This window comes from Taklimakanibacter deserti, assembly GCA_003574785.1.
In genome coordinates this window covers 1-90,331 of the sequence record QORU01000023.1, presented here as the reverse complement: position 1 = coordinate 90,331, position 90,331 = coordinate 1, and the positions used below count along the sequence as shown (strand labels likewise).

Genomic DNA, 90,331 nt, shown 5'->3' with positions numbered 1-90,331 from the left:
CTCTGTGCACCTCCACCAAACAGAAGGAGTAAAATGTGGGAAAAAGTGACCTTGACAAAAAGCCCCATACAAGGTGGCCGAAGGCCGGATGAGGGTGTCCTTTGTGCCGACGCTTCGACACATCCCTATGACGCTTGCTGTTGATTAGATAGGAAGGACCGTCACATGTTGAACCAACACCCTCATCCGCCCTGTCGGGCACCTTCTCCCGCAAGCGGGAGAAGGGAAATGATGGAGAGTTGATCCGATTGAGACGGCTCTTTCACAAGATCTATCTCACCATCATCGCGAGCCTGTTCATGGTGGCGCTCGTGGCGGGTGCCGGCTGGCATTTTGGACCGAATGGCTCGCCCGCCAACCAGGCCTTCGAGCTCGCGGGCAAGCTCGCTTCCGCCGCCTTGCCGCCGGCCGACTCTGCTGTTGAAGTCCAGCAGGACTCCGTCCGGCAGCTGGCCGAGCGGCTCGATGCCGATCTTGCTCTCTTCGATGAGGCGGGGATCCAGGTCGCCGCCGCCGGAAACCCGGTCCCCTCGCCCGGCCCATGGCGCAGTCATGAAAAAGGCGGCTGGGTTCGCGGCGCGGGCGGTCCGGCCTGGAGCCTCCTTCTGCCCGACCGGCGCTGGCTGGTCGTGCGCCCGCTGGCGCGGCACCGGCCTTCGGCCTTCGGCCTGATCCTGTTTCTTGGCAGCATCGCCCTGCTGGTGGCGCTCTGCGCCTATCCTTTCGTGCGCGGCCTGACCCGAAGGCTCGAACGGCTGCAGGCGGGCGTCGAAACGCTGGGCGCCGGCAATCTCAGCAGCCGCGTCAAGGTCGAAGGCCGCGACGAGGTGGCGCGCCTCGCCGCAAGCTTCAACCAGGCGGCGGCGCGCATCGAGAACCTGGTGGGCGCCCATCGCCTGCTGCTCGCCAATGCCTCGCACGAGCTCCGCACACCCTTGTCGCGCATCCGGATGGGGATCGAGCTCTATCGCGAAACGGGCGATCCCAGGCACAAGACGGATCTCGAGCGCGACATCGCCGAGCTCGATCTCCTGATCGATGAGATCCTGCTCGCCAGCCGTCTCGAGACCGTGGGCGCGCTGCAACGGCCCGAGGAGGTCGACCTCTTGGCGCTCGCCGCCGAAGAGGCCGCGCGCACCGATGACTGCGCGGCCGAGGGCGAGCCCGTCATCATCCGCGGCGAGGCCTATCTCTTGCGCCGCCTGATCCGCAACCTGCTCGAGAACGCCAGCCGTCACGGCAAGCCGCCGATCCGGGTGGAGGTGCGCCGGCAAGGCGCCAGCGCCATTCTGGAGGTGGTGGATCAGGGCCAAGGCATCGCCGAAGCCGAGCGCGAAGGCATCTTCCTGCCCTTCCATCGCCTGAAGTCGGATGCCAAGGGCACAGGTCTCGGGCTTTCGCTCGTGCGCCAGATCGCCCGCCTGCATGGCGGCGACGCCGTTGTGGCGCCACGGCCCGGGGAACCGAGCTGCTTCAAGGTGACGTTGCCGGTCTAAAGCGGGATGAGATCAGAAGGAGTCGCTTCACTCAAAACACCCTCATGCTGAGGTGCGAGCGAAGCGAGCCTCGAAGCATGATCCAGGAACAACGGTCGTGCCACTTGCCACCCTTCGAGGGCCGCTTCGCGGCCACCTCAGGGTGAGGGTTATGGGTTGGACTAATCGGTAAAATCTGCGCCGCCCTGCGGACTTGCGCAACGTCATGGCGCAGGGTCGCCCGCCCTATTCTCGCCGCCATCGTGATTCAGAAAACCCTACAGGGACGCATCCTGCCGCGGACAGTGTTCCCGAGGGTCCCAACATGATCGTCCGACATTCGCTGCACCACGATTCTATTGCGTCCCGCCGCGCGTTTCTGCGTGGGCTTGCGTCCGCGGCCGGCGCGCTGGCGCTCGGCGGATGCGCGGGGCTGGGTGCCACGGGCGCGCGCTTCGATGCTTCGTCGCTCTCGGCAGATCCGACATTGCTCGTCACGACCACACGCAAGCCGGTGAATGGCGGGCGCGCGGAGCCCTGGTTCGGGCCGGAGCGGGCTTCCACGATGACCGTCGCCCGGGCGAAGCTGGTGCCGCCGGGCGACGGCCGTTTCTCTCTCGCCGCGGCCGGGCTTGACGATTGGCGTCTGGGTGAGATCGAGCCGGTGTCGGCAGATGTCGGCGATCTTCTCGCTGAGGCCGGCGGACCGAACCTCCTGATCTATGTGCACGGCTTCAATCAGACGTTCGAGGCAGCAGCACTCGATGCCGTGCACCTCTCGGATGGCATCATGTTCCGCGGCCAGACCATGCTATTCTCCTGGCCGTCCAAGGCGGGACTGTTCGACTATGCCTATGACCGCGACAGCGCGATGTGGTCGCGCGACGAGTTCGAACGCGTGCTTCAATCCATCATGGCGAACCCGGGCGCCGTGGGCCGCATCTACATCGTCGCGCACAGCATGGGAACCATGCTGACGCTCGAAAGCCTGCGCCAGCTCTATGCACGATATGGCGACGCCGTCACGAGCAGGATCGGCGCCGTGGTGTTCGCGGCGCCCGACATCGACATGGACGTGTTCTCGTCGGCGATCAAACGCATCGGTCCTCTCGCCGGCAAGATCACCGTCATCGCCGCGACGAACGATCGCGCGCTGGCGCTGTCGGGGCAAATCGCCGGCGGGATGACGCGAGTCGGCGCCGCCGAGAAGGCCGCCCTCGAGCAGCTCGGCGTGCGCGTGATCGATGCTTCCGAGGCCGGCTGGGGCATCATCAACCACGACGTGTTCATATCGAATGCGGAGGTGCGGCGGGCGATCCGCCGCTCGATCGATACCGCGGCCGGGTGAACCCGGCTTTGCGCAAACGATTGCCCAGGAAGGATGCCTGCCGTGCAGGTTTCCCCTTCTCCCGCTTGCGGGAGAAGGTGGCCGAAGGCCGGATGAGGGTGTTCTCACCACATGCCCAGTGTCCTTCGTGAGGCCCAATTAAGTGCAATGACGCTTGTTCCTGGCCATTTCTGAGAAGCTGTCGCAAGCTTGACCAACACCCTCATCCGCCCTATCGGGCACCTTCTCCCGCAAGCGGGAGAAGGGGAATGGCGGAGGGTGATCCCGCTGCGCCCATCGCCTGCTGCTCGCCAATGCCTCGCACGAGTTCATATTCATGTGCCCAGGGTGCCCTGCACCTTGGCATCGCCCGATAAACCCTTGCGTAGAATAGTCGCGGGCACCGTGCTGCTTCATCCTCCTCGCATCGCCCCGCTTTCGTCTTCCTGGCGCGCGGCGACGCCGAACCGAAAAGGAGATGAAGATGAGACATGAAGTGCCAAGCAAGGCGTTGGAGTGGACCAGCCTGATCCTGGGCGCGGGCCTGGCCTGCACGGGACTTGTGGCCGCGAGCCTCGCCTGCGTGGGGATCGTGTGCGACGACACGTCGGCCGCGACCTGGAATGCGGGTCTCGTGGGCACGCTCATCGCGTGCTGCTCCGCCGCCCTCCTCTATCGCTATGAGACCTGGGCCGAATGGTCCAACCTCGCCTTCGGAAGCTGGACGATGGTGGCACCCTTCCTGCTGGGCTTCGGAGCGGAATCGCCGATGTGGATCCATGTCGTGGTCGGGATCTGTGTCACGACCATCGCCGCCTGGCAGCTTCTGGCCGGCAGCAAGGCGTGGACAGGCTCGCGCACGAGATCCGCCGCGCATAGATGATATGGGATCGGGCCCTTGCCGTCGGCCAGGTTTCCCCTTCTCCCGCCTGCGGGAGAAGGTGGCCGAAGGCCGGATGAGGGTGTTCTTTCCGCGTATCCGGTGTTCTTCGTGAGGCCCAATACATGCAATGACGCTTGTTCCTAGAGAAGCTGTCGCAGGCTGCACCAACACCCTCATCCGCCCTATCGGGCACCTTCTCCCGCAAGCGGGAGAAGGGGAAAACTTGGAGAGGCTTTCTCTAACGCCATATGCCGGGCGGGATGTGCCTGTCAGATGTCGACCGCTCAGCGCCAGAGATTGGTGCGGGCGAGATCGATGACCTCGTCGGCAAGTCCGTTGAAGACGGCTTTCACCATATAGAGCGAGAAGCCTTTGGCCATCTCCGCCGTGATGGCAGGCGGCATGGCAAGCTCGCTGCGGTTGACCACGGCATCGATGACCACGGGCCCGTCATGCGCGAGGGCTTCGGCAATGCCGTCCCTGACATCGGCCGGATCCTCGAGCCTGACGCCGCGGATGCCCATGGCCTCGGCAATCCTTGCGAAATTCGGGTTCTTCAATTCCGTGCCGAAATTGAGAAAGCCGGTCGATTTCTGCTCGAGCTCGATGAAGCCGAGCGCGCCGTTGTTGAAGACGACGACCTTCACCGGCAGGTCGAGCTGCGTCAGGCTGATGAGATCGCCCATCAGCATGGTGAAGCCGCCATCGCCCGAGAGCGAGACGACCTGGCGGCCTCTATGGCTCGCCTGGACGCCGATCGCCTGCGCCATGGCATTGGCCATCGAGCCATGCCAGAAGGACCCGAGCAGCCGCCGCTTGCCGTTCATCGCCAGATAACGCGCCGCCCAGACCGTCGGCAGGCCGACGTCGCAGGTGAAGACGGCATCGCCTTGGGCGAGATCGCTCAGCGCCTTGGCCACCTGCTGCGGATGGATCAGGCCGCTTCCGGGCTTGCCTTCGGCGAGACGATCGAGCTCCTGGCGCGCTTTCGCATAATGCTGCTGCGCCTCGGCGAGGCGCCGGTCGGAACCGCTCTCGCGCAACAGCGGCAGCAGTGCGGCAATGGTCTGGCGCACATCGCCGACGACGCCGAGATCCACCGCCACGCGCCGCCCGATATTCTCCGCCCTGAGGTCGACCTGGGCGATCCGGGTCTTCGCCTTTTCCGGATAGAACTGCCGGTACGGGAAATCGGTGCCGAGCATTACGAGCAGGTCGCAATCGTGCATGGCGTAAAAGCCGGACGAGAAGCCGATCAGCCCGGTCATGCCGACATCGCACGGATTGTCCCACTCGACATGCTCCTTGCCGCGCATCGTATGGACGATGGGCGCCTTGAGGCGCTGGCCCAGCGCGATGAGCTCCGTGTGGGCGCCGGCGCAGCCCCCGCCGCAGAGCAGCGTCACCCGCCCGGCGTCGTTGAGCAGTCCCGCCAAAGCCTCGATCGCGCCCTGGGGCGGCATGATCACCGGCGGCGCGGGAAGCAGCGCCGCGGCCGTAGGTGCTGGCGCCGGCTCCGCGTCCTTCAGCGCAATGTCGCCCGGGATCACCACCACCGAGACGCCGCGTTTCGCCACGGCCTCACGGATCGCGACCTCGAGGACACGCGGCATCTGGCGCGGATCGGCAACGAGCTCGCAATAATGGCTGCATTCGCGGAACAGGCTTTCGGGATGCGTCTCCTGGAAATAGCCCGAGCCGATCTCGGGCGAAGGAATATGCGCCGCGATCGCCAGCACCGGCACGCGCGAGCGGTGACAATCGAACAGGCCGTTGATGAGGTGGAGGTTGCCCGGCCCGCAGCTTCCGGCGCAGACGGCAAGCGTGCCCGTCACATGGGCTTCGGCGCCGGCGGCAAAGGCCGCGACCTCTTCATGCCGCACATGCAGCCATTCGATCTTTCCTTGGCGGCGGATGGCATCGGTCAGGCCGTTGAGGCTGTCGCCGACAATCCCGTATATGCGCTTGACGCCTGCCGCGGCGAGAGTTTCCGCGAACTGGTCGGCAACGGTCTTGGCCATGTGTCCGCTCCCTGTGTTCGATGTGAGAATGAGATGAGCCCATGCTTTCTGGGGCATATTCGGCCGGCAGGCAATGCCGGCGATCATCGCGGGCCGCGGCGGTGTCGATCTCAATCGGGTTCGAGCCGGCGATGTGCCATGCGGATTTCCATACGGCACATCGCACGCCCGCGCTGTTTCAAAACCCGAACCTGGCGATACTCAGCCGGGAATACGGGCGATGACCTTGATCTCGAAGTCGAACCCCGCGAGCCAGTTGACGCCGATCGCCGTCCAATTCGGATAAGGCGCTTGCGGGAAGACCTCACTTTTGACGGTCATGATCGTGCCGAACTGATTTTCGGGATCGGTATGAAAGGTCGTCACGTCGACGATATCGTCAAGCCCGCATCCGCCCGCTTGCAGGGTCGCCTCGAGATTGGCGAAGGCCAGGCGGACCTGAGCTTCGAAGTCCGGCTCGGGCGAGCCATCGCTGCGACTGCCGACCTGGCCGGACACGAACAGGAGATCATCTGATCTGATCGCTGCGGAATAGGTCTGTGACGTGTAGAGGTCTTGCCGACCGGCGGGGAAAACGGCGTCACGCTGGGCCATACGGTATTCTCCTGGTGTGGGTCGCTGCAAAGCGGTGCGATGAATCAATGTCCGTCGTGCAGTCTATGTCAAATGATATACGTCGCGCGCCAGGACGCTCACGGATTCCTCTAGTATCATGATCGCGCCTTGATGCTATCATCGAGGCCTGAGGCAACGCAGGGGAAGGGTGGCTGATCATGAATCTGAACAGGGTGGCCGGAGCCATAATAGTCGTCGCGAGCCTGTTGGTTCTGTCCGGAACGAGCGTGGCGCAAAATGCGAGCAAGAAGACGATCGGCATGCCCGGCACCCGGACCGTGCCGTCGCTGATCGTGATGAATGCCGCCGGCGCAAAGCTCGAGGGCAACACGCTGACGCTCACCGGCATCGCCCGCAACGCGATCATGTTCGCCGATCGCCCGGTGCGCTCGGCGGGCCATGCTCCGACCGTGCATCTCCTCGATGAATGGGCGCCGGGACGTGGCAGCTTTGCCAAAGACCCGCCGAATGCCACCGTGTCGGTGTTGAACAAGGAAGGGGCTCGTGTCGAAGACGCCGTCGTCGTGCTCAAGGAGCCTAAACTCAGCGGCGATACGCTGACCTTCAAGGTCGAGGTTCTGGAGAGCAACCTCGCCAAGGCCGACGGACCCGCCTCGATATTCATCGATACCACGGACTGGTCATTCACGCCGGACTCGGCCCAGCGCACGGCCCAGCACAGCGCCTGGTACCAGAGCTCCGCGCCGCCGATAGACTGCGGTCCGCCATGGAACCCGTGCTTCTGAGGCAAAACGCGCGTCACTTCGACCGCTGAACAAAACGGCATCGTTCCAGCGCAAGCGCACACCGGTCGCCTGGGTGGTCAGATCGATCTCTGGGACTAGTCGCGGTGTGTGGGCATTCCCTTGAGCTGATCCTTTGTCCAGGTCGTGACGGCATGGACGTCTCCGTCCTCGTCGCGCATGAAATCCAACTGGCTCGCAGGAACGGCTACTGGCTTGGCGCCGATGCCGAGGAAACCGCCGACGTCGACGACAACCTGGCCGCTATGGAGATGGTCGACAGAGCCGATTTTCTCGTCCTTGGGTCCGTAGATCGTAGCACCCTCGAGGATTTCCGGAGTGAGTTCGGCGTTTGTCAGGCGAATGTGATTTACCTAACCCATTGACCTCATAGGAAGATCGCCGCTACACATCGTATTCGGGCGTGATCACTGTAGGCGGGGTTAATCTTGTTCGTACCGTTTGAAGCCTGGACCGGCGGCAGGTCTATCTCGTCCATTGGAACGAATGCCGGCGCTCCAGATATTCCGTTTCAGAACTGGCGACGCTTTAAGGAAGCGTTCCCACCAGAATTCGTTGCTCATGCAATCAGCCAATGTCCGCGCCCTGTAAAGCGGTGCCTCGATCCATTTGGGGGCTCGGGTACTACGGCCCTCGCTTGCCAATTCCTCGGTGTTCATCCAACGACAATAGAGGTCAATCCCTTTCTCGCTGACCTCATAGAGTCAAAGCTTGTGAGGTACGACGCAACGGATGTCGCACGTTCCTTCGCCGATTTAGTTAGGCTCGCAAATCGTACGCGCGTCAATCCTTCAAAGCTGTATACAAGTGGTCCCGAGACACTAATCGAACCAGGTGTCAACGGGAGATGGATATTTGATTGGGAGATTGCAGCAAGACTAGCTGCTTATGTAAGCGCGCTGCCAAAGATCACTAACCGAAATCACCGTCGTCTTTTCCGTGTGATTTTAGGAGGAGTGATCGTAGATGTGAGCAACGTGATAGTGAGCGGCAAAGGGAGAAGGTATCGCAGGAATTGGATCAACACGCGCAAAGATGGCAGTGCACTCGACACTGCATTCTGTTCGGCCATGGAATCCGCGATCGGTGACATCGTTCGCTTCACTCCAAGGCGCGTTCATAGTTTCTCCGTCCTGCATGGAAATGCGTTACAACTTATTCCCTCTGCGGGACCCGTCGACATCTCGATTTTCTCGCCGCCTTCCTGCTGAGCAATCGCAAACTCCGTCGCATCTTCGATTGGCAGAAGAAGGACACGAAGGATTTGCCGCTGCGCGGTAGCGTCCCAAACTAGCGACCTGCGATCTTCTTGCATGAATGTCAGAAACGTTAGGATCACCAGCACGTCGAAGAACGCGCCAACGCCAATCAACTCGGAAAGTTTTTCTTGAAATGCTTTTTCGTCGCTAATGACTACTTGAGTACGCCCCCGTCGGTCCTTTAGGTCGAGATGCATTGCGACAAGTGACAGGTCACTAAGTTTCCTCGTCACAACGACACTAGCATCGCCGAGAGCGAATTTGAGCGTTGCGGTGGCCGTTGCAGCACCGTCCGCGACGCGATTGCTAAACAATCTAGCCTCGCCGCTCGTCATTGGCACAGCACGGGGACGAACCTGACCAAGTTCGCCTGATGATGTGGCAGTCGGAAGATTGGATGGACCCGTTAGACAACGGAAGCAGATATTAATCAGCGTACTCTTTCCGCTGCCATTAATGCCAATGACGGCAGTGCCGCCGGGCTGAAAAGTGGCGGTGAATGGAATTTGCGCCGACGAAGGATAGAGAGCGTATTTCTCAATCGTCAGGGATTCCAGTATGGGTAAGCAAATCATCGCAGGCCAGAGGTTAGAGATGCCTGATGTCGCCGGAATGGGTATTATGGACTATATTGCTGAGCGGTCAATTTATTCTGCGAATGATAGGATGTCGATCCGAAATTCCTCAACCTTTTCCATGGCCTGGTCCTGCGCATTGACACCTATTTCATAAATCTCAGCCTAGGTTCTTTTATAGGAAAAGAGCAATGGTCAAAGTTCCAGACACATCGCCCGCACAGCTTAAACTGTTCGTAGGCTATTCCAGGTTCGAGTGCGCGCTGAAGGAATGCGGCTACGTAGTTCCCAAGGCGGGTATTGCGCATGCAGACTGGAAACGCTTTGCAGGGGAGGAGTGTCTCAAGGATGTAATGGAAATAGCGTCGGACGACGCGGATGTAAAAGAAATGATTGCCGACCCGCCCGCGACCCAGGTTACGGACGGTGACGGGACTTGGCGTTGGGCGGCACAAATCGAGGCGCCAATCGACGCGCTCGGGCAGTTCTTTGAAGCCGTAAAACAAGTGCGCGACAATCTGTTCCATGGCGGCAAACACGGAGAAAACCGCGAACGCGATGACACATTGTGCCGCGCAGCTTGGGTCGTCTTAGAGTTATGCGCAGAGCGACACCCTGAAGTGGGAAGCATATTCGAATACAAGTACTGACGCATGGTCGGTCTCGTCTACGAATAACTGTAAGCGTTGGCAGCAGCCATCGGGTTATGGCTTCCGCGTTCTTAGAGCTACGCGAACCAACGCATGCTGATTTGTTTCACGCAGAAACGCCTGAAAGCCTCCTGACCATATAGCAGATGTTCCATCGGCAGAGACCAGCCAATCATCGACTCTTGTAGGTGCCGGTGCGTCTCCCCCGATGTTTATCCGCAATGCATGCAACATCTCTATGCTTTTGCGATCGGGCGTCTCCATATCCAGGTCGAACCCACCATCCCACCAGTCGACAAATAGCATCGGGGCCGGATCCGGCCTTGATCTCGCCTCAGCAAGCAACATGTTCAAATGGAGATCACCCAAGCCTGCCCCGATTACATAGATAATATCGGCTTCCATCATATCGCGAGTCAGTGCAGCGTAGAAGTAAGGCAATGGCCGCTGCTGCAGCCTGGAAAGCTTCTCCAGTCCAGTAACAATTGGACTGCGCAGGACCTCCGTACCATCCATTTTTCGCAATCCACTTCCATTGAAGGTCGCCGATTTTCGCGCTTCATTCGCGTCATCAAACCAAACAAGATCAGCAAACCTACCTTGACCGAGTTGGTGCGAATAACTCATGTGTACTGAACCATGTAGAAAGAAAAGACTTGGCTCGTTCCATCGCTGCCAGAATCCCTCGATGTCGAAGATCGTCTCCTTCGCGCCCTTCCTGTCATAGCCAGTGTAGAGGTCGGGCTTCGCCTGGAGCGCAAAGTCATCGTAGTTCGTTGTGTAGATACGCGGAATGCTTGTCACTTCGAGTGCGGTGAGGAATTCACCGAAGGACGCCACTGAATGGGCGGGGGTCGCGCATCGTGCGATGACTTCGTTATAGATCACCTCAACCACTTTCTTGACGAGCGCTCTTAGGCCTTCCTTCGTTGTCTTCGAGGTATCCCTCAGAAAGGGAACCAAGATTGGACGATACTCGTCGACTATTCCTTTGCTGGGCTTTGAGAAATGGATCAGCTCATGCGCGCAGTGATAGATTTGCTCAAAGTGCACTATCCCTGGATCGTGCAAATAACGCTTCAAGCGCCGCTTTATTGTCCGATAGGCTTCGTCGCCCTTTTGGTTTTGGACCCATCGATCTCCCAATATCGCAGTTTCGATGATGTCGGTGAATTTTTGAGTGGCTGGAATGCCATACTCAATCGACGCGCCGGCGCCTAGTATTACGAGGACACGCCGTTTGGATTTCACTACTCCCATTCAATCGTCCCTGGTGGCTTGGACGTGATGTCATAGACTACACAGTTGATCTCCCTCACCTCGTTGATGATGCGGGTGGTGGTGCGGGACAGGAATTGTGGTCGAAGTGATGGTAATCGCGGCTCATGCCGTCGGTCAATGTAAGGGCATTCAGAGCGCAGATTAACCCTCCTATCCGCCCGGATGCAGCCCCGGCGCCTCCTGGCCGGTTCGTGCCACATATTCGGTGTAGCCGCCGCCATACTGATGGACGCCCTCGGGCGTCAGCTCCAGCACGCGGTTCGAGAGCGCGGCCAGGAAGTGGCGGTCATGCGACACGAACAGCATGGTGCCCTCGAATTCCTTGAGCGCGCCCACCAGCATCTCCTTCGTCGCCATGTCCAGATGGTTCGTCGGCTCGTCGAGAACCAGGAAGTTGGGCGGGTCGTACAGCATCTTGGCCATGACGAGCCGCGCCTTCTCGCCGCCGGACAGCACCCGGCAGGGCTTCTCGACATCATCGCCCGAGAAGCCGAAGCAACCGGCGAGCGTCCGCAGCACCCCTTGCCCCGCCTGCGGAAACGACGCGTCCAGCGATTCAAACACCGTGTCGTCGCCGTCCAAGAGGTCCATGGCGTGCTGCGCGAAATAGCCCATCCTGACATTGCTGCCGACGCTGACCGTGCCCTGGTCCGGCCCGGTCGCACCCGCCACCAGCTTCAGCAAAGTGGATTTGCCCGCGCCATTGGCGCCCAGAACGCACCAGCGTTCCTTGCGGCGCAGCTGGAAATCGAGCCCCGCATAGACCGCCTGGCTGCCATAGAACTTATGGACATTCTTCAAGCTCGCCACGTCGTCACCCGAGCGCGGCGGGCTGCGGAATTCGAACTGGACGGTCTGGCGGCGCCGCGGCGGCTCGACGCGCTCGATCTTCTCCAGCTTCTTCACCCGGCTCTGGACTTGGGCAGCGTGCGAGGCCCGCGCCTTGAAGCGCTCGATGAACTTGATCTCCTTGGCGAGCATCGCCTGCTGGCGCTCGAACTGCGCCTGACGCTGCTTCTCGCTCAAGGCCCGCTGCTGGTCGTAGAAATCGAGATCGCCCGAATAGCTGGTGAGCGCGCCGCCGTCGATCTCCACGACCTTGCCGATGATGCGGTTCATGAAGGCGCGGTCATGCGAGGTCATCAGCAGTGCGCCCTCATAGTTTTTCAGGAATTCCTCCAGCCAGATCAGGCTTTCGAGGTCGAGATGGTTGCTCGGCTCGTCCAGCAGCATGCCATCGGGCCGCATCAGCAGGATGCGGGCGAGCGCCACGCGCATCTTCCAGCCGCCGGAGAGCAGGCCGACATCGCCATCCATGCGCTCCTGGCTGAAGCTCAGGCCGGCGAGCACTTCCCTCGCCCGGGCATCCAGCGCATAGCCATCGAGTTCCTCGAAGCGGTGCTGCACCTCGCCATAGCGCTCGACGATGGTCTCCATGTCCAGGGCCTGGTCCGGATCGACCATATCGGCCTCAAGCTTCGCCATTTCGGCGATGAGCGCGCTCACCGGTCCGACCCCATCCATCACCGCCCTGACGGCACTCTGGCCCGACATCTCGCCGACATCCTGGCTGAAATAGCCGATCGTCATGCCGGGATCGATCGACACAAGGCCATCGTCGGGCCGGTCCTCGCCGGTGATCATCCGGAACAGCGTCGTCTTGCCGGCGCCGTTGGGCCCGACGAGCCCCACCTTCTCCCCCTTCTGGATGCCCATCGAGGCGTCGATGAACAGGATCTGATGGCCGTGCTGCTTGCTGATGTTGTCGAGGCGAATCATAGGGTCCGTGCTGGCGAGAAGAGAGTGAAGCGACCCTGGTGGATCGCCCGCGTGGTTCAGGAGCTTTTGCGTGAGTGGACGGCGGAAAACCGGCCGACGCGGCCCTATAGCCTCAACTCCCCTCGATGATCAATGGCCCGGCCGGGATTCGCGGCCTTGACCCTTGCATATCGCCCATCCCTGTACTAGATACTGAACCATATGGTTCAGTATTCCGCCGCCCGCTTCGATGCCTCCTTCGCCGCGCTCTCTGACGCCACAAGGCGGGGCGTCCTGGAGCAGCTCGGGCGTTCGGACGCGTCGATCACGGAGCTGGCGCAAAAATTCCACATGACGCTCACCGGCATGAAGAAGCATGTCGGTGTCCTGGAACAGGCCGGGCTCGTCACCACTGAGAAGATCGGGCGCGTGCGCACCTGCCGGCTGGGCCAGCGCCCCCTGGAGGAAGAGGCGGCATGGATCGAGAGATACCGCCGGCTCTGGGCCCAGCGCTTCGATGAGCTGGACAAGATTGTCGAGGAACTGACTGATAAGGAGAAAGCCGATGGGCGAAAGAAGAGATAGCGGGCAGGCGCCCCTGACCAACCCGACGACGGTGGAACGGAAGTCCGACCGCGAGCTCGTCGTCACGCGCAGTTTTGACGGCCCGGCGCGCATCGTGTTCGAGGCATGGACCACGCCTTCGCTCTTCAAGCGCTGGTGGGTGCCGAAATCATTGGGCATGTCCCTCCTCTCCTGCGAGATGGATGTTCGCACCGGCGGCAGCTACCGCCTCGAATTCGCCAACGAGGGCTCAGAGCCCATGGCGTTCTTCGGCAGGTATCTCGAAGTGACGCCGCCCTCGCGCCTCGTCTGGACGAATGAGGAAAGCGAAGCCGGCGCCGTGACCACGGTCACTTTCGAGGAAAAAGACGGCAAGACGCTGCTGGTCCTGCGCGAGCTCTATCCCTCGAAGGAAGCTCTCGACGCGGCCGGCACCGGGGCGGCGGATGCGATGGTCGAGACGTTCGGGCAACTGGACGAGCTTCTCGTCACTTTGGGTGCGAGCGGGGGATGGTCATGAAGTCGCCGATCTCGCGTCGGCAATGCACCTAATTGCCTGCAACCTCGGCCAGTGTCGGCTGGTCAGTCTGGTGCACTGTCACGCGATTGCCGGGAGATCGCCCGCACGCCACGAAAGTCAATCGGATCGCCTTCTCATATGATGGCGAATCAGGAGGGGCGCAAGAAGACACACCACAGCACCCAGGATGCACAGTCCGGTCGAGATCAATATGGTCTCGATACCTGGCCATGGCGTTGAAGGTTGACGAACCACGAAATAGTCGAACGCGGTCACGCCGAACCCAATCAGCGGAAGAGCTGCGCCAACTGCCGCGTGCAGATTCGCCGAGGCGGCAGACCGGTAGCCGCCTCGGATGACGATTGCCACGGTCACGGCAAGATTGAGCGCGACCCACGGTATGACAAACAAAAAGGCGTAGATGCCGGAGAATGTCCCCGTTGGATCGGATGCGAGAGCCGGTGACGAGTTCAGAACGACGGCGACAATCGCGCAGAACGCCGCGACCAATCGCACAGGGTGCACGCTGCGAAGAGGCGGCGTCAAATCTGCGACGGCGAGAGTGACTGCTCGCGCGCAAAGCGTGCCGGCGGCAATCCGACATGGCGGGTGAAGGCGACGCTGAACGCGCTGGCCGACCTGTAGCCGACGCGTTGTGCAATTTCGGCGATGCCGCTCTCGTTCTGGCGGAGCATGTTCTTGGCCAGTGCCATGCGCCAGGCGAGCAGATACTCCATCGGCGCGACGCCCACCGCGCGGCTGAAACGCGCGAAGAACGCCGAACGCGAAAGTGCTGCCTCCTTGGCCAGTTGCGCCACGGTCCATTCCCGCGTCGGGCTTTCGTGCATCCGCCGCAACGCACCGGCAAGGCGCTCGTCGGCCAATCCGCGGACGAGACCCGGCGGTGCTCCGGTTCCCGCCGTCGAGCGCAGGGCTTCGATCATCAGCACCTCGAGCAAGTGAGAGAGGATGACCTCGCGCGCCGGACGCTGTTCGCGGAACTCGTCGCGCACGAGTTGCACGATGGTGGCGAGCCGCGGAACGCCCCGCACATGGACGAGCCGGGGAAGCAGCGACACCAGCAGACGTGCGTCGGGGGAATCGAAGCTGCTATTGCCCGCCAGCATCCGCAGGTCGGTCGGGCCAGCCTGGTCGCCGATCCTGAACTCGCCGCTGCCCAGCGCCACGGGCAGCGTCTCGGGCGTACCGCGCTCGGGCGGCTTCAGGCTCGACATGGCGATGTCGGATGCAGCGGGAATGAGAACGAAATCGCCCGAGCGGAGCTCGATTGCATCCTCGCCGTCGACGCTCAGGCGGCAGGCGCCATCGAGCACGAGGCAATAGAAGGGCTGTCCCACATCCGAGCGGCTGATGTGCCACGGCCCTGCTCCGATGACGGCCTTGGAGAACAGGGCGCGCGGCTTCAGGAGCGTGACCACTTCGGCAAGGGGATCAGTCATATTTGGACTTCTGCGAATGATTTCTGGATTTTTGATTATAGAAGGTCTGGCATCGGCAATCTATCTCCTCAGGTGTCAACACCAAGGAGCCTTCATGAAAACCGTCCTCATCACCGGCTGCTCGTCCGGCTTCGGCCTTGCCACCGCCAAGTACTTTCTCGACCGCGACTGGGCGGTCGTTGCCACCATGCGCACGCCGCGCGAGGACCTTTTGCCGCGTTCGCCGAATCTGCGCGTGCTGGCCCTCGACGTCACCGATCGGCAGAGCATCCATCGTGCCGTCGAAGCCGCGGGGCCGATCGATGCCCTGGTCAACAATGCGGGCTTTGGCGCAGCATCACCCGCCGAGGCCATGCCGATGTCGACCGTGCGTGAGCTCTTCGACACCAATACCTTCGGCACAATTGCCGTGACGCAGGCGGTGCTGCCGCAATTCCGGCAGCGCAAGGCCGGCGTCGTCGTCAACGTTACGTCGAGCGTGACCTTGCGATCGATCCCCCTCGTCGCCGCCTACACGGCGAGCAAGGTGGCGGTGAACGCCTTCACCGAAGTGCTCGCGCTGGAGCTCCAGCCGTTCAATGTTCGCGCGTGCCTGGTGCTGCCCGGCCGTTCGCCCGAGACCCGTTTCAGCGACAGCGCACGTTCGCATGCGCAGGGTCTCGACCACGAGGCCTATGCCGAGCAGGTGAAGTCCCTCTTCGCGCGCTTCGCCGAGCCGGGACCGGTCACCACCGCGCAGGATGTGGCCGAAGCAGTATGGCGCGCGGTCAACGATCCCTTAAGCCCCATGCGAATCCCCGCCGGCGCCGACGCCATAGACTGGGCTGCGGGGAACTGAATCCGGCAGCTGGAATCACAATTCTCCCACAACTGAGGCGAGGCCTCTACTCCCACTCGATCGTCCCGGGCGGCTTCGCCGTGATGTCATGAGGTCCATGCTGGCTGGAAGAGACTAAAAGGCTGAGGTGACGGATCGCAACCGTCCCGGGCAAAGCGTGCTCGAGACCCGCGAACTCACTGCAGCTCAATTGGTTTGGCGCTGCCATGGCACGCTGGATTTCTTCGACAAGAGGATTTTCGGTTCGCCCTATGGCCTCGCATGATCGGTCATGGCATAGCGAAACTCGTGCCAACCTAAGCCTCGAGGCATTTCGGGATCCGGTCGCAATGCAGTTCATCATCCTGCGGAAAACCTATGCCAGCTACGGAGCGTGCCTCGCCCTTTCTGAGTTGGGAACACGTTTGGCACGTAGGTTTGGGGAAGAGGCTTTCGGACTTAAATCTGTTGAAGTTATCGTCTGGTTCGAAACAACAGAGCCGACGAAGCCCGGCCTGGAGCAGCTCCGTACGCAGTTTCGGCGGCAGCTTCCACTTGAGCCGACAGCAAGTTTCGAGAAGAAGCGCCAGCGACTCCGGCTGGCTTATGAAAGCAAGGTCCCGTTGGTTCTAGTCGGCGATCGTCATGAATTGCCACCTCGATCACTTGGCACAAGCTTTGACGAAATGGTGAACGTCTTCGACTCTATGAGATTGAAGCTCGCAGGTAAGCCTGGCATCGATTACCCAGGCTTTGTCTCCTTTGTCCGTGCGGTCAAGCACGATGTCTGCTCCCTGGACGAGTCGGAAGAGGGGACGAAAAGCCAGAATGGCGCCGCTGCTTCCTGGCGGCAGAGATTTGGCGTCGACTGGAATGCGTATCACGATCAGGCTCGCGCGCTTCTCGATGACCCATTTTACTGGGACCCATCAAATGATGAGTCCCCCCACGCCGCGAATGCTGGAGCTATCCTCCTCGCCGATTTCCAACGGTGGCGTTCGAGGCACCCAACTGACCCGCCATGGGATTTCCTCGTCCGGCGGTACAGGCAGAACGGTATCCTCGGGAGGTTCAACGAGTTTCGCGCAACGAAACCAATCCAATACGAGCCGCGCGACGGCCTCATAGCCTCAATGCACGATCAAGACGTGATCGCGTTGGCATTTGCGCTTTTGAAGGTCGACGGCGCCTGTGACCCCAAGGTGGGCCAAATCGCGCTCGAAGCGCTTGCACGTCGACGTGATTCCGATATTGCCGTCAAGCTCGGCTGGAAACCAACCGATCAAAAAACAATCTTTGCGACATTGAAACTTGAAGCCGATCTTCGGAAATGCCTCGCTTGACAAGTGCGCCCACTAAGTCTGGACCGCCGAAGGTTTCACAAACCATGTTATAGAGATAATGCGGGATAGAGGTCCAGATCACTCCCACTCGATCGTTCCGGCATTACGACGGCATTACGGTGACAGTGCACTTGGCATTACGGTGACAGTGCACTTAATTGCCGAACCCGAGGCCGGAGGCCATCAGTTTAGTGCACTGTCACCGTAATTCCCTGTCACCGTAATTCCCCGCTCGATCGTCCCGGGCGGCTTCGACGTGATGTCGTAGACCACGCGGTTGATGCCGCGGAGCTCGTTGATGATGCGGGTCGCGGTAGCGCTCTCCTGACTGTCTGACACGCTGCCCCCGGGCTCATATCTCGTTTCCGGGGATACGCTCGACGTATTGCGGCAGGTTGTCCGTGATGGTGAACCACGCCGCCTTGGAACCGACGAAGACGTGCGCGCTCGGGCGGATGGTCGGGTCGTCGATAAGGGTTCCCATCGCGACATGGGCGAACGCGCCGTCGCGAACGACGGCAAAGAGGAGCGAGCCGCATAGCTTGCATCGCTCGTCATGCCAACTGGGGGCGCCGAAGATCAGAATGCGGTCCTCACCGCTCGTGATGCGCAATTTGGCGCGTTCTATGCCGGCCAGTGGCTTGAACGCCGCACCGGTGGAGCGGCGGCAAATGGAGCAATGACAGTTCACGGCGTAGATGAACGCGTCCGCCACCGTGTAAGTGACCGCGCCGCATTGGCATGATCCGTTAAGTATACGGTCGCTGGTTGATTGCTGCTGTTCCATGTCTGGAATTCCGTTGTGCGATGCTCGAGAGTCTGCATTTGGCAGGAGCGTCGGTCAACGCAGCCTGCTGCTCTATGGCGCGACAGATCGTCATTCCTTGATCGCGTGGACCGCCGCACCATCCTGTCTCCATCCCTACTCCCACTCGATCGTTCCCGGCGGTTTCGACGTGATGTCATAAACCACGCGGTTGATGCCGCGCACTTCGTTGATGATGCGCGTTGCGGTGCGGGACAGGAAGTCGTGGTCGAAGTGGTAGTAATCCGCCGTCATGCCGTCGGTCGAGGTGACGGCCCTCAGCGCGCAGACATAGTCATAGGTGCGGCCGTCGCCCATGACGCCGACCGTCTGGACGGGGAGCAGGACGGCGAATGCCTGCCAGATGGCGTCATAGAGGCCGGCCTTGCGGATCTCGTCGAGATAGATGACGTCGGCCTTGCGCAGGATGTCGAGTTTGTCCCTCGAGATGGCGCCCGGCACGCGGATGGCGAGGCCCGGCCCCGGGAAAGGATGGCGGCCGACGAAATGCGGCGGCAGGCCCAACTCGCGGCCCAGCGCCCTGACCTCGTCCTTGAACAATTCGCGCAACGGCTCGATGAGCTTCATGTTCATGCGCTCAGGGAGTCCGCCGACATTGTGATGCGACTTGATCGTGACCGAGGGCCCGCCGGTCGACGACACGCTCTCGATCACATCGGGATAGAGCGTGCCCTGGGCCAGGAAGGCCGCACCGCCGACCTTCTTCGCTTCCGCCTCGAACACGTCGATGAAGAGCTTGCCTATCGTCTTGCGCTTCACTTCGGGATCGGTGACGCCGTCGAGCGACGAGAGGAACAGTTTCGAGGCATCGACATGGATGAGCGGGATGTTGTAGGCCTTGCGGAAGAGCTGCACCACGTCTTCCGCCTCGCCCGCCCGCATCAGCCCGTGATCGACGAAGATGCAGGTGAGCTGCTCGCCGATCGCCTCATGGATGAGCACCGCCGTCACGGCGGAATCGACGCCGCCCGACAGCCCGCAGATCACCCGGTCGAAGCCCACCTTCTTCTTGATGCGGTGGATGGCGTCGTCCTTGAACGAGGCCATCGACCAGTCGCCGCGGCAGCCGCAAATGTCGATGACGAAATTGCGATAGAGTTTTCCCCCGTCAGGCGTGTGCACCACCTCGGGGTGGAACTGCACCGCATAGAACTGGCGCTTCTCATCGGCGATCGCAGCGAAGGGCGCCCCATCGGACGTGCCGACGACGCGGAAGCCCGGCGGAATGGCGGCGACCCGGTCGCCATGGCTCATCCACACCTGATGGCTCTCGCCCTCCTCCCACACGCCCTCGAACAGCGCATTGTCGCTCTGCACCTTCAGGAAGGCGCGGCCGAATTCGCGATGATCCGAGGTCTCGACCTTGCCGCCGAGCTGCGCGCACATGGCCTGCTCGCCATAGCAGATGCCGAGGACGGGAAGGCCGAGCTTGAACACCTTTTCGGGCGCCCGCGGACTTTCGCCCTCGGTCACGCTGGCGGGTCCGCCCGAGAGGATGATGCCCTTGAGCCCTTCCCAGTCGAGGGCCTTTTCCGCCAGCTGGAACGGCACGATTTCCGAATAGACACCGGCCTCGCGCACCCTTCTGGCGATGAGCTGAGTGACCTGCGAGCCGAAATCGATGATGAGAATGCGGTCTGTCATGGCGAGCAGTTAAGGGATCGCGCTTGAGTCCGCAAGGGCGTCGGTAATGGGTTGATTTGCTCAGTTAAAGCGACGCCCCTTGCCTTCATACCCCTTCCCCCGCGCGGAGCGTGGGGGAAGGTGGCCGAAGGCCGGATGAGGGCTCTTTTTTGCAGCCACTTCACTGCCCGAAGAGCCCTCACCCGCCCTGTCGGGCACCCTCTCCCATCCTTCGGACGGGAGAGGGGGAATTCCTGAAGGACCTCAGCCTACCCGATCGCCAGATCGTACAGCATCTTCACATTGAGGCCGATGATGATGGCGGCGATCACGGCGGAGACGATCGTCAGCCAGGACGGCGACACCAGCGCCCCCATCTTCTCGCGGTTCCGCGTGAACATCACCAAGGGCACGATGGCGAAAGGCAATTGGAAGGCGAGGATCACCTGGCTCAGGATCAAAAGCGCCCCGGTGCCCGATTCCCCATAGGCGATGGTGACGCCCGCCGCCGGGATGATGGCGAACATGCGGGTCACGAGACGCCGGAGCCACGCCGGCAGGCGGATGCGGAGGAATCCTTCCATCACGATCTGGCCGGCCAAGGTCGCGGTCACCGTCGAATTGAGACCGCAGCACAGAAGCGCGATGGCGAAAAGCTTGGGCGCGAGCAGCGAGCCCAACAAAGGCGCCAGCATCGCATGGGCATCGCCGAGCTCGGCTACCCCGGCGTGGCCCGTCTTGTTGAAGGTCGCCGCCGCCAGGATCAGGATCGAGGCATTGACGAGGAGCGCGAACATCAAGGCGACGGTCGAGTCGATGGTGGCGAAGGTCAAGGCCTCGCGCTTCTCCTCGTTCGAACGGCCATAGGCCCTGGTCTGCACCACGCCCGAATGGAGATAGAGATTATGCGGCATCACCGTGGCACCGATGATGCCGAGCGCCAGATAGAGCATCTGCGGATTGGTGACGATCTCGGTCGTCGGCGCGAAACCCTTGATGACCGCACCCCATTCGGGATCGGCCATGGCGATCTGCACCCCGAAGCAGACAGCGATCACGCCGAGGAGGCAGATGATGAAGGCCTCGATCCAGCGGAAGCCGAGCTTTTGCAGATAGAGGATGAGGAAGACGTCGAGCGCCGTGATGACGACGCCGATCTCGAGCGGAATGCCGAAGAGCAGATTGAGGCCGATGGCCGTGCCCACCACCTCGGCGATATCGGTCGCGATGATGGCGATCTCGGCGAAGAGCCATAAGGTCCAGGCGACGGGTTTTGGAAACGCATCGCGGCAGGCTTGGGCCAGGTCGCGCCCCGTCGCGATGGCGAGCCTGGCGCAGAGCGACTGCAGGATGATCGCCATGATGTTCGACATCAGCGCGATGACGAGCAGCGTATAGCCGAATTGCGCGCCGCCCGCGATCGAGGTCGCCCAGTTGCCGGGATCCATATAGCCGACGGAGACGAGATAGCCCGGGCCGACGAAGGCCATGGCGCGCCGCCACATCGAGGCGTCGGCCCTCACCGGAATGCTGCGGTGAACGTCCGAGAGCGAGGCTTCGCCGCGGTCGCGGCGCCATCCCATCATGCGATCGATAGCTGTCGCGGCCTGGTCGTCCATGACCCAGATATAGCATAGGCTATATTCATTACAAGAGACTATGTGGCCGGGCTTGACCCGGCCATCCGTACAACTGCTACAAGTCCTTAATGAAACAGACGAAACCCGCCCAGAGCGAAACCTACGCACTGTTCGCCGAGGCCATGGCGACGGGAAAGCAGGTCCTTTGCCTCTATGACGGGCACCCTCGCGAGCTCTGCCCCATCCTCCTCGGCCACAGCAAGGGCGCGGAAACGGCGCTTGCCTATCAATTCGCCGGCGAGAGCAGCTCCCGCCTTCCCGACTGGAAATGCCTGAGACTCGCCAAAGCGAGCGACGTGCAGCTGCGCGACGGTCCTCTCTACAAGGGTTCGAGCCACCTTCGGGCGCAAAGCTGCGTCGAGGTCGTCGATCTCGACATCAATCCCAAAAGCCCCTACCGGCCGCGCCGGCGCCTCTCCGACCTCGCTTGAAAATGCCGCTTGCAATCGCGGGCCGTAGCATGGGATTGGGAAATCTCATGCTCGCAAGCTTTGCGCCGAGGCGCCTGCCCAGCTTTTCGGAGGAAGAAAATCCAGCGGGCTTATGTGCTTGCCCGGAGGCCGAAATTCCCTGCTCCACGGCATGGCAAACAGCTAACTCCTTGATATTGCTGGATCGAGGAATTTCTCTGCGGAAATTCCCTGATAATCCCTGATAATCCCTGTATCCGGCGTCACGGACAGCCGAGGTGAAGGGCCCGGCGCAGGAGAAAATATTCTCTGCCTCTGTGAAAGATGATATGATCGGCTGAGTGCGTCTGGGCGACTGTTGGATGATCCGTTCCAAGGGATTTTCAGTCATGAGCGAGACCGATACGTCAGACTTCACCAGTGAGCAGCCGGCTTCCGAAACCAGGCCGCCGCCGAAAGTCGTAACCGGGGGCGCGCTCCCCTATGGTGCCGATGCCCGCATCGCCAGCATCGAGGCGCATGTCGACCACATGCGCGACGATCTGGGCGACATGCGCCGCGACTTTCGCGACATGACCAAAACGATCATGTCCGCCGGCAATGATGTGCGCGAGCTCGACGACCGGGTGGGCTCGCTTCCCGGCAAAGGCTGGATGTTCACGGCCATGCTGCTGTTCACGGCGATCATCGTCGCCGTGATCATCTATCTGGAGCAGATCCGCGATTATATCGGCGTGCTCCCGCCCACCTCCTCGGTGCCGTGATCATCAAATCCGCCTCGGGGCTATCCATCATTTCCCTTCTCCCGTTGCGCAGCAATGGGAGGCGCGCGATCAGGAAAAGTGGCCACCGGTTTTCCGTCCGATCGCGCGCCCATTTTAGGATTTCGATCACGTTGATCAGGTCAGATCGTTCCGATCTGACCTGATCGTGATCTATGTGCGCAAAGCGCGGATGAGGGCTCTTTCGAGCAGCGTGTTCTGATCTCAACGAATATACTTGCTGAGACACAGAGCCCTCACCCGCCCTATCGGGCACCCTCTCCCATTGCTTCGCAACGGGAGAGGGGAATCGTTGGAAGCGGCTCGCTTGCTGCTTGCAAGACGGGCGTGGTGGCGTGCTCGCCCGATCAAAAACTCAGTGTGAGCCGGCCCAGGACCGTGAGCTCGGGCGCATAGCGCGGTGCCGCCGTCAGGTCCGGCGTGAAGGTGCGGTTCTGGTAGTGGAAGCGCTGGTCGAACAGGTTCAGCGCCTCGATCGACATGACCCCGCGATTGTCGGGGAAGCGATATCCGGCGCTGGCATTGACCACCGCGAACTGGTCGTCCTGCTCGATCCCACCGGTGCGGAACGCGCCGTCGACCAGGACCACCTGGGCCGAGCCGAACCAGCCGCCCTCGGCAAAATAGCTGAGGGTGACGGGAAACGAGGTCGCTTCCCATTTCTCGAAATCGTTCGGATCGTCCGATTCGGAAAGCTCGTAGTCAACCTCAGCGGCCAAGGCCAGCTGTTCGGTGAGCACGAAATAAGCATAACCGCGATAGACGGTATCGTCCGTCTGCGCGTCGGAACCGAAGCCCGTGGGAATGTCCCACCAGCGCCAGATGGCTTCCGTGCCGACCGTGATGTCGGCGGTCAAGGCGTAGTCGAGTCCGACGCCCGCTTGTTCCAGCACCGCGCCGTTGATGGCGTCGTAATACTGGTTGAAGCCCGCGACATTGGTCGGCTCGATCACCTGGTCCGAAACCAGCTCGGGCTTCAGATTCTCGAGATAGCTCGCCCTGACGGTCAGCCGGTCCGTGAGGCGGGCCCTGACGCCGGCCTTCGGCAGGAACTCGTCGATATCGGCGCCGCCGACGCGCTCCTCGTCAAAGCTCACCAGCGCGCCGCCCAGCGTCCAGGTGATGCCTTGCGGCCAGTCGAGATAGAGATAGGCGTAGCCATTCCAGTAGTTGACGTCGAACGTCTCGGTGTCGCCGAAGCCGTCGAAATCAAACCCGGACGTCACATCGTTGGCGATATGGGATCCGCCCACCAGGCCGCGCCAGCTCTCGCCGTTCCAGATATAGAGCAGTTGCACGCTGTCGGCTTTGTCTTCGCTGTTGGTCGTGAACGTGCCGAAGTCCTTGTTGGTCGTGCCGCTCTCGAGGCTGGCCCAGGTATAGACGCCGAGCAGATCGGAATTATAGGTCGGCTGCGCATGGAATCCGACGCGCATCACCTCGCGGGTCAGGCTGGAGCGCTGCGTCTTGCTGAACTCGTCGATATCGAAGCCGATCTGCCGGTCGCCGCCGTTCGTCTTGCGATGGCGGTATTCGCCGAAGATGCTGAATTCGGGCGTTATCGCGAAAGTCGCCACGGCATCGAAGATGTCGTGCTCGAGGCCGTTGTTTTGGCGATAGCCGTCGGTCTCGTAATAATACTGGCCGACGCTGATGGAGGCGTTGCGATAGAGTCCGGTGACCGCATATTCGCCGCTCAGCGTGTCCTGGGTGCCCGCCATCCCGGTGCCGGTGAATGCCAGCCCGTCCGCATCGAAGAGCGGCGCGAATTCGGCAAAGGTCACGCGTGCCGGCCCGGTCGTATCCAAGAGCTCGAGCCGCGTCTCCGCCAGCTCGGGCTGGACCGGCGTCTTGGAGGGCGGGCTCAGCAATTGCGACACGAGCAATTCGCTGGTCTGGGCGATCTCGTATTCCTGACGCGAGCGATAGACATCGGCGAGGAAGCGGTGCGCGCCGGGATTGGCGGGGGCGAGCTCGACGGCTTCCGTCCCGGCGTCGGTCGCGAGAAGGTCGAAGCTGAGCACATCATAGATGCGGCCGAGCGCGGCGCCCCGCGCCGCCGCATCCTCCTTGAGGCCGAGCTCGGAGCGCAGCACGCGCCGCGCATCGGCATATTTTTCGGCCTCCTGGAGGTCGCGCAAAGCCGGGATCGGCCGGTTCTCCGAGAAATCGGCAATGGCGTCGAACAGATAGGCGTTGGGATTCTCAGGGTCCTCCTGCATCTCGAGCTCGAACTGGTTGTGGGCCTTGGCGCGCTCGCCCTCATCGTAATAGGCGCGGCCGAGCCAGGTCCGCAAAGCCGACTCGCGCGGATCATGCGCGACCGCCCGTTCGATCTGCCAGGTCCCCTCGTGGGTCATGCCCTGCTTGATATAGGTCAAGCCGAGGCCCAGCCGCGGCAAGGGCGCCTCGGCATCGAGATCCATGGCCTCCGTGAAGAAGGACGTGGCGCGCTCATATTGCCAGGCGGCGAGCCGCGCCAGGCCGGCGACGAACAGGCCGAGAGGTGTCGGCTCTATGTCGATCGAAGCCTCCGCCACCTCGAGCGCATGCGGGCGATCGCCGATGATCATCAGGAGCTCGGCGAGGCGCGCCAGGACGTAAGGGTCGCGGGGTGCCAACCCTGCGGCGGTGCGCGCGGCATCGACCGCCTCGGTGAGCTGTCCCGTCGCCTGGAGGACATAGGACTGCGCGATATGGGCGGCGGCGAGATCAGGATTTTCGCCGAGCGCGACGGCGCTCCATTTTTCCGCTTCCTCGATCCGGTTGCGGCTGACGGCGATGACGGCGCGCAAAGAGGCCGCGGTGGCGCGCTCCTTCCTCGGTGCCCGGTCGAGAAGTGAGATGGCGGGCGCGAAATCGCCCGAGGAAAGGAGATCGACCGCCTGGCGCAATGTGCCGCTGGCGCCCTTCGGCAAGAGCATGATCGGCGGATAATAAATCGCCCAGTCGACGGCCGAGTCCGAGACTACGATGAGGCGGCGGAATTGCGCCGGCACGTCTTCGATCGCGGATTTGGCGAAGGGCACGCGGTTCGAGCGATAGGCCGCCTCGCCGGCTTGCACATCGACGCTGCGCTGCGGGCCGGCGCTGCGGTCGAAAGCGCTGACGACACCCTCACGGACCGCCGTGATCGCCAGGCTCTCGCTCTGGTCGACGCCGACGAGCGCTTCGGTGCCTTCGATGCCGGCGACGATATAAGGCGTATCCACGCGGAAGGTCTGTTTGACCGAGCTCAGGAAATAGAGCACGCCGGAGAACAGCGTGACGTCGGAAGAGCCGGTGCCGCCCGAGAGGATGCGCGTACGGCTGTTGCCGTCGAGCCGGATCACGGTGCGCTTCTCGTCGAAACGGATGGCGACACGGCCGGTGGCGCCGGTGCGGATCTCGTCGCCGGGACACAGAAGAAGATTGTTGGCGGCATTCAACTGCCGGCCCTCGGTCGTCAGGACCAGTACCTCGGGGCTGCTCGAATCAATATAGACCGACGGCGCGCCGGGCGTGCCCGCCGGGCACGGTGTTCGGTCCTGGGCGCTCGCCGCTCCGGCGAGAAAAGCCGTCACCGCCAGCGCGACAATTGCGACGCCCGTCGCTGATCGGGATGCACCCATTGAAACCCACAAACTGCATGTCACCCTCGGTTCCCCAGGTTACCAAAGGTCAGGATACATTACCAGCGATAGAACTAGGCGTCGGCGACCAGAAGCCTGTGGACCTGCTCGGCCTTGTCGCGCCCGCGGATCTCCTGCAGCCCGCAGTCGGCGAACTTCAGGCCATTGTCGCCCGCCAATTGCCTCGTCCTGTGCCCGAGCAGAATGATGTCGTTTTCACCGGCGAACAGAACCTTGCCCAATTGCTCGAGCCGCGAGGCGAGATTGACCACGTCGCCCACCACCGAGAAATTGAACCGGTTCGCAGCGCCGATCTCGCCTTCGGCGACCGTGCCGCTGTTGATGCCGACCCGCAAGTGCAGCGGTGGAATCGACTTGCCGGCATTGGCGGCGTTGAACCGCCGCATCTCACGCACCACCCTGATCGACGATCTGCAGGCGCGCAAAGCGTGATCGGCGCCGGCGTCGATGCGGGTGAAGGCGGCCATGACCCCATCGCCCGAATAGGCATTGATGAACCCGCCATGCGCCTCGACGACCTTGGTGATCGTGTCGTGATAGGAATTGAGAAGCACGCTGAAGTCCAAGGGCGCCAGCTTCTCCGCGATCTTCGTCGAGCCGATCAGGTCGAAGAAGATGACTGTCGCCTCATCGGAGACGGCCTTGCTGCGCTCTTCGGTCATCAGGCCGAGCCGCCGCCGGGCGACCGGTGCCGGCGCCAATCGCATGATGAGTGACCGGGCCAGCCGGTAGCGCATGAAGATGGCCGCCACGAAGGCGGCGGGCAGCAGGATGAAAACCGGCGTCGCAACCGGCATGAAGAGATGGGCGCGCGCAAAGAGCCATGCCGCGAACGCAACATAGAGGAGACCGATCGGGATTGCGGAGAGGATCGCATAGGTCGGATTGAAGCGCGCCAGGAATCCCACCGCGGCGGCGAAGGCGAGGATAAGGAGGGTCGTCTCGAGCAGCGGCAGGCGGCGCACGGTATCACCATGCAGCAGGTTGAGAAAGGCAGTGGCGGCAAGCTCGACGCCGCTCAGATCGGCATCGCTGCCGCCGCGGATGAAGGTCGGGAAGCTGTCGGGATAGTTGGTCGAGCTCGGATCGGAGGCGCCGATGAAGGCGATGGAAGACGGGGCCAGGGCCGGAATGGACGGGTCCACGTCACGCCGCAGCAGGTCGCGCAAAGATATGGTCTCGATCGTTCCCGGCGGACCATAGAGCCAGAAATATCGCAGCGCCGGGCTGGCGATGGAGGTCGAGAGCGCGGCGTAGAGCGGCGAACCAATGAGGAAGAGCGCTTCCTCGGGCAATGACTTGGTCTCGGGGAAGCCCGCGACCCTCGGCCAATAGCCATAGACCGGACCGCCCGGGCGCGGCAGGAGAAAAGCGCCCGTGGTGGCGGCGCTCGTTCTGAACAGATCGATCGGTTCCAGCTCCCGCTCGACAAGCACCTCCGAAACGCCGTCTCTGACCATCGATCGTTCGAACCCGACCAGAATGCCGGTCGCCAGGTTGCTCTTCAATGCCCTGGCGAATTCCTCATCATCGTCTTTCGCGCCCGGCACCATGAAGAGGATATCGAAGATCGCCGCCTTGAATCCGAGCCGCTTGAGCTCGGCAAGCGCGCAGCCATGCACCGAGCGAGGTATGGAGCCCGGCCCTCTCACCTCGGCGAGCTTTTCCTTCACCCCGGGCGGCAGGCAGGACAATAGCGGTCCTTTGCCTTCGGTATCGCTGTCGTCGCGGAGCCACTCGAGCGTTTTGCGGTCGATGGCGACGACGGCGGCGCCAGGCGCCCGCTCGACCTGCGGACGCAGGCCATAAAGCAGTCCGAGCGCATACTGATTCTCGAGCCTCTCCGCGATCGGCGTCAACGACATCAGCAGGGCAAAGATCGCCACCGCGACAGCCCAGATCGCCGATAGGATAAGATGACGCCTCACGAACCCACATGTCCCTCCGCTTCATTCCCCACGCGCCAGACCGGGTAGCGTCCAGCCCGCAGAGCGACGAGCAACAGGGACTCGATGAACGCGAGACGGCACTCCTGCTAGCAATATTTACTTCTTACGTCTGAAGGCAGGGGATCGGTCTGACAATCCATCCGGTGGCTGGCAGAGTATTGGCGATTGTTCTCAACCCAATACGTGTCCCGCGCCACCTCATATATGTCGAGAGGGTTCTGGTCTTTGCAATAACGCCAGGTGAACGGCGAAGCCTTCTTCTGGATGTAATCAGACCCGCAAAGCGGTCCGGAAACCGGAAGGGACATCATCTCAACGGAACCGGATTTCGCCCTTGACCCTTCACCACAGCCCGCCACCCCGACACTCATCGACATGGCCACGACCAGCGCCAATCTTATATTCATCTCTATCCCCGTCGATTCTCGCCCCACAATTGACGTAGCATAAAGATTCGAGAATTTCATCCTCGACCCGTTTGGTCAGCCCCCCGGCCGGGTCTTGCGCATCAGGGCGATGAAGAAGCCGTCGGTCGCATGCGCCCGGGGCGTCAGGAGGAGCGTGTCGGCCCCCTTCCCGGCCGAGGCCGGCGGCTCGGTGCCGATGGCGCCTCGCCACTGCTCGCGATAGGGCACGAGGGCGAAGTCGGGATGATCGCCGAGGAAGGCCTGGACCTGGTCGTCATTCTCTTCCGGCAGTACCGAGCAGGTGATGTAGAGGAGCCTGCCGCCCGGCTTCACCAGCCGGGCTCCCTGCGCCAGCACCGCCTTCTGGTCGGCGAGGCGCTGCGTCAGCTGCTTCTCGGTCAGCCGCCATTTGGCATCCGGGTTGCGCCGCCAGGCACCCGAGCCCGAGCAGGGCGCATCGATGACGACGCAATCGATTTTTTCCGTGAGCTGATCGAGTCTTGCCGACTCGTCTGAACCCAACACCTGAACATTGCGGGCGCCCGCTCTTTGCAGGCGCTCGAAGATCGGACGCAGACGATGCTTGTCGGAATCATAGGCATGGATCTGGCCCTTGTTGCCCATGAGCGCCGCGAGCGCCAGCGTCTTGCCGCCGGCGCCGGCGCAGATGTCGGCCACCTGCTCGCCGGCCTTGGCGCCCGACATTAGCGCCGCCACTTGCGAGGCCGCATCCTGTACCTCGAACCAGCCCTTGCCATGGGCGGGCTCGGCCTCGACATGGGGATTGCGCTTGTCGGGGCCCGGCGCCCCAATGCGCACGCACCAGGGCGACAGCGGCCCCGCCACGGCGTTGAACTTCTCCAGCGCCTTCAGGACGCGCGGGCGGTCGCTTTTGAGGATGTTGGCGCGGAGGTCGACGGGCGCGCGCATCGCCAGGGCCCGCCCCTCTTCCGCCGCTTCTGCTCCAAAGGCCCGCGCGAAGGAATCCACCAGCCATTCGGGATAGTCGCCCGCGACATGGGCCGGCGCATCGGCACGCGCCTCGCTTGCGAGCCTGCTGCGCTCTTCCGCCGTCAACGCGCCCGGCCCATGCTCGTCCTCGACGGCGCGGGCGATGTCGTCCGGCGACCGCTTCCAGATTTCGCGCAAGGCGCCGAGCACCAGGCTGCGGGATCCGCCCTCGCCCATGGACTGTGTCAGCGACTTCTTCCGCCTGAGCACGTCATAGACCAGCGTCCCGATCGCATGCCGGTCGCCGGCACCGGCGAAGCGATGCGCCTTGCCCCAATCCTTGAGCGCTTCCGATGCCGGGCGATGGCGGCCGAGTATCTCGTCCAGCACCTCGATCGCCGCTGCTATGCGACCGCCCTCACGCATGATTGGCGCAGCCGTCGAATCCCATAATTCGTCATCCCGGCGAAAGCCGGGATCCCCTGAATAGGTGCAATCCGGGCAGCACTGCCCGATGCCACGAATTTAATGGACCCCGGCTTTCGCCGGGGTGACGGTTGATGGATGTTTCCATCACCCTTGCCTCTGATAATTCGGCGCCTCGCGCGTCACCATCACGTCATGCGGGTGGCTTTCGCGCAAGCCGGCATTGGTGATGCGGATGAACTCGGCCTTCTTCTGCAGATCGGGAATGGTCGCGGCGCCGACATAGCCCATGGCGGCGCGAAGCCCACCGACGAGCTGATGCAGGACGGCTGCGACCGCGCCCTTGTGCGGCACCTGGCCCTCGATGCCTTCCGGCACCAGCTTGAGCTGGTCTTTCACTTCCTGCTGGAAGTAGCGATCGGCCGAGCCCCGCGCCATGGCGCCGACCGAGCCCATGCCGCGATAGGACTTGTAGCTCCGGCCCTGATAGAGGAACACTTCGCCCGGGCTCTCATCGGTGCCGGCCAAGAGCGAGCCGATCATCGCGACACCGGCGCCGGCAGCCAGCGCCTTGGCGAGGTCACCCGAATATTTGATGCCGCCATCGGCGATCACCGGCACGCCCGCTTTCGCCGCCGCCTCGGCGCAGTCCATGACGGCCGAAAGCTGCGGCACGCCGACGCCGGCGACGACGCGGGTGGTGCAGATCGAGCCCGGGCCGATGCCGATTTTGACCGCGTCGGCGCCGGCGTCGATCAGCGCTTCCGTCCCTTCTGCCGTCGCCACATTGCCGGCGATGATCTGCACCTTGTTGGAGAGCTTCTTGATGCGCTTCACCTGGTCGATGACATGGATCGAATGGCCATGCGCGGTGTCGACCACCACGAGATCGACGCCCGCATCGATGAGGAGCTCGGCGCGGGCAAAGCCCTTGTCGCCGGTGCCGGTCGCGGCGGCGACGCGCAGACGGCCATGCTCGTCCTTCGCCGCATAGGGATGATGCGCCGCCTTCTCCATGTCGGTGACGGTGATGAGGCCCACGCATTTGTAGTCCTGGTCGACGACGATCAGCTTCTCGATCTTGTATTTGTTGAGCAGCCGCGTCGCCTCCTCGCGGTCGACGCCCTCGCGCACGGTGACGAGGTTGTCCTTGGTCATGAGCTCGGCCACCTTCATCTTGGGATCGGTGGCGAAGCGCACGTCGCGATTGGTGACGATGCCGACGAGCGTGCCCTTGCCGTCAACCACCGGGATGCCGGAAATGTGGTGCAGCTCCTTGAGGCGCATGAGGTCGCCCAAGGTCGCATCGGGGCTGATGGTGATGGGATTGATCACCATGCCCGACTCGAAGCGCTTCACCTGGCGCACATGCTCGGCCTGCTGCTCGGGGTCGAGATTCTTATGGATGACGCCCAAGCCGCCCGCTTGCGCCATGGCGATGGCGAGGCGGGCTTCGGTCACCGTGTCCATGGCGGCCGAGATGATCGGGATGGAGAGATGGATGTCGCGGGTGATGCGGGTCCTGGTCGAGACCTCACCCGGCAGCACGGCGGAGGCACCGGGCTTCATCAGCACGTCGTCAAAGGTCAAATATTCGGGGATCTGGCGCCTGGCCATCGGCCAACCTCCGTAAAAAGCACTTAATCGTGCGAAACGACTCGATCAGGGTTGGCGAGGGCTCATAACACCCGGCCGCGCCCCGGAGCAAGCGGCAAAGCGGCTGACACTATCCCCTTGTTTATGTTGTCATTCTTCAGTTCCGCTGACCACCGCGACGGAATTAACCCCGGTCTTCGTCTATATATATGTCCGCAGATCCGGGGGCATCACGGCCGGGTGGGCGAAACCGGCTCGGCGATCGGATGTTCGTGAACCACCTGACGGAACGAAAGCCTGGCGAAGCGCATTGTGCGTGAGATCGCCACGGCGGCGAAGGAGTTATGGACATGAGATACAAGCCCTTTGCTATGGCAGCGGCTGCGCTGGTGGCCGGCCTGCTCAGCTTCGGCGGTGCTCAGGCGACGAGTATAATGACCGGAAGCGGCGCGCCCGCCGCCATGACCGCGAAGCAGGATGGAAACATCCAACAAGTGAAACACCGCAAATACTGGGGCGGAGGCAAAAAATACCGTTACTGGCGCGGGGGCCACCGTTACCGCCACTCCGGAGTGAATCTGGGGATCGGTTTCTTTCCGTTCTTTGGCGGATACGGTTACCCCTATGGCGGCTATGGGTACCCTTACGGGTACGGTTACGGTTCCTATCCCTATTACGGCTCGTACTACCGGCCCTATTACCGGACCTATTACTCGGGCGGCGGCAGCGCCCATGTGCGCTGGTGTTACAATCACTATCGCACCTATAGCGCCCGCTCCAACACCTTCATCGGTTACGATGGCTATCGCCATCGCTGCAGAAGCCCGTACCGCTACTGACGGCAGTCGCGGTTTTGCGAAAGCGGGGCCGTGATGGCCCCGCTTTCATTTTTTAAGGAAACAGAATTCGACGCTGAACTCACCCTCGCCGCGCTTTAGCGGGGAGAGGGAGGGCCCCATTGCGCAGCAATGGGAGGGTGAGGGGCTTCTTCGTTCTTGGCGAGATGAGTCCCAACACAGCACGAATAGTGCGAGCATGCGTGATCTCGTTTTGCAAAGATGCCCCTCACCCTTCCCGTCGCTTCGCGACGGGCCCCTTCCCTCTCCCCGCCGCGCTCTCGCCTTCGCGAAGCCGAGATTTCGCTTCGGTGGAGCAAGGTGGCTTCGCTTCGGCGGAGCAAGGTCGCTTGCGGGGCGAGGGTGTCTACCTACCCCCTGAAGCCCAGCGCCAGGACGAAGAGCTCGGCCGAATCCTCGCGGCTCGCTTTCGGCTTCACGTGCCTGACCGTCTCGAAATGCTGCTTCATCACCTTCAGCATCTCGCCCTCGGTGCCGCCGCGCAGCACCTTGGCCAGGAAAGCGCCGCCCGGCTTCAGCACGTCCTTGGCGAAATCGAACGCCGCTTCCGCCAGCGCCATGATCTTCAGGTGATCGGTCTGGCGATGGCCCGTCGCATGCGCCGCCATATCGGACATCACCACATCCGCCTTCTCGCCGCCCAGCGCCTCGATCAGGAGAGCCGGCGCATCGTCGTCGAGGAAATCCTTGTGGAAGATGGTGACGCCGGCAATGCCGTCCATGCCATGCATGTCGATGGCGATGACGCGGCCCTTGCCCTCCTTCACCTTCACCCGCTCGACCGCCACTTGCGACCAGCCGCCGGGTGCTGCGCCGAGATCGACGATGCGGCCGCCGGGTTTGAGGAACCGGTACTTGTCGTCGATCTCGGTGAGCTTGAAGGCGGCGCGCGAACGATAGCCCCGACGTTTCGCTTCCGCCACATAGGGATCGTTGAGCTGGCGCTCGAGCCAGGCCTTCTGCGAGACGGTGCGGCCCTTGCCGGTCTTCACCCGGACCTTGAGCCGCCTTGCATTCTTGATCGAGGAGCCGCCTGGGCGGGTCATAGCGCCCTGCCGAAGGTGCCGTCGGTCTTCATCATCAGGGTCAGGATGCCTTCGCGCAGGCCCCGGTCGGCGACACGGATGCGCGGCGCCGGGAAAGCGGCGCAGATCTCCTCGAGGATGGCGCAGCCGGCAAGCACCAGATCGGCGCGGTCGCGCCCGATGCAGGCATTGTCCATGCGCTCGCCATAGCTCAGCCCGAGGAGCTCCGCGCACACTTGGGCGATCGCCTCCTGGGTCAGCCAGCAGCCATCGACGCGGGCCCGGTCGTAGCGGCGCAGCCCGAGCTGCACGCCGGCGATCGTCGTCACCGTTCCCGACGTGCCGAGGAGATGCGCCGGCATGGCCGCACCACCCGTGCCGCTCCTCACCCGCTGGGCGAAGTCGACGATGAGCGGCTTGAGGTGGTCGCGCATCGCCTGATACTTGGCCTTGTCGACATCGACCCCGCCGAAGCGCTCCGACACCGTGACGACGCCAGCGGCGAGCGAGATCCAGGTCACGATCTCATGCCGGTCCTGGCGCTGCTCGAGCCACATGAGCTCGGTCGAGCCGCCGCCGATGTCGAAGACGAGGGCGCTCGAAGCCCCCGCTTCGATCAAGGGCTCGGCGCCGACGGCGGCGAGCTTCGCCTCCATCTCGCGGCCGATGATCTCGAGCTCGAGCCCCACTTCCTCTTTGACCCTGGCGATGAATTCATCGCCATTCGCCGCCATGCGGCAGGCCTCGGTTGCGACCAGGCGGTGGCGCCCGACCCGGTGCCAGGTGAGCTTGTTGGCACAGATGCGCAAGGCATCGATGGTGCGCTTCATCGCCGCCTCGCTCAGATGCCCGGCGGCGGTGAGCCCCTCGCCCAGGCGCACGATGCGCGAAAAGGCGTCGACCACCGTGAAGCCCGAGGGGCTGGGTGCCGCGATCAGGAGCCGGCAATTATTCGTGCCCAGATCGAGCGCGCCATAAAAGGCGTCCCCGGTCTCGGGCCTTTGTCTGGGCGGGGCACCGTGGTCGCCCTTGCGGGGGCGCTCGCTCCCGTTGGGGTTCCCGTGCCGCCGGGCGCGGGCCTCGCCCACGCCGCTTCTGGCGTCCACTTTCGCAAACCTTTCGCGGCGCCGAGGCGGTTCCCGGAGGCCGATCTCCGCCCCCAACCGCCGTCGCCGGCAATCATTATGTTGAGGGCGACATTAACAGCTTGGGCAGGCCAGTCAAAGATCGGCCCACAAAGCGACAAAACGCAACTGTTTGTTAACGCCAAATTATCCGTTTGCCCCCTATTTTCCGAGCTTTAGAGGCAATCAGTTCATGCGTACTTTTGGCCCCCGGTGGTTCAAGGATGACTCGCTTATTGCAGAGTATTCCGACCATTTCGGCCAGGCCGTCACCCGCCAGAAGCAGACCCAAGCCCTCAACGCCGCCAAGGTCGAGGCGGAACTCGCCTCCAAGGCCAAGTCGGAATTCATCGCCAATATGAGCCACGAGCTCAGGACCCCGCTCAACGCCATCATCGGCTTCTCCGACATGCTCGGCACGCTGAACATCTCGGAACCGGCCCGGGTCAACCAGTATTCGGGCTATATCAAGCAGGCGGCCGACCACCTTCTCGCCCTCATCAACGGCATCCTCGACGTCACCAAGATCCAGGCCGGCTCCATGGTGATCGAACGCGAGGCCATGGATATCTCGCCCGTCGTCGAATCCTGCCTCCTCATCATCGAGGCCAAGGCCAAGGAAAAGGACATCATGGTGGCGAGCGAGATCGACCCCGCCATGCCGAAGCTCTATGCCGATCCGTTGCGGATCAAGCAGATCCTCATCAACCTCCTCGGCAATGCGGTCAAATTCACCCCGCCCAAAGGCCGGGTCGGCTTCCACGCCGCTCCCGCCAGCGAAGGCTTCGTGCGCCTCAGCATCAGCGACAATGGCGGCGGCATGACGGTCTCCGACATCGAGACCGCCATGCGCCCGTTCGGACAGGTGGATGCCGGCTTCAACAAGAAGCATGAGGGCACCGGCCTCGGCCTGCCGATCTCGGCGGCGCTCGCCAAGCTCCATGGCGGCAGCCTCACCATCGATTCAGAAAAGGGCAAGGGAACACGCGTGACCGTCTTCCTTCCTGTCCATGACCCCAACCAGCATCCAAACGTCCGGAAACGTCATTGACCGGCGAGAAGGACACTATGCAAACGGCGCATATTTCAGGGGCTGTCAGAACCAAGACCTCCACCATCGAAAGCGTGGAGCGGATCGGGCGCATCGTCGCGGTGACCGGCGGCCATGCCATCATCCTGCTGGATACGGCGGACGGCCAGGACCAGTATTCCTCCAGCAACTGCCCGGAGATCGGCACCCTCCTCAAGGTCGACACGCCGAATGCGGTGACACTCGCCCTCGTCTCGGCCTTGAGCTCGCCCATGCCGTCGCATTCCCAGAGCGACCAGGAGCTTCGGATCATCGAGGTCGAATTCATCGGCGAGCTGCCGAAGGACGGAGAGGGCCGGCCCAAATCCTTCCGGCGCGGCATCTCGACCTATCCTTCCCTCGGCAATGTCGTGTTCCGGGCGAGCAAGGAGGAGCTGTCCAAGGCCTATGCCTGCGACGCCGACACCGCCATCCGCATCGGCCATATCCAGCAGGATGCCTCGATCCCCGCGATGGTGAAGATCGATGAACTACTCGGCAAGCATTTCGCCGTGCTCGGCACCACCGGCACCGGCAAATCCTGCTCGGTGGCGCTGATCTTGAGGCGCATCCTGGAGAAGAACCCCCAGGCCCATATCGTTCTCCTCGACGTCCATCGCGAATATGAGCAGTCGTTCAACGAATGGTCGGAAGTCATCACGCCCGAAAACATGACGCTGCCCTTCTGGCTGCTCAATTTCGAGGAGATCGTCGAGATCCTGATCGGTACCCAGGCGCATCGCGAGGCCGACGTCGAGATCCTGCGCGAGCTCATCCCGCTCGCCAAGCAGCGCTACATGTACAACCAGCGCAAGGACAAGGCGCATGTGCTGCGCACGCGCGATCAGGCGGAATCGACCAATGTCGGCATCGACACGCCGGTGCCCTATCGCGCCTCCGATCTCGTCGCACTGCTTGAAGAGCAGATCGGCCGGCTCGACCTCAAAGGCGAGCTTGCGCCCTATAAACGGCTGAAGGCGCGCGTCGAGACGATCTCGCGCGATCCGCGCTATGCGTTCATGTTCGGCAGCCTCACCGTCCAGGATACGATGGCGCAGACCCTGTCGCGCATCTTCCGCATCCCGGTTCAGGGCAAGCCCATCTCCATCCTCGAGCTCGGCGGCCTGCCGTCCGAGATCATCAATGTCGTCGTCTCGGTGCTGGCGCGCCTCGCCTTCGATTTCGGCCTGTGGAGCGGCGGCCAGATCCCGATCACCCTCGTATGCGAGGAGGCGCATCGCTACGTGCCGATCGACCGGACGCTCGGCTTCGAGCCGACCAAGCGGGCGATCTCGCGCATCGCCAAGGAAGGTCGCAAATATGGCGTGTCGCTTTGCCTCGTCACCCAGCGCCCGGCCGAACTCGATCCGACCATCCTCTCCCAATGCAGCACGATCTTCTCCTTCCGCCTCTCCAATGAGCGCGACCAGGAGATCCTGAAGGCCGGCATCTCGGATGCGGCGCGCAGCCTCCTCGACTTCATGTCGACCATGGGCACTGGCGATGCCATCACTTTCGGGGAAGGTGTGGCGCTGCCGACGCGGGTCAAGTTCGACATGCTGCCCTCGCATGCCTGGCCCAAGAGCAACACCGCCTCCTTCACCGAGGGCTGGGCGCGCGAGTTGCCGAATGAGAGCTTCCTCCAGGACGTGGTCGCCCGCTGGCGCCAGCAATCCTTCGGCTCCTTCAATGTCGAGGCCGAGCCGCAGCCGGTGCCGGCCTATGCGCCCGAGCCCACGGCCGCAGCCCGACCAGCCGCGCAGCAGCAGCGCCAACCCATGCCGGCAGCGCCGCGCATGCCCGTCACGCCCGCACCCATGGCGCCCGATGTCCAGGGCCTGGGCTCGCGCATCCGGCGCACGCTGCCGCCTCTGCCGCAAGGCGAGGTGCCCACAGGGGTTCCCCCGCAGCCGGCGGAGGCCGGAACCTCCGGCGCACAGCCGAGCCTCGCCAGCATCCTCAAGCAGTTCCGGGCGTAGGTTCGGCTTTGCCTAACCGTTTGTTTTAATTTGCTGAAAAGTGATTGGCTGGGGAACTAGGATTCGAACCTAGACTGGCGGAGTCAGAGTCCGCTGTCCTACCGTTAGACGATTCCCCAAGCGCCTGGGCGCAGGGCCAGCGTCTAGATAGACGCGTGAAATCAGTTGTGCAAGCCCACCCGGGACAAGGGACCTCATCGGTCTGCTTGGTGATCACCTGCCAGGCGTCTTGGGGTACACGGTCTGTGATTGACCGGATGATTCTTCACTCTGCTCTTCAGGGAGCCGATCAATGATTTCCTTACGGGAGGCCGAAGGTTGTTGAGTGTCCGACTTCTGCGTCTCATTAACCGAACCGCCGCCTGCGCTCTTTTTCCCATGCCAAAAATCATAAGTCTCCAGTCGCCCGACAAGCCCATTGAGCTCCGGAAGCCCCGAGCCGTAGATCTCGGCGATGGTTTCGAAAGAGGTGTCGGGATAGGTCGTGAGAACCTGGATCATCTCCTGGCGTCGCTCTGGAGAAATCTCGATTTCCGCATCCTTCGCAAGCCTGTCTACCGCCCAGGTCAGCAAACCGGGATTGGTTCTGGGGCGTTGGACGATCTGCGACGCGAGCTTCACCATCTCGACATTGGCAGCGTCGAGGGAACTGCTGAACTTCAGATATATGGCACCCCAGCCGGCAAGCAAGGCGACGATGACGCCGATGGCAAGGATCGGAGGAATGCTCATGTTGGACATTCGAGGCCGGTCCGGCGCCAGCCTTGCCAGGAACGATTGCGCGCTGCCGCCGTCGATCTCATAAAGCTCGCCACCGAGCGTCACTTGAATGCTGGTCGCGAGGGGATCTCTCTTCAGCGATTTCTCAACCTGACGGCGGAGATCCATGGCCTCCGAGACCGCCATCTCCTTGCTCACGACTGAAGAATCATTGGAAAGCTGGACCCGAACGGTTCTGCTCCCGTCCGCCCCTCCCACATTATCTATGTCCGTAACGGTCCAGAGAGCCATTGTACCGCCTTTTGAGGCCCCTTTCGCCCTTGCAAGGTTTACCTAGGGTTCTCACCATACAGGATTCTCGCGCGGAGTGCGCTGGGCGGCTTGTGACAATCACCAGCCCGATCAAGCCTCCGGCAAACGCCGCGCCAGGTCCTCCTGCATGCGGCGCAGCTCCTCGATCGCCTCAGGAATGTGGCCCCGATGCGGGACGTTCACCGAGACATGGCGCCCGGCCAGCGTGACCGCGTCCCCAACGCCTGCGGCGGTCAGGCCGTTCAGGCGATAGCAGCCGACCGGGCGGGCGAAGCCCTTGGGCGTGATCTCACCCATGGGCGTCGCATCGACCGCATCCTTGATGAGGAGCCAGGTTGAATCGGCGATCAGGATGGTGCCGGCCTCGGCCCTGGTCTCGAGCCGCGCGGCAAGGTTTACGGCGCTGCCGAGCACGGTATATTCGATGCGATGCTCCGAGCCGAAGTTGCCCACCGTGCAATAGCCGGTGGTCATGCCCATGCGCGCGCGCAGCGGCTTCGAGATGCCGTTCTCGTGCCAGGTCTTGTCGAGCTCGAGCATCCGGTCGCGCATGCGCAGCGCCATGCGGGCACAGCGCAGCGCGTCATTGCGGTCGCCCTCGGTCTCGGGATCCCCGAAGAACACCAGGATCGCATCGCCGATGAACTTGTCGATGGTGCCGCCATGCTCGATGGCGATCTTCGACATCTCGCTCAGATAGGTGTTGATGAAGAAGGAGAGCCGCTCGGGCTCCATGCCGTCGCTGATGTCGGTGAAGCCCGCTATGTCGGAGAAGAAGATCGTGAGGTTCTTGCGCGCGAGCTTGCCCCCGGCCTCGCCCTTGGACGAGAAGATCGAGTTGTAGATCTGGGGCGACAGGTACTTGGCCAGGCGGTTGGCGACGCTCTCCAGCGCGCTGGTGCGCTCGGCCACCAGCCGGTCGAGCGTCTGGGTGCGGGTCTGGACCTCGCCCGCCATGCGCGTGAAGGTGCGGGCGAGCTCGCCGAGCTCGTCGGTGCGCTTGCGCACGGAGGCCAGGCTTTCGGGATCAAAGCGTTGTTCCTCGAAGGCGGCGGCGGCATCGGTAATGCGCACCACCGGTGCCGTGACCTGCCGCGCCACATAGCCCCAGCCGATCAGCAGCGCGCCCAGGATGCTCAATCCATTGAGCAGCAGGAGCAGCGTGCTGCCGATATCGATCGCGCGATTGGAGGCGGTGACCGCTTGCGCGGTTCTATCGCCGACACCGGCGACGAGCCGGTCGACATCGCCGGTCAGCCGTGCGGCGATCTCTCTCGCCTGGCTGGTCAGACCTTCAGCCGTCTGCAATTCGACCAGGAGGGCTTCACGCGGCGCAAAAATGCCGTTCGATCCTTCACCGAGGCCAATTAGGCCGTCGGCGATTACGCGCAGCACCTCCGCGTCGTTGCCCGTGACGACGCCAAGCGCAGTTCGAAACCGATCCGCCGCCGCCTGGAAACGCTCGCGCAGCGGCGGCAAGAGATTGGCGTCGGGGACGTTCGACGCTTCCGCGAGAAGACCACCGATCAGGTTGCCTTCGGCACCAAGCTGCGCCACTGCGGCGTAGTCGAGCAGCGCCGCATCCGAAAGACGCATATCGGGCGCGACCGGTACGGCATCGTCGAGCTGGCGATATCCGGTGACCAGATACATCGTCGCATCGTCCAGAAGCGGAGTCAGCTTCTCGATCAGGCGGCGATGCAGCTCGACCGCCCGATCGCGGCGCTCGGCAAGCTCGGCTCTGAGCGCAAGCTGGCGCCCGACCGACTGGTCCAAGCGATCAAGCGCCGTCGCGAGTTCGCCGCTCGCTTGCCTTATCCCGGTGATGAGCTGTCTCGGATTGCCGGGATCGGTGGCACTGGCGCTCTGCTTTTCGAGATCATCGATCAGCGCGACGATCACATCCTGATGGGCGCGGACCGCGCTCATCAGCCGCCGCCGTTCGAGCTCGTTTGGGGCCGAGACGAGCGCCGGCGCGGTCGCGGCGATCAGGGCGCTCTGCTGCGCGAGCCTGAGCGAGTCGGTGATCGAAGGAATATGCTCACGCGTGATGCGCCGCTGCAGGTGCCCAAGCTCGACGAAGGATATCCAGGCGACCACGCTCGCCGCCAGGATGAGCGCCACCGCACCGGCAATCGCCGCATAGAGTTTGACGGACAGGCCGAACCGCGGCCGCCGCCGTGGGCTCGCGGTGCTGGACGGGGGCGAGTTCATTGCGATAGCCGGTCGACCGAGATGATTTTGCCGTCGTGGATCATGGTGAGGAACACCTGATCGGAGCCTTGGTTGTCCCTCGGCCCGTAGCGGAGCTTGAACCCGCCGATGTCGAACGTGCCGATATTGGCAAGCGTTGCAAGAAAGCTCTCCCGCGTCGGAACGTCTCCTGCCCGCGCGAGCACACTGGCCGTCAGCCGGCCGGCGATGTAGCCTTCCAGCGAACCGAAGGATGGTTCCGCCCTCGCGTCATTGGCAGTGAGCGCTTTTCGGTATTCGGCCAGAAGCGGTATCGTGTCGCCCTCCGGAAACGGCACGACTTGCGTGATGTAGACGCCCTCGCCGGCCGGGCCCAGCGCCGCGGCAAGCGCATCGCTGCCGACGAAGGAGACGTTCCCGATCAGGGCCTTGATGCCGAGCTTGCGGGCCCATTGAGTGAAGACGGCGCTTGGCTGATAGGCGCCGATGATGATGATCGCTTCCGGATTCTTCTGACGGAGCCCGAGGAGCGCCGTCTTGACCGCGGTCGAGTTGCGCATGTAGGTGCCGGCGCCAACCATCGCGAGGCCACGCCGCTCGAGCGCCTGGCGCACACCGGCAAGACCGTTGCGGCCGTAGGTATCGTCCTGATAGAGGACGCCGATGCGCGAGATACCAAGCTCGCTGATCAGCCGCTCGACGAGCGTCTCCGTCTCCTGGAAATAGGATGCGCGGATATTCACCACCTCGCTCAGCGCCGGGTCGCGCAGGAATTGGGCGCCGGAAAAGGGGGCGATGAACGGAACCCCGGCGGCGCGGGCAATGGGCTCGCTCGCGGCCGATGTCGATGTACCGACGGCGCCGATGAGCGCGAAGACACCGTCATTGTTGATAAGCTTGAGCGTGTTGGCGATCGCCTGCTCCGGCTCGTAGCGGTCGTCATAGGCACGCAGCTCCAGACGGCGGCCGCCGACGCCACCCGCCCGGTTCACTTCGGCAAAGGCGGCGAGAATGCCGCGCCGCATCTCGGTTCCGAGATCGGCGGCCGGGCCCCCCAGCGCCGCCGACTGCCCGAACAGGATGCGCTCGGGCGTGACGCCTGGCGTTTCCGCACCCGCCGCCGTCGCGACCAGCCAAAGCATCGCCGCAAGCACGCCTGTCCGGCGTTTGTTCATCGCACCGCTCACAAGAAACCGCGCCACGCCGCCGAAGGGAAGCGCTTGGCTAACGTACAACGCCGCGCGATTCGGGAAAATGGCACCCTAAATAGCTGCCGAATAATAGGTTAATACCCTATGAAGAGGGGCCGATCAAACGCCCAGATAGCGGCTCTGCAACTCGTCGTTAAGCTTTGAAGCCGACCCGCTCCACACTGTCCTTCCCCGTTCCAGAACGACGCAGCGGTCCGCCACCGGCAGAAGTTCCACCAGGATCTTGTCGACGATCAAGAGCGACTGGCCCTGACGCTTCAATTGGCCGATCGCCCGCCAGATCTCCTGGCGCATGACCGGGGCCAGCCCTTCCGTCGCCTCATCCAGCATCAGGAGCCTGGGGTTGGTCATCAGCGCCCGGCCGATGGCCAGCATCTGCTGCTCGCCGCCCGATAAAGTTCCGGCATATTGCCGGCGGCGCTCCGCGAGCCGCGGGAACAGGCCAAATATGGTCTGGAGCGACCAGGGGCCGGCGCGGGCGGCGACAACGAGGTTTTCCTCGACGGTCAGCGTCGGGAAGCAGCGGCGGCCTTCCGGCACGAGCCCGATGCCGAGCGTCGCCCTCAGGTGAGGCTTCATGCCGGCCAGCGTTTGTCCGGAAAAACGGATGTCCCCACCCCGCATGTCGCAGAGCCCGAGGACCGAGCGGATGGTCGTCGTCTTGCCCATGCCGTTTCGGCCGAGAAGCGCCACCACCTCGCCTTCGGCAATATCGAGCTCGACGCCGAAGAGCGCCTGGGACGGCCCGTGGAAGGCCGCGAGATCCGATATCTGGAGCAGAGTCACGACGCCTCTCCCAGATAGGCCTTGCGCACCTCCGCACTCTTGCGGATCTCGGCGGGCTTGCCGCCGGCGATGATGCGGCCATAGACCAGGACCGAGATGCGGTCGGCCAGCGCGAAGACCGCATCCATGTCGTGCTCGACGAGAAGGATCGGCGCCTCGGTCCGCAGACGATCGAGAAAGCGCGTCAGCTCCTTCGAGCCCTCGGGCCCCATGCCCGCCATCGGCTCATCGAGGAGGAAGGCGTGGGGACGCAATGCCAAGGCAATCGCGATCTCGAGCTTGCGCCTTTCGCCATGCGAGAGCTCGGCCGCGGCGACTGACGCGCGTTTCTCGAGCCCGACGCGGGCGAGCATCGCCATTGCGGGCTCGGTCAGCGCGGCATCGCTCATTACCCGCTTGAAGAAGTGGAAGCTCGATCCCTGCCGGGCCTGGACGGCCAGCATGACATTGCGCAAGGCTGAAAATTCGAGCACCAGCGAGGAGACCTGGAAGCTGCGGGCGAGGCCCAGCCGCGCCCGCGCCGCCACGCTCATGGCCCCTATGTCCCGGCCGCGGAAACGGAGCGTGCCGCCATCCGGCCTGATCGTGCCGGCGATCTGATGGATCAAGGTGGTCTTGCCGGCGCCATTCGGCCCGATCAGCGCATGGACTTCGCCGGGACGCAGGTCGAGCGAGACATCGTCGGTCACCTTCAGGGCGCCGAAGGATTTCGAAAGATGCGCGAGGGCGAGGACCGGCTCAGCCATGGCGCATCTTTCCCGCGACGAGGCCGATGAGGCCACCCCGCGCATAGAGAACGGTGCCGAGCAGCACGAGCCCGAGAAAGAGCTGCCAGCGCTCGGTCAAGGAGCCGAGCAGGAATTCCAGCATCACATAGAGCGCCGCCCCGGCGACCGGCCCGAAGAGCCGGCCGGTGCCGCCCAGGATGACGATGACGATCAACTCGCCCGAGAGATGCCAGGAGAGCATCGAGGGGCTGACGAAGCGGGTGAGATCGGCATAGAGCGCCCCCGCCACGCCGGTGATCATGCCTGACATCACGAACGCCGTGAGGCGGATCGGGAAAGGCGGGATACCCAGCGCTGCGAGGCGCGTCTCGTTCTGCCGTGCCCCCTGCAAGGCGGCCCCGAAGCGTCCGTCGCGCAAGCGGACGAAGACCATGAGCGCCAAGAGCAGGAGGACATAGCAGATGAGAAAGTAGGTGAGAGGCTTTTGTGTGTTGAGCAGCGGGAACTGGTTGCGCAGGCTGAGCGAGAGCCCGTCCTCGCCGCCATAAGCCGGCCAGGAGATTACGAAATAATAGATCATCTGGGCGAAGGCCAAGGTGATCATGATGAAATAGACGCCGGAAGTCCGCAAGGATATGGCGCCGGTCACCAGCGCCACGAGGCCCGCGGCAACGGCGCTCAGGATCCACAGAAGCAGCATCTGGTCGCTGCCCGGCGCGACGCCATTCAACGCATTGATGCTGAGGATGCCGGTCACATAGCCGCCAATGCCGAAGAAGGCCGCATGGCCGAAGGAGACGAGGCCGCCAAGTCCCAAAGCGAGATTGAGGCCGATGGCCGCCAGAGCGAGGACCGCGATGCGGGTCGCGAGCGTCACGTAAAAACTCTCGCCGAGGCCTTGGGCGATGATCGGGCTTGCGAGCAGCAAGGCCGCCAAAGCGAGATTGACCCAATTCTCCCGGCTCATCGGCATGGCTCAGGCCGGGGCGAACAGGCCTTTCGGCCTGAAAGCCAGGATGAGCGCCATCACGATATAGATCAGCATCGAGGCAAGAGCCGCGCCGACCGTCGTCGCCTGCGACGGCTCCATGAAGAATGCGAAGATCTGCGGCAGGAGGAAGCGTCCCATCGTGTCGGTGATGCCGACCAGCACCGCGCCGATGAGCGCACCCCATAGCGATCCGATGCCGCCGATCACGATGACGACGAAAGCAAGGATCAGCACCGGCTCGCCCATGCCGACCTGGACCGATTGATTGACGCCGACCAAAGCCCCGGCGAGACCGGCGAGCGCCGCGCCCAGCGCGAAGATGATCGTATAAAGCCTGCCGATATCGACGCCGAGTGCCGCCATCATCTCGCGGTCGGAGGCCCCTGCCCTGATGCGCATGCCGATCCTGGTCTTGGTGATGAGCATGTAGAGCCCGATCGCCACCGCGATGCCGATCCCGATGATGATCAGGCGATAGAGCTGATACTGGATGCCGCCCGGCAAGGTGACCGAGCCCGACAGCACCGGCGGCATGTCGAGATAGAGCGGGAACGGCCCGAACAGCCAGCGTATCGCTTCCGAGAAGATCAGGATCAGCGCGAAGGTCGCCAGCACCTGGTCGAGATGATCGCGGTCATAGAGCTTGCGGATGACGATGATCTCGACCAGCGCGCCGGCTGCCGCCGCGGCAGCGAGGCTTGCGATGAGCCCCAGCCAGAACGAGCCGGTTGCCGCCGCAGCCGCGGCGCAGGCGAAGGCGCCCACCATATAGAGCGAGCCATGCGCCAGGTTGATGAGCCCCATGACCCCAAAGATCAGGGTCAGGCCCGCGGCCATCAGGAACAGAGTGACGCCGAATTGCAAGCCGTTCAGAAGCTGCTCGACGAAGAGGGCCGGCGACACCTAGAGCATCGCCCTACATCTTGCATTGCGCCGCATAGGCATCCTGGTGGTCGGTGAAGGCAGTGCCGATGATCTTGTTGGTGATGACCCCGTCTTCCTTCACCACCTCGCGGACATAGATGTCCTGGATCGGATGGTTGTTGGGCCCGAACTTGAACTTGCCGCGCACCGACGGGAAATCCGCCGCCTTGAGCGCCGCGCGGAAGCCGTCGGCATCGGTCACTTTCGCCTTGGCCAGGGCCGCAATGATCAGATTAGCCGTGTCATAGCCCTGGCTCGCATAGAGCGACGGCAAGCGGTTATATTCCGCCTTGAAGCTCTCGACGAATTTCTTGTTGGCCTTGTTGTCGAGATCCTTCGACCATTGCGAGGAATTCTTGACACCCACCGCCGCATCGCCAATGGCGCCCAGCACATCCTGGTCGAAGGAGAAGCCCGGGCCCATCACCGGGATGGCGACGCCCGACTGCGCATACTGCTTCATGAAGGCAATGCCCATGCCGCCGGGCAGGAAGAAGAAGACCGAATCCGCCCCCGATGCCCTGATCTGGGCGATCTCGGCCGCATAATCGGTCTGGCCGATCTTGGTGAAGAGCTCGCCCGCAAGCTCACCCTTGTAGAAGCGCTTGAAGCCGGTCAGCGCGTCGGTGCCGGCGGGATAGTTCGGGGCCAGGATGAAGGTTTTCTTGTAGCCGGCCGTATTGGCGTAGTTGCCCATCGCCTCATGCAGATTGTCGTTCTGCCAGGCGACGTTGAAATAATTCTTGTTGCACTTGGCGCCGGCCAAGGCCGAGGGCCCGGCATTGGGCGAGAGATAGAAGATGTCCTGGGCCACCGCATTGGGCACCACCGCCATCGCAAGGTTCGACCAGATGATCCCGGTGAGGATCTGCACCTTGTCGCTCTGGATCATCTTCTCGGCGATCTGCACCGCAAGCTCGGGCTTCTGCGCATCGTCCTCGATGACGACCTCGACATCCTTGTTGCCGGACTGTTTCAGCGCCAGCATGAAGCCGTCGCGCACATCGACGCCGAGACCGGCGCCGCCACCCGACAAGGTCGTGATCATGCCGATCTTCACGGGCTCCGCCGAAGCGGCGCCCGCCGTCAGCAATGCCGCCCCCATCATGGCGGCGAATAGAAGTTTCTTCATGTGTCTCGCTCCCTTTGGATGGTCTTCGGTTTCCCGCCATCTTTAACTGAACCGCGGCCTCCCGCAACCGTCAGGATAGAGGCCGCTCATCAGCTATCACCTTGCCGTCATTGGGCAAGCCGCCCGTTGCGCAGAGCGCAACATCGCATCTGAGATTGGTGATGCCCGCCGCGGTCTCCGCCAGCGCCTTTTGCAAAGCCGCCGAGGCCGATGCGGTTTCGGCCTTGAGAACGACCGTGTCCTGCTCCTGCGCGCGCCCGATCACCAGGCGCAGGCGCTTCACCTCCGGATGCCGCTTGGCGATCTCGGCGATCTGCTCGGGCCGCACGAACATGCCGCGCACTTTGGCAGTCTGGTCGGCGCGGCCCATCCAGCCCTTGATGCGCTGATTGCTGCGTCCGCAGGCGCTGACACCGGGCAGCAGCGCCGTCATGTCGCCGAGGGCGAAGCGGATGAGCGGGCGATGACGGTCGATCAGCGTCACCGCGATCTCGCCGACCTCGCCCTCGGCCACAGGATCGCCCGTGCCCGGACGCAGGATCTCGAGGATGATGTCTTCGTTCAGGACGAGGCCTTCGTGCGCCTCCGTCTCATAAGCGATGCCGCCGAGATCGGCCGTCGCATAGGCTTGATACGCGTCAATTCCACGCGCCTTGACCTCGGCCTGGAGGCTCGGCGGGAAGGCCGCGCCCGAGACGGAAGCCTTGCGCAATGAGGAAACGTCGCGGCCAAGCTCCTCGGCCTTGTCGAGGAGGATCTTGAGGAAATCCGGCGTGCCGCAATAAGCGACGGGCCTCAGATGCGCGATGACCTCGACGACCTGCTCGCTATGGCCAGGCCCCGCCGGGATGACGGGACAGCCCAGGGCCCGGGCGCCCGAATCGAGGATGAAGCCACCCGGTGTCATATGGTAGCTGAAGCAATTGAGGACGATGTCGCCCGGCCGGAACCCTGCAGCGAAGAGGACGCGGGCATAGCGCCACTCATCGCCCGACGCCATCTCGCCCTCATAAATGGGACCAGGCGAGGTGAAGAGGCGGCCGAGTTGCGGCACCGGGACAACCGAGAAGCCGCCAAAGGGCGGTGCCGCTTTCTGAAGTGCGGGAAGCGCCGACTTGCGCAGGACCGGCAGATCCGCCAGCGCCGCGCGTGAGGTGATTTCCTTGGCATCGATCTTGCCCAGATGCTGGCGCCAGCCCGGGCTCGCGAGCGCCACCGCGATGACCTCCGGCAATTGCTCGAACAGAGCGCGCTCACGCTCCTCTCGGCCTTGCGTTTCGCGGCTGTCATAATGATCATTCACGCGAGCCACCTTTTGCGTCGCTTGTAGCTCTTGACCGTCCGGAAGGAGCGCCGCCCTTCCCCGCCCACACCCAGATAGAACTCCTTCACATCCTCGTTCTCCTTGAGCTCGCCCGCCTTGCCGTCGAGCACGATGCGCCCGGATTCGAGGATGTAGCCATGGGTCGCATAATTGAGAGCGATATGGGTGTTCTGCTCGGCGAGCAGGAAGGAGACGCCTTCCGCCTTGTTGAGCTCGCGCAAGATGACGAAGATCTCTTCCACCAATTGCGGGGCAAGACCCATCGAGGGCTCGTCCAGGAGGATCATGTCGGGCCTCGACATCAAGGCGCGCCCGATCGCGGTCATCTGCTGCTCGCCGCCCGATATGTAGCCCGCTTGCGAGCCGCGTCTCTCCTTGAGGCGCGGGAAATAGGAATAGACGAGATCGAGATCGCGCCTGATCGCGGCCGTGCCGTCCTTGCGGGTGAAGGCGCCGGTCAGGAGATTTTCCTCGACCGAGAGGTGAGCAAAGCAATGGCGTCCTTCCATCACCTGGATGCAGCCGCGCCGCACCAGCTCGTTGGGCGAAAGATCATGCACCTCTTCGCCCTTGAACAGGATCGCGCCCTTGGTGACTTCGCCGCGCTCGGCTCTCAAAAGATTGGAGATCGCCTTCAGCGTCGTGGTCTTGCCGGCGCCATTGGCGCCGAGCAGCGCCACGATGCCATGCTTGGGCACGCTCAGCGACACGCCCTTCAGGACCAATATCACGTGATCATAGATCACCTCGATATTGTTCACGACAAGGATGGGATCTGTCTCAGCGGCCGCTGCCTTATTCATGCCGGTCACGTGATGCCCAAGGCTCTTCGCCCTCTATCATACCCGTGACGGCTTTCATACGCTTCGAAAGTAGAGCATCCGGGGGCCCGGCCGGCGCCCTTCCGTGACCTCGCGCGACCGGGTCAGGAACTCTCCAAATTCAGGCTCAGCTCCAGCTTCGAATAGTGCCTTTGCCCATTCTCCCTCAGTTCGAGAGTCCTGACATGCTGCCACAATAGCTTGTTGAAGACCGCCGGCTGCTCAAAATGGACCAGCCGGCCGCAACGGGACAGCTTCACGAGCTTGGCAAAGGGCAAGACCCTGGCCAGATGCGCAGCCGTCATATGCGCAGCATGGCGGTCATCGTCTCCCGAAACCAATAAGGTCGGCGCCTCTATGTGCCTCAGGCGCCGCTCCAGATGCTTGAAGTCCGGAACATCCCATTCAACCCGTTTGAGGGTCAAGGCCAGGCCCGCAGTGTCGTGTTGCTCGAATATGCCGCGATACTTTCGCCACCAGGCTGCCTTCTCCCCGATCAAGCGCTCATCGGGCCGATCATTCCACAATGTCCAGCTCGCCAAGGCCGGGTCTTTCTGTTCCATCGCCAGCAGCACTTGCCGGATCCTGCTCCTATGTTCGAACAGCTCCAATTGGGAAAGCGGACCCGCCGGGCAACCGGCAAGCGTGATCGTCTTTACCTTGTCGCCCAAGAGCTCCGCCGCGAGCAGGCTTGTGGCCGCGCCCATTCCGGCGCCAACGAGATGGAAGCGCTCCAGCTTCAGATTCTCCACAAGCTCGACGAGATCCCGCACGAGCATGTGGCGCCCGTAATACGTCTCCTGGCCGGATGTCGTCGATGGCGAGAATCCGCGCGCCGTGTAGGCGATGCACCGATGCGTCGTCGCCAGGCGTTCGATCTGCTTTTCCCATGATGCATGGTTTCCGCCAAACTCATGGGAAAAGACGATGGTCGGTCCCCGGCCAACCTCCCTGAACTGCAGATCCAATCCGTCGGACGTTCTGATGAACATGAGCAGAGATCCGGTTCAGACGCCCAGATACGCGTTTATGACATCGTGATTGGAAAGCTCCTGCGGATCGAGATGCCTCACGATCCGGCCTTTTTGGATGATCGCGACCTCGCTCGCGACGGACGTAATGAACTGCAGGTCCTGTTCCACCAGAAGTATCGTGAGCCGGAACTTGTCCCGCAAGACAGGCAGGAGGCTTGCGATCTCCTCGATGATCGAAGGCTGTATGCCTTCCGTGGGCTCATCGAGCATCAGAAGCCTTGGCCTTCCGACCAAACAGCGCGCCAGGGCGAGCAGCTGCTGCTGGCCGCCGGACAATCCTTTTCCGGGGCGATCGAGCAGCGAACCCAGGGTGGGGAAATAGCCCAGCACCTCGTCAAGAACCCGATCATCCTCATGCCGGGTCATTCCCATCCTGAGGTTTTCCAGCGCCGACAAGTCGGGAAAGATCTCACGGCGCTGCGGCACATAGCCCAATCCCAGGCGCGCCCGCTCATAGGGCTTGCGCTTCATGAGGTCGTTGCCGGCCAAAAGGATGCTGCCCTCGCTCGCTTTCACCTGCCCGATCAGCGTCCGCAGAAGCGTCGTCTTGCCCATGCCATTGTGGCCCAGGATGCCGAGAATGCAGCCCTCGCCGAGCGAAAGCTCGAGCCCGTCGAGAATCCGGATCCGGCCATAGCCCGATCTCAGCCCATGGATCTCAAGCAGCGGCCGATCTGCCGAGATAGACATCGCGTACCATCCTGTTCTTCTGAATATTGGCCATCGTGTCTTCCGCGAGGATCTTGCCCTGATGGAAGACGGTCACCATCTTGGCGATCTTGCGGATGAACTGCATATCGTGCTCGACGACGACGATCGTCCGCGACTTGTTGAGCTCGAGTATGAGCTCGGCGGTCTTGGCGGTCTCTTCGTCGCTCATCCCGGCGGTCGGCTCGTCGAGCAGCACCACCGAAGGATCGCGCGCCAGCACCATCGCCAGCTCGACCCACTGTCTCTGGCCGTGCGCAAGCTCGCCGACGCGCCGGCCGGCCAGCGCGGTTATGCCGAGGCTGCCCAGTGCGTCGTCGACCAGCACCTTCGGTCGGGCCGTCTTCCTGAAGTAGCTCGCCGCCAGCCAGACATTCTCCCGCGCCGTCAGATTGTCGAAGACGTCCGGCACCTGATTCTTGATCCCGACGCCGGCCCCGCTCACGCGATGCGCCTGCCAGTCGGTGATATCCGTGCCGGCGAGCAGGATGCGACCCGATGACGGCTTCTGCTGCGCCGTCAGCATCTTGAAGAACGTGCTCTTGCCGGCGCCATTCGGTCCGATGAGGCAGCGCAATTCGCCGCGCCTGATCTGCAAGGATACGCCGTCGATGGCGGTGACGCCGCCAAAGCGCTTGGAGAGATCGATGGTCTCGATCAGGATTTCGGACTCAGGCATTGCGCCACCTGTCAGATGTCTTGCGCGCGCCGGGAAGCTTGGCGCGATCACGGCCAGTGAGCGCAAACCGCCATACTTGCGCGATGAGGTCGCCGAGTGTCGGCAATATACCGCGCGGGAACAGCATCACGAAGACGATGAGCACGGTGCCGAGGATCACGGTCACCTGCCCCACCCCGGCGGTTCCGAGCCAGCTCGTCAGATACTGGATGATCGCCGTGCCGGCGATCGGCCCGACGAGCGTCGAGCGTCCGCCGACGATCGCGTAGATGACGATATTCGCAGCGGAGTTGAGATTCATCATCTCGGGCGCCACGAAATTTCCCCAGACGCCATAGAGCACCCCGGCCAATGCCGCGATGCCGCCGCACAACACAAAGGCGCCCAGCTGATATTTGCGCGTGTCGTAGCCCAGAAGCTCGGAGCGACGCTCATTATCGCGGATTCCCATGAGCACGCGGCCGAAATGCGTCGTCAGCAGCAGCCGAAGCCCGATGAAAACGGCAAGCAGTGCCGCCAAAGCCACGTAATAGACACCGTCCAGAAACAGCGTCTGCGACGGGTCCCATGGAAATTGCAGGTCGGGCACATTGGATATTCCATTCTGACCGCGCAAGGGAACGGAACCGATCGTAAAACGCTCATCCGACGTGGCGCGGATCGCCTTTTCCAGGACGACAGTGATCACGAGCGTTATGACGGTGAAATAGATCTTGCTGATCCGCCCATAGATCATGAAATAGCCGATGACGAGCGCGAAAAGACAGCCGAGGAAGACGGCCGCAAAGACCGCTATGGTCGTGTTGCCCGAATTCAAGGCGATGACGGCATAGGCATAGCCACCGACGCCATACATCGCGGTCTGCCCGAAGCTCAGCATCCCGCAATAGCCCCAGAGATAGCTCATGCTCAGCGTCAGGATCGCATAGACGAAGATGATCGAGGTGCTCATCACGACATCGAGGCCGACGAACGAAGGAAGGGCGAAACCGATCACCGCCGCCGCCGCGACCAACGCCCACCAGAGCGGTACCGGCGCCTCGCAATCTTCAGCCGAAATCAGCCGCATCGTCACACTCCTCCGCCTAATCGGCCAGTGATGCCGGTGGGCAAGAGCCGCAAGAGGACAATGGCCACCAGAAGGACGCTGATCTCGCCCACGACCTGCGTGCTCGCATAGGAAATGACCCCATCGACGGTGCCGAAGACGCCGGATGCGAAGAGCGTTCCGGTAAGAGGCGCCGCACCGCCGCTGATCACAGTGATGAAGGCCTTGGCCACATAGAATGCGCCCATTGTCGGCTGGTTGCCGACGAGCGGCGCGATGAGCGCACCGGCAAGGCCGGTGATCGCCGAGCCGAAGCCGAAGGTCAGCATGTAGCATCGATCCGTGTTGACGCCGAGGGCCGCGGCCATGTCCGGATTCTGCATCGTGCCGCGCACGACGAGTCCGATTTTCGTGTAGCGCCAGAGCGCGTAAGTGAGCGCCAGGAGGCCCATGGCCGCGGCGATCAGGACGAGATTGTAGACCGAGACCGAGAATTCGCCCACGTCGAGCTTGCCAAGGCTCACTTCGACACCCGCTTCCTGCGGTCCGAAAATCGTTGTGACGAGACCGATCATCAACAGGCTCAAGCCCCATGTCGCAAGCAGCGTGTCCATGATGCGGCCATAGAGAAAACGGATGAGGCAGCGCTCGACGATGATGCCGAAGAGCCCGACCACCAGGCCGGACAGCAATGCCGCGAGCCAGAAATTGATCTCGAGCCGGGTGAAGATCAGGCAGGCATAGGCGCCCAGCATGATGAACTCGCCCTGAGCCAGATTGATCACCCGCATCATGCCGAAGATGATCGCCAGCCCGAGGCTGATCAGGATGAACAAGCTGACCGCAAAGAGGATTTGGTAAAGCACGATGATGATGCCGACCATGTCGCTCTGTCCTGACCTTCTCCTTGAGTGAGCGTTATGGGTGCCGGCATCCGCCGCGCCGATCCGCGGATGCCGGCCTGTCACGTCATGCCGGGCTAGAGGCTCAGCGTATATTGCTGGTTGTCGTCCGGGTTCTTGCGCAGATCGCAGACGGCCTGGGTGTCGGACGGCTGCAGCTGCTTGAACGTCTCCAGATGGTCCCACCCCTGCTTGTCATTCGTCTTGACGAGGTGGATGTCCATGACCGCGTGATTGGTCTGCCCGTCGATCGTCACCAGCCCGCCCGGCGCCTCGAACTGGACGCCGTCGAGCGCCGCGATCACCGCATCGGGCGATGGATCGCCGGCTTTCTTCACCGCATTGGCCCAGATGTTCACGCCGCGATAGCCATATTCGGCGTAATCGCCCACATAGTCCTGCTCGCCCGAATATTCCTTGAACTTGCGGACGAATTCCTGGGCCTTCTCGCTCGGGAGCTCGTCATGGAAGGGCGTCGCATTCATGATGCCGGCCGCTTCCTGGGCCGACAGATAGGTCTGCTCGCGCCCGATGCCGAACATGCAGGAGGCAAGCGGCGTCTTGGCCTTGCCGATGGTCGACTCATACTGACGATAGAAGGCATTATGCGCGCTGCCGACGAGGATGGACCAGACGACATCGGGCTTTGCCGCCTGGATACGGGCCAGGGCCGGTGCGAAGTTGGAGACATCGAGCGGGAAGAACTCCACGCCGATATCCTCGCCGCCCGCCTCGCGCGTATATTTCTGGATCCACTTGGCCGTCGTATGCGGATAGATGTAATCGGCGCCCAGAATATAACACTTCTTGCCATAGGTCTTGACGACGCGCGGGACGAGCGGCGAAAGCTGCTGCGCCGGAACCTGGGCGATGCAGACATGGCGACGGTCGCAAACGCCGCCCTCATACATCGAATTGTAGAAGAAGAGCCCGCGGAATTTTCTCACCACCGGACGCATGACCTCGCGCGATGAGCTCGTCACGCCGGCAAAAACAGCCGCCGCTTTGTCCTTGACCAGAGCCTGCGCCATATATTGCGAATTGAGCTGGTTATTGGACTGGGAGTCATAAAAGACGAGCTCGATCGGCCGGCCGAGCAGCCCGCCCGCCTTGTTGAGCTCGTCCACCGCCAAGGCGATCGCCTTGATCTGCTTCAAGCTGTAGATGTTGAGCCCACCGGTCTTGTCGAGGATATTGGCGATGCGGATGGGCTCCTCGGCGGCGATGCCCGCCGATTTGAGCAGCATGGGCATGCTGGCGAAGCCCAGGGCGCCGGTTGTGGTCCTGAAGAACTGTCTGCGATTGATCCTCATTGTTGAGGTCCTCCCGAGGTTGACGTTTCATTCCCATCTGGCACGTCTGTCTTCTTGGCTGTGATCCCGGCCGATGCGTATTACCGCCGTCGGCGCGATCAACATGAACCGTGAAGATCTTGGTTGTCGGGGGCATAAAAAACGCCCCTGCCCGGGTCACCGGGCATGAGCGTCTTTGCTCAATAGGGCCGCTTCGCATCTTTGCGAAAAAAGGCCGATCAGAAACTTTCTCAGGAACGCGGCTTGTGTGTCAAGCCCATTCTCAAGACATCGCTCGCCTGAATGATCGCGGCGGCCGTGCTTTCGATCGTCGTCCGGCGCGTCATCGATTGCGAACGCAGCAACTCGTAGGCTTCACGCTCCGCCACACCATGCGTTTGCATGATGATCGACATGGCGGTGCTCACATCGCGATTGGCTTTGAGGCGCGAAGCCAGCCGGTCGATCCGAAGCCGTAATTTTCTCGTTTGGTCAAAATTCGTGGCGCTGAGCAGCAGATTGGCGAGTATGCCCAAAGGCTGCAGGGGCAGGCCGATCACGGCTTGCGCGCCCAGCCTCAGCACACGCTCCACGATCAATGGATTTTCGTAATCGACGATGGCGATGAGCGAGGCGACCGGCTTGTCCACATCCCAATGGAACGGCACATTGCCCTCCACGATCTCGCGCACCGCGATGAGCACGACATCCGTTCCCGCCGGAACCGCATCCGGCGGCGGCCAAGAAATGCTCACCTGGCAGCCGATGCGATTGAGGTGCTCGAGCAGGTCCTTGCCTTCGGGCCCGCCCGGATGCAGGAGCAGGATACGCAGTTTCCTGACATTGCGGATCAGATCGGAAATCTTGCGCGGCTCGGCGTCCCGCGCCGGACCCGACGGCCGTGCGGCACTCTTGTTCGGCTGTTCAGATTCGCGGTCAGTCTTGTCGTCTGCCCGCAAGAACTGAACGATCTTGCTTTGCTTGGTCTCACCCATGGGCTTCCTCGGCGACTTTTCTTTTCGTTATCAATCTACTTCGGCGGGCGTACCTTTTCCCGCCTTCAATACTCCATTCAACGAGGTGATCGTCGACTGCGAACTCCAGTCGGAGGGGTCGAAGCTCACCAGATAGGGATCGGGCTTTATGGCGCTGGCGCTTTCGAACAGCACCGTGAACTGGCCGGCCTCATCGACGCGGCCGATCCGCGACCACAGATAGGTGTGGCCATTTTCGGGATCGATCTGGACGCGTCCCTGCGGCGCCTTGAACTCGAAGGCATTCAGCGCCGAGCGGATCCGATGGACGTCGTCGCTGGCCGCGAGCCGCATGGCATTGGCCGCGAGATGCACCTGGAAATAGGCCGACTCCCAGCACATATGGGTCCGTTCCGCCGCGCCGAAGCGCGCCCGATACCGTGCCAGCATGGCCCGGTTGGCGGCCGAGTCGATCGATTCAAAATAAGTCGCCGCCGTGATGTGCCCGGTGCCTGCCTCGGCCCCCATCGCCTCGATGTCGGCCTCGCTGGTGGTGAGGCTCGCGATCGGCATGGATTTCGGATCCAGCCCCGCTTCGGCAAAAGCCCGGTAGAAATGCACGATGCTGTCGCCGACGAAATTGCAGAAAATGCCGTCGGGGCGAACCCGTTTGATCTCCTTGACCAGGGCGGCGTATTCGAATTCCGGCGCATCGAGCTTGAGATAGCGCTCACCGACGATCCGGCCTTCCTGACGGCGGATCATGTCGCTCATGATGCGGTCGGATTCCCACGGCCAGATATAGTCGGAGCCGACCATGAAGAAACTGCGCCCGACATGCTCGAGGAGGTAGTGGCCGAGCGGGATGCTGTTCTGGTTGGGAACGGCGCCGGTATGGATCACGTTGCGCGAATATTCGAAGCCCTCATATTGCGCCGGGTAGAAGAGCAAGCCGTTGCGCCTTTCGACGACCGGCAGAACGGCCTTGCGCTCGCTCGACATGTAGCAGCCGAAGATGATGCGCACGCCATCCTCGACCAGCAGGCGGTCGGCAAGGATGCTGAAATGCCCGGCCTGGCTTTCCGGATCATAATGGACCGCGACAAGCTCGCGTCCGTCTATGCCTCCCTGCTCGTTCACCTCGGCTATGGCATGCAGCGTCGCCTTGAGCATGGAAGCTTCCGTCGTCCGCGCCACGCCCGTGGTCGAGAACAGAACCCCTACTCTTATCGGTCGCCGGTCAACCATGCTGTGCGACTACCTTGCAGGTCTTGACCGGCGCGGCGGCCTTGCGGCGTGCCGCGCCGATCGAATGATCAAGCCACTTTCAATGTCGGCTTCCCTTGGGCGGATTGCTTCCGGAAGCTCCAATATGGAACGGTACGCCGCTTCAGCATATCCCGAAACTGATGGGTCGTCTTTTCCAAAAGCTTGCCTGAACCCCAATCGACGATGACACCATATTGCCGGATCAGGTCGAGAGCCGAAAGATCCTTCTTGCGGTATCGCTCGGCGATCTTCTCGGCATCCTCATCGAGCCAGCCGGCACGGGCGCGATCGATACGGTCGCGCTCCTTCGCCGTAGCATCGAGATCGACCTCGTATTTGCACAGATCGGGATCGACCTCCCGCACGATCACGCCATAGTCCTTGCGCGCCCGCTCGATCGAGACATAGCCGTCGATGACGTCTTCGAGCACGGCATCGACATCCCGCGTCAGGGGATCGCCGAGACCGCCACCGCCGGCCGAGGGCCGGGTGACCGTGTCGCCCTGATTGAGCGGCACGCCCGAGAACAGCGAACCGAGATAGCGCTCATTGGCCTTGCCGGGATTGACCCAGACGCCATGCGGGATCGACGGCAGGCCGCCCCACAGACCCCAGGTGATCGAGCGCTCGCGATCGCAGCAATAGGAGACGACGGTCCGCTTGCAGGCATAGAGCGTGCCGCCCTTCTCGACCCCCATGCCACCGCGATACTCGCCAGGGCCGCCGGAATCGACCAGGAGCTCGTGACCTGTGGTCAGCACGGGCGACAGGCGCTCCTGCCCTTCGAAGGGCTGAGTCCCGAGTTGCACGCCGAAGACCGGCCCGGTTGCGGCCCATCCGTCCTTGCCGTTGCGCGCACCCCAGCCTCCGACCATCCAGTCGTACCACATGAAATAGGGCAGCCCTTCATGGCGGGTATCGCGTCCGCCGATCAGCAGATATTCGAGATTGAAGGTGCAGGCCATCGCCCGCTCGGGCAGAACCTCCGCCCAGAGCTCGAAGACGGAATTCATGATCTTCTCGAACGGCCCCGAGCAGAAGCCGGCGACCGGCGTCGGCCAGTCGGCATTGATCACCGATCCCTTGGCGCCGAGCTCCACCGTCACCACCCGGTAGAAACCGGAATTGAGCGGAATGTCGGGCGATTGCATCTTGGTGCCGGCGACGATCGCCGCGAAGGCGCCGCCATAGCAGCAGTTGAGGAAGGTCGAGATCGTGTTGGGATGCGAGCCTGAGAGATCGTAGTGAACGCTGTCCCCGTCGATCGTCATCTTCACATGGATGGGGATCATGCCCTCGCCCTTCACGGGATCGACATCGATATAATCGGTGGTTTCCCAGGTCCCGTTCGGCAGCTCGAGCAGCCGCTGCCGGGTCAGCGTTTCGACATAGTCCTGCACTTCGGCAAAGGACGTCTTGATCGTCTCGACGCCATACTTGTCGCACAGGCGCTGCACCTCGCGCTCGGCCACCCGGCAGGCTTCCGCCTGCGCCTGGAGATCGCCGATGATGTCGGCGGGTGCACGCGTATTGTGGGCGATGAGCTCGGCCACGTCCGAGAGATATACGCCCTTGCTGTAGACGCGCACCGGCGTGATGCGCAGTCCCTCGGCCATGTGGTCGAGCGCGCTCACATTGAAGGAGCCCGGCACCGCGCCGCCGACATCGGCCCAATGGCCGTTGGCCTGCGCGAAGCCCAAAAGCTCGCCCTTGTAGAACATGGGCCCGAAGATGCGGGTATCGTTGAAATGCGTGCCGCCCTGATAGACGTCATTCACGACGAAGATGTCGCCGGGATGGATATCGCCCTTGAACTTGTTGATCACCGCCTTGGCGGTGTAGTGGAGCGTGCCGACATGCGCGGCGATATCGCCGTTGCCTTGCATGATCGTGTCGCCGTTGGTGTCGCAGAGGGCCGAGGAAAAGTCCCGCGAGTAGATGACGAAGGAATAGCAGGTCCGGAAGATCTGCTCGGCCATCTGGTCGACGATATTCACATAGGCGTTCTTCAGCACTTCGAAGGTCACGGGATCGAGCGAGAAACCTTGAGAGTTCTTTGCCATTTTAGGCTCCTGAGAATTTGATTGGGTCCATCGTGATGAGGGCGTTGGGCCCTAGCCCAGCGGCACGCGCATGATGATGGTCAGGTAGTCGTCCACCTCGGCCTTGAGTCCGGGCGGCACCAGGGTCGTCGAATCGAGCTGCTCGATGACCGCCGGCCCTTCGATCACATCGCCAGGCATCAGCTCGGCACGATCGAAGACTTGCGTCTTCACCGGCTTGGGACGCTCGTCGAAACGCACCAGGCGTTCATCGATGGGCGCCGGCTTCTTGCCCGAACGCCGCGGCATCTTGGTGAATTCGGCTTTCCTCACCAGGCCCGTCGCCTTCACCTGCAGACGGTAGACCTCGACCGGCGCTCCGGGACGCGAATAATTGTGCTCGCGCCCGTGGTCCTCGTGGAACTTGGCCACGGCGGCATCGAGCGTCTCGAGCGGCGTGGGCACCGCGATCGACATCGAACGCCACTGTCCGAGATAACGCATATCGATGAAGCGCTGGAACACCATGCGGTCTTCCGTGACGCCTTCGTTCAACAGCCTGTCGCGGCCCTCCATCTCGAGCTCGCGGAAGGAGTTATCGAGATCGGCGAGCGACACGTTGTTGATGTTGTTGAGATACATGCGCGATATGTCGTGGGTGATGTCGACCAGAAGGCAGCCCAAAGCCGATGTGACGCCCGGATTGGGGGGCACGATGACGGTCGGGATGGCGAGGTCCCTGGCGAGTGCCGCGCCATGAAGCGCGCCGGCGCCGCCAAAGGCCACCAGCGCGAAGTCGCGTGGATCATAGCCCTTGCGGATCGAGACGAGACGCACCGCGTCGGCCATATTGGCATTGGCGACCTTGAGGATGGCCAAGGCAGCCTCCTCGGTCGTCAAGCCCAACGGCTTGGCAATCACGTCGTGAATGGCCTTCTCGGCGAGATCCTTCCTGAGCTCGATCGCGCCGCCGGCAAGCGTGGTGCCGAGGCGGCCAAGCAGCACATTGGCATCGCAGTTGGTGGGCTCGGTGCCGCCATTGTTGTAGCAGACCGGACCCGGCCGCGATCCGGCCGATTGCGGGCCATTGCGCAGCGATCCGGCCTTGTCGATCCAGGCCAGCGAGCCGCCGCCCGCGCCGATGGTCAGGACCTCGATGCTCGGGAAGCAGATCGGATAGCCATATTCGACATGCCAGTCCTTGGTGACCGGCAATTCGCCCTTGTCGCTCAGGCAGACATCGGTGCTGGTGCCGCCCATATCGAGGCCGATCGAGTTTTCGAAGCCGGAAAGCTGCGCCACGAAGCGGCTGGCAATGGCGCCCGCGGCGATGCCGGAGGCGGCGAGGCGCGCCGGGAACTTCTCGGAGGCCTTCGCCGTCATCACGCCGCCCCCCGAGTGCAGGAGCAGCACGTCTTCCTTGAAGCCACCCGCCGCCAGGCGCTTGGCGAGATCGCGGGTATAGTCGCCCGCAACCGGCGCCAGGACGGCGTTGGCGACTGTCGTCGAGAACCGCTCATGCTCGAAGATTTCCGGCATGATGTCGCTCGACAGCGAGATCGACGCATCCGGCAGCTCGCGCGCCAATATGTCCCGCATCCGCTGCTCGTTGGCGGGATTGGCGAAAGCATTGACGAAGCAGATCGCGATCGTCTTGACGCCGCGCTTGCGGATGACGCGCGCCACTTCGAGCGCCTCGGCCTCGTCGATCTCGGCAATGACCTTGCCGGAATAATCGATACGCTCCGTGACGACGAGCCTGTCGCGCCGCCTTATATAGGGCGTCGCCATTTCCTTGTACGTGTCCCAGAGATCGTTGCGGGTGCCGCGGCGAATTTCGATGACGTCCTTGAAGCCTTTCGTCGTCACCATCACCGCCGGCGGAAAGCGCCGGGTGATGAGCGCATTCGTGGCAAGGGTGGTGCCATGGGCGAACAGCACCATGTCCTTGAGCTTCACGCCGCCGAGCTCGATGCCCTTGATGACGCCGTCGATCGGATTGGCGGTCGTCGGCGTCTTGGCGACATGCATCTTTCCGGATTTCTCATCGAGGATGCAAAGATCCGTGAATGTGCCACCGACATCACAGGCCACACGGTAGCCGATGCCGCTTTGCTTGTCGCGTATCGAATGATCGTCCATCCTGTCATTCTCCCTCTTGGCCGAACAATTGGACTAGCCCACGGTTGCGGCCGGTTTGTTCTGTCGAGTTGAGACGGAAGGCTGCTTGGTCCCAGCATTGCTCGGAGAAGCATCTGCTCCCGCCCGGAAAATTCACTATTGGATTGGCAGCAGTCACTGCATCATCATTGATGCAGACAAGGATATGGGACGGTGTCCGCTTACGAGCCGAACCCGATGCCACCTCTTGCGGCAATAAAAAAGGCCCTGGGCCCTCTTAGGGGCGCCGAGCCTCATTGCTCACCGATGACCTGCGTCTTTGCTAGGTTGAGAGAAGTATTGAACGCGTCACTTCTCTTGTCAAGAGCGACGCGCTCGGTCCGAAGCACAAAATCAAATTCTCATGCACCAAGTGTCCCTCCCCCGATCAGAGGGAGGGACAAGCGTCATCAATTCGCGCAAGGCTCGCTGCGCGCCGGCCACGGCTTGTTCGCTTCCGTATAGGACTTCGACGCGGCGAGAAGCATCGGGTTCACCACATCCGACATCGGATCGAACCAGTCGGAGGCCTTCTCCCATTTCTCGCCGGTCCAGCGCTGGACATACATCTTGTGATGGCCCGAGTGATTGTCGCAGGTCACCTTCACCGGCGCGATATATCCCTTGGCGCCGATCGCATCGATGCGGGCATCGTCGATATTCAGGTTTTCGATGCCGACGCGCATGTCTTCCGGCGTGATGACCTTCTTGCCGGTCTTCTCCTGCGCGGCCTTGATCGCTTCGGCGATATAGAGCGAGTTGACGACACCACGATTGTAGAGATTTTCGCCGAATTTGGCGGGGTCGACCTTGCTCTTGCCCGCATCGACGACGAATTTCTTGATATCCTGCATCACCGGGAAATCGGTGCCCACGGCATGGAAATTGAGCGTCGTGTATCCCTTCGCCTGGGCGCCGCCGCCCCGCGCATCATCCTCGCCGCCCGACCACCAGATGCCGATGAACTTGTCCATCGGAAAACGGATCTTGGTCGCCTCCTTGACGGCCGTCGGATTCATCGCTCCCCAGCCCCACATCACCATATAGTCGGGCTTGTCGCGGCGTATGTTCAGCCATTGCGACGACTGGTTCTGCATCTCCTTGCCGGGCACCGGATATTTGAGCAGCGTGTAACCATATTTCGCGGCGAATTGCTCGAAGAGCGGTATCGGCTCCTTGCCATAGCCGGCATCGAGATAGATGAAGCCGATCTTCTTGCCCTTGAGCTTCTCCAGCCCGCCTTCCTGTCCGGCAATATATTCGATGACGCCGGAGGCGCCATCCCAATAGGTCAGCGGCGGATTGAACACCCAGGGAAACGCCTTGCCGTCGGCGGACGCGGAGAGACCATAGGCCATGGACAGGATCGGCATCTTGTCGACCGAGGCTTTGGGGATCACCGCCAAAGTGATGCCCGTCGAATAGGGATTGAAGACGAGGGACTTCTTCGCCTTCGCCTGCTCATAGCATTCGACACCCTTCTGTGTGTCGTAGCCGGTTTCACATTCCTCAAAGACGATCTTCACGCCATTGACGCCACCATCGCGCTCATTGAGCATGGTGAGATAGTCCGCCATGCCATTGGCGATCGGAATCCCGGAGCCCGCATAAGGCCCCGTGCGATAGGTCGACAGCTGCACATAAACCGTGTCCGCGGCCGCGGCGGGTAGTGCCGCCGCGCAGGCCAGGATCGCTCCTGCAATCAGTGCCTTGAGTCTCATCTTCACCTCCCATAACGGGCCAATGGGCCTCATATTGAACTTCAATCGCCGTCACGCATAGGGGAACGGCCAGACGCGCAATTTCTCCTTTGCCACCTGCCACAGCCGCGCCAGGCCATGCGGTTCCCAGATCAGGAACAGGATGATCAAGACACCGACGATCATCGAGGTCAAATGAACGATGTTCTCCGCCCCCACATCGATGCCGAGCATGGGCAGCACGTTGCGCAGGAAGATCGGCAGGATCCACAGGAAAGCGGCGCCGAAATAGCAGCCGATGAGGCTGCCGAGCCCGCCGATGATCGCCATGAACAGGATCTGGAAAGAGAGGGTGATCGAGAAGGCCGCGGGCTCGACCGAGCCCAGATAGAAGAAAACGAACATCGCGCCCGCCACCCCGCAAATATAGGACGAGACCGCGAAGGCCGAGAGCTTGGCGACGAGCGGGCGGATGCCCATGAGCTCGGCGGCGATATCCATGTCGCGGATCATCATCCAGGAGCGGCCGATCCGGCCGCGCACCAGGTTCTTGACCAGCACGGTCACCCCCAGGACGATGGCGAGCACGGTGAGATAACGCGTGACCGGGCTCGCATTAGGGCCGGTCAGCACCAGGCCGAACATGCGGCGCTCGGGTGAATCGATGGCACCCGAGACATTGTAGTTATAGAGCCAGCCGATGCGGATGAAGCACCATTCGAGGAAGAACTGGGCGGCAAGCGTGGCAACCGCGAGATAAAGTCCCTTGATGCGCAAGGAGGGCAGGCCGAAGACAAGGCCGACCGCCGCCGCGCAGAAGCCCGACAACAGGATGAGGAGGATGATGTTCGCATCCGGAAAGGACGTGGTGAGCTTGTAGCAGGCATAGGCCCCTGCCCCCATGAAGCCGCCGGTGCCGAGAGACAATTGCCCGGCATAGCCCGTCAGCACATTGAGGCCGATGGTGGCGAGCGCCAGGATGAGGAAGGGGATGAGGATCGCTTCCAGGACGAAATTGCTGGCGATGAAGGGAATGATCAGGGCGGCGAGGACCAGGATTGAGGCCATGCCGATACGGTCCTGGGCGAGCGGGAAGACGGCCTGGTCCGCCTCATAGCTCGATTTGTACTGGCCGGCCTCGCGATAGAACATCCTACACCCGCTCGATGAACCTTTCGCCGAAGAGACCTTGCGGCCGGAACAAGAGGAAGATCAGCGCGATCATATAGGCGAGCCAGGATTCGATGCCGCCGCCGAGCAGCGGCCCCCAATAGATCTCGCCCAGTTTCTCGCCGATGCCGATGATGAGCCCGCCGACAATGGCGCCCGGCACCGAGGTGAAGCCGCCGAGGATCAGGACCGGCAAAGCGCGGAGCGCAATGATCTCGAGCGCGAAGGAGACATCGGAACGGGCACCCCACATGATGCCCGTCGCCAGCGCCACGATCCCTGCCGCAAACCACACGATGGCCCAGATCTGGTTGAGCGAGATGCCGACGGAAAGGGCCGCCTGGTGGTCATCGGCGACGGCGCGCAGGGCGCGGCCGATGCGGGTGCGGCTGAAGAACAGGCCGAGTGCCGCTACCATGACGAGCGCGATCACGGCGGCGGCGATATCGATATGCTGGAGGATCACCACGCCCTGCTCCCCAAACGGGATCTCGGTCGAGCCGGTGGGCAGGCCCAATTCCTCGGTGATCATCTGCTTGGGCTCGCCGCCGAACACGAACTCGCCGAGCCCGACCAGGAAATAAGTGAGCCCGATCGTCGCCATCAGCAGGATGATCTCGGGCTGGTTGACCAAGGGCCGCATGATGAGGCGCTCGACCGCGAGCGCCAGCACGCCCATGACGGCGATCGTCAGAATGAGCGCCAGGATGGCGGGTACGCCCTTCTGATAGAGGCCGACCAGCGTCAAAGCCGCGAACACCACCATGATGCCTTGCGCGAAATTGAAGACACCCGAGGCCTTGAAGATCAGGACGAAGCCCAGAGCGATGAGCGCATAAAGTATGCCGGAGACGAAGCCCTCCCACAGGACCTGGGCCAGGAAATCGGGCGCCCCGGCCATCTGCACGAAAGGCGCCACGAAGATCTGGTTCAGGGGGTCCATCGCTCGGCCTCCTCATGAGCGACGCCCAGATAGGCGTCGATCACATCCTGGTTGGACTTCACCTCCTTGGGCGTGCCGTCGGCGATCTTGCGGCCGTAATCGAGGACCACCACCCGGTCGGAGAGGTCCATGACTACACCCATATCATGCTCGATGAGGGCGATGGTGGTGCCGAACTCGCTGTTCACATCGAGGATGAAGCGGCTCATATCCTCCTTCTCCTCGAGATTCATGCCGGCCATCGGCTCATCGAGCAGGAGCAGCTCAGGCTCCATAGCCAGCGCCCGGCCGAGCTCGACCCGCTTCTGCAGGCCGTAGGACAGCTTGCCCGCCGGAATGCGCCTGATGTGCTGGATCTCGAGGAAGTCGATGATCTCCTCGACCTTCTTCCGGTGCGCGATCTCCTCGCGGCGCGCCGGCCCCAGATAAAGGAGCTGCCACAGGAAGTTCTCATGCATCTTGAGGGAGCGGCCCGACATGATGTTGTCGAGGGTCGACATGCCGCGGAACAGCGCCACATTCTGGAAGGTGCGGGCGATGCCTGACCGCGCCGCCTCGGAGGGGCGCATCCGGCGGCGCACCTTGCCCTTGAAGGTGATCGTGCCCTTCTGCGGGTGGTAGAAGCCGTTGATGACATTGAGCATCGAGGTCTTGCCGGCGCCGTTCGGCCCGATGATGGCGCGGATCTCGCCTTTGCGGATGTCGAAGGAAATATCGGTGACGGCCTTCACCCCGCCGAAGGCGAGCGAGACATTCTCGACATTGAGCATGATCTCTTGCGAGACGGCGCGCGTCATGCCGCCTGCTCCAGGCCGGGTCCGGCCTCGACCGCGACATCGCGGATCACGATATCGCCGGCGATTCGCCCCTTGCGGCCGTCCTCGAAGGTGACCTCGACATCGAGATGGGCCTTGGGCGATCCGTCATAGAGCGCCTTGACCAGCGCCGCATAGCGCTCGGTGATGAGGGAGCGCCTGACCTTCTGGGTGCGGGTGAGCTCGCCGTCATCGGCATCGAGCTCCTTGGGCAGGATGAGGAAGCGCGCGATCTGGGCGCCCCGCATTTGGGGCTCCAGAGCGAGCGCCCGGTTCACCTCCTCGACATGGTCCGCGATCATGTCATAGACGCGCGGGTCGGCGGCGAGCTCCTGATAGGAAGCGTGGGTCACATCATTGCGCTCGGCCCAGTTGCCGACCGCCACGGGGTCGATATTGATGAAGCAGGCGACGCTGTCATGCCGATCGCCGAAGGCGACCGCCTCCTTGATGTTCGGATAGAATTTGAGCTTGTTCTCGATATATTTGGGCGGAAACAGGCCGCCGTGATTGAGCCTTCCGACATCCTTGGCGCGGTCGATGATCTTGAGATGGCCTTGCGCATCGAAGAAGCCGACATCGCCGGTGCGGACATAGCCGTCCTTCGTCTTGACCTCCGCGGTGCGCTCCGGATCCTTGTAATAGCCGAGGAAGACGCCCGGACTTCTGAACTCGACCTCGCCCGAGGGACTGAGACGGATATCGACGGAAGGTGCGGGCTTGCCGACCGTGTCGGGCTTGATCTCGCCATCCGGCTGCAAGGTGACATAGACCGAGGCTTCGGTCTGGCCATAGAGCTGCTTAAGATTGACGCCGATCGAGCGATAGAAGCTGAAGATCTCGGCCCCGATGGCCTCGCCCGCCGTATAGCCGACCTTCACTTTCGAGAGGCCATAGCGGTTGCGCAAGGGCGCATAGACCAGGAGATTGCCCAAAGCGTAATGCAATCTTGCCCAGAGCGGCACCTTCTCATCGCTCAGGATCCTGTCGCCCCATTGGCGCGCCACGTTGAGGAAATGGTCGAACATCCAGCGCTTCACGTGGCCCGCATCCTCCATGCGCACCATGGTGAGGGTGAGCAGGTTCTCGAAGACGCGCGGCGGGGCAAAGACATAAGTCGGCCCGATCTCGCGCCGGTCCTGGACGATCGTCTCTGGCTTCTCGGGACAGCTCACGCAATAGCCGGCGAGGATCGCCTGGCCGTAGGAGAAGACGTGATCGCCGACCCAGGCCATGGGCAAATAGGCGATGATATCGTCCTTGTCGGTGAGGCCGTCGAAAGCGATGCCGATGCGGGCGCTCGCCAGGAGATTGTCGTAAGTGAGCATCACCCCCTTGGGCCGTCCGGTCGTGCCCGAAGTATAGAGAATGACGGCGATGTCGCTGCCTTTGCCCCGGGCGATGGCCGCATCGAGCTGGCTTGCGGCTTTCGGATCGCGGAGCGTTTCGCGTCCCTTGCCGATGATGCCCGCCAGCGCGTGGAGCTTCGTGTGATCGTAGTCGCGAAGCCCGCGCTTCTCGTCATAGAGGATGGCTTTGAGCGCCGGCAGCCGGCTTGCGACCCCAATAATCTTGTCGACCTGCTCCTGATCCTCGACCGCGGCGAAGCGGATCTCGGCATGCTCGAGCACGAAGGCCATCTCGTCGGCGACGGCATCGGCATAGATCGGCACCGGCACTGCGCCCAGGCATTGGGCGGCCGCGATCGTCCAGTAGAGATAAGGCCGGTTGGAGCCGATGATCGCGATCCTGTCGCCTGGCTCGGCACCGAGCCCGGCGAGACCTTGCGCCAAGGCGCGAACGATCTCATGCGCTTGCGCCCAGCTCCAGGATTGCCAGATGCCGAAATCCTTGTGGCGCATCGCGGCGCGCCCGCCGCGCGTCCGGGCGTTGAACTGAAAAAGCTTGGGGAATGTATCGTCAGGTGCCTGATCGCGCTCAGACAAGCCCTTCCCTCCCGATGTCGTGGGACTCACCCCGCGTCTCTTACGGACGCTGCCAGGATGCAATCGTGCTGCTTTTTGCTGTGGCGTCAATCCCCGGAACGATAGACTTTAGAAGGAGGCTCAAAATAATGCCGCCCGGGATGACGGGTCCGGGCGGCACGCGCTTGTGGCGGGATCGGGACCGACGCGGTCCCCTTGGGAAGCGGTGAAGTGTTACTTCTGGGGCCGCGTGGGTGGCCTGCGATGGCGCAGACGGAGCGCAAGCAACTCGTCCCGCTTGCGCTTGGTTTCGGCCTTCACCGCACCAAGAAGAACTTCCTCATAATCGTACTCGAACCACTCCTCGAAGACAGGCATGACATTCACTCACTGACAAAAAAGACCGTTGCCGCAGCAAAACGGTAGCATCCCGGAGGCCTAAAACCAGCCCCGAAAAACGCGACAAAATGGGCCGAAAAACCTGCGAATTTCGTGCATTTTGATAGGAAAATCGGCGGCCAATCCGGCATGAAAACGGGCCTTGACATGGCAAATCCGCCAAACGCGGCGGCCCGCCGGAGCCGTCAATTCCTAGCTAGGAATATCCTTACTCAGATAACGGACGGTCTTGCCAGAACCGGCCAAAAGCTGCCGGCCGACCTCGGCAAAGCCCAGGGCGGCGTGGAAGGCGTCGGAACCTGGGTTCGGGGGGTCGATATTGACCTCGCAGACCACCCTTTTATGGCCCCGGGCAGCCGCCTTTTCGAACAGATCCTCATAAAGCGCCCGGGCATAGCCTTTGCCCCGGGCATTTGGGCCGGTGATGATCCGGTCGACATAGACGAAGTCGGGATATTTCGCCTGGAACCAGGTGAAATTCGGGCTGTCATAGCGCGCCTGCTGATCGAAGACGATCAGGAAGGCGTCGACATCGCCGATGCGGGTGGCAAGGAAGGCCTCGTCCAGCATGGAAGCGAGACGCACCTCGTCGAGAACGGATGTCTCAACCGCATGGGCATTGTTGAGAGCGAGGATGCGCCAATGCTCGGCTGCGCCGATCGAATGGATCAGGGTCATGCGGAATGGATCTCTTTCAGTTCCTGGGCGGCACCTTTCTCGGCAAAGGCAACGATCACCAGGACGATGGTCGTGGCGAGGCTCAGGATGAGCGGCGAGACCAGGCTCGCGGCGGCGAAGATGATGGCCATGGCGATGAGGGCCAGGAGTTGGACCTTCGGCAGGCGTCCGGTGACGGCGCAGCGGAAGAGCAGCGTGCCGATGAGATAGAGCGCCGGCCCGCCCACGATTGCCGAGGCCGTCTTGAGATCGGCATGACCATCGGGATGGGCGAGCGTGAATTCATCGCCGACCGCGGTCACGATGATGCCGGCGACGATGAAGAGATGGATGTAGGTGTATGCGAGGCGCGCCAGCCGGCCCGGATCGCCGGATGAGGTGATGGTGAGCGTGCCGCGCTCGGCGCCGGCATTGAAATAGATCCACCACATGGCGACGCTTCCAAGGAAGGCCGACAGGAAAGCCAGCACCACCGGGAGGCTCCAGGCGAGTCCGCTGAAGGTGGCACCCGTCACCAGGATGGATTCACCCAGCGCGATGATGACGAAGAGGCCGCAGCGTTCCGCCATATGGCCGCCCTCGACATCCCAGTCGGCGGTGGTCGAGCGGCCGAGGCCCGGCGTCCAGAAGCCTTGCGACGGCCCCAGATATTCGATGACGAGCGCTGCCGCCCAGATCACCAAGCGGGCCTCGCCTTCCATGAAGCCGCCGGCGATCCAGAACACGCCCGAGACGCAGAGCCAGGCGAGGATGCGGCGGAAATTGAGGCTGAGCGCGGCATGGCCGCGAACGCCCCACAGCATGAAGAGCGTGCGGCCGACCTGGATCGACACATGGGCGAGTGCGAAGACGAGGCCCAATTGGGCGAAGGCCGAGGGGATGGCGGCCGACATGATGAGGCCCAGGGCCATGATGGCGAACAGCGCGAGGCGCACGGGCACGCGCTCGGGGTCGAGCCAATTGGTGACCCAGGAGGTGTAGATCCACACCCACCAGACCGCCATCATCAGGACCAGGGTCTCGACCGCGCCCAGAACGGAGAAATGCGCCAGCAGCGCATGCGAGAGCTGGGTTACCGCAAAGACGAAGACCAGGTCGAAGAACAATTCGACGAAAGTGACCCGCGCATGCTCATGGCCTTTGCGGGTACGCAGCAGATGTCTCAAGCTTTTCCCTTACTCCCTCATCCACTGCTCGCGCAGCTTCTCCCCGATCATGCAATCGACCCTGGGCGCAGCCTTGGCGTCGCTCGCCTTGACGAGCCCGGCGGGCCTTGCGGCGATCTCCAGCACCAGCTTGCGGCGGATCGCCGAAGCGAGCTTCTGGATGTCGGTCACCGGCACCAGGAAAGCACCGGTGCCGCCAATGACGCAATCCTCGTAATAGATATCGAGATTCTCGATCGAGGCAAAACCGCCGGGCCGCTTGATCATGATCGGCAGGCCGTTGATGGTTATCCCTGAGGCGATCAGCGGATCGCGGGCGATATTCACCGGCACCCCCATATTGTTGGGCCCGTCGCCCGAGACGTCGATGACACGGCGCTCGCCGGCAAGGCCGTTGCCCTCGAAGCTCGGTCCCACAAAGATCAAGCCGTTCGAGATCGACGTGCCATGTTCGTGCGACATGGGGGCGGCGGCAAGACGGTCGGCAAAGGCACGGGCCGAAGCCTCCCCATCGATGATCGTCCAGGGCATGAGCGTCGTCTGGAAGGCAGGCCCCGCCCATTCGACATAGCTCACTGCGATGCGGCCGCTCGGGCCCGAGGATATGGCCTCGATCACGTCCTTGTGGCGGAAGGCCGCCACATAGCCATTGCGCTGCAAGGTCTGCTCATCGATATCCATCGAGCGCGAGACGTCGACCGCCAGAACCAGCTCGAGATCGACTGGCGTGTCGGCCGCGACGGCAGCGAGCGAGGAGACCGCGACGGCGAAGGCCGCGCCAAGTAACCGAAATGCCGTCCTGCGCATGGCAAAGCCTCCGTGCCACGCCGTCCCGATGATCAGACTAGGCAAGGCAGTAGAGGCGTCAATCGCTGTGGCCCTACAACGCTTCACTTTTGGGTGCTCCATCCAATCTAGGACTAGGGATTGAGAACTCTTGCGAATCGCGCCCTCGGCGGGAGGCTAAGCAATCCGATGTTTTTCCACAGCCTCAAGAAGATTGTGGATTGCCAACGCCCGACGCACCAAATCTGGTAGGGCAACGCAAAATATGGTTGATTTTCTCCTTTTGTACTCCTACAACTAGGGAGTGTTTGATGCTGCTTGCGGTCCGTTCGGGACTGTAAATTTGGGTCTTGAGTTGACCGGGCAAGCTGGCATCGCCCCGAATGCGCAAGCAGGAAGGGTGCAGATCGTCGCGACCGCAGAGCTTCTGTTGTCGTGCCCTGTAAAGCATAGCCGCTCGACCGTCAGACTAAATGCCGGCGACATTCCCAGTAGGGTCCTTCAACCGGCAGATAGTCTTTCTACAACGGGCTGCGGCGTTGGCCTCGGCGCAGTTGACATTGCCAAAAACCTGATAGGGTCAAGGCTACGGAAATGCGGCGCGACCATATGAAAAACTCCTAACATGGGCGGCGGCTCTATGGCTGCTTGTCCAGGCTGCTATTGCTGCTTGTGGTCCGTTCGGGACTGTAAATTTGGGTCTTGAGTTGACCGGGCAAGCTGGCATCGCCCCGAATGCGCAAGCAGGAAGGGTGCAGATCGTCGCGACCGCAGAGCTTCTGTTGTCGTGCCCTGTAGTGAGCTAATGCGCAACGGTCGGGTGATTGTCGAAAATGAAGGTACCCGACAGACGCAATGGAACGGTGATTGCTTTATAAGTCACTTACCAGAATGAAAAGCTTGCAAGTGGCGTGGCATCACGTCCGAAAGAGCGCGCTTGCATCCAACAATCCAGACATCAAATCTGCCGCTCAAGAATTTGAAGAAAACTGTTCCACTAAACTACTAAGCATCCAAAGCAGATTGCTAAAGGGCACATACCAATTTCCTAGAGCGCAAGGAATCTTAAAGGACCGACACAAAAGAGAAGCGTCAGGTAAAGATCCTCGCCCGATCGTAATAGCCACTGTTGAAGCACGTGTGGTCCAACGAGCCATCTTGGATGTTCTCCAATCACCCGAGGACAGCCCCCTTCATATTCACCTTGGAAAGATTTGCGAAGTAAACTCTTCACCGTTCAGCGTTGGCGGAATTCCAAATGGTGGCGTTCCAGTAGGAATACAAAAAACGCTCACAGCTCTTCAAGATGGATATAGCTTCTTCTTCAAATCCGACATTGCCGGCTTCTTCACAAAGATCACACACGCGCCTGTCGCAGATTTTGTTCTGGAGCAAACTAAAGACCTGCGTCTCGCTCAGTTATTCACTAAAGCCCTCAACGTAGAGCTTGCTAACAAGGAACGCCTTGGAAGGTACTTTGATCTCTTTCCTCATGATGGCATAGGCGTAGCACAAGGATCTTCGCTATCTGCCTTCGCCGGGAATGTGCTGCTACACAACTTTGATAGACAGCTAAACACTCCTGCTACGAGGGCGTATCGCTATATTGACGACGTGATCATCTTCGGAAAGACGAACGAAGCTGTCGTCACGGCTAAAGCTGCTGCCAAAAATGCGCTGAAGCCTCTTGGAATGCACTTTTATGATCCATCCAAGAATCCGGACAAAGCAGATCAGGGCCATGTAAGAAAGGGCTTCGTCTTCTTGGGGTGTCGAATACATGACCAACGCGTAACGCCTGATCGCAATTCGATCGAGAGGGCGCTTAAGAAAGTCGACAACGAAATTTTTGCCGCTAAGGCTGTGATTGATCGGTTAATAACCAACAATGATGCGAGAAATTGTGAGTTTGCATTTATTCAATCTCTCGGGCGAATTGACAATAGCCTTAGGAGCTGGGGGAAATCATACTCGTTCACCACGGACAGATTACCCTTCAAGCAAATGGACGGGCAGATCGACGCAAAGCTTGAGCATTACAAGGCTTGGTTCGAGGCCAAATCCAAGAGCTTTACGGCACAACAAGTACGTCGAGCACTCGGGATATACTTGCTAACGGATACCAGCCTCGAAAGATTGCCTTCAGATTGACCAAACTACTGGATGCTCTGCGGTCTATTGAGGTAAAGTCATTTTCAGACGCGCATCTCCCCGCGTCAGGAAAGAGTTTCATCCCATGACCAGCGAAGATCAGGCGCGACGGTCGCGCATCGGCATCATCATTGCGGCCGCTTCCGCCTTGACGCTCGCCATCAATGATGTCGCCGTGCCCTTCGCCTATGGACAGGGTTTCAGCGCCCCAACCGTCGTCTTCTTCCGTTTTGTCTTCCTGTTGGTGAGCCTCGCGGCGCTGCTGCCGCTGGTCGGCTTGAGCTACCGGCTGCCCAGAGACCATGCGCTCCATGCCCTGGGCTCAGGCATAGCCGCAGGGATAGCGACACTGGGCCTCCTCGGCGCCTTCGCCTATATCCCGGTAAGCCTCGCCCTCATCATCCTCTATACTTTCCCCATCCTCACCGCCCTTTTCGAAAGCGCTCATGCGCGACGGCTTCCGAGCCTGGTCGAGTTCCTCTGCCTCATCGTGGCGCTCGCCGGCATCAGCATCGTCATCGGTCTCAATGAGGTGACACTCTCCTCGCTCGGGCTGCTGTTCGGCGCCATTTCGGCCCTGGGCTATGGCGCCTCGATCTTCTGGAACAGCATCAAGCTCAGAAACGCCGACGGCACCGTCGTCTCCTACTACATGGCGATATCCGGCGTCGCGACCACTGCCCTCTTTCTCCTTGCCACGGGAACCTTCGCCGTGACGCAAGCGGGCTTCAGCGGCTGGCTGCCGCTCCTGGTGACATGCTTCTTCTTCACCGTCTCCTTCATCGGCATGTTCAAGGCGGTGCAATGGGCCGGCGGGGCGCCGACCGCGATGCTGCTCAATCTCGAGCCGGTCTTCGTGATGTTCCTGGCCGCCCTGCTGCTCGGCGAGGAGCTGAGCCTGCCGCGCCTCCTCGGCAGCGCGATGGTCATCGGCGCGGTCGCGGTGTCGGAGGCCTGGCGCAACCGCAAGGCCGTCGCGATCGAGGCCGCCGGCTGAATTCTAGTCGATGCGCCGCTGACTCTCCGTATCGAAGAGATGCAGGGCCTTGCGATCGAGCATGACCGGCAGGCGCTCGCCGACGCGAATGGCGGCCGTGCCCGGAAGCCTGACGACGAAGTCACCCCTCTTTTCGGTGCCGGCGATCCGGCAATGCGCCAGCGCATCGGCGCCCAATGTCTCGACGGCGGCCACGGTCAGCACCAGATCGGCCTGGTCCTCACGGCTGACCGCGACATGCTCGGGCCGGATGCCGAACAATACCGGCCTGCCGGCCGGCAGCTCCCTGTGACCGAGATCGATCCTCGCCCCTTCGATCGTGACGCTTCCACCGTCCTCGCCGGCCTCAGCCTTGAGGATATTCATGGGCGGCGAGCCGATGAAACCGGCGACGAAGACGCTGGCAGGCCTAAGATAGACATTCATCGGCGTATCGATCTGCTCGGCAATGCCGGCATTCATGACGACGAGGCGGTCGGCCAGTGTCATGGCCTCGACCTGGTCATGGGTGACATAGAGCGAGGTCGTGCCGACGGCACGCTGCAGGGCCTTGATCTCGAGGCGCATCTGCACGCGCAATTTGGCATCGAGATTGGACAGTGGCTCGTCGAACAGGAAGGCCGCCGGATCTCGCACCAAAGCGCGCCCCATGGCGACGCGCTGCCTTTGGCCGCCCGACAGGGCCCGGGGCTTGCGGTCGAGGAAGCTGCTGAGCTCCAGCATGCTCGCCGCTTTGCCGACCCGCTCGGCGATCTCGGCCTTGCTCTTGCCGGCGATCTTGAGCCCGTAGGCCATGTTGTCGAAGACGCTCATATGCGGATAGAGCGCGTAGTTCTGGAACACCATGGCGATATCGCGCTCGCGCGGCTCGAGCTTGTTGACGACGCGCCCGGCGATCTCGATCGTGCCTTCAGTGATCTCCTCGAGGCCCGCCACCATGCGCAAGAGCGTGGACTTACCGCAGCCCGACGGACCGACGATGACGATGAATTCGCCGTCGGCAATGGCGAGCGAAATGCCGTGGATGACCGGGCTCTTGCCGTAGCTCTTCCTCACGTCCTTCAATGCGATCGTGGCCATGCTCTACTTCTCGCTCTCGACCAGGCCCTTGACGAACCAGCGCTGCATCAACACCACCACCAGGATAGGGGGCAGGATCGCCAGGATGCAGGTGACCATCACCAGATGCCATTGCGTGTCGGCATCGGCGAAGGAGATCATCTTGCGCAGCGCAATGACGATGGTGTTCATGGAGTTGGAATTGGTCATCAGCAGCGGCCAGAGATATTGCGTCCAGCCATAGATGAAGAGAATGACGAAGAGGGCCGCAATGTTGGTGGCCGACAGCGGCAGCAGGATATCCTTGAAGAAGCGCCAGGGCCCGGCGCCGTCGATGCGCGCCGCCTCCAGGAGCTCATTGGGAATGGTCATGAAGAACTGCCGGAACAGCAAGGTCGCGGTCGCCGACGCGATGAGCGGCACGATGAGCCCGGCATAGGTGTCGATGAGATGGAGGTCGACCATCACCTTGTAGGTGGGGAGGATCCGGACCTCGACCGGCAGCATCAGGGTGATGAAGATGATCCAGAAGAACGCCATGCGCAGCGGAAAGCGGAAGAACACGATGGCATAGGACGACATGATGGAGATGACGATTTTGCCGATGGCGATGCCGAGCGCCACGATGGTGGTGTTGAGGAGCAGCGTGCCGACGCCGACACCGCCGATGCGGCCGACGCCGCCGAACAGAGCCTCGCCGTAATTGGCGACGAACCGGTCGCCGGGCAGAAGCGGCAAAGGCGGCCGCAAGATGGTCTCGAGCGGATGCGTCGAGGCGACAAAGACGTAATAGATCGGAAATGCCACAACGATCAAGCCGAGGATCAGCCACAAATGCGCGACGAGGCGGCTGCGCAACGAGGCGATCATGGCGACATCCTTTTTGCCCTCGCCCCGCGCGAGCGGGGAGAGGGAGGGCCCCATTGCGAAGCAATGGGAGGGTGAGGGGCACTTGTCAGCCAGTGGCCCCTCACCCTTCCCGACGCTTCGCGTCGGGCCCCTTCCCTCTCCCCGCTGCGCTTCGCTTGCGGGGCGAGGGTCAAAGACCTACCCATAATGCACCCGCCTTTCGATGTAGCGGAACTGGATCGCGGTGAGCGCGATCACGATCGCCATCAAGATGACGGACTGGGCGGCGGAACTTCCCAGGATCAGATTGACGAAGCCGTCATTGTAGACCTTGTAGACCAGCGTCTCCGTGGCCTTGCCGGGTCCGCCGCCGGTCACCGCATGGATGATGCCGAAAGTGTCAAAGAGCGCATAGACGGTGTTGACGACGAGCAGGAAGAAGGTAGTCGGTGCCAAGAGCGGGAAGATGATGGTCCAGAAGCGCTTTTGCTCCGTTGCGCCATCGATGGCCGCGGCCTCGATCAGCGTCCGAGGGATCGCCTGCAACCCTGCGACAAAGAACAGGAAATTGTAGCTGATCTGCTTCCAGGATGCCGCCATCACGATCATGGCCATGGCCTGCGGACCGTTGAGCAGCGGGTCCCAGCTGATCCCCAACATGCGCAGCGGCCAGGCCAGCGTGCCGAAGGACGGGTTGAACAGGAAAAGCCAGATCATGCCGGCGATCGCGGGTGCGATGGCATAGGGCCAGATCATGAGTGTGCGGTAGAAGGTCTTGCCGCGCACGATCTTTTCCGCCTTGACGGCGAGGAGAAGCGCCACCGCCATCGAGATGAGCGCGGTCGCGACCGAGAAGATCACGGTCACGCCGATCGAATTGAGATAAGCTGGATCGGCAAGGACGCGCTTGAAATTGGACAGTCCGACAAACTCAGTCTTGAGCCCGAAAGCATCCTCGCGCAGCATCGATTGCTTGAGCGCCTGGCCCGCCGGCCAGTAGAAGAACACCAGCGTGATCGCGAGCTGCGGCGCCAGCAGCAGATAGGGAAGCAGCTTGTGCGGAAAGGTCGCCCGGATCATGAATGAAGACGGGCTGCCCTGCGCGTGAGCGGGACGGCCCTGACCTTCAATTAATTGCCGAGCGCCTGCTTGATCGCCTCATTGCCGCGCTTGACGGCATTGTCGAGCGCCTGTTGCGCGGTCTGCTCGCCCGCCAGCATCTTCTCGAACTCCTCGTTCTCGATGTCACGCACCTGCGGCAGGTTGATGAGGCGCACGCCTTTCGAATTGGCGGTCGGCTCCTTGCCCATCATCTGGGTGATCGGCGTCTCGCGCCCCGGGTTCTTCTCATAGAAGCCCGACTTCTTCGTCTCTTCATAGGCCTTGAGCGTCACCGGCAGATAGCCCGACTTCTGGTGCAGATAGGTCTGCACATCGGTCTGCGACAGATAGCCGAAGAAGGCGGCAACGCCCTTATATTGCTCCGCCGACTTGCCGCCGAAGACCCAGAGGCTCGCCCCACCCGGGATCGTATTCTGCGGCGCACCGGCGGCATCGGAATCGTAAGGCAACTGACCGATACCGTAATTCATGCCGGATTTGACGATGTCGCCGAGGCCGCCGGAGGATTCGGTGAAGATCCCGCATTCGCCGGCGAGGAAGATCTGCTTCGCTTCGGACGTTCGCCCGCCATATTTGAAGGTGCCATCCTTGGCGAGATCGGCCAAAGCCTGGAAGTGATTGACGAAGAGCGGTGTTGCGATCTGCAACTCGGCATCCTGGCCGGCGAGGCCGTTCTCCTTGGTGGCATAGGGCGTGTTGTTCCAGGCGGCGAAATTCTCGAGATGGATCCAGGTGAGCCAGGTCGAGGTATAGCCGCAAGGCGCTGCAGCGCTCGCCTTGATCTTCTTGGCCGCGTCCCAGACCTCGTTCCAGGTCTTGGGCGGATTGGCGGCGTCGAGCCCCGCCTTCTGGAAGATGTCCTTGTTGAAATAGAGGATCGGCGATGACGAATTATAAGGGAAGGACAGCATCGTGCCGTCGGGGCGCGAATAGTAAGCCACGATGCCCGGCAGATACTGGCTCTTGTCGAAAGCCATGCCGGCTTCGGTAAGCACTTCGGCCGCGGGCTTGATGGCACCCTCGGCATTCATCATCACGCCGGTGCCGACATCGAAGACCTGGATGATGTCGGGCGGCTGGCCGGCGCGGAAAGCGGCAATGCCGGCATTGAGCGTTTCCGGATAAGTGCCCTTGAAGACGGGAACGAGCTCGTAATCCTGCTGGCTGGCATTGAAGTCCTTGGCGATCTTCTCCACCACCTCGTTATTGGCGCCGGTCATGGCATGCCACCAGGTGACCTGAGTCTTGGCAAAGGCCGGCGCGGTCGCGCCAAGGGTCAGGGCCAATGCGGCGACGGCAAGTACAGAACGTCGTTTCATGAATTTCGCTCCCATCTCACTGTAGTGATCGGTTTCTTATTGGCGTGTCATTTGGCAGGTGGATGACACGCGCGCCTTTTCGTAGCGAGCCGAAAATATGAGCCTGCCCGCACCGGCTGGCAACCCAGGAACGGATTAGTCGTTCGTCGCAGATTGATGGTATTTAAGCGCGATCCGGAAAGGCTGCTGCGATGGCGGCCTTATCTGCCCTTACGACACCACGCTCGGTGATGAGGCCGGTGACATATTTCGCCGGCGTGACGTCGAAAGCGTAATTCGCCACCGGCGATCCCGGCGCCACGATCTCGACCGTCTCGATGCGCCCGTCCTTGGTGACGCCGGTGAGCTTCGTCACCTCATCTCCCGAACGCTGCTCGATCGGGATCTGCTTCAGACCGTCATCGATGGTGAAGTCGATGGTGGGCGACGGCAGCGCCACATAGAAGGGCACGTCGTTGTCACGGGCGGCGAGCGCCTTGAGATAGGTGCCGATCTTGTTGCACACATCACCCGCTGCGGTGGTGCGGTCGGTGCCGACGATGCACAGATCGACAAGCCCGTGCTGCATCAGATGGCCGCCGGTATTGTCGGGGATCACCGTGTGCCTGACGCCGTGATGGCCGAGTTCCCAGGCGGTGAGCGAGGCGCCCTGGTTGCGCGGGCGCGTCTCGTCCACCCAGACATGGATGGGGATGCCGCCGTCATGCGCCATATAAATGGGCGCGGTCGCGGTGCCCCAGTCGACAGTGGCGAGCCAGCCGGCATTGCAATGGGTCAGCACATTGACAGGCTCGCCCGGCTTCTTCCTAGCGGCGATCTCCTTGATCAAAGCGAGGCCGTGGCGGCCGATCGCCTGGTTGATCGCGACATCCTCCTCGCAGATCTCGGCGGCGCGCTTGTAGGCCCGCGCTGTCCTTTCGCCGGGCGGAAAGTTCCGCAACGCCTTGATCATCTCATCGAGCGCCCATTTGAGATTGATGGCAGTCGGCCGCGTCGCATGCAGGCGCTCATAGGCCTTCGACAGCGCCTCGTCGGAAGGATCGACGCGTGCCTGAAGCGCCATGCCATAGGCGGCGGTGGCGCCGATGAGCGGCGCGCCCCGGACCAGCATGTCCTTGATGGCGTGGGCGGCATCCTCGCTCGAGCGCAGCGTCACCGTCTCGAAACGATGCGGGAATTTCGTCTGATCGATGATCTCCACCGACCAGCCGTCGGGATTGAGCCAGATCGTCCGGTAGGGCTTGCCATCGACTTTCATGCTCACGTCCTTGCGCTGAGGCCGGCAGGCTGTCAACAGCAGGCTAGACTTTTATGTTTTCCGATGATAAATCACTAATTCTTGTTCATATCCGTCCAAAACTGGCGATATAAATTATGTTTTCCGCCACCTTCGACGATTTCGACGAGACCGAGCGCGGCATCGCCCAGCGCCTGCAGATCGATGGCCGGATGTCCACGGTCCAGATGGCGAATGAGATCGGCGTGGCCGAGGCCACTGTTCGCCGGAAGCTGCAGCACCTGCTCAGCGACAAGTCGATCCATGTGCAGCTCGTCAGCGATCCGATGCGGGGATCAGGCGTCACTGCCATTGTCGGCTTCATCATCGAAAGATTGCACGTCGATGACGTGGCGCGCCGCCTCGCGGCCTACGAGTTCGTCGAAAGCGTCTACGGAATGACCGCGCCCTATCACCTCATCGCCGAGATCAGAGCGCCCTCGACGGATCACTTGTTCAAATTCCTCATGGACGAGCTGCGCCCCGTCGAAGGAATCAAGAACACCGAAAGCTTCATCATCGGACGTGTCTACAAGCATCACGGACGGCGGACGGAGGTCTGACAGCCCGCGATTTGACGTGCCTCTCATAAAACAAACAGGGAGTTCGAAAATGTCCAAGATCACGACGGCGCTGACGCGCCGCAATTTCGCTATCGGCAGTGCCGCCGCCCTCCTCACGCTCAGTGCCGGGCGCGCCATCGCGGCGGGCCTTCTTGATGACATCAAATCGCGCGGCAAGGTGGTGGTGGCGACGGAGGCCGCGTTCGAACCCTTCGAATATGTCGTCGACGGCAAGATCGTCGGCTACAATATGGATATATTGAGCGTCGTCGTCGAAGGGCTGGGCGTGCAGATGGAGCAGCTCAACCTGCCCTTCCAGGGCATCCTGCCGGGCCTCCTCGCCAAAAAATTCGATTTCGTCGCGACCTCGGTCGGCATCAACGAGGAGCGCGCCAAGAAATACGCCTATACGCGCCCGACCGGTTCCTTCGACAATGTCATCGTGGTGCGCAAGGGCGACGACCGGGTGAAGAGCCCGGACGACCTCAACGGCCTCGTGGTCGCAACCCAGCTCGCCTCCTCGGTGCAGCCCATCCTCGACAAGCACAATGCCGAGCTCAAGGCGAAGGGCGGCGGTTATGCCGAATTGAAGCTGTTCACCGCTTTCCCCGAAACCCATTTGGCGCTCGCCTCGAGCCAGGTCGATGCCATCGTCATCGCCTCGCCTTCCGCCGCGGTGCTGATGAAGAACGTGCCCGACACCTATCAGGTGGCGGCGAAAATCGGCGACAGCTCCTATCTGTCCTGGGTGACCCGGCCCGACAATCTCGATGTGCGCGACTATATCAACGCGAAGATCGATGAGCTCAATGACGCCGGCAAGCTCAAGGAGCTGCAGATGAAGTGGTTCGGCTTCGAGATGCAGACGCCCAAGGAGGGCTATCTGCCCGCCGGCGCATTCTGAACTTCAAGCTTTTGAGACTCCGTACCGCTCCGGCGGGGCGGGGGTCTCGCCTGCCCGCGATGCTCCATTTCGGCAAAACCCTTGCGCAGTTCGACCAGTTCCTCCTCGGAGCGGGCGTAACCCTCTTCGTGTCGCTGCTGGGCGCCATCTTCGGCCTGGCGGTCGGGCTCCTCCTCTTCTTCATGCGCGAAGCCAAATGGAAGCCCGTGCGCTTTTTCGCCCGCCTCTATATCAGCTTCGTGCGTGGGACCCCGCTCCTCGTGCAAATCTTCCTCGTCTATTACGCGCTGCCGGGCTTGACCGGCATCGATCTCAGGCCGTTCACCGCGGGCGTCCTGGCGCTCAGCCTCAATAGCGGCGCCTTCGCCGCCGAGATCATCCGCGGCGGGCTGACTCGGGTGTCGCACGGACAATATGAGGCAGCGGATGCGCTCGGCCTGCCGCGCTTCGTCACCTGGTTCAAGGTCATCCTGCCGCAGGTCATCCGCTTCATCCTGCCGCCACTCGTCAATGAGTTCACGCTGCTGGTCAAGGCTTCGACGCTCCTGTCGGTCATCACCGTGGTCGACCTGACGCGCACCGCGCAGAACATCATGAACACCACCTACCGCCCGGTCGAAGCCTTCATCATCGCCGCCGCGCTCTATTTCGTCATGCTGTTCGTGCTGAGCACGCTGGCGCGCCAGCTCGAGAAACGCAACCGGGTGCAAAGGTCATGAGCTTCGATCTCAGCATCCTCACCGACAACTGGCAGTATTTCGCGCTGGGGCTCGCCAAGACGGTGCTCATCTGCGCCATCTCGCTGCCCTTGGGCTTCGCGCTCGGATCCCTCATCGCGCTCATCAGGCTCAGGGCCGGGCCCATCCTCAACACGATCGCGCTCACCTATATCGAGCTCATCCGCAACATCCCTTTCCTGGTGCAGGTCTTCCTGCTGTTCTTCGCGCTGCCCTTCGCCGGCATCAGGCTTTCGCCGATGACGGCCGGCATCATCGCGCTCTCCTCCTATGCGGCGGCCTATTTCTCCGAGATCGTGAGGGGCGGCATCCTCTCCATCCCGCCCGGCCAAGGGGAGGCGGCGCGCGCGCTCGGCCTTTCTTACGGCCAGACCTTCTGGAAGGTGCTCTTCCCGCAAGTGATCGGCTATGTGCTGCCGGCCGCCACCAATCTCACCATCACGCTGATCAAGGAATCGGCCGCGCTCTCGATCATCACCGTCGGCGAGCTCACCTACATGTCGCAGGACGTGATCGGGCGCACCTTCGCGCCGGTCGAAGTCTTCACCCTCATCGCGCTCATCTATTGGGGCCTCAACGCCCTCCTCGCCCAATTCGCGGCCTGGCTCGAGAAAGTCCTGCAGCCGCAGATGGGCCTCGCCCGCGTCCCGACCCGAAGCAGTTAATCACCCAAAAAAGGAGACAACCATGCCCAACCCGACCGTGGCGCCGCGCAGCGTCTACACGACCTTCATGAACTTCCCCTTCGCGGGCGACCTCGACAAGCTCGATGCGCATTTCGCCGTTATCGGCATGCCCTATGGCGACCCCTATGCAATGGACGAGACGATCAACGACCAGACCAACGCGCCGACCGCGGTGCGCCGGGCCTCGCAGCGCATCAGCCAGAATCTCGACCGCTGGGATTTCGACATCGGCGGCCCGGTCTTCGACGGCAAGAACATCAAGGTCGTCGATGTCGGCGACGTGCCGGGCGATCCGCGCAATCTCGGCAATCACTACAAGCTCGCCGAGACCGCCATCCGCAAGATCCTCAAGGCCAAGGCGCTGCCCATCACCATTGGCGGCGACCACGGCATCCCGATCCCGATCTTCCGCGCGCTCGATGGCGAAGGCCCGATCACGCTCGTCCATCTCGACGCCCATCTCGACTGGCGCGACGAGGTGAATGGGGCACGCGAAGGCTATTCGAGCACCATAAGGCGCGCTTCCGAGATGAAGCATATCGACAAGATCTTCCAGATCGGCATCAGGGGCCAGGGCAGTGCCCGCACCGAGGAAGTCGAGGCGGCCCGCAAATATGGCGCCAACATCATCACCGTCTATGAGCTGCACAAGCGCGGGATGGAAGCGATCCTCGCCCAGATCCCGGATGGCGGACGCTACTATCTCTCGATCGATGCCGACGGCCTCGATCCCTCCGTCATGCCGGCGGTCAACGGCCCGCAGCCGGGCGGCGTCACCTATGCCGAGACGATCGAGCTCATCAAGGGCCTGACCCGCAAGGGCCGCCTCGTCGGCATGGACCTCGTCGAGATCACCCCGTCCCGCGACGTGAACGAGATCACCTCGATCACCGCCGGCCACATCATCCTCAACGTGATCGGCGCGGCGGTCCGCGCTTACATGTGACTCTGAAGCGGACGGCCGCCACATGGCGGCCGTCTTCTCTTCACACCGTCTCGGCAATGAGACCCGACATATAGGAGTTGCGCTTCACGATGAAGTCCTTGAGCCGCTCCGGATAGTCACGCACCACCGCGGTCTTGACCGAAGGACGCTCCTTCAGCGCCTTGCGCCAGCGCCCGATCCTGGGCTTGCCCTTGAGGATGCCGAAATCATCGATCGCATCGAAGACGTCGAAATAGCGGAAGACCGGTCCGAAGGCCGCATCGACCAGGTGGAAGGTTTCACCGTCGAACCACGGATCGGCCTTCAGCCGCTCTTCCAGCCGCTCGAAGCGCTGGGCGAGTTCCTGGCGCTTCTTCTCGAAGGTCTGCCCGTCGGGCGCGGTGTAGAAGCCCCAGATGTCGGCGAGCACGACGCCTGCGAATTCGATCCAGCCGCGGTGATCGGCGCGCCTGACGTGATCCGCCGGATGGAGCGGCGGCGACACCGTATCCTCGAGGAACTCGGCAATGACCGCCGATTCGAAGATTACGTCATCGCCGACCTTCAGCACCGGAACCTTGCCCAGGGGAGAAATCTTCAGGAACCAGTCCGGCTTGTCGCCGAGATCGATGTCGATCCTTTCGAAATCGACACCCTTCTCCTTGAGCGCGATCACCGCCCGCTGCACATAGGGGCACAGAACATGGCTGATGAGGGTCAGCTTGGTCATGGCAATCCTCCTTGCCGTCAGGCGGCGATGAGACCTTCGGCCTTGAGCGCTTCCTGGACCTTGGGACGGGCGGCGACCCGATCCATGAAGGCCTGCAGATTGGGGAAGCTCTTGATGTTCAGGCCGAGGAAATTCACCCAGTTGATGATGGTGAAGGCATAGGCGTCGGCCGCGGAGAAGGTCTTGCCGAGAAGGAAGTCGTTGCTCTTGAAGTGGCTGTCGAGCTCGGCGAAGCGCTTCTCGAGCTTGTCCTTGACCGCGGTCTTGGTCTCGGCCGGCGTGTCCTTGTACCAGAGCCAGGAGAAGTTCTTGTGGAGTTCGGTCGCGACGAAAGCCAGCCACTGCTGGGCGCGGTAGCGCTCCGGCGTCCCCGCCTTCGGCATCAGGCCCGCATCGGGCTTCTGGTCGGCGAGATACTGCACCACGATATTGGCTTCGGTGAGGACCGGCTCACCATCCTTGATGCGGATGGCCGGCACATAGCCGCGCGGATTGACACCATAATAGTCGGTGCCGTCGGCGAGCTTGTGGTTCGCGAGATCGACCTTCTCGAGATCGAGGGGGATGCCCGCCTCGCGCGCCACGATATGAGGGGCCAGCGAACAGGCACCGGGCGAATAATAAAGCTTCATGCTAGTCTCCTATGGGACTCAGGTTGATGCAAGTGCATTGACATTAATGCAGATGCATCTTATTGTCAAGTTAGATGTAGTTGCATGAATCATCAGGATGGCGGCGATGGCCGAAGAGAAGCGTATCGACAAGGTCCTGCAGGTCTGGGTGAGGCTCATCCGCGCCCGCGACAAGATCGTGCGCAATGTCGAGGCGACGGCGAAGGCCAAAGGGTTCCCGCCGATCGCCTGGTATGACGTGCTGCTCGAACTCTCGCGCGAAGGCGGCCGCAAGCTCAGGCCCGTCGAGCTCGAGAAGGAGCTGCTCGTCGCCCAGTACAATCTCTCGCGCCTGCTCGACCGGATGGAAGAAGCGGGCCTCATCGAGCGCACCGCCTGCCCCGGCGACGGGCGCGGCCAGATGATCGCGCTGACCCCGGAGGGCCGCGCTTTGCAGAAGCGCATGTGGCCGACTTTGCGCGACGCGGTCGAAGAGCACGTGGCGCCACGCCTCCAGGAGCGCGAGCTCGAGCAGCTGGTGCGGCTGCTCGGCGCCATCGGCGGCAGCCTGAGGCCCGAAGCGGGCTGCGATTCCGCCGGCTGCGACGCCGCCTGAACACAGAGCTGCCACACTCCGCGCCGCATCGCAGCGCCAACATTAAGACTCCATAAAGAACCCTTTGAAGGCCCATGTGAATTTTTGGGTTTGGGGCAATTTTTTTCTTGAATGCGACGGCGGAATCTATCATATCGCGGTTGCCCAAAGTCGCACGTGCCTGTGGGCGTCCCCCGGATCCTCAAGAAGGTCTCCGGGACGGTACTAGGGACATGATCCCTAGCGGTCAGGAAGAAGACCGCGGACGCCTTGAAGCAACGACGGTGCGGGCTTTTTTGGTCTCGGACTGACTGGTCCAACAGTCAGCGTTACTAAAGAGGCACCACTTTCCTTGCCAGAAGTGCGGACGGGATAACCCTCCAAACCAAGGCAGACAAACCGCGATGAATGCGAGGCGCTTGCGCCCGGACAATCATCGCACTCGACGGCCCGAAAGGCGGCCGGCCCGTTCCCGTCTCCATCGCGGGACGCGCCATCGCACCTCAAAGGCCATCCACTGCGCCCTGATGGGGAGTTACGCCTATGGCTACACAACGCATGATCGACTTTCTCGCCGACCGACGACCCGAAGGCCCCTGCCTCGTCGTCGATCTCGAGGTCATCCGTGACAATTATCTCCGCTTCGCCCGCGCCATGCCGGCCACCCGCATTTTCTATGCGGTGAAGGCCAATCCGGCGCCGCAAGTTCTGTCGCTCTTGGCCGACCTCGGCTCGTGCTTCGATACGGCTTCGGTGCCCGAAATCGAAATGGCGCTTGCCGCCGGCGCCACGCCTGAGCGCATCTCCTTCGGCAACACGATCAAGAAGGAGCGCGATGTCGCGCGCGCCCATCAGCTCGGCGTTTCGCTCTATGCCGTCGATTCCATCGAGGAAGTCGAGAAGGTCGCCCGCGCTGCTCCGGCCGCGCGCGTCTTCTGCCGCATCCTGACCGATGGCGACGGCGCCGACTGGCCGTTGTCGCGCAAATTCGGCTGCTCGGCCGAGATGGCGATCGACGTGCTCGACCGCGCCCATAAGCTCGGCCTCAATGCCTATGGCGTCTCCTTCCATGTCGGCTCGCAGCAGACGAAGACCGAAGGCTGGGATTCCGCCTTGGCGCAGTCGGCGCAGATCTTCCGCACGCTCGCCGAGCGCGGCATCACGCTGTCGATGGTCAATCTCGGCGGCGGCTTCCCGACCCGTTACCTGAAAGAGGTGCCGGCGGTCGGCGCCTATGCCCAGGGCATCGAGCAGTCGCTCGCCAAGCATTTCGGCAATGCCATCCCGGAGACGATCATCGAGCCGGGCCGCGGCATGGTCGGCAATGCCGGCGTGATCAAGGCCGAGGTCGTGCTGGTGTCGAAGAAGCATGCCAAGGACAAGACCCGCTGGGTCTATCTCGACATCGGCAAGTTCGGCGGTCTCGCCGAGACGATGGAAGAGGCGATCCGCTACCCGATCCTCTCTGCGCGCGACGGCGACGCCATGGGTCCCTGCATCATTGCCGGGCCCACTTGCGACAGCGCCGATGTGCTCTATGAGAAGACGCCCTACGACCTGCCGCTCACCTTGACGGTCGGTGACGAGGTGCTGATCGACAATACGGGCGCCTATACGACGACCTATTCGACGGTCGCCTTCAACGGCTTCCCGCCGCTCGAGACCTACATCATCTAACCCCTCCACTCACCCTTGAGACCCGAGGCGCCTGCCCGAAAGGCAGGCGCCGGAGGCGAAATGGAGGCCATAATGGTCACCATCACGCCCGAAATTGCAGCCGATCTTCCGGCCCGCGAAGTCCTGCTCGACCGCGCCTTCGGCAAGGCCGAGCGCCGGCGCAAGACATCCGAGCGCCTGCGCGACGGCCGCCTGCCGGCGGATGGCCTCGCTTTTGCGGCGCGCAACCGCAAGGGCCGCCTCATCGGCACGCTACGCCTGTGGAACATCACCGCAGGCTCCGCCGGCCCGGCTTTGCTCTTGGGCCCGCTCGCCGTCGACTGCGCCTATCAGAAGCGCGGCATCGGCGCCAAGCTGATGCGCCATGCGCTCGAGGAAGCCAGGAAGCTCGGCCACAAGGCCGTGCTGCTGGTGGGTGATGCGCCTTATTACGGCCGGTTCGGCTTCACGCGCGCAAGCGTCGAAGGCTTGAGCCTGCCCGGCCCTGTCGAGCTCGAGCGCTTTCTCGGCCTCGAACTTGAAGCGGGAGCGCTGAAGGAAGCAGAAGGTGTGATCTCAGCGGCCGGTCGAATGATCCCGGCTGGCGAGATCGAAACAGCGCGCCAGACAGCGTAGTAAGTAACCCTCTCCCCGCGTAGCGGGGAGAGGTATTTTCAATCGCTTCCTTTCAGGAATGCCGTCACCTTCTCGTCTTCGAGCACGAACAGGCGGTCCTTGTCGTTCAGAACGAAACCCAGGCGCTCGTAGAAGCGCTCGGCACCCCATTGGTGCGATCGACTTCGAGCTTGATGAAGCGAGCGCCCTTGGCGCGGCCGCGGCGTGCCGCCTCGCGCAGGAGCTTCACCCCGATGCCGCCATTGCGGGCCCGGGGATCGACGAAGAGATCGACCACATAGAGGCCCTTGGCGTCGCGCCAGGTCGAATAGGTGAGAAGCGTCAGGCAGGCGCCGAGCAGCCCCTTCTCGTCCTCGGCAATGGTGACGTCGATCAGATCGCTATTGCCGATGAGGCTTTCGGGCGTGAGCTTGGGAACGATATCGGCGCCGGTGTCGCGCGCGAGCCCCCGCACCATCGCGACCACCTGCGGCGCATCGCCGTCACGCATCGGCCGGATGGTGAGCGTCATGACCGCAAGCCTTCAAGCAGCGAAGCGAGATTGGCGCCGAGGCTCGCAGAGGGATAGCCGCCCTCCTGCACCACCAGCATCGGCAATTTCAAGGCGGCGATGTCACGGCCGATAGTCGCGAAATCCGCAGTCGTGATGGCAAAGCCCTGGAAGGGATCGTCGATCGAGATATCGAGCCCCGCGGCGATCAGGAGCAGGGTCGGCCGGAATGCCGCGATGCGCTTGAACGCTTCGGCGAGGGCCGCACGGTAGTCGTCGATCTTCGTGCCGCGCGGCAGCGGCAAATTGAGGTTGAAGCCTTCGCCCTCGCCTCTCCCGGTCTCCTGCGGATAGCCCCAGAAGAACGGATAGAAGCGCTTCGTGTCGGCATGCAGCGAGACGGTGAGGATGTCGGCGCGGTCATAGAAGATCGCCTCCGTGCCGTTGCCGTGATGGACGTCGATATCGAGGATCGCCACCCGCTTACCCGCCCGGGTGAGGATCTCCGCGGCAAGCCCCGAATTATTGACATAGCAGAAGCCCGCCGCCACGTCGGAGGCGGCATGATGGCCGGGCGGACGGCAAAGCGCATAGACCATGCGCTCACCCTCGAGCATCAGGGACGCGGCATGGGCCGCACTCGCGGCACTCGCCCGAGCGGCTTCCCAGGTCTTGTCCATGATCGGGCAGGAGCCGTCGCCCAGGTGATAGCCGCATTGGCCGACCACCGAATCGGGATAGCCGACCGGCGCCAGGCTGGGGCGGCCGAGCGCGTGGATGTTGGGCAGCGGATAGTCGGCGGCGTCGGGCAGACGCTGCCAGCGCTCCCACAGCGTATCCATGAAAGCGAGATAGCGCGCATCGTGGACGAGCGACAATGTCTCGTTGCCGATCGCCGGCGGCGCAACGATGGTGCCGCCTGAGCGCTTCACCCCCTCGAGCAGCATGTCGATGCGCTCGGGCCGCTCCGGCAGGGGCTTGGGCTTGCCGGCGACGATGAAGCTCGGCGGATTGTGCAGACGTTGTATGTCGTCGAAAACCGTGATCATGATTTGCCCTGATGGTGAGGGCTCTGCTAGTAGCTCAGTCTCGGCGATGACGCCAGATCACGGATTTCCGCATGACCAAGCAGCCACTTCCCCAGAGCATCACGACGGCCGGGGCCAATCTTCCCAAGGCCAAATGGGCCAAGGGCAGCTATATCCACGACGCCCAGGGCAAGCAGTATATCGATGGCTCGAGCGGGCCTGCCGTCTATTGCATCGGCCATGGCAATGAAGAGGTCAATGCCGCCATCGCCGACCAGCTTTCGCGCATCGCCCATGGCTATCGCTACAATTTCACCACCGACGCGCTGGAGGAGCTGACCGAGATCGTCGCGAAGAACTGCGGCGGCAGCCTCAAGCACATGGTGTTCGTCACCGGCGGGTCGGAGGCGGTCGAAAGCTGCCTCAAGCTGGCGCTCCAATATCATGCCGCAAAGGGCGAGATGAGCCGCCGGCGCTTCATCGCACGCGAACGGTCCTGGCACGGCAATACCATAGGCGCGCTCTCCGTCTCCGGTTTCCTCGAAAGGCGTGCGGCCTTTGAGGGCGCTCTCGTTCCCTCCTCGCTGCTCTCGCCCGCCAATGTCTATCGCCCGCCGGCGGGCGCCACGCCCGAAACCACCGCCGAGGCCTGCGCCAAGGAACTCGAGGACGAGATCCTGCGGCTCGGCGCTCAGAATGTCGCGGCCTTCATCTTCGAGCCGGTCGTCGGCGCCGCCGGTGGCTGCGTCCCGGCCCCTCCGGGCTATGCCAAGCGCGTGCGCGAGATCTGCGACCGGCATGGCGTGCTCCTCATCGCGGATGAGGTCATGTCGGGCGCCGGCCGCTGCGGCCCCTGGCGGGCGCTCGCCCATGACGGTGTCGAGCCCGATATCATGTCGGTCGCCAAGGGCCTGGCGGCGGGTTATCTGCCGCTGGGTGCTGCCGTCTATTCAACGAAGCTCGCCCAAGCCTTCGCCCCCGTCCATGGCGGGCCGCAGACCGGCCACACTTTCACCGGTCACACGGCTTGCTGCGCGGCGGGCGTCGCCGTCCAGAAGATCGTCACGCGCGAAAAACTGGTCGAGCGGGTGATGGAATGGGGCCCGAAGCTCGTGAAGATGATGGCGGACGCAACCTCCGACATCGAGGCGGTGGGCGACATCCGCGGCCGCGGCTTCTTCCAGGCGATCGAACTGGTCAAGGACCGCAAGACCAAGACGCCGTTCCCCGCCGAGCTCAAGCTCTATCTGCGCATCCGCCAGCAAGCCCTTGAAAACGGACTCATTTGCTATCCCGTCGGCGGCAATGCCGATGGCATCGCCGGCGATTGCGTCATCCTCGCGCCACCCTATAACGCCTCGGCGGACGAGTTGGGCGAGATCGTCGACAAGATGGCGAAATCGATCCGCCAGGTGCTCGCGGGTATGCGCTGAAACTTTCGGGCTGAGATTGCGGGCCCGTGCTAAGGCTTGTTTACAATCACTGGATGCGAGGAAGGCTGCGACGATATTGATGAAGCCAGCAAAGCATCTGTCGGTCTTTTCGTAGCGCGTGGCA

General features: G+C 62.3%; 81 protein-coding genes, 1 tRNA gene and 2 pseudogenes. 26 read left to right on the top strand and 58 right to left on the bottom strand.

What is annotated here, in order from left to right; genetic code table 11:
- Positions 1-248 precede the first annotated feature (248 nt).
- The 3 genes from DS839_RS33475 (at position 249) to DS839_RS33465 (ending at position 3,685) form a co-directional block, all read left to right on the top strand.
- The gene (locus DS839_RS33475; RefSeq protein ID WP_119274890.1) at positions 249-1,496 is read left to right on the top strand and encodes a sensor histidine kinase; all 1,248 of its coding nucleotides are present in this window, start codon (positions 249-251) and stop codon (positions 1,494-1,496) included.
- A gap of 304 nt (positions 1,497-1,800) precedes the next feature.
- Positions 1,801-2,823, top strand: a complete 1,023-nt coding sequence (locus DS839_RS33470; RefSeq protein ID WP_119274889.1) for an alpha/beta hydrolase — start codon at positions 1,801-1,803, stop codon at positions 2,821-2,823.
- A 463-nt stretch (positions 2,824-3,286) separates the two neighbouring features.
- Positions 3,287-3,685 (top strand): SPW repeat protein, encoded by a 399-nt coding sequence (locus DS839_RS33465; RefSeq protein WP_119274900.1) that lies wholly within the window; start codon positions 3,287-3,289, stop codon positions 3,683-3,685.
- A gap of 284 nt (positions 3,686-3,969) precedes the next feature.
- Here the strand turns inward: DS839_RS33465 and poxB are convergent, their stop codons facing one another.
- Together poxB and DS839_RS33455 are read right to left on the bottom strand one after the other, a co-directional pair.
- Positions 3,970-5,706: a ubiquinone-dependent pyruvate dehydrogenase gene (gene poxB, locus DS839_RS33460; protein ID WP_119274899.1), complete on the bottom strand. Its 1,737-nt coding sequence runs from the start codon at positions 5,704-5,706 to the stop codon at positions 3,970-3,972.
- Positions 5,707-5,907: 201 nt separating this feature from the next.
- The gene (locus DS839_RS33455) at positions 5,908-6,300 is read right to left on the bottom strand and encodes a RidA family protein (RefSeq protein WP_119274888.1); all 393 of its coding nucleotides are present in this window, start codon (positions 6,298-6,300) and stop codon (positions 5,908-5,910) included.
- 179 nt (positions 6,301-6,479) lie between these two features.
- On the opposite strand from DS839_RS33455, the gene DS839_RS33450 reads away from it, so the two are divergent.
- Positions 6,480-7,067: a hypothetical protein gene (locus DS839_RS33450; protein WP_119274887.1), complete on the top strand. Its 588-nt coding sequence runs from the start codon at positions 6,480-6,482 to the stop codon at positions 7,065-7,067.
- Between the two features lie 95 nt (positions 7,068-7,162).
- Here the strand turns inward: DS839_RS33450 and DS839_RS33445 are convergent, their stop codons facing one another.
- On the bottom strand, positions 7,163-7,429 hold the full coding sequence (locus DS839_RS33445; protein WP_162918978.1) for a PRC-barrel domain containing protein: 267 nt from the start codon (positions 7,427-7,429) through the stop codon (positions 7,163-7,165).
- A gap of 84 nt (positions 7,430-7,513) precedes the next feature.
- Here DS839_RS33445 and DS839_RS33440 point away from each other — a divergent pair, with 84 nt between their 5' ends.
- Complete coding sequence (locus DS839_RS33440) at positions 7,514-8,296, top strand: DNA methyltransferase (RefSeq protein ID WP_162918976.1); 783 nt, start codon at positions 7,514-7,516, stop codon at positions 8,294-8,296.
- On the opposite strand, the gene DS839_RS33435 is transcribed toward DS839_RS33440, so the two are convergent.
- Entirely contained in the window at positions 8,203-8,919 is a 717-nt protein-coding gene (locus DS839_RS33435; RefSeq protein ID WP_119274885.1) for an AAA family ATPase, read from the bottom strand. The genes DS839_RS33440 and DS839_RS33435 overlap by 94 nt on opposite strands.
- A 191-nt stretch (positions 8,920-9,110) precedes the next feature.
- Here DS839_RS33435 and DS839_RS33430 point away from each other — a divergent pair, with 191 nt between their 5' ends.
- Positions 9,111-9,569 (top strand): hypothetical protein, encoded by a 459-nt coding sequence (locus tag DS839_RS33430; RefSeq protein ID WP_119274884.1) that lies wholly within the window; start codon positions 9,111-9,113, stop codon positions 9,567-9,569.
- A 54-nt stretch (positions 9,570-9,623) separates the two neighbouring features.
- Here the strand turns inward: DS839_RS33430 and DS839_RS33425 are convergent, their stop codons facing one another.
- The 3 genes and pseudogenes from DS839_RS33425 to DS839_RS33415 all read right to left on the bottom strand — a co-directional run bounded on the left by DS839_RS33425 (position 9,624) and on the right by DS839_RS33415 (position 12,629).
- Positions 9,624-10,829 (bottom strand): hypothetical protein, encoded by a 1,206-nt coding sequence (locus DS839_RS33425; protein WP_119274883.1) that lies wholly within the window; start codon positions 10,827-10,829, stop codon positions 9,624-9,626.
- Positions 10,820-10,992 (bottom strand): annotated as a pseudogene (locus tag DS839_RS33420) (GMP synthase (glutamine-hydrolyzing)); the annotation flags it as partial. The gene DS839_RS33425 and the pseudogene DS839_RS33420, both read right to left, overlap by 10 nt.
- Before the next feature lie 8 nt (positions 10,993-11,000).
- A complete protein-coding gene (locus DS839_RS33415) occupies positions 11,001-12,629 on the bottom strand; it encodes an ABC-F family ATP-binding cassette domain-containing protein (RefSeq protein WP_119274882.1) in 1,629 nt (542 codons plus the stop codon).
- A gap of 201 nt (positions 12,630-12,830) precedes the next feature.
- Here DS839_RS33415 and DS839_RS33410 point away from each other — a divergent pair, with 201 nt between their 5' ends.
- Together DS839_RS33410 and DS839_RS33405 are read left to right on the top strand one after the other, a co-directional pair.
- On the top strand, positions 12,831-13,193 hold the full coding sequence (locus DS839_RS33410; protein ID WP_119274881.1) for an ArsR/SmtB family transcription factor: 363 nt from the start codon (positions 12,831-12,833) through the stop codon (positions 13,191-13,193).
- Complete coding sequence (locus DS839_RS33405) at positions 13,174-13,692, top strand: SRPBCC family protein (RefSeq protein WP_368912068.1); 519 nt, start codon at positions 13,174-13,176, stop codon at positions 13,690-13,692. The genes DS839_RS33410 and DS839_RS33405 overlap by 20 nt, the downstream gene beginning before the upstream one ends.
- Before the next feature lie 117 nt (positions 13,693-13,809).
- Here DS839_RS33405 and DS839_RS36755 read toward each other — a convergent pair whose 3' ends face one another.
- Both DS839_RS36755 and DS839_RS33400 read right to left on the bottom strand, forming a co-directional pair.
- Positions 13,810-14,202 (bottom strand): hypothetical protein, encoded by a 393-nt coding sequence (locus tag DS839_RS36755; RefSeq protein WP_162918975.1) that lies wholly within the window; start codon positions 14,200-14,202, stop codon positions 13,810-13,812.
- A gap of 32 nt (positions 14,203-14,234) precedes the next feature.
- The gene (locus tag DS839_RS33400; protein ID WP_119274880.1) at positions 14,235-15,152 is read right to left on the bottom strand and encodes an AraC family transcriptional regulator; all 918 of its coding nucleotides are present in this window, start codon (positions 15,150-15,152) and stop codon (positions 14,235-14,237) included.
- Positions 15,153-15,246: 94 nt separating this feature from the next.
- Here DS839_RS33400 and DS839_RS33395 point away from each other — a divergent pair, with 94 nt between their 5' ends.
- Positions 15,247-15,990, top strand: coding sequence for an SDR family oxidoreductase (locus tag DS839_RS33395; protein WP_119274879.1), 744 nt, complete (start codon positions 15,247-15,249; stop codon positions 15,988-15,990).
- Positions 15,991-16,319: 329 nt separating this feature from the next.
- Complete coding sequence (locus DS839_RS33390; protein ID WP_119274878.1) at positions 16,320-17,312, top strand: hypothetical protein; 993 nt, start codon at positions 16,320-16,322, stop codon at positions 17,310-17,312.
- Positions 17,313-17,495: 183 nt separating this feature from the next.
- Here DS839_RS33390 and DS839_RS33385 read toward each other — a convergent pair.
- The 4 genes and pseudogenes from DS839_RS33385 to DS839_RS33370 all read right to left on the bottom strand — a co-directional run.
- Positions 17,496-17,633 (bottom strand): annotated as a pseudogene (locus DS839_RS33385) (GMP synthase (glutamine-hydrolyzing)); the annotation flags it as partial.
- A gap of 31 nt (positions 17,634-17,664) precedes the next feature.
- Positions 17,665-18,099, bottom strand: coding sequence for a GFA family protein (locus DS839_RS33380; protein WP_119274877.1), 435 nt, complete (start codon positions 18,097-18,099; stop codon positions 17,665-17,667).
- Positions 18,100-18,234: 135 nt separating this feature from the next.
- Entirely contained in the window at positions 18,235-19,782 is a 1,548-nt protein-coding gene (gene guaA / locus DS839_RS33375) for a glutamine-hydrolyzing GMP synthase (RefSeq protein ID WP_119274876.1), read from the bottom strand.
- Between the two features lie 248 nt (positions 19,783-20,030).
- Positions 20,031-21,380 (bottom strand): Nramp family divalent metal transporter, encoded by a 1,350-nt coding sequence (locus DS839_RS33370; RefSeq protein ID WP_119274875.1) that lies wholly within the window; start codon positions 21,378-21,380, stop codon positions 20,031-20,033.
- Positions 21,381-21,469: 89 nt separating this feature from the next.
- Here DS839_RS33370 and DS839_RS33365 point away from each other — a divergent pair, with 89 nt between their 5' ends.
- Together DS839_RS33365 and DS839_RS33360 are read left to right on the top strand one after the other, a co-directional pair.
- On the top strand, positions 21,470-21,832 hold the full coding sequence (locus DS839_RS33365; protein ID WP_119274874.1) for a hypothetical protein: 363 nt from the start codon (positions 21,470-21,472) through the stop codon (positions 21,830-21,832).
- A 368-nt stretch (positions 21,833-22,200) separates the two neighbouring features.
- Positions 22,201-22,575, top strand: coding sequence for a hypothetical protein (locus DS839_RS33360; RefSeq protein WP_162918974.1), 375 nt, complete (start codon positions 22,201-22,203; stop codon positions 22,573-22,575).
- Positions 22,576-22,940: 365 nt separating this feature from the next.
- On the opposite strand, the gene DS839_RS33355 is transcribed toward DS839_RS33360, so the two are convergent.
- The 4 genes from DS839_RS33355 to guaB all read right to left on the bottom strand — a co-directional run bounded on the left by DS839_RS33355 (position 22,941) and on the right by guaB (position 31,575).
- Positions 22,941-26,204, bottom strand: coding sequence for a FecR domain-containing protein (locus DS839_RS33355; protein ID WP_119274872.1), 3,264 nt, complete (start codon positions 26,202-26,204; stop codon positions 22,941-22,943).
- Positions 26,205-26,278: 74 nt separating this feature from the next.
- Positions 26,279-28,153, bottom strand: a complete 1,875-nt coding sequence (locus DS839_RS33350) for an adenylate/guanylate cyclase domain-containing protein (RefSeq protein WP_162918973.1) — start codon at positions 28,151-28,153, stop codon at positions 26,279-26,281.
- 503 nt (positions 28,154-28,656) lie between these two features.
- The gene (locus DS839_RS33345; protein ID WP_119274870.1) at positions 28,657-29,958 is read right to left on the bottom strand and encodes an RsmB/NOP family class I SAM-dependent RNA methyltransferase; all 1,302 of its coding nucleotides are present in this window, start codon (positions 29,956-29,958) and stop codon (positions 28,657-28,659) included.
- 147 nt (positions 29,959-30,105) lie between these two features.
- On the bottom strand, positions 30,106-31,575 hold the full coding sequence (gene guaB, locus DS839_RS33340) for an IMP dehydrogenase (RefSeq protein WP_119274869.1): 1,470 nt from the start codon (positions 31,573-31,575) through the stop codon (positions 30,106-30,108).
- Between the two features lie 329 nt (positions 31,576-31,904).
- Here guaB and DS839_RS33335 point away from each other — a divergent pair, with 329 nt between their 5' ends.
- Entirely contained in the window at positions 31,905-32,393 is a 489-nt protein-coding gene (locus tag DS839_RS33335; protein ID WP_368912066.1) for a BA14K family protein, read from the top strand.
- Between the two features lie 368 nt (positions 32,394-32,761).
- On the opposite strand, the gene DS839_RS33330 is transcribed toward DS839_RS33335, so the two are convergent.
- Both DS839_RS33330 and DS839_RS33325 read right to left on the bottom strand, forming a co-directional pair.
- A complete protein-coding gene (locus DS839_RS33330) occupies positions 32,762-33,457 on the bottom strand; it encodes an RlmE family RNA methyltransferase (protein WP_119274867.1) in 696 nt (231 codons plus the stop codon).
- Positions 33,454-34,542 carry a Ppx/GppA phosphatase family protein gene (locus DS839_RS33325; protein ID WP_162918972.1) on the bottom strand — a complete coding sequence of 363 codons (1,089 nt, stop codon included), beginning with the start codon at positions 34,540-34,542 and terminating at the stop codon, positions 33,454-33,456. Before DS839_RS33325 ends, DS839_RS33330 begins: the two co-directional genes overlap by 4 nt.
- Before the next feature lie 211 nt (positions 34,543-34,753).
- On the opposite strand from DS839_RS33325, the gene DS839_RS33320 reads away from it, so the two are divergent.
- Together DS839_RS33320 and DS839_RS33315 are read left to right on the top strand one after the other, a co-directional pair.
- Entirely contained in the window at positions 34,754-35,611 is an 858-nt protein-coding gene (locus DS839_RS33320) for a sensor histidine kinase (RefSeq protein ID WP_119274865.1), read from the top strand.
- 17 nt (positions 35,612-35,628) lie between these two features.
- Positions 35,629-37,608: an ATP-binding protein gene (locus DS839_RS33315; protein ID WP_162918971.1), complete on the top strand. Its 1,980-nt coding sequence runs from the start codon at positions 35,629-35,631 to the stop codon at positions 37,606-37,608.
- Positions 37,609-37,653: 45 nt separating this feature from the next.
- Here the strand turns inward: DS839_RS33315 and DS839_RS33310 are convergent.
- The 30 genes from DS839_RS33310 to DS839_RS33170 all read right to left on the bottom strand — a co-directional run bounded on the left by DS839_RS33310 (position 37,654) and on the right by DS839_RS33170 (position 70,461).
- A tRNA-Gln gene (locus tag DS839_RS33310) sits at positions 37,654-37,727 on the bottom strand.
- Between the two features lie 94 nt (positions 37,728-37,821).
- Entirely contained in the window at positions 37,822-38,526 is a 705-nt protein-coding gene (locus DS839_RS33305) for a hypothetical protein (RefSeq protein ID WP_162918970.1), read from the bottom strand.
- Positions 38,527-38,730: 204 nt separating this feature from the next.
- The gene (locus DS839_RS33300) at positions 38,731-40,854 is read right to left on the bottom strand and encodes an adenylate/guanylate cyclase domain-containing protein (RefSeq protein WP_119274862.1); all 2,124 of its coding nucleotides are present in this window, start codon (positions 40,852-40,854) and stop codon (positions 38,731-38,733) included.
- Positions 40,851-42,008, bottom strand: a complete 1,158-nt coding sequence (locus DS839_RS33295) for an ABC transporter substrate-binding protein (protein WP_119274861.1) — start codon at positions 42,006-42,008, stop codon at positions 40,851-40,853. Before DS839_RS33295 ends, DS839_RS33300 begins: the two co-directional genes overlap by 4 nt.
- A 135-nt stretch (positions 42,009-42,143) precedes the next feature.
- The gene (locus DS839_RS33290; protein WP_119274860.1) at positions 42,144-42,830 is read right to left on the bottom strand and encodes an ABC transporter ATP-binding protein; all 687 of its coding nucleotides are present in this window, start codon (positions 42,828-42,830) and stop codon (positions 42,144-42,146) included.
- Positions 42,827-43,576, bottom strand: a complete 750-nt coding sequence (locus tag DS839_RS33285; RefSeq protein ID WP_119274859.1) for an ABC transporter ATP-binding protein — start codon at positions 43,574-43,576, stop codon at positions 42,827-42,829. The genes DS839_RS33290 and DS839_RS33285 overlap by 4 nt, the downstream gene beginning before the upstream one ends.
- Positions 43,569-44,525, bottom strand: coding sequence for a branched-chain amino acid ABC transporter permease (locus DS839_RS33280; RefSeq protein WP_119274897.1), 957 nt, complete (start codon positions 44,523-44,525; stop codon positions 43,569-43,571). Before DS839_RS33280 ends, DS839_RS33285 begins: the two co-directional genes overlap by 8 nt.
- Before the next feature lie 9 nt (positions 44,526-44,534).
- Positions 44,535-45,452 (bottom strand): branched-chain amino acid ABC transporter permease, encoded by a 918-nt coding sequence (locus tag DS839_RS33275; RefSeq protein WP_119274858.1) that lies wholly within the window; start codon positions 45,450-45,452, stop codon positions 44,535-44,537.
- A gap of 13 nt (positions 45,453-45,465) precedes the next feature.
- Positions 45,466-46,605 (bottom strand): ABC transporter substrate-binding protein, encoded by a 1,140-nt coding sequence (locus tag DS839_RS33270; protein WP_119274857.1) that lies wholly within the window; start codon positions 46,603-46,605, stop codon positions 45,466-45,468.
- Between the two features lie 70 nt (positions 46,606-46,675).
- A complete protein-coding gene (locus tag DS839_RS33265) occupies positions 46,676-47,908 on the bottom strand; it encodes a phenylacetate--CoA ligase family protein (RefSeq protein WP_119274856.1) in 1,233 nt (410 codons plus the stop codon).
- Positions 47,905-48,732: an ABC transporter ATP-binding protein gene (locus tag DS839_RS33260; RefSeq protein WP_119274855.1), complete on the bottom strand. Its 828-nt coding sequence runs from the start codon at positions 48,730-48,732 to the stop codon at positions 47,905-47,907. The genes DS839_RS33265 and DS839_RS33260 overlap by 4 nt, the downstream gene beginning before the upstream one ends.
- 122 nt (positions 48,733-48,854) lie before the next feature.
- Entirely contained in the window at positions 48,855-49,742 is an 888-nt protein-coding gene (locus DS839_RS33255; RefSeq protein ID WP_119274854.1) for an alpha/beta fold hydrolase, read from the bottom strand.
- 15 nt (positions 49,743-49,757) lie between these two features.
- Positions 49,758-50,474 carry an ABC transporter ATP-binding protein gene (locus DS839_RS33250; protein WP_162918969.1) on the bottom strand — a complete coding sequence of 239 codons (717 nt, stop codon included), beginning with the start codon at positions 50,472-50,474 and terminating at the stop codon, positions 49,758-49,760.
- Positions 50,443-51,171 (bottom strand): ATP-binding cassette domain-containing protein, encoded by a 729-nt coding sequence (locus tag DS839_RS33245; RefSeq protein WP_119274853.1) that lies wholly within the window; start codon positions 51,169-51,171, stop codon positions 50,443-50,445. The genes DS839_RS33250 and DS839_RS33245 overlap by 32 nt, the downstream gene beginning before the upstream one ends.
- Positions 51,164-52,240, bottom strand: a complete 1,077-nt coding sequence (locus tag DS839_RS33240; protein ID WP_119274852.1) for a branched-chain amino acid ABC transporter permease — start codon at positions 52,238-52,240, stop codon at positions 51,164-51,166. The genes DS839_RS33245 and DS839_RS33240 overlap by 8 nt, the downstream gene beginning before the upstream one ends.
- A 2-nt stretch (positions 52,241-52,242) precedes the next feature.
- Positions 52,243-53,103: a branched-chain amino acid ABC transporter permease gene (locus DS839_RS33235; protein ID WP_119274851.1), complete on the bottom strand. Its 861-nt coding sequence runs from the start codon at positions 53,101-53,103 to the stop codon at positions 52,243-52,245.
- Between the two features lie 95 nt (positions 53,104-53,198).
- Positions 53,199-54,434 (bottom strand): transporter substrate-binding protein, encoded by a 1,236-nt coding sequence (locus DS839_RS33230; protein ID WP_119274850.1) that lies wholly within the window; start codon positions 54,432-54,434, stop codon positions 53,199-53,201.
- A gap of 230 nt (positions 54,435-54,664) precedes the next feature.
- Positions 54,665-55,408: an ANTAR domain-containing response regulator gene (locus DS839_RS33225; RefSeq protein ID WP_119274849.1), complete on the bottom strand. Its 744-nt coding sequence runs from the start codon at positions 55,406-55,408 to the stop codon at positions 54,665-54,667.
- A gap of 30 nt (positions 55,409-55,438) precedes the next feature.
- Positions 55,439-56,635, bottom strand: coding sequence for a transporter substrate-binding domain-containing protein (locus DS839_RS33220; protein WP_119274848.1), 1,197 nt, complete (start codon positions 56,633-56,635; stop codon positions 55,439-55,441).
- 68 nt (positions 56,636-56,703) lie between these two features.
- The gene (locus tag DS839_RS33215) at positions 56,704-58,719 is read right to left on the bottom strand and encodes a hydantoinase B/oxoprolinase family protein (protein WP_119274847.1); all 2,016 of its coding nucleotides are present in this window, start codon (positions 58,717-58,719) and stop codon (positions 56,704-56,706) included.
- Between the two features lie 51 nt (positions 58,720-58,770).
- On the bottom strand, positions 58,771-60,840 hold the full coding sequence (locus DS839_RS33210) for a hydantoinase/oxoprolinase family protein (protein WP_119274846.1): 2,070 nt from the start codon (positions 60,838-60,840) through the stop codon (positions 58,771-58,773).
- A 428-nt stretch (positions 60,841-61,268) separates the two neighbouring features.
- Positions 61,269-62,579 (bottom strand): ABC transporter substrate-binding protein, encoded by a 1,311-nt coding sequence (locus DS839_RS33205; protein WP_119274845.1) that lies wholly within the window; start codon positions 62,577-62,579, stop codon positions 61,269-61,271.
- 51 nt (positions 62,580-62,630) lie between these two features.
- A complete protein-coding gene (locus DS839_RS33200) occupies positions 62,631-63,710 on the bottom strand; it encodes a branched-chain amino acid ABC transporter permease (protein WP_119274844.1) in 1,080 nt (359 codons plus the stop codon).
- Position 63,711: 1 nt separating this feature from the next.
- A complete protein-coding gene (locus tag DS839_RS33195; protein WP_119274843.1) occupies positions 63,712-64,671 on the bottom strand; it encodes a branched-chain amino acid ABC transporter permease in 960 nt (319 codons plus the stop codon).
- Entirely contained in the window at positions 64,659-65,468 is an 810-nt protein-coding gene (locus DS839_RS33190; protein WP_119274842.1) for an ABC transporter ATP-binding protein, read from the bottom strand. Before DS839_RS33190 ends, DS839_RS33195 begins: the two co-directional genes overlap by 13 nt.
- Positions 65,465-67,432, bottom strand: coding sequence for an AMP-dependent synthetase/ligase (locus tag DS839_RS33185; protein ID WP_368912065.1), 1,968 nt, complete (start codon positions 67,430-67,432; stop codon positions 65,465-65,467). The genes DS839_RS33190 and DS839_RS33185 overlap by 4 nt, the downstream gene beginning before the upstream one ends.
- A gap of 213 nt (positions 67,433-67,645) precedes the next feature.
- On the bottom strand, positions 67,646-67,789 hold the full coding sequence (locus DS839_RS36750; protein WP_162918968.1) for a hypothetical protein: 144 nt from the start codon (positions 67,787-67,789) through the stop codon (positions 67,646-67,648).
- Between the two features lie 213 nt (positions 67,790-68,002).
- A complete protein-coding gene (locus DS839_RS33180; RefSeq protein ID WP_119274841.1) occupies positions 68,003-68,488 on the bottom strand; it encodes a GNAT family N-acetyltransferase in 486 nt (161 codons plus the stop codon).
- Entirely contained in the window at positions 68,485-69,654 is a 1,170-nt protein-coding gene (locus tag DS839_RS33175) for a low temperature requirement protein A (RefSeq protein WP_368912064.1), read from the bottom strand. The genes DS839_RS33180 and DS839_RS33175 overlap by 4 nt, the downstream gene beginning before the upstream one ends.
- Before the next feature lie 9 nt (positions 69,655-69,663).
- Positions 69,664-70,461: a DUF1194 domain-containing protein gene (locus DS839_RS33170; protein ID WP_119274840.1), complete on the bottom strand. Its 798-nt coding sequence runs from the start codon at positions 70,459-70,461 to the stop codon at positions 69,664-69,666.
- A gap of 846 nt (positions 70,462-71,307) precedes the next feature.
- Between DS839_RS33170 and DS839_RS33165 the strand changes: the two genes are divergently transcribed.
- Both DS839_RS33165 and DS839_RS33160 read left to right on the top strand, forming a co-directional pair.
- On the top strand, positions 71,308-72,591 hold the full coding sequence (locus tag DS839_RS33165) for a reverse transcriptase domain-containing protein (protein ID WP_162918967.1): 1,284 nt from the start codon (positions 71,308-71,310) through the stop codon (positions 72,589-72,591).
- An 85-nt stretch (positions 72,592-72,676) separates the two neighbouring features.
- Positions 72,677-73,588: a DMT family transporter gene (locus tag DS839_RS33160; protein WP_119274838.1), complete on the top strand. Its 912-nt coding sequence runs from the start codon at positions 72,677-72,679 to the stop codon at positions 73,586-73,588.
- 3 nt (positions 73,589-73,591) lie between these two features.
- Here DS839_RS33160 and DS839_RS33155 read toward each other — a convergent pair whose 3' ends face one another.
- From DS839_RS33155 to mtnA, 5 genes are all read right to left on the bottom strand, one after another.
- Entirely contained in the window at positions 73,592-74,668 is a 1,077-nt protein-coding gene (locus tag DS839_RS33155) for a sn-glycerol-3-phosphate import ATP-binding protein UgpC (protein ID WP_119274837.1), read from the bottom strand.
- A 3-nt stretch (positions 74,669-74,671) separates the two neighbouring features.
- Positions 74,672-75,517, bottom strand: coding sequence for a sn-glycerol-3-phosphate ABC transporter permease UgpE (gene ugpE / locus DS839_RS33150; RefSeq protein WP_119274893.1), 846 nt, complete (start codon positions 75,515-75,517; stop codon positions 74,672-74,674).
- Positions 75,518-75,694: 177 nt separating this feature from the next.
- Positions 75,695-76,576: a sn-glycerol-3-phosphate ABC transporter permease UgpA gene (gene ugpA, locus DS839_RS33145; RefSeq protein ID WP_119274836.1), complete on the bottom strand. Its 882-nt coding sequence runs from the start codon at positions 76,574-76,576 to the stop codon at positions 75,695-75,697.
- Positions 76,577-76,626: 50 nt separating this feature from the next.
- Complete coding sequence (gene ugpB, locus DS839_RS33140; RefSeq protein WP_119274835.1) at positions 76,627-77,937, bottom strand: sn-glycerol-3-phosphate ABC transporter substrate-binding protein UgpB; 1,311 nt, start codon at positions 77,935-77,937, stop codon at positions 76,627-76,629.
- A gap of 163 nt (positions 77,938-78,100) precedes the next feature.
- Positions 78,101-79,195 carry an S-methyl-5-thioribose-1-phosphate isomerase gene (gene mtnA, locus DS839_RS33135; RefSeq protein ID WP_119274892.1) on the bottom strand — a complete coding sequence of 365 codons (1,095 nt, stop codon included), beginning with the start codon at positions 79,193-79,195 and terminating at the stop codon, positions 78,101-78,103.
- A 116-nt stretch (positions 79,196-79,311) separates the two neighbouring features.
- On the opposite strand from mtnA, the gene DS839_RS33130 reads away from it, so the two are divergent.
- From DS839_RS33130 to DS839_RS33110, 5 genes are read left to right on the top strand one after another with little or no spacing between them, the layout of a single operon-like run.
- Complete coding sequence (locus DS839_RS33130) at positions 79,312-79,776, top strand: Lrp/AsnC family transcriptional regulator (RefSeq protein ID WP_119274834.1); 465 nt, start codon at positions 79,312-79,314, stop codon at positions 79,774-79,776.
- 49 nt (positions 79,777-79,825) lie between these two features.
- A complete protein-coding gene (locus DS839_RS33125; protein ID WP_119274833.1) occupies positions 79,826-80,680 on the top strand; it encodes a transporter substrate-binding domain-containing protein in 855 nt (284 codons plus the stop codon).
- A gap of 59 nt (positions 80,681-80,739) precedes the next feature.
- The gene (locus DS839_RS33120) at positions 80,740-81,399 is read left to right on the top strand and encodes an amino acid ABC transporter permease (RefSeq protein WP_119274832.1); all 660 of its coding nucleotides are present in this window, start codon (positions 80,740-80,742) and stop codon (positions 81,397-81,399) included.
- Positions 81,396-82,082 (top strand): amino acid ABC transporter permease, encoded by a 687-nt coding sequence (locus tag DS839_RS33115; RefSeq protein ID WP_119274831.1) that lies wholly within the window; start codon positions 81,396-81,398, stop codon positions 82,080-82,082. Before DS839_RS33120 ends, DS839_RS33115 begins: the two co-directional genes overlap by 4 nt.
- 22 nt (positions 82,083-82,104) lie before the next feature.
- Complete coding sequence (locus DS839_RS33110; protein WP_119274830.1) at positions 82,105-83,049, top strand: agmatinase; 945 nt, start codon at positions 82,105-82,107, stop codon at positions 83,047-83,049.
- A 40-nt stretch (positions 83,050-83,089) separates the two neighbouring features.
- On the opposite strand, the gene DS839_RS33105 is transcribed toward DS839_RS33110, so the two are convergent.
- Together DS839_RS33105 and gstA are read right to left on the bottom strand one after the other, a co-directional pair.
- Positions 83,090-83,758: a glutathione S-transferase family protein gene (locus tag DS839_RS33105; RefSeq protein ID WP_119274829.1), complete on the bottom strand. Its 669-nt coding sequence runs from the start codon at positions 83,756-83,758 to the stop codon at positions 83,090-83,092.
- 17 nt (positions 83,759-83,775) lie between these two features.
- Positions 83,776-84,390 (bottom strand): glutathione transferase GstA, encoded by a 615-nt coding sequence (gene gstA, locus DS839_RS33100; protein ID WP_119274828.1) that lies wholly within the window; start codon positions 84,388-84,390, stop codon positions 83,776-83,778.
- Positions 84,391-84,496: 106 nt separating this feature from the next.
- Between gstA and DS839_RS33095 the strand changes: the two genes are divergently transcribed.
- From DS839_RS33095 to DS839_RS33085, 3 genes are all read left to right on the top strand, one after another.
- Complete coding sequence (locus DS839_RS33095; RefSeq protein ID WP_119274891.1) at positions 84,497-84,985, top strand: MarR family winged helix-turn-helix transcriptional regulator; 489 nt, start codon at positions 84,497-84,499, stop codon at positions 84,983-84,985.
- Between the two features lie 522 nt (positions 84,986-85,507).
- A complete protein-coding gene (locus tag DS839_RS33090) occupies positions 85,508-86,641 on the top strand; it encodes a type III PLP-dependent enzyme (RefSeq protein ID WP_119274827.1) in 1,134 nt (377 codons plus the stop codon).
- 72 nt (positions 86,642-86,713) lie between these two features.
- Positions 86,714-87,256, top strand: a complete 543-nt coding sequence (locus DS839_RS33085) for a GNAT family N-acetyltransferase (protein ID WP_119274826.1) — start codon at positions 86,714-86,716, stop codon at positions 87,254-87,256.
- A 106-nt stretch (positions 87,257-87,362) separates the two neighbouring features.
- Here the strand turns inward: DS839_RS33085 and DS839_RS33080 are convergent, their stop codons facing one another.
- On the bottom strand, positions 87,363-87,767 hold the full coding sequence (locus tag DS839_RS33080) for a GNAT family N-acetyltransferase (protein ID WP_119274825.1): 405 nt from the start codon (positions 87,765-87,767) through the stop codon (positions 87,363-87,365).
- The gene (locus tag DS839_RS33075) at positions 87,764-88,795 is read right to left on the bottom strand and encodes a histone deacetylase family protein (protein ID WP_119274824.1); all 1,032 of its coding nucleotides are present in this window, start codon (positions 88,793-88,795) and stop codon (positions 87,764-87,766) included. Before DS839_RS33075 ends, DS839_RS33080 begins: the two co-directional genes overlap by 4 nt.
- A gap of 71 nt (positions 88,796-88,866) precedes the next feature.
- Between DS839_RS33075 and DS839_RS33070 the strand changes: the two genes are divergently transcribed.
- The gene (locus DS839_RS33070; protein ID WP_119274823.1) at positions 88,867-90,207 is read left to right on the top strand and encodes an aspartate aminotransferase family protein; all 1,341 of its coding nucleotides are present in this window, start codon (positions 88,867-88,869) and stop codon (positions 90,205-90,207) included.
- Positions 90,208-90,331: the final 124 nt, after the last annotated feature.

Bases quoted from the DNA above. Each gene is read 5' to 3' on its own strand.
- DS839_RS33470 (WP_119274889.1), top strand. From the start codon at position 1,801: ATGATCGTCCGACATTCGCTGCACCACGATTCTATTGCGTCCCGCCGC.
- DS839_RS33095 (WP_119274891.1), top strand. From the start codon at position 84,497: ATGGCCGAAGAGAAGCGTATCGACAAGGTCCTGCAGGTCTGGGTGAGG.
- poxB (WP_119274899.1), bottom strand. From the start codon at position 5,706: ATGGCCAAGACCGTTGCCGACCAGTTCGCGGAAACTCTCGCCGCGGCA.
- DS839_RS33080 (WP_119274825.1), bottom strand. From the start codon at position 87,767: ATGACGCTCACCATCCGGCCGATGCGTGACGGCGATGCGCCGCAGGTG.
- DS839_RS33335 (WP_368912066.1), top strand. From the start codon at position 31,905: ATGAGATACAAGCCCTTTGCTATGGCAGCGGCTGCGCTGGTGGCCGGC.
- ugpA (WP_119274836.1), bottom strand. From the start codon at position 76,576: ATGATCCGGGCGACCTTTCCGCACAAGCTGCTTCCCTATCTGCTGCTG.
- DS839_RS33225 (WP_119274849.1), bottom strand. From the start codon at position 55,408: ATGGGTGAGACCAAGCAAAGCAAGATCGTTCAGTTCTTGCGGGCAGAC.
- DS839_RS33400 (WP_119274880.1), bottom strand. From the start codon at position 15,152: ATGACTGATCCCCTTGCCGAAGTGGTCACGCTCCTGAAGCCGCGCGCC.
- DS839_RS36750 (WP_162918968.1), bottom strand. From the start codon at position 67,789: ATGCCTGTCTTCGAGGAGTGGTTCGAGTACGATTATGAGGAAGTTCTT.
- DS839_RS33360 (WP_162918974.1), top strand. From the start codon at position 22,201: ATGAGCGAGACCGATACGTCAGACTTCACCAGTGAGCAGCCGGCTTCC.
- DS839_RS33285 (WP_119274859.1), bottom strand. From the start codon at position 43,576: ATGGCTGAGCCGGTCCTCGCCCTCGCGCATCTTTCGAAATCCTTCGGC.
- DS839_RS33200 (WP_119274844.1), bottom strand. From the start codon at position 63,710: ATGTTCTATCGCGAGGCCGGCCAGTACAAATCGAGCTATGAGGCGGAC.
- DS839_RS33410 (WP_119274881.1), top strand. From the start codon at position 12,831: ATGGTTCAGTATTCCGCCGCCCGCTTCGATGCCTCCTTCGCCGCGCTC.
- DS839_RS33390 (WP_119274878.1), top strand. From the start codon at position 16,320: ATGCAGTTCATCATCCTGCGGAAAACCTATGCCAGCTACGGAGCGTGC.
- DS839_RS33255 (WP_119274854.1), bottom strand. From the start codon at position 49,742: ATGTTCATCAGAACGTCCGACGGATTGGATCTGCAGTTCAGGGAGGTT.
- ugpE (WP_119274893.1), bottom strand. From the start codon at position 75,517: ATGATCGCCTCGTTGCGCAGCCGCCTCGTCGCGCATTTGTGGCTGATC.
- DS839_RS33430 (WP_119274884.1), top strand. From the start codon at position 9,111: ATGGTCAAAGTTCCAGACACATCGCCCGCACAGCTTAAACTGTTCGTA.
- DS839_RS33355 (WP_119274872.1), bottom strand. From the start codon at position 26,204: ATGGGTGCATCCCGATCAGCGACGGGCGTCGCAATTGTCGCGCTGGCG.
- DS839_RS33380 (WP_119274877.1), bottom strand. From the start codon at position 18,099: ATGGAACAGCAGCAATCAACCAGCGACCGTATACTTAACGGATCATGC.
- DS839_RS33465 (WP_119274900.1), top strand. From the start codon at position 3,287: ATGAGACATGAAGTGCCAAGCAAGGCGTTGGAGTGGACCAGCCTGATC.
- DS839_RS33170 (WP_119274840.1), bottom strand. From the start codon at position 70,461: ATGCGCAGGACGGCATTTCGGTTACTTGGCGCGGCCTTCGCCGTCGCG.
- DS839_RS33455 (WP_119274888.1), bottom strand. From the start codon at position 6,300: ATGGCCCAGCGTGACGCCGTTTTCCCCGCCGGTCGGCAAGACCTCTAC.
- DS839_RS33320 (WP_119274865.1), top strand. From the start codon at position 34,754: ATGCGTACTTTTGGCCCCCGGTGGTTCAAGGATGACTCGCTTATTGCA.
- DS839_RS33215 (WP_119274847.1), bottom strand. From the start codon at position 58,719: ATGGCAAAGAACTCTCAAGGTTTCTCGCTCGATCCCGTGACCTTCGAA.
- DS839_RS33235 (WP_119274851.1), bottom strand. From the start codon at position 53,103: ATGGTCGGCATCATCATCGTGCTTTACCAAATCCTCTTTGCGGTCAGC.
- DS839_RS33210 (WP_119274846.1), bottom strand. From the start codon at position 60,840: ATGGACGATCATTCGATACGCGACAAGCAAAGCGGCATCGGCTACCGT.
- DS839_RS33070 (WP_119274823.1), top strand. From the start codon at position 88,867: ATGACCAAGCAGCCACTTCCCCAGAGCATCACGACGGCCGGGGCCAAT.
- DS839_RS33345 (WP_119274870.1), bottom strand. From the start codon at position 29,958: ATGCGTGAGGGCGGTCGCATAGCAGCGGCGATCGAGGTGCTGGACGAG.
- DS839_RS33405 (WP_368912068.1), top strand. From the start codon at position 13,174: ATGGGCGAAAGAAGAGATAGCGGGCAGGCGCCCCTGACCAACCCGACG.
- DS839_RS33105 (WP_119274829.1), bottom strand. From the start codon at position 83,758: ATGACCAAGCTGACCCTCATCAGCCATGTTCTGTGCCCCTATGTGCAG.
- DS839_RS33160 (WP_119274838.1), top strand. From the start codon at position 72,677: ATGACCAGCGAAGATCAGGCGCGACGGTCGCGCATCGGCATCATCATT.
- DS839_RS33240 (WP_119274852.1), bottom strand. From the start codon at position 52,240: ATGCGGCTGATTTCGGCTGAAGATTGCGAGGCGCCGGTACCGCTCTGG.
- DS839_RS33435 (WP_119274885.1), bottom strand. From the start codon at position 8,919: ATGATTTGCTTACCCATACTGGAATCCCTGACGATTGAGAAATACGCT.
- DS839_RS33155 (WP_119274837.1), bottom strand. From the start codon at position 74,668: ATGGCCACGATCGCATTGAAGGACGTGAGGAAGAGCTACGGCAAGAGC.
- DS839_RS33425 (WP_119274883.1), bottom strand. From the start codon at position 10,829: ATGGGAGTAGTGAAATCCAAACGGCGTGTCCTCGTAATACTAGGCGCC.
- mtnA (WP_119274892.1), bottom strand. From the start codon at position 79,195: ATGAAAGTCGATGGCAAGCCCTACCGGACGATCTGGCTCAATCCCGAC.
- DS839_RS33110 (WP_119274830.1), top strand. From the start codon at position 82,105: ATGCCCAACCCGACCGTGGCGCCGCGCAGCGTCTACACGACCTTCATG.
- DS839_RS33125 (WP_119274833.1), top strand. From the start codon at position 79,826: ATGTCCAAGATCACGACGGCGCTGACGCGCCGCAATTTCGCTATCGGC.
- DS839_RS33130 (WP_119274834.1), top strand. From the start codon at position 79,312: ATGTTTTCCGCCACCTTCGACGATTTCGACGAGACCGAGCGCGGCATC.
- DS839_RS33295 (WP_119274861.1), bottom strand. From the start codon at position 42,008: ATGAACAAACGCCGGACAGGCGTGCTTGCGGCGATGCTTTGGCTGGTC.
- DS839_RS33120 (WP_119274832.1), top strand. From the start codon at position 80,740: ATGCTCCATTTCGGCAAAACCCTTGCGCAGTTCGACCAGTTCCTCCTC.
- DS839_RS33370 (WP_119274875.1), bottom strand. From the start codon at position 21,380: ATGGACGACCAGGCCGCGACAGCTATCGATCGCATGATGGGATGGCGC.
- DS839_RS33085 (WP_119274826.1), top strand. From the start codon at position 86,714: ATGGTCACCATCACGCCCGAAATTGCAGCCGATCTTCCGGCCCGCGAA.
- DS839_RS33280 (WP_119274897.1), bottom strand. From the start codon at position 44,525: ATGAGCCGGGAGAATTGGGTCAATCTCGCTTTGGCGGCCTTGCTGCTC.
- DS839_RS33270 (WP_119274857.1), bottom strand. From the start codon at position 46,605: ATGAAGAAACTTCTATTCGCCGCCATGATGGGGGCGGCATTGCTGACG.
- DS839_RS33245 (WP_119274853.1), bottom strand. From the start codon at position 51,171: ATGCCTGAGTCCGAAATCCTGATCGAGACCATCGATCTCTCCAAGCGC.
- DS839_RS33180 (WP_119274841.1), bottom strand. From the start codon at position 68,488: ATGACCCTGATCCATTCGATCGGCGCAGCCGAGCATTGGCGCATCCTC.
- gstA (WP_119274828.1), bottom strand. From the start codon at position 84,390: ATGAAGCTTTATTATTCGCCCGGTGCCTGTTCGCTGGCCCCTCATATC.
- ugpB (WP_119274835.1), bottom strand. From the start codon at position 77,937: ATGAAACGACGTTCTGTACTTGCCGTCGCCGCATTGGCCCTGACCCTT.
- DS839_RS33090 (WP_119274827.1), top strand. From the start codon at position 85,508: ATGGCTACACAACGCATGATCGACTTTCTCGCCGACCGACGACCCGAA.
- DS839_RS33300 (WP_119274862.1), bottom strand. From the start codon at position 40,854: ATGAACTCGCCCCCGTCCAGCACCGCGAGCCCACGGCGGCGGCCGCGG.
- DS839_RS33115 (WP_119274831.1), top strand. From the start codon at position 81,396: ATGAGCTTCGATCTCAGCATCCTCACCGACAACTGGCAGTATTTCGCG.
- DS839_RS33230 (WP_119274850.1), bottom strand. From the start codon at position 54,434: ATGAGGATCAATCGCAGACAGTTCTTCAGGACCACAACCGGCGCCCTG.
- DS839_RS33075 (WP_119274824.1), bottom strand. From the start codon at position 88,795: ATGATCACGGTTTTCGACGACATACAACGTCTGCACAATCCGCCGAGC.
- DS839_RS33415 (WP_119274882.1), bottom strand. From the start codon at position 12,629: ATGATTCGCCTCGACAACATCAGCAAGCAGCACGGCCATCAGATCCTG.
- guaB (WP_119274869.1), bottom strand. From the start codon at position 31,575: ATGGCCAGGCGCCAGATCCCCGAATATTTGACCTTTGACGACGTGCTG.
- DS839_RS33315 (WP_162918971.1), top strand. From the start codon at position 35,629: ATGCAAACGGCGCATATTTCAGGGGCTGTCAGAACCAAGACCTCCACC.
- DS839_RS33260 (WP_119274855.1), bottom strand. From the start codon at position 48,732: ATGAATAAGGCAGCGGCCGCTGAGACAGATCCCATCCTTGTCGTGAAC.
- DS839_RS33365 (WP_119274874.1), top strand. From the start codon at position 21,470: ATGAAACAGACGAAACCCGCCCAGAGCGAAACCTACGCACTGTTCGCC.
- DS839_RS33220 (WP_119274848.1), bottom strand. From the start codon at position 56,635: ATGGTTGACCGGCGACCGATAAGAGTAGGGGTTCTGTTCTCGACCACG.
- guaA (WP_119274876.1), bottom strand. From the start codon at position 19,782: ATGACAGACCGCATTCTCATCATCGATTTCGGCTCGCAGGTCACTCAG.
- DS839_RS33205 (WP_119274845.1), bottom strand. From the start codon at position 62,579: ATGAGACTCAAGGCACTGATTGCAGGAGCGATCCTGGCCTGCGCGGCG.
- DS839_RS33190 (WP_119274842.1), bottom strand. From the start codon at position 65,468: ATGACGCGCGCCGTCTCGCAAGAGATCATGCTCAATGTCGAGAATGTC.
- DS839_RS33450 (WP_119274887.1), top strand. From the start codon at position 6,480: ATGAATCTGAACAGGGTGGCCGGAGCCATAATAGTCGTCGCGAGCCTG.
- DS839_RS33250 (WP_162918969.1), bottom strand. From the start codon at position 50,474: ATGTCTATCTCGGCAGATCGGCCGCTGCTTGAGATCCATGGGCTGAGA.
- DS839_RS33330 (WP_119274867.1), bottom strand. From the start codon at position 33,457: ATGACCCGCCCAGGCGGCTCCTCGATCAAGAATGCAAGGCGGCTCAAG.
- DS839_RS33395 (WP_119274879.1), top strand. From the start codon at position 15,247: ATGAAAACCGTCCTCATCACCGGCTGCTCGTCCGGCTTCGGCCTTGCC.
- DS839_RS33195 (WP_119274843.1), bottom strand. From the start codon at position 64,671: ATGGACCCCCTGAACCAGATCTTCGTGGCGCCTTTCGTGCAGATGGCC.